This window comes from Methanosarcina sp. DH1 (assembly GCF_020804205.1).
GTDB classification, from domain to species: Archaea; Halobacteriota; Methanosarcinia; order Methanosarcinales; family Methanosarcinaceae; genus Methanosarcina; species Methanosarcina vacuolata.
In genome coordinates this window covers 1-89,496 of the sequence record NZ_WJBJ01000028.1, presented here as the reverse complement: position 1 = coordinate 89,496, position 89,496 = coordinate 1, and the positions used below count along the sequence as shown (strand labels likewise).

Genomic DNA, 89,496 nt, shown 5'->3' with positions numbered 1-89,496 from the left:
AGATTAGCGTTCATGTTCTTTAGAGCTTCAATATGGTCGATGAGTTCTGGAGAGTCACCAGAAAGTCCTTTTGTATGAGTCATGAAAATTGGATAAGTTCCAACCATTGTAATATGTGCCTTATCCATTTTGCATTCATAATGAGGATTATAATCAGCATGTTTGTCGTATCTTGAAGCTTCAAGTGGAGTGGAATCAATTTTTGCTTCCTTTTCCTGAGAAAGTTTGAGAATTTTCTCACCTATAAGCATCATTATCTCATTGACTCCTTTTTCTCCAAGTCTATACTTCACAAAATGATGAAGGGTTCCACCTGAAGGAAGTTTAATCTGGCCATTTTCATCATAAAAAGAAAGCAGGATAGCTTCTTCTTCTGTTAAGGAAGAAATGGTTTTATCATATGAGAGTTGCCTGAAACACTTAACAACAAACAGTTTTATCATAGAAGAAACACTGTACTTAAAGTGCCAACTTTTGTTGGTGTAAAAAGTACGTTCGACGTGCTTTGCAATATCGTCAATGCAAAGAAAGTACAGGAATTGGCAAATTGAAGTACTTTCTCTGCTCAAATAATTATCGAAGGAGTCCTCGAAGAGGACTCCTTTGTATAACATACTGTTTTTTGACATGAGAAAGACATAGAAGGTATTGTTTTAAGTTGCCACTACCAAACAGAGACAAGTGCTATCAGAGTTAGTGGAAAAAAGAATAAGTTTTTAAGTCAAAATTCTAATTTGAGAGCCTCGTATTTTAAGTTTCATTTTGTTAATGTAGAATGATTCTATAAAATGAAACAACTTTGAAGTTGAAGCGAAATGGTGGTCACCCGTATATGACAGATCATTGTAATAACAGAAATTAAAAAAGTGAAATAATTTCTGGATAAAACACTTTACTCTCATAACTTTTGTTCACGGCTTCAAAAATTCTGTCCCGGAGCAAAACTTTATTAGTTACCGGGAAAAATGATTTCCATTAATATTTTGAGTTTTCAATAAAAAATTCATAAAGATCTGTTTAGAGGTATCTAAAAAGAGTTATCAGGGGGAGTATAAAATCATGACCGAAAACAGGACATATATCTATCTGAACCCGAAAGTAGCCCTGATGGGGGCTGGCTGCGTAAAAGAGATCGGCAAGCATGCAAAAGACCTTGGAGCTACAAAAGCCCTTATAGTTTCCGGCAAAAGCAAGCATGGAGAGCAGCTTGCACTGGATATATACAAAATTCTTGAAGATTCAGGTCTGGAAGGCACAATCTTTCCAGGAGCAGACCCAAATCCTACCGATACTTCAGTTAGGGAAGGAGCGGATATTTACAGAAAAGAGGACTGTAACATAATAATTGCTGTCGGAGGAGGAAGCCCTATGGACTGCGCAAAGGCAATTGGAATTGTGGTATATAACGGTGGATTGATCAATGATTATGAAGGCGTAGGAAAAGTTACAAAAGGAACTCCTCCACTTATCACAGTAAATACGACTGCTGGCACTGCGAGTGAGATGACAAGTTTCACAATTATTACGGATACGAAGCGGCATATCAAAATGGCAATCGTCGACCCGCGCATTACTCCTGATATTGCAGTTAACGACCCTGAACTCATGGTAAGCATGCCGCCTGCACTTACGGCTGCAACAGGTATGGATGCTTTAACCCATGCAGTTGAAGCTTATGTTTCTACCATGGCAACGCCTACAACAGATGCAGCTGCTATCAAATCCATAGAACTTATCTCAAAATATTTACGTGAAGCCGTTGCCCACGGAGAAGACGTGGGGATCAGGGATATGATGGCACATGCCGAATACCTCGCAGGTATTGCTTTCAACAACGCAAGCCTTGGTTATGTACATTCCATGGCGCACCAGCTCGGAGGGCTTTATAACTTTCCTCATGGGGTTTGCAACGCGATTCTTCTTCCGTATGTGGAAGCATACAACAAGAAGGTCGTTCCGGAACGTTTTGCCGATATTGCTCGGGCAATGGGAGAAAAAGTGGAGGGATTAAGCCATGAAGAAGCTGCAGATCGAGCTATAGAAGCCATCAGGAAACTTGCATTGGATATAGGAATTCCTTCTGGCTTAAAAGAACTTGGCGCAAAGGAAGAAGATCTCGAACTCCTGGCTGAACATGCAATGCAGGATGTCTGCCGCCTGACAAACCCCAGAGAACTTTCAAAGGAAGATATTATCGAAATTTACAGAAAGGCCATGTGAAAAATGCCTGGAGAAAGTAACTCTGGAGAAAACAATTCTGGAGAGAGCAACTCTGGAGAAAACAATTCTGGAGAGAGCAACTCTGGAGAGAACAATTCTGGAGAAAATAATTCTGGAAAGATCATGCCTGGAAAGAATACCTGAAATTGAAATTTTAAATTGTTAATTATCTTGCCAAAAAACGAACTATTATTATCCTTCTTTGTTTTATTTTTCTTTGTTTTATGATAAGATCAGTAAATTGCGTCTTCAAGAGAAGGTATTGAGATTGAATAAATAAGGAGAATGATTCTTGATGAAACTATTTGGCGGCCATGAAGGCCATGACGAAGAAAAAAAGCACATATACAGAATGCACGAAAAACTTGTTTCCATTGGAGATGATTACTGGATCGAGAATGAAGAAGGAAAACGAGAATTTTATGTTGACGGTAAGGCATTTCGTCTCCGAAACACCCTGATTTTAAAGGATTCACAGGGAAGAGATCTTTACAAAATTCAGGAGAGGTTACTAAAAATAAGGGATACAATGGATATCACGCGAGTGGATGACGGCCTGGCTGCAACAATTAAAAAATCGTTCATTAATATTTTGAGGGACAGCTGGACTGTTGAAATTTCGGATGGGCCGGAAATGAAATTAAAAGGCGATATTCTTGATCATGAGTATCGGATTGATGTTGAAGGAGAGAGAATTGCAGAAATCTCGAAAAAATGGTTCCACATCCGGGATACCTATGGAGTGGAAATCGAACCTGGACAGGACAATGCATTCATTCTGGCGATTACAGCTGCACTCGATCAAATGGCGCATGAGGACTGAGTTCTAGCCTGAAAAGAGCTAGAAGAGATAGCTGTGCTAAGGCGAGTAATATTTGATAGATTTGACAGATGTTACTTATATAGGAGGAAAAAGCAGGGCGCAAATTTCTATGGATGACTGCGAAAGAATATAGGGGGGATGAAAATATAAATTCAAATGATCACTCAGTACCCGCTAAAATTTTACTTTACAGCACCGCTGCCGTTATTTTGACAATAGGGATGAGGGAAATTGCATCAATACTTACAGTAGTCTTTTTCTCTGTGTTTGCTGCACTGATCTTTACTCCACTTGTCCGCTGGCTAAAACAACGAGGGATTCCAGGTACACTGAGTGTTATTCTGGTAATCTTACTATTTACTCTAATTATCCTGGTTCTTGGGGTAATAGTTGTTGAAGCAGCATTGCAGTTTGGAAATCAGATCCCGATTTATCAAGCTCAGTTGACTGAATTGGCGAATAACCTTACAAAATATATTCCTTCATATGAAGAATTTTCCATACAGTCTATTCTCCGTAGTATCGTGTCGATAACAATTTCTCTCATGGCAAATACCGTTAACGGAATTGTGAATGCCGGAGCAACAGTCGGAATTATTATTGTTACAGCAGCATTTCTGCTAATTGATGCCGCCAATACTTCTGAAAAAGTAGACTCGGAAATTGGAAAGCAGTCCGAACTCCGCTTGAGGATAAGTAAATTTAGCAAGAAGCTGGTAAAATTCATTGTCATAAGAGCAGAAATAAACCTTATAACTGGTATTACAATTGCTCTCCTCCTCTTCATCGGAGGCATTGACTATGCTATTCTCTGGGGAGTCCTCATATTTCTATTAAGTTATATTCCCTATATTGGTCTGGTTATTGCTTCTGTTCCTCCAATAATGCTTGCGCTTTTCAAGTATGGACCTCTAGGTGCTCTTGCAGTCATTCTAATTATTGTTGCTGTGGACGCGCTTGCAGAAAATGTTCTTTTCCCATCCCTTATGGGAAGAGGCTTGCAACTATCTCCTGCTTTCCTGTTTCTTGCTCTTCTCTACTGGAATTTCGTGTTTGGACTTGCAGGTGTGCTGCTTTCGATACCACTTACAATAGTTTTGAAGATTATACTTGAAAGCTTTGAGGAAACAAAATGGCTGGCCAGATTGATGGGCCCGATTGAAGAAACTGAAGAAAGTTGAGGAAATGGACTCTTCAAAAGTAAACTTTTGTGGAAATTTCCTTCAAATCAGGATCGATATCGAATCCGAAAATATGAACAAGAAATAAGAAATCGTTGTCGAATCTGAAAATATGAACAAGAAATAAGAGATCACTGTCGAATCTGAAAATATGAACAAGAAATGACGAAAAGAAGAGTAAAAACAAGAAATTAGTGAAAAAATATGAAACTTTTTCTGTGAGGAATAAAATGTAGAGGTAAATCAAAATCCATGTTTGCCACCTTAAACAGGGATTTTCAATACCTTATATAGGGTAATTGATTGATCACCATGCTACCCTGTATCCAAAAACCGTGTCCTGACATCCCTGGCACAGTCCTGAACTCTTGAATTCCTTGACAAACGCTTCGCTTCGGAATTCGTCTTCGTCTACTCTCTCCTCACATAACGGGCATGTACACTTTGCAACTATCTTAATTTCCCGCCTAAATCCTAGTGATTTTAGAAAGCTCTTTTTTTCCATTTCCATATCTATCAACTCTACAATTCCATGATACAATATGCTGTTTCCGAACAACCATCCAAAAAAAGAAGCAAATATAGATGGCTCAATTATTTCAGCTTAAATGACAGATGCTTTTCAGCATATGTATCAACAAACAATTCTGTCTGCAATTTGCAGTAATGTTTTTATTTCTGTTTTGGTATTGCTCGCGAATTTTTATAATATAAAAGTAGTGTAGAATTTTCCTACCGTTTTAACACCTGTTCTAACAGATCTTATTCGCGTATATAATAATCTGCAGAAACCAATATAAGTTTATTGGTTTTTTGGTTCTTATTCATTCCCTATGGATAACACTATTTTCAATTCAATATCCGCTGGATTGATGAGAATAGCTGGATTTATGAGAATATTATGAAGATATCCACAGGACAATAAAGAGCCATTTAAACAGTCCTTTATACACATTAAATTAATTTGCATATTTAAAAATTTGTAAAAAACGATATGCCATGAGCCAACTGTATAACTCCTCTATTTATTACACCTCAGCAGTTTTTCGGTTATTTCTTCTGCTTTTTCAGTTATTTCAGTCCTTCTTTACAATTTTTAAAACATCAACGTTTGAAGTAGTCTGAATCAAAAAGAACTGCTTGCTCACAGACGCGGTTTTCCTTGCTGCAGTTTCCATACAGAGAATGAGAATTTTGATGGCATCCTGAAAAGTGCTCTTCTTCGTCCAATTGTCTTTGAAGCATTTATTGGCTACCTGCTTTGTGAAATCGTTCCCGAGAACTATTAAATTACTTCCCTTTGCGTGTGAGGTTAAGGTTATCTCGGAATCCCTTATCTCGGCAATTGCGTGGTTCCCGGCTGAGGCGTACAGCCTTCTTTTTTTGGTGACCCCGCCTTCAATTGAGGATACTTCTCCTATTAAAATGCCGTCTCTTTCCGAGATCTTGCTTTTGCAGTCCGTAACAGTTATGCCGACCCCGAATTCTCGGGCTTTTTTTGCGAGCTCGTCATCCGTGACTATTGTCCCGTTGTAAAGATCTTTTTCAAGCTTTTCTCTGTTCTGCTTCTCTCCTTCAAATGTTATTTCCCGCAGGTCTCCGGTCATTACTGCACCGTTCTTCCCGATAAAAGCGATAACAAGGGTCATTTTAATCTGCTCCAGAACCTGTATAAAAAATATTCTGCATTTTAAGGGATCTTCTGCCTTATAAGCCATTTGTGTTTTTGATCCACTTCAGCTATTTCTTATCTCACATCTACTGAAATATTCTTCTAGTTGTGTCAAAATAAATGTCTTGCGGGCTTTCTATAGCTTTGACCAGCACATAAAATATGCCTTGTATTATGCTTTGTAGCTTTGTCAGAATATTTGTCAGGATAGTCTGGTGTCGAGTCAATCATTAAGAATTCAATATTTATGAATAATTGCAATTGATTTTATACGACACTTTACTGTTGACTCGGCTAGCAGATCAAATGTGAGAAGGACATTTTCAGAAAAAGCAATAGATAAAAGAAAAAAGGAAAAAGAAGAAAGAAGAAAGAAAGTTTGATTTTGACTCCGGGCTAAGATTTCTTTTTTGATAAACTTTAAATATGAATGTATGTTATATGGATCTAACATATGTTAACTATATCTAACTAAATGTTAGAGATAATTAATTAAATGTTATTAATATCTAATAATATGTTGTAAATAAGGAACAATACCCTGGTAGTGTTAAATAAAATAGACTCCACTAGGCTACGCTTATTGAAATCAAGATTATTCAAAGGGATAACTATGAAAAATATAAAAAAGATATATGTGTACAAGCTTGCTTTAGGAGTTATTATTCTGCTTGCTGGAATAGTATCAGCAACTTGTTATAAACATGAAGCTTCGGCTTCAAGTTTTCTAATCAGTATGGGGCTAATCCTCTTTATTCTTACAGCTTTCAGGTTCTTCAGGCAGGGTGCCCTTCCAGATAGGGATGAAAGGACAAAAAAACTAGCAGCTTATGGGATAACTTATTCCTGGCTTCTGACACTGGTACTCATTTCAGTGTTTTATTTGGCGGACTACTTCAAAATGGTTGAATTTACTGCTGGAAGCGTGCTTGGTATACTTCTTATCTTCATGACCATTTCAGCAAACGTTTTCAGGTGGTATTTCATGCGAAAAGGCGACATTGAGTAAGGCTTTCGGAGGGCAAACCGTGAAAACAAGAATCAAGGAACTCCGAGCCAGGCATGACCTTACTCAGGAAGCCCTTGCAAAAATGGTAGGTGTCAGGAGAGAAACCATTGTTTTTCTTGAGAAAGGAAAATACAACCCCTCACTAAAGCTTGCATATAGGATCTCAAGGTGCCTGGACACCACAATCGACGAGTTGTTTCTTTTTGAAGATTCGGATTTCGAATGAGTCCTAAAAAATACCTTCGTCCTCACAGTATTTTTAGAACTTTTGTATTTTTTCATTAATTGAAGTTTATATTTTCTTTTATTTTTCTATAAATAGGTATACCGTTTTAAAAAAAATCAAGATAAACTTTTAAATAATTTAATATTATAATAAGTTTGCTAAGTTTTGCAGGAGAAAACATGGAAAATATACTTATAGCCTTTCAGAATGTCTGGAAAATTTATCAAATGGGAGAAGTCCAGGTCAATGCCCTCAGAGATGTGAACGTGGAGTTCAAAAAAGGAGAGTTCGTTGCAATAATCGGGCCCTCCGGAAGTGGAAAATCCACAATGATGAACCTTGTTGGCTGCCTGGACACCCCTACAAAAGGTAAGATTTTCCTGAAAGGCCGGAATATAGCTCGCCTTGAAGAATCGGATCTTGCAGCCCTGAGAGGCAGAACAATTGGGTTTGTTTTCCAGCAGTACAACTTGATTCCTGCCATGACAGCTCTTGAAAATGTGCTTTTGCCCCTGGAAATCCAGGAAATTGATGACAGGGTGGCAGAAAAACGAGCAAAGAAAATGCTTGCGCTTTTAGGGCTTTCGGATAAAATTCAACATAAGCCCTCTCAACTTTCAGGTGGCCAGCAACAAAGAGTCTCGATTGCAAGAGCTCTGGCATGTAACCCTGAAATCATTCTTGCAGATGAGCCAACAGGAGCTCTGGACAGTGTTACCGGAAAAGAATTACTGGGAATTTTATACAGGCTCTGGAAAGAAGAAGGCAAAACAATTGTTATGGTTACTCATGACCTGCACCTTGCGAAATATGCAAGCAGGCACATCGAACTGAAGGATGGTAAAATCATCAGAGATGAAATGAATGAAGAAAAAATTGACCCAGAAACTCAACAAAGGATGCTGGAGGCCGAGACCTGAGAGGAAAACTATGGAGCGGTTTTAGAATAGGTCCAACTTATATTCAATCTAAGTGTGTATTACTCAGACTAAACTAAAGGCTAAGACTAAATTATAACTATTAAGACTATTAAAAACATCAGGTTTAGCTATGATTGTTTCAGATTAAATTCAGATCATTTCAGATTATTTGGATTATTTCAGATTATTTGGATTACTTCAGATCATTTGAATTATTTCAGATTATTTGGATTATTTCAGATTATTTGAATTATTTCAGATTATTTGGATTATTTCAGATTATTTGGATTATTTCAGATTATTTGGATTATTTCAGATCATTTTAGATTATTTGAATTATTTCAGTATTCAAATCATACCAAACTCTATTCGGACCATGTGCGCCCGATAAAACCTTTTTGGACATTTTTAGAGTTATGAAAAAAGTAAAAAATGAGGAATTGAGATGGGTTTTAAACTTACAGGTTTTATTTGCTTGCTCTTGCTTTTTTTCTTTTGCGTTCCCCCTGCCCTGGCGGAAGATACTTCAGAAGATGAGAGCACCTCCAATATTAGTTCGGGACTTGATGAAGGCTTAACTCTGGATCTGCTTAACCAGGACCCTGACCCGGTAGAACCCGGAGATGTCCTTGAAATAAGGCTTTCGATTCAGAACACGGGATATGAGGATCTGGAGAACTGTGTTCTGGAAATCAAGCCAGAGTACCCTTTCAAGGCTCTTGCCGGCGAGACGCTTGTAAAGGATATAGGCACTCTGGGAAAACGCTATGCAGATAACCGTCAGAAGGTCGTAAAATTCAAGCTGGGGATTGAAAACAATGTCAATGAAGGCACATATCCGCTAAAAGTATACGTTTATGCAACTAAGGACGACAGCCGGCTTACTCTTACAAAAGATTTTGATATTGAACTTGATAGCGAATCAAACGCTGAAATAGAATATATCAGTGTCGAAAAAATAGTTCCAGGGCAGAAAACCAATCTTGTTTTCGGCATAAAAAATGTGGGAAATTCTCCACTGAAGAATGCGATGTTTTCCTGGGACTGTACTAATGACGTAATCCTGCCTGTCGGTTCAAGCAATGTTAAGCACATTAACTTGATTGACATCGGAGACACTGAAAATGTCAGCTTTCAGGTCCTGACAAATGTCAATACAAAGCCGGGCCTTTATAAGCTGGACATGGTGCTCACCTATGATGATGTCGAAGAACTTCAGACTATCACGGAAGCGGGCACTGTAGAAAACCAGAAGCGAAAAGAGATCACAAGCAAGGCAGGAGTCTATGTAGGAGGCACCACTGATTTCGATATCGCATTTATGGAAAGAAGTCCGACCGGAGCTTATACTTTTACGGTTTCGAACATCGGAAACAACGCGGCAAACTCAGTCAAGATTTCTGTCCCCTCACAGGCAAACTGGACTGTTGCGGGTGGTAGCAGTAACTCAGTAGTTCTTGGGAACCTTCAAAAAGGAGACAATACAATTGCCGATTTCGACCTGAAGCCGGTAGCAATGAATAAAGAACTTCCTATTAAATTTGAAATTAGCTATACCTCAAATGACGGAATAAGGCAGACTGTGGAACGGGAGCTTCCTCTTTATTCTTCGTCTTTTACCCCATCAGCCGAGTCTGATGAATCGGAAGGAGGTAATTCGAGCTCACTGATGTATATCGGATTACTTATACTCGTCTGTGTAGCGGGCGCGGTCATCTACAAAAAACGTCAAAAGCAGATACAAATGAAGAACGCACAGGAAGATGAGCTTAACAAAATAAAGTTCGATGACCCGGACAAGTAAATCAAAAGAACGCGGAAAATGGAGTCTGTGTTCCATGAAACCGGGAAAAATTTTAAAAATTGCCTTTAGTATGGTCAAAGCCAATAAGCTGAGGAGCTGGCTGACTATAATAGGGATAATAATAGGCATTGCCTCGGTAATGGCGATTGTCACTACTGGGGAATATTTTGAGAAAGAGGTAACTGAAACTCTGGAAGGCTTCGGTGGTGATATCATCACAATCGTAGCCTCAACTCCCTTCCAGGTAAACGATGAAGAATCTGTAGTAGTTGACTCGGAAAATACGGAAGGAAGTTCAGAAGTTTCTGAAGATAGCCTGGAGACAACCGTAGAGACCGAAGGGAACGAAGAAAGTGAAGAGGAAACTCAGATCAATACATCTGATACTGTCGATTTTGAACAGGTGACGGAACCTCAACTTACAAATATGGATATACTTGCCCTGCGCCGCATTCCGGCTATCGAATATATCAACGTTAATGTTGAAAAAAACGCAGAAATGAAGATAGGAGCCGAGAGTACTGATGTCTGGGTGACAGGCGTGGACCCAGCTGTCTGGCCTAAAATCTCAAAAAAGGATGTAGAGAAGGGCCGAATGCTGGAAACCGGAGATCGGAACGTTATGGTTCTTTCAAATGAGCTCGCAAAGAAAACTTTCGAGAGGGAAATCAGGATTAACGAGATAGTTCTATTGAATGGCAAATCGTACAGGGTAGTTGGAATTCTGGCAACAGGTAGTGGGATTCTTGGAGGTCTTTCAGGACTTTTCGGGAGTAGCATATATATGCCTTACCAGGATGTATATTCCCTTTCCAGCAATGAAGACCTTTCTGAGACAGAAACGGATGACTACAGCGCAGATGTTTACAGCACAATAGAAGTTAAGCTCATAAAAGATGCAGATTATGATGTAGCCATTAAAGATATCGAGCGCAGCCTAAGGCTCTCGAGAAGAGTTACTGAAGATACCCAGGACTTCTATGTGAATTCTCAAAAAGAAGCAATTGATAGCACAAGAAAGATGATTAACGGTCTTACTGCCTTCCTGGCGTTCATTGCAGGCATTTCTCTCCTTGTAGGTTCTACAGGAATTGCGAATACAATGTTTACGTCTGTCCTTGAGAAAACTAAAGAGATCGGGATAATGAAAGCCATAGGGGCAAAAAACCAGGATATAATGCTGATCTTTCTTTGCAATTCTGCAATGATCAGCCTTGTAGGAGGAATCATAGGTATTCTCCTGGGTACAGTTGCAGTGCAGGCAGTCCTTCTCTTTATCTCTATAAGAATGAATGCTCCCTTCGAATTCGCCCTCAGCTTTAAAGCTACCTTTATTTCGACCTTAGTTTCCATAGTTGTGGGCCTGATTGCAGGTCTCGTGCCTGCAAAGAATGCATCGGAACTGAAACCAGTGGATGCATTGAGATATGAATGAACAGTTTGGAATGAACAGTTTGAAATGAACAGTTTAAAAGAAGAATGTCTTACTGGAGATTATTTCACCTGAAATAATCGTCTTAGAAAGTAACAGAGGAATAGAAAAAGGAATAGAAAAAGGAATAGAAAAAGAGGTGATTACAAGTCAAAAACTATATTTCTTGAATAAATATGAAGAATTATATGAAAAACTATATATATGGCCTAAAATATGAGAAGCAGTGGATATAGGAGATAAAATGGATAGTATTAAACTATTTAAAAAGGTCACTGATAGTATCAGTATAATCTTTCTTTATATACTACTGCTGGCTTTAATTATGGGAATGGTAAAGACCTTGCTGGATATCCGTCTCATTATTTTTGAGTCTCTCGAAAGCGGATTCAGTCATATGGTAACAAGTGTATTGACGGTTTTCATTGTGATTGACCTTTTCAAAGCTTTTGTTGATTACCAGGAAAACGACAGGATCAGACTTACGGATATCACAGATGCCACAATATTTATAGTCCTGCGTGAAATTGCAGTCGGACTCTATTCACAGGAATTCGGATATGAATTTATTTTAAGTCTGGCGGCTTTATTGTTTGTACTCAGTATAATGAGGGTGCTTGCTATCAAATATTCCCCCGCAAAATCCCGGGCTCCTGGAGCTGATACAACTACTGTACAGAGTGAAGGGCAAACTGCAAAACAGAGTGTTAGTGCCATCTTAGATAAATGCAAAGCTGCCTCTGAGAGCAATTAATTTCTTTTTTAAAGCGTTTGTCGTCCGGTGTTATATGATTGATATTGTCATGGTTAAGTATTCATTATGACAAATGCTTGCGTTTTTGTGCAAGGAACGTAAGTTAGCTTCAGTTGCACCGAGGATCGGAACAAAAAAAATTTAGGGCTCTTCATCATTCCCTGTGGATAAGATGATTTTCAATTCGAGACTGCATTGGTTTTTATGAGAATATTATGAGGATATCCACACAAAACAACGAAGAGCTCCTTTTTATGGTTTGTTTTTTGATTAGTAACTTAAAATAACTTTAATCAGGTATAATCCTTACACTAAATTTTAAAAATTTATTTAAAAGATAAATAGATACCATTTTTGTAAAATAACTTTCGTTAGGTATTATTTGGTAAAAATAAGTGATTTAAAGAAAAATGGAAAACCTCAAGTCAGAAAGTAAAACCTCAAGTCAGAAAGTAAAACCTCAAGTCAGAAAGTAAAACCTCAAGTCAGAAAGTAAAACCTCAAGCCAGAAATAGAGTTTCATTCCATCTTTCATCTTTTTATCTAAGGCATTCATATTCTTCAATTAATGATTTTGTGTAGGTATGGCAAGGATCACTGAACACCTGATCAACAGTCCCGGATTCTACTATTTTCCCCATAAACATTACGATGACCCGATCACACATAATCCGGACTACATCCAGGTCATGCGAAATAAATAACATTGCAAAGCCCTGTTCTCTTTGCATCGACCTTAATAGAGTTAAAACTTGAGCTTGAACGGATACATCAAGCATGGATGTAGGTTCATCAGCAACTAACAACTCGGGCTTTAAAGCTAATACCCTGGACAACGCTACTCTCTGTATCTGACCGCCGCTAAGCTCCCATGAGTATCTGTTCAAATGCTCCTGCTGTAGCCCCACCATGCTAATCAATTGGTTAATCAGTGCTTTTTCCTCTTCACTTTTCCTGGATGCTAATTTGTTAATTCGGAGCACTTCGGCGATACAATTGTATATTTTCATGTGGGGATTAATCGACGATTCCGGGTTCTGAAAAATGATTTGAACCTTTCGCCTGTAGTTCTTCAGTTTCTCTCCCCTGATACTTGAAACATCTTCACCATTAAGGTACATACTCCCCGAACTGCTTTTCAACAGTTTGAGAACCATCTTGGCAAGGCTCGTCTTACCACAGCCGCTTTCACCTATTATTCCAACTGTTTCGCCTCTGTCAACAGAAAACGTCACATCGTCAACAGCTTTCAAAGATGCTTTATGTATGATGCCGGAATTGTAAACCTTTGAGAGATTTCGGACTTCAAACATATTTTAGGCACCTCACTCTATGTTCTTCATTTAGAGGAAGAAGGTTGGGATGCTGATCTTGGCAGACACCAGTTGCATATGAACAGCGGTCAAAAAATCTACAATTAGAAGGTAAATCAATTAAACTGCATACTGTGCCATTTAGAACATTGAGTCCTTTACACGGCTGCGACTTTATTAAAGCCATTAAATATGGATGTTTGGGGTCATTAAACAGTGTCTCCGCATCTCCCGTTTCAACAATTTCACCGGCATACATCACAGCGATTGTATCACAAATAGCCGACGCAAATTTCAGATCATGTGTGATGATTAGCACAGCGCTGCCTGTTGTTTCAATGAACTTCCTGATCGTCGCAATAACCTGCCCACGCTTAATAGCATCCAAGCCTTTCGTCGGTTCGTCAGCGATCAATAAAGAGGGATAACCGCTCATCCCCATTGCTGCAAGGACTCGCTGTTTCATACCACCACTCAACTCATTGGGATATTGGTGCATAATGGCCTTGGGTTCTGAAAAACCGAGTACACTGAGTAAGTCTATCGACGTTTCACGACACTCTTTTTTTGATAATGCCTGATTTATTCTAACTGATTCCATGATCTGCGTTCCATTTTTCATCAGGGGATTAAGCGCTTCAGCTGGGTTCTGGCAAATAAATGCGATCTTGTGACCTCTGACAGCTCTCAGTTCCTTAACAGACATTTTAAGGATATTTTTACCTTCGAATAATATCTTACCAGTAATACAGGCGTTCTTCGGGAGAAGTTTCAGGATAGACTGTCCCAGGACCGATTTACCGCAGCCGGTCTCACCGATCAGTCCAATAATTTGCCCGCGATGTATATCCATATTAACGCTACACACAGCATTGACGCAGCCGTTTCTACTGTCAAAATGTGTACATAAATTCTGAATTTCAAGCAGTTTTTCCATACCTAGACTTCCCTAAATGTGGAGATAATCTTTCTTGGGATTCAGCCATTCCTGCAGCTCGTCTCCGAGTACGTTGAAAAGCCATACGTATAAGCAAAGCAGCAATCCTGGGGCCAGGATCATCCAGGGCGCTCTTGTTATATAGGTTAATCCGTCCTTGATCATCAGACCGATTTCCGCAGTCGGCGGCTGTACGCCAAAACCCAAAAAACCAAGTCCTGATATTGCCAGAACAGTATGCCCGATCATAAGAGTAAAAAGAGGAATGAGCGGCCGCACAACATTTGGAAGGATATGCCTGAAGAGCACATAACCACTTGATGCGCCAATAGCTCTTGCACCCTGTATATAATCCAGTTCCTTAAGGCTTACAACCTCGCTGCGGATCAGGCGGGCATATGTCACCCAACCGGTACACGATAACGCGATAATAAGGGTATGTATTCCCGGTCCAAGCATGGCGATCAAGCATAACGACGCAATTAAGCTTGGAAATGACATCACAATATCTTGAATCGTGGTATATACCTTATCGATAACGCCACCGTAATAACCAGAAATTGCACCAAAAACCGCACCCACAAATAAGCAAATGATCTGAATGACGAGCGCTAGCGCCAGAGAAAGCCTCAAACCGATAAACGAACGTCCAAATAAATCGCGGCCAAGATTGTCGCTACCGAACAAATGCGCAGAACTTGGCGCTTGAAGCGCATTTTTTATATCAAGATCATAACTAGCCGAGAACAGATACGGTGAGAGAATGACAAATAGAAGCAAAATAGCGGTTAATACCGTAAGGATAATAATGATATGTTTATTGTTTTTCATTCATTGCCATCCTAACTCTGGGATCGATCAGAGTGTATGTAAGATCCACCAATAGGTTTATTAGCATAATGAAGAGAGCGAATATAAAAACAAACCCCAGTATAACCGGAAAATCCTTCACCATTATTGCCATGACTAGGTAGTTCCCCAAGCCGGGCAGCCCGTATATATTCTCGATAATAACACTTCCGCCCAGCAAGCTCGCCATGTTAGTACCACATAAAGTGATGATCGGAAGTGCGATATTTATCAGAACATGCCTGATCATAATAGAACTCTCGCTTAAGCCTTTTGCTCTTGCAGTAACAACATATGCGCTCGAAAGGTTATCCATTAGGCATGATTTTGTTATTCTGATAATGGTACTCGAATAGCTTAACCCAAGAACCGTTACAGGCAGAATAAGGCTCGAAAATCCATTAAATCCGAATGAGGGCAGCAGATGGAGTCGAATTGAGAAAATCCATAGGAATAAGAGCGCCAGCCAGAAGCTCGGTACGGACGTATTGAACACAGCAAAAAAACGAATGACTTTATCTAGAATTGTATTATGATATCGAGTTGACAGAATGCCTAATGATAATCCTACGACAAGCGCAAGAAGCGTAGAAAGTAACATCAGCGACATGGTACATCCTGCTCTAGTCGTAAATTCATGAAGGACTGGTAATCCGGTTTTAAATGATGTCCCGAAATCGCCTTTCAGAATCCCGGCCAACCAGGCCCCAAACTGTTCAAAAAAATTGCCGTTGGTACCCAGCTTTTCCGCATACATCTCAACTGTTTTCGGGTTCAAGCCTCCTGTTGGGTCTTTATATCGCAATAGTTTCTCTGCAGGGTTACCCGGAGAATAGAACATCACGCTAAAACACAATAAAGCGACAAGCAAAGCTGTGACAAGTGTTCTACAGAGCTTTTTTATAATCACCTGAACTCTCATATCTGATCTACAATTTGAGACTTTAAGCATATTCAGGGCTTAAGCAAACCTTAAGGCCTGAATATGCTTTCTGTTTACTTTTATCTCGTAATCTTCACGCCGGACAAATCAATGACACATTCATTTGGGTTAAAAATAAACCCTGTCACATCCTTCGAGTGGATAAACACCCTGGGTGTTGTATACAACCCGGTTCCCGGATAAAACGCGTACTCTTCTGCCCACACCTTGTCAAAAGTATTCCACAGATCATCTTTTGAGCTCTTCACTAAGACTTCGTTTAAATACGTTGAGAAGTTGCTGCTAACGCCAAAGCCGATTCCAAAATCATCATAGGTGTTGACCGCGCCTCTCCAGGACATGTATGTTTGAGGCGTTGTAAGCCACGGATGTGTGTATGCAATATCAAAATCGCCATCTTTTTCTTTTTCTGCTCTGGCTGAATCATCCAGCGCCTCAAGTTTTGTATCTATGCCAACCTTCTTCAGGCAGTCTTGAACAAATACAGCGGTTGCTCTTGCGGTTTCATCGCTCTCAACCACGAACCGTAAAACAACAGGCTGTCCATCTTTTTCAACAATGCCATCACCGTTTGTATCCACATATCCGCCTGCTGTCAGCGCAGCCTTTGCTGCATCCAAGTCGTAAGTATATTCCTTTTCATTTCTCGGTGAAAAGTTATATTTTCGTCTCATGAAATCGCCGCTTTCAGCTCCCATACCGGACATTACGGTATCGGCAAGAGTCTTGCGGTCAATTGCATATGTAACGGCTTTTCTGAGGTTTATATCCGTCATAGGCCCTTCAGCATAGTTATAAACGTATGTTGCGATCAAGCCGCTATCAGGATTTAAGTCAACAACATAATTATCATCCTTATTCAGCTCTGCAACAGCTGCGTAGGAAAGCGCGCAATAATGCTCAGCGACGCCGATGACATCCACCTGACCGCTTTGAAGCGCCATTATTCGTGCGTTTTCATCAGGAATAACAACCCACTTGACGCCGTCGATCGAAGGTATTTTGTCCTTGTTCCAGTAATCTTTGTTTGTTTTAAGTGTCGCGCTCTGGTCAGTCTGATAATCATCGAGAATGAATGGTCCTGTTCCCACCCAGTTAACAACGTTGCCCTTATCATCAAGGGAACCGGGAAGCGAGACATAAATTCTGGTCATCTCCGTCGGAAAGTTGCCATAGCTCTTGTTAAATTTTACATCCAGGGTAGTGTCATTAACAACGTCCATTGATTCCAGCGAATAAATAAAACTGCCATCGCAATACGGAGCCCAGGCCTGCAGTGAATATTTGACAATATCGGCAGTTAAGGGCGTGCCGTCGGTGAATTTGACATTCTGGCGAATTTTAAGTGTGTATTCTGTCAGATCCGCGTTCGTCGTCCACAACTCAATAATACCAGGTTCGACGCCCATACTCTCCGACCGTTGTGTCATCAAATCAAACACCATTGATTGGCCTTCTTTGCCTGAACATTGCTTAAAGTCGGCAAACGCACCGATAACAAGCGTATTTTTACCCGACGCTACGCCACCGGATGTATTCGTGTTTTCCTGGGTACTTGTCTTGCTGACGCAGCCGGCCATCAGCATGATAGCCATAACTGCCAAGAGGACAAACGCTGCGATTTTCTTAAATCTCATTCTATTTTCCTCTGTTTTATGCTGTATTTTAAATAAAAATTCATCTACACGACTCAGTACCAAAATCTAGTGATGAATGTAAAGTTCAAAATCATTGGACCTTGTAATTAGTCACAATCCTTGTGATACGACTTAAGAATTGAAGTCTTTAGATATCGAATATTGGTTTTGATGATAACTGGATTCTTCTTGCGAATTCAGATTTTCAATCCAAAAATGCAAAAATCACTAGATTTTGGAACAGAATCATCTACACTATTTTTGTATATTGGGTGCGGATAAGCCTTGAATACGTGCCTTCACGTAAAATCATCTCTTCATGCCTGCCGGCTTGCGCAACTGTTCCGTTTTCAAGCACAACTATTTTATCCGCAGCCATAATCGTAGAAAGTCTATGAGCGATAACAAGTGTAATCCTGTTCTTGCTGAGTTCTTGTAAAGCTTCTCTGAGTTCTTCCTCATTTTTTGTGTCCAGGTTCGAAACCGCTTCATCCATCAGCAATATTGGCGCGTTTTTCAGCAAGGCTCTAGCAATTGCGATACGCTGTCTCTGACCTCCGGACAGCTGCACGCCGCGTTCACCAACCTCCGTATCGTAACCGTTCGGAAGGCTTATGATAAAATCATGTATTCTGGCTTTTCTCGCCGCTTCATAGATTTCCGTGTCTGTAGCGTTTTTCTTGCTCAACAGAAGGTTATCCTTGATAGAGCAGTTGAAAAGATAGACGTCCTGCGGCACGATGGATACAATGTCCCTTAAATCCTGCTGCTTTAGATCACGTACATCCTGACCGCCGACACGTACGCAGCCTTCCGTGACATCCCAGAATCGGAGCAGCAGGTTCGCGCAGGTGGACTTTCCAGATCCGGAATGACCGACAAACGCCACGGTCTCTCCGTGACTCACCCGAAAAGAAACATCCTTTAACACGAGCGGTAATTCTTCTTTATATCGAAAACTGACATGGTCGAATTCAATACTGAGTTTATCCTGCAACGGTTTGCTTACTTTTACCATGTCTTTTACTGTTTCCGGCATTTCAAGCACTGTAAAAACACGGTTGGTTGATGACTGCATAATGCCAAAGCTTCTTGCCATCGTACCGATGGCGACGACTGGCGTAAAAACATATATGGATAGAATGATTGATACTGCATACCATTGTCGACCCATCATCCCGTTCTTTATCAGGTATACCGAGATGATTGTGACACTCAGCAATCCGGCGGACATGAAAAAATTAAGAAGTCCTGTTTCAATTCCCTGTCTGCTTCCATATTTACGCTGTACTGCCGACAGACACTTATTCGCGTTTCTGAGTTTTTTCAAATACCACGATTCATACCCGAAGGATAATATTTCCCGAATTCCCTGGATACCGTCAACTACTTCCGAATTGACTTCGGCAAGCCCTTCGCGTATTTTACGTCCATCTATTTCCGCTCGGTTTTGAAACCAGAACGGTACGGTGGCGGTAAGGAAAAGCCACGGAATCAATACAAGCGCAAGATAGGGATGAATTAAGACTGCAATAACGGCAAGAACAATGACCGGAACGATCACGGCAATAAAAGCTGCTCCATATGTATGGGCATAAAACCATTCCAGGGTTTCAACATCAGACATTAGCGTTGATGAAAGGTCGCCTGTCCGTTTATTCATTAAATAACTCGGTGCAATTTTTTCAATAGCCCTGTACAGCTTTACTCGTAAATGAGCCAATATCCCGTAGGCAGCTTTATGGGCATACCACATTTCCGCATAACTCATGACAGCTCGCAGAACAACTAAGGCAATGAGCACCAAAATCCCGATCAAAATTGCATGGGGTGCGGCCCCTAATATCGCCAGGCTGACCAAATAAGCACCGTAAGCCGAACACGCGATTGCAGCGCCTTGATTCATAATTCCGGTGATGATTCCGAGAATTATGGAATTTATGACGGGTTTCAGATGCGGCAGAAGCTTAATAAATATTTTCATCTGATTTTCACCCCATTTTTTCCCCAGCATTTTGAGCCTTCATGAGTTCCATAAAAACTCCATCCCTGGATATCAGCTCTTGCGCTGTCCCGTGTTCGCAAATATGCTCATTCCCCATCACATATATTTCATCAGCATCTATTATTGTTGAAAGCCGGTGGGCAATTACCAAAGTGGTTTTATTTCTCGCAAGCCGATCAAGACTTTCCTGTATTGCACTTTCATTTGAAGCGTCCACATTCGATGTTGCTTCATCAAGCACAAGTATCGGTGCATCCTTGAGCATCGCCCTGGCTATCGAAATTCTTTGCCGTTCGCCTCCCGAAAGCCTGACCCCTCTTTCTCCGACGATCGTTTGATATCCTTGTGGCAGCGCGGATATAAATTCATGGGCGTTTGAATTACGGCAGCAAGCTTCTATCTCCTCAAAGGAAGCCTCCGGTTTTGCGACGCGAATATTATCCTCAACAGTTCCGTAAAATAGATAGGTGTCCTGAAACACGGCCGAGATTTGACGGCGAAGATCCTGTATTGAATATTTACCAATCTCTTTTTTGCTGATTGTGATACTGCCCGTCTGCGGGTCGAAAAACCTGAGCAGCAAATTGACAACAGTAGATTTACCGGCGCCTGACTGACCGACGAGTGCGATTTTCGCTCCCGACGGAATTGACAGGTCGAGATTTCTGAGTGCCGGTCTCTTTCCGTCATTATAGGAAAATGTGACTGAGTTAAAATCAATAGAAGGTCTCTTTTCCTCAGGAAGAACAAGTCTGTCGTTGCCTTTATCCAGAACATTTACTGTTGTGTCAAGAAATTCAAACATTTTCTCAGCAGCCGAAAATCCCAAAAATGATTTGTGCCAATACGCATTTAAATCGTTAATTGGTCTGAAGCATTCGGTTGACAAAAACAGAATAACGGTCAGGCTTGACATCGCAAGCATACCCATGCTTAAGTGGAAAGCGCCGATTCCGACTGATAATGCCGTTCCGATCGCAGTCGCGAAGCCGACAAGTGCGGAGCTGATCAGCGATACATTGAGCTTTTTCATCGTGTGCTTATACAATTCGTTGGCATCTCGTTCGAGTTCGTTGCCTTTTGCATCACTCGCATTGAACGCTTTGAGTGTTGTCATTCCTTGCATCGCGTCCACAAACTGCGAATTGAGGTTCCCATAGGATTCCCAATGGCCGTGGCCGATTTTGTTCATCAGTTTGTCCCAGAACATCGGGCAGAGTACTGATATAAGAATTGATACAAAAACAACCACACCCACCAGTGGATCCAGGCTTGCCATATAAGGAAGAATGCATACAAGACCGACGGCATTGACCAACACCTGAGGGAGATAGTCAACTAGAAACACTTCCAAAGCCTCAATGCCATCAATGAATATCGACTGGAGCTTTCCTGTGCGGCCGTCCTCCATATATGCCGGACCTAATCGAAAGAAATGCTTAAAAAGGTTAATTCTCAAGGCCTCTTTAACTTTCTCAGCCGCATATTTCCCAAATATTTCTCTTATCCATAACAAATGAACTCTCAGCACGACCATAAGTACAATTCCGAGAATTATTGGAATGAAGAGACGCCAATTTAACTCAACAAAAGCATAACTCACGCCTTTCGCCGATAAAAAGGCTTGAACAATATATGTCCCTGTAATTAGTACGCCTATCAGTGCTTTTGCAAGAAGCGAACCTCTCGCACCTTTTGTAACACTCAGTAATCGTATAAGCACTTGAAACTTCCTCCAACGGACTAATTCAGTAGATGATGGCCTGCGGTGAAACTCGCCTAGTATGAAATTTATTTATTTTTGTAACACCCATACCATACAAAAAGTTACTATAAATAGTTATCCATTTGTATTCAGTTAAGATATAACATATAAAGTGTTATTTTCATTGCTTTTTCTGTTAACCTCTAAATGTAAATCAAGATGGATAGGTGATTGCAGTAGTCATTTTAAGGTTAACAGATTCCTTAACCGAACACAAATAAAACACTTTTTCTTTTTTGATTACACATGTAAGGAAAAATTTGAAACAAATTTTGGATATGCAGATTAGGTAAAATTAGTAAGGTTAGTAAAGCTAGAAAATAAGTAAAGCTAGAAACTTAGTAAAGCTAGAAACTTAGTAAAGGCTAGTAAAGTTCGAAAAATGAAAACGCATAAAGGCTAATCCTGAAATAAAAAGTTTTAAACTATTCTTGAGTATGAGATGTTTAAATGAAAGAGAGTGCTCAAAATCTCAGTACCGAAAAAAAAGGGCTGAAGCCTGTTATCAGGAAAATATACGATTGTCTCCTTGGCTCCTATGGCCCTCAGGGCTGGTGGCCTTTAACCGAACTTCGTGAATCAGGTGGGACAAATCCCACAAAAACCGGTTCTATCCAGGGGTATCACCCTGCAGATTACACCTATCCACAAACCAGAAACCAGCAGTTTGAGATTATCTGCGGAGCTCTGCTTACGCAGAACACGAGCTGGATACAGGTTGAAAAGGCTCTTCTGAACCTTAAAGATATCCTTAGCCTTAAGCAGACACACTCCTTTTCTCCAGAAGCAATTCTCTCCCTTGACCCGGAAGCCCTGAAAGAAGCTATCAGGCCAGCGGGTTATTACAACCAGAAAGCAGTGCGCCTGAAAAACCTTGCCTGCTGGTTTTCGGAGCTTGAAGATCGAATTCCTGAACGTAAAGAGCTTCTTTCTTTAAAAGGCGTGGGTCCTGAAACTGCAGATTCGATTCTGCTCTATGCCTTCAAACAGCCTTCTTTTGTTGTTGATGCCTATACAAAAAGAATAGTGACAAACCTGGGCCTTGTTGACGAAAAGGCGGGCTACAATGAAATCAAAACCCTTTTTGAAGAAAATTTGCCTGAAGACCTGGCTGTTTACCAGGAATATCATGCACTTCTTGTGGAGCATGCGAAGAGATATTATCAGAAAAAAAGCATTTGGACTAATGATGAGATACTAAAGTGCATATTGTAATATGCAATATATTTTTAGCGAGACTTCAGAATATAATGCCCATCACTAGTATCGTGAAAACCCAAATGTTGAACATATATTTTAATGACTACCATCAGCTGATATTGTTTTGATCTAAATTGATGATCCATAATTAAGTTTTCATGGTACTAGCTTTTTTAATAATTTGAGTATATCTTAGAGAAATCAGCAAGTAAGTGAGAAGCCATTTATAGTGTCGTGATGCCTTATTTATGGTGCATAGTATTTTGACATTTTTTCGTCAGCAATCTTTCTGTCCTTTTTTAACAAAGTCTCGGAGGTATTGCTCCTAATTATCTTTATCCACAGTATTTCAGAGTTTACAGTACTTGTTTATTTGAGCCATTATATCATTTTTGAAGTTTGGACAAAAATAATATTAAATTGATTAATACCAATACAGATAAGAAATGCGTATAAAGGAAGAAATGTGTATAAGGGGGTTTTAATTCGAATTTGGACAATAAACCTTCAAGAAGTAATCAGCTAGATGAAGGTTCAAACGTGAGACTATCAGGGGATAAAAAACCTGGGAAAGCCCTTCGTCCCGAGCCTTTGCCTCTGGAAGATCTCTACTACATTTATGAAATTGAACGTAGCCATGCCAATAACGTGGCCAGGAACGCCCTTGAACTCTTTGACATTCTTAATTCAATACACAGACTGGACCCCGAAATGAGGAACCTGGTAGAAATCGCTGCTCTTGTTCACGATGCCGGCGTGACAGTAGATCTTGAAAACCATCACAAAGCAGGAAGGAACATTTTACTCCTTCACCCGCCTTTAGAAGTGCCCGAAAGACTCAGGCCTGTTGTTGCCTGGACTGCTTTCCTGCATAAAAAGAGTGTAGGTAAAGAGAAAATTGAGAAACTTAAAGGGAAGGACTTCGGGAAAATGCCTGAGGATCTTCAGAACCTCACCCTTAAAGTAGCTGCCCTTGTCCGGCTTGCCGACGCCCTTGATTATAGCAGGATGGAAAGCAGGCTTGGAAAAGTTACCTTCGGGAAGCAAAGTATCAGATTCGAGATCGAAGGGCAGGGAGCTGTAATTGATGCGGAAAGAATGGCAAAGAAAGGCGATCTATGGCATCTTCTCTACAATACCCGGCTTGAGTTCAGGCCTGTACCGAAGAAGTAATAAACCATAGTGTTTACTGGTTTCTGACTATATTAACTGGCTTCTAGCCCTACTTACTGGCTCCTGGCTATAGAAACTGATTATATGGAGTATCGTTTTAATGGGTCATCTTATACTTGTCAGGCATGGAGAACCTGGCTTAAAGCCCGATGAAAGGCTTGCCGGCTGGGTGGATATTTCTCTCAGCAGGAAAGGGATCGAAGAGGCTCTTCAATGTGCAGCAGAGCTTGAAAAGTTCGAACTGGACCTTGCTTTTGCCTCAAACCTTGTGCGGACGCAGGAAACACTTTTCTTAATATTGTCCGGGCAGAAGAAAGCAGGGGTTGTTGTCCATGAGAGGACAGGAGATAAAGAAAATCCAGGGAAAATGGCCTGGTACTCGTATCCTGAAAAGCTCGGTAAAAACCTTATTCCGATTTATTTCACGTCTGCTTTAAATGAGCGCTACTACGGGAAGCTCCAGGGCAGGAAAAAACAGAAAATGGAAGAAAAATACGGAGCCGAAAAACTTGCTTCCTGGCGGTGGAACTTTCAGCCAGGCCCACCTGAAGGAGAAAGCCTTAAAGTCGTGTACGAACGTGCAGTGCCTTATTTCAAGGAGAAAATACTGCCTGCCGTAAAGGCAGGGAAAAATGTGCTGGTCTGTGCCCATCAGGGCAGTCTGAGAGCTCTGGTAAAATATATCGAAGGGATTTCCGATGAGGGTATCAGGGAAATCAGGTTTTCCACAGGCGAACTTGCGATATATCAGTATTCTGAGGGCAAACTAACACGGGAAAACTCTGAGATGAGCCCTGAAACTAAAAAGAACCTCTAAGTTCTTTCTTAAATTCCTTTTTGAAATTCTTTTTTAGAGTTTTTTAGAGTTTTTTAGATCTTTTTTCTCCTTATTCCTTCCTCCCTTTTCTGGTTTCACAGTTTTACATATTATGGTGATGGAAAGGAGTTTGATCGTAAATGACTCTTCGAATGGTTCTGGCGCCGGAAAAGGTTCACATGTAACCCAGAGGCAGAATATAGAGAGGATCTTCGTTTGCTGGCAGTTTAAGCACTTTTCTTACCTCTTCGTCCTCAAAAGCTCCTACTGTACAGGTTCCTATTCCTAATTCCACTCCCAGGATACATACGTTCTGTGCAGCGTGCCCTGCTTCCATGTGGGCATAACGAAGGCCTCGACTGCCGTATTTGCCTGTTATCCTCGGATAAACCGTGGAGATTACAAATGAAACGGGAGCATTTCTTATCATGGGCTGTAAGAGAGCAGCTTTTGAAAGTTTCTCTCTCATATCACCGTCAATTTCCCGAACAAGAGTATGGCCTTCGGGAATGTACCTGTAGACCCCAGGTTCAAGCTTTCCATCTTCTCCGGTAACTACATGAATTTCAAGAGGATAAAGCGCACCCGCAGAGGGTGCGGTCCTTAAACCATCATTAGAACTTACACCCTGCGCAGCCCAGAGCAAGCGAGAAATAACGGACTCGGAGAGTTCCCTGTCTTTATATCTTCTTACAGACCTTCGTTTTGCAATGAGTTCCTCGATATGGCTTCTATCTGCAGCTTCTGGCTCAGGCAGTTTGACTTTCATTGGCAGGTCTGTAAGACCCTGATTTCCCATACTTATTTCCCCCATACTTTTGGTACAACATTTTTATTCCTTAATTATCCTTTAATTATCCCTTAATTGTCCCTTAATTATCCCTTAATTAATTCTTTTTCGTAATTATTCCAATTATTCCTTAATTATTTTGTAATCCGCTTCATTGCGTCTTCCGAAATCCTTTCAGGAGTCCACGGCGGGTCCCAAACGAGCTCGACCTTTGCTTCTTTTACTCCTTCTATTGCTTCGACCTTTCGCTTTACATTCTCTATAATAAGCTCTCCCATAGGACAGCCAGGCATAGTTAGAGTCATTATTATATGGACCCGATCCCTTTCTACCTCTATCCCATAAACAAGTCCAAGGTCAATAATGTTTATCGGAATTTCGGGGTCGTAGCAGGTCTTTAGAACTTCAATAACTTCTTCTTTTGTAACGATGGTACCATCTCCCCTCAAGTTATGGATCTAAAGCAATTTTATGCATTCCATTTAATAAAAAGGTGAATAGAATTAAATAAATTTCCCAGAACCTCAACAAAGGCTGTCCTCCAGTTTGAAAACCTGTGTCCAGCAGTGAAATTATTCAAAAAGAATTACGCAGTTGAACTGATAAATCAACAGCATCGGACCGTTAACTGTTTAAAATGTGATTTTAATCCACAGCCTTTGACGTAGTTGATTTTGTTTCTCAAGTGCGTAAGTCCTAGAGGATACAAAAAAGCTAATGAATAGATACAAAAAAGCTAACGGATAGTTACTAACCCAGCTAGTTACCAAACCAGCTCTTTTTTCGATATACATGGATGTACAGGACTGTATAGATTATCGAGGAACTTAATTCACTGAAAAAGTCATTTTCAAACGTTAAATTATATATAAAAATCCTCTTAATTACTCTTATTGTGAAATAAACACAATGGGGGAGTGAAGTATAGCCGATAATTCAGATAAAGTTGCTGAAAATATTCCAGGACCTTATTATTGTGACTACAATTGTATAGCCTGTAATCTCTGCGTGGATACTGCGCCTGAAAATTTCAAGATGAATGACGACGAATCCAATGCCTATGTATATAAGCAGCCTGAAGACGACGAAGAAAAAGAACTTTGCGAAGAAGCGTTAGAAGCTTGCCCGGTTAACGCAATAGGAAATGACGGCTGAAATGATCGTCTGAGGTAGCAGATGATGTAACAACTGGTAATTTGTTTGATTTAAGCCAATTATTCTGGCTTTTTTTAGTTTTATTGATTATTGTTGCCTTTTTACATCATTATTGCCTTTTTACATCATTATTGCCTTTTTACATCATTATTGCCTTTTTACATTATTATTGCCTTATTACATCATTATTGCTTTTTTATACCACTATTCTTCATTATTACTTCCTTTTTAAATTATTGCTTTCTTTTACCGTTTTTTATTGCTTTTTCACAGCTTTTGCTTCTTTATTCATTTTCAATTTCAGAATATATTCTGGAAAGCCCCTGCAGGGTGGAGTAACCTTTTCTGGTAATGATATAGTCTCCCCGCTCATTTCGCTGTAAAATCATTCCTGTTTCAAGGAGTTTCTGAAGGTGAAATAGCAGATTCCCGCCGCGAAGGCCTGTAAGTTTGGAAAGTTCGGAAAATGTTTTGCTTTCCCCTGAAAGTGCTTTGAGCATCAGAAGGCGCTGTCGATTTGCTACCGGCTCGCAGACCTCAGTGACCAGCTTTTCGGGCTCGATTTCGCTAATGTCTATTTTTTGATTCTCTTCATCCTTTTCTTCATAGATCTGGAGCGAACGCATAAGTTTGACCTGCTTTTCAAAAAGATCCGTCACTTCCGAAAAACACTTGCTGCAATTTGAGGTTTTAGCTTCCTTTTTTACTTCTTCCAGCTTATCCCGATAAAGCTTTATGGTTTCAGCTTCGATCCGGCCTCTTCCAACAAGCCCTGCGGTTTCATGCAAGAGATCACGAAAAGCCTTTTCACAAAAATCCCGCATCCCACAGTCTGCTGTCATCCGGGTATGCATCCTATCGCTTGCGTCCTCACAGAGATAGTCTACCATGGGCCTCATGAAGCTTTTTCTCATCTCCTCAATCATCCCTTCAATATGCTGCTGGTTTGCCTTCTGCAAAAACCGTGAGAATTCGTTCCGCAGGGATGTTACTTCTTCCTTAATAGAGTGAAGTTCTTCCCGGTAATAAGTCTCGGAATTTTCGTTAGCTATTTCCATTTTTTATTTGCCTCGGAAACTTTTTAAAAACTGAACTATAAAAAATTAAAATTATTTTAGTTAAAGTTTGTTGTAATCAGGACCAACAATTAATGTTACTAAAAATGCTGTTAATTGAAGGCTCCATTGAATGTATTTATTAAAATTGAAATTGAAGGGCTTACTAATAGTGTTTATTAAGACTGATATTTGAAGGAATAAGTGAAGGGGTTATTAAAGTTTTTAATTTAAGGTCATTTTTCTATACAATCGGAAATGTGTATATAATTATGACGCTCAAGTATATAAATATACACAACCTTTCTGATGCTGGTGATAAATCATGGAACTACAGGATATAAACAACTTCGTACAGACCGCAAATGAAGATCAGCTCAAAGCATTTGGTTTTCTGGGGCAATGGATGGCGGAAAACGCCCCTAAGTACTGTAACTGTCCATCAAAGTGTTCTCAAAACTGTGAACTTGCAAAGGCACTCGGCGGAGCGCTTCAGGCGGCAGGACAGAAGCTTCAGGGACAGTAAGCAGGACAAACAGGCAGAAATAGGCAAAGATAGGCAGAAATATACAGAAATAGGCAGAAATAGGCAAAAAGAGGTAGGAATAGGTAGAAATAGGCAAAAATAAGCAGAATCCTAGCCGGATCTGCGCTCCTTTTATATTTTTAATCTTTATATACTTCTTTATACCATTTAGATATTATCCGGCCTGATATCTCAGAACCTCTTCCTGTGGTGGTCGGAAGCTGGCTGAAAACTGCATTGTGATTTTTATATGAGCCAGAAGATATACTTAATTTAGAATCTAATAGGGGGAACTCAAGATGGAACCAACGACACCAGAAAGGGAAAACTTCTGGAACGCAAAAACCTATGCATTCGTCACCGATAATACAAAGCCTGCAATGAAGTGGGCCATATCCGAACTTAAAAACCGAGGCAAAGACGTCTATGTCATTGATCTTTCCGACAAGCCGGAACCCGGCTCTTTAAGAAAAGTCTCTGAACTTCCAGCTGGCCTCAACCGCGCCGTACTGGGCGTCACAATAACTGATCCTGGAAACTTTATCTCTGCCCTGAAGGAGAAAGGCATAACTAAAATCTGGCTCCATTGGAAAACAGAAACCGAAAAAGCTGTTGACACCTGCAAGGCAGAAGGCCTTGAATGCATGACCGAACACTGCCCGATGATGTACCTCGGAAGCGGGTTCAGTATACATGGGATACACAGGACGATTGCGAAGATGACGGGGAAGTATTAAAAAGGCGGACTTTACCCGGAACCTTTATTGTTCACATTTTTAAACCCGCTTCCCATTTTCGTTCACTTAACAGCCGGCTTTTGCAGAAATCAATTCGAAAATCAATATTTGCACACCGGATGATATCAACTTAATCAAAATTTAGCTGGTGGATCTCACTGCAAGCAACGGGATACTCGACTAAAAAAAGAGCACAGGATATCATTAAAGAAATTGTTTTCATTCTCCTACTCCAATTACACTTTTTGATATACCCCGGTAATTGCAGGCATATCACAAATGGTTTCAGGGGTTGCCACTTGTGCCTGGGCGGGTGCTGTGACTGCTGCGCAGGAAACACTTGATAACCTCGTCGACAAGCCGCAAGGCAATAACAACATGATGCAGATCAGCCACTGGTCATTGCTCAGCGAGGTCAGGCCCAGGATTCGTTGCAGGAGACGAAGCTCAGTTTCCCTCTCTGGAAACGTATGTAGTTGAACAGATTTTTGTAGATGTGACGGCCTTATTCCAGTAATCTGACAACGGTAGTAAAGTTGTCGTCGTCAGGATTTTTGTTTCGGCTCGCGGTGGATCGATGACGCCAACCAAGGACAGAGAAGAGTGAGATCCTTCACCAGGTTTGTCCACCTCGGTCTTGTAGGTTAGAAATTGTAGGGAAGGCTCCTTGTTTTGTGATGTACATTGTATCCAATAACCCAAAACAAAGAGCACTTATTTTTATTTAACTTTCAAAGTCAGGTTGGAGAATAAAAAATGAAAAGTTGAAGAATAAAAAATGAGAAATTAAAATATATAAAATACAAAGATCATGTTTTAAAGAGTTATAGTGCTTATGGCACTTCTAAATTGTGAAATAAATGAATATATCTTTGGGATTAACCTGTTTCTCAGGAAGCTTTTTTGACAATCACTTTTTATCGACAAGTTTTGCTTCCAAGATCTTTAAGGAGCCAGTGTCACCCTGCCATTCAATTTCACTTTTTACAATCTCAATCCTCTTTTTAAAAAAGGGGGCATCGAGCACAACAGTCTCATATTCTCCGCCTTCTCCGGCCATGTGAACCATGTACCGCTTGTTCAGCGCTTTGAGATGCTCAATCGAGTTTACATTAATAGGGCGACCAAGCCAGGACTCGTCAAGGCCGTCAGCTGCGACTCTGACGATCCGGATATCGAGCACTTTTGACATCTCATTGAGCAATTCTTCAGGGTCTCTGTGCCAGAGAGGAGTATAGACCTTAAGCCCCAGGGCATCGCAGATCTTCTTCACCCTGCCTGCCTGGTACTGGGACTCAATTGCACCTACGGATACGCCGTCTACATCTACTTTCTTGAGGGCAAGGGTCAGGTCATCCAGTTCAAGTTCCTTTATTCCGCTGGACTCCTGCTGAATCAGGGGGATTTCACAGGCGGCAGAGATTAGTTCTACCATGTGGAGGTTGACGGAATGGTACATATAGGAATCGTCCCTTGCGGGAACAATATTAATCAGGTGGGTGACTTCATGCCCTTCCTGGAGGGCTTTATATATGGCAAAAATCGAGTCCTTGCCACCGGAAATCAGTGCTGCGAGTTTCATCTGCATCCCTTTTTGTTTTAATATCTATTTCGTACGTCGGGGGGTTATAATGCGTGGATCATTATGTAATATTTTATATACTTTTTGACTTTTGATCATGCTTCTTCGGCATTTGCAATTTCAGCACTCTTTCTCAAGCCTTCCAAAATTAACTTCATAACGAGCTTTCATTTCTTCCCAGGTGGGAAGGTCTGTCTGGCAACCTCGTGCTTGCACAGCAAAAGAAGCTACAGTAGACCCAATTTTACCGCAGGTGGTAAGCGGGTATCCTCTTGTGAAGGCAAGAAGGAAACCTGCCCTGTAAGCATCTCCTGCTCCGGTGGGATCTGAAGCCTGGACAGAAATTACAGGAATTAAAAATTCGTCTTTACCTGTGTAGATCCTGCTGCCCTGAGAATCATATGTGACCACAATTATGTTGATCATTGCCTTGAGTTCCGAGAAACTTTTTCCGGTCATCTCTGAAACTCGCTTTATCTCGTGCCGGTTCGCAAAAAGGATGTCAGTATGAGCGAGTATGAGTTCAAGGTTTTCTTTTGAATACGTAACAAGATCCTGGCCAGGGTCAAAGGAGACGAAGCCGGCAATTTGTGCAAGTTTAGCGTTATACACCGAGTCAGCGGTTGCAAGATGAACAAAATCAACAGGTTCGGGTTCAAGTTCTTTGAATTTTGAAGAAGCTCCCCAGTAAAAATAGGTTGTCTGGTTGTCTTCCCTGTCAGTGAAAATAAAGGCTTTAGAAATTTTCCGGTCTTCAATTCTATAAAGGCGGGAAAGGTCAACATTCGCATCTGTAAGGAGTTTTTCATATCCTGAACTTACAAAATCTGTGCCTACAGGGGAAATCAACTGGCTCTTTCCACCCAGCTTTGCAATGGCAACCGCAATATTTGCAGCCCCTCCACCAGGATATTCTTCATAGTCAATGACAGGTGATGACTCGTTTTTTCCTGCGATTCTTTCAACATCTACAATGTAATCAAGGGCAGTATGCCCTACGATGGAAATTATTCTGTCCATGTAGTGTCCTCTTTTTTTCATGGGTTGTGAAAAAACCCGGTTCTTTACGCCGGGTCCAACTTTAAAAACAAAGCCTGAAGGAGAGATAAAACTTGCTTTTTTGCTGGGATTCGATCAGTGATAGATACTCTTTTCTTACAAAAGGCTCTTTTCTTAACGAAATATTCTTTTCAGCCTTATAAAGTCAGTCATGAACAAAACCCATAGACATAACTAACTGCATCATAATGTTTTATTCTTTCCCAAAAGGTTCTGGGAAAAAACTTTTATTTTCCTGTTTTGCTCTTATGCTGCTGTTCGCTCTTCTCAGCTGGCCTTTCGAATTCGGTGACTTCCACAACCGTCAAAGGAATGTCCCGGAGAGATTTTCCGATCACAGATTTTGCGATCCTTTCCGCATGTTCGGCAGACTCAGCATCAAAAACTTTCATCTCAAAAATAAGACCTACAAGAGCGGTGTTTGCCGCTATGAAAACACTGCTAAAGGGCTCACCACATACCGGGCAGGATGTAGTTCCCACGTCAACCTCTACGAAATCCAATTTAGGATTCAGGCGTTTTCCAGCTTCTGAAATCGCGACTCCTATAGCATCATCAGCCGTCTTTACATCTCTAACCAACCAAGCTGCTTCAAGTACCACATGGAAGTTTTTCATTATTGTCCACCATAATTATTCAGTTATGCACGTTTTTTAAGAAGATTTCCCGATAGGGAAAAGTTTTCACAGAATCTAAAGAATAGAATAATGTATATAAAATTGTTTCTGCTTCAAATAAACAGTATCATGTTTGCTTTTATATGGTTTTTCAGTTAAGTTTTTAATTCTTGGTCCCACAACTTTAATCCTTTCAGCTGAGTATCTGTGCTTTCTTCCAGAATCAGGTTCAGGCATTTTTAATTTTCTCTAGTCATTTTCCTCTAGTCATTTTCTTTAGTCATTTTCTCTAGTTATTTTCCTCTAGTCATTTTTCTCTAGTTATTTTCCTCTAGTCATTTTTCTTTTATTCTCATTTCTCATTTATATAGTAAAAAGAGTTTCATCATCAACTGCAAAAACCCCGAGTTTTGCTCCCGCATCGAGCCAGGCGTGACCATAGCTGAAGGAGGCAAGGGCATTTACAGGATCTCTATTTTCCAGAAAATACACCCCATCTTTATAGTAGGCTTCTGCCATTGTATAATAATCCTTTGCAACGGCATACATATGAGACCCCTGGATTGGGGAATATTTGGCTTTCTGGAGGGCTCTTTTTAACATATCCTCATATCTTTTGACTTTTTCATCAAGATCAGCAGGCATTATAATCACCAGTAGGCGCTATAAACAGTATTCTCTTCTTTACTCCACTTCTTTCATAAATCCTGCTGGGCCTCCTGCAAGTTTCACAAGCGCTTCGGCTTCAAGAAAATGCAGTTTTCCAGGAATTACGAGGATGTGGAGAGGTTTTCCAAAATCAAAGTCCTTGAGTTTTTCCGCATAATCTGCTTTTACGACCGGCTTTTCAGAGCCTGCCCTGGCTATTCCTACTGCAATAGCTCCTCGCATAATTCCTTCTCCCCTTTTTTCCTCAACCTCAAGGAGAAACTCAAGGGCAGTATTTACAGTCATATAGCCTTTTTCCTTATCTATATCCAGGAACACCAGGGTATGCAGGCCAAGTTCCAGGTTTTGTTTTATAATATCATAAGGAGTTTCCGAGATTATCCTTGTGCCTCTTCTGCTCTCATAGGGATGAGGAATACTTGCGGATTTCCCGAAGCGGTAGTTCTGCAGTCCTGCAAGACCCGAGACAGCCGAGGCAATTGAAGCCCCATGAACCAGGCGGGTCTCTATCCCCAGTTTTTCAGCTCTCAGGCGTAAGTCTACATGAGTTGTGGAGACCATTGTATCTCCGCCAGTCAGGAAGCAAAGATTGCTGTCCTTTGCTTTGGAGAGCCAGTCAGGGTGCTGCTCCACATCCTCTCTTGAAAGCAAAAAGACTTTTTTTCCGTAGAGTTTCTCCATTTTTTCAAGGTTCGTACCCATGAGAAAAGATGTATAGAACTCCGCGTAAACCATATCAGCTTCCCTGATAGCCTCAAGTCCCTTTAAAGAAATGTCATATTCGTCGAAAAGGCCCAGACCTATAAATGTAAGCATAGCCCGCTTTAAGAGCCCTGCTAGTTTAAAGCTTTTTGTTTGAACATATCCAGGCAATAATTCGTTATTTTCCGAATTTGAGGATATTCTTAACTTATTTATATATGTAAATTAATATTAGAATGGATTTACAACTGTAATTTGATTTACAACTGTAATTTTTAAAGGGGTTTTTATGGCTAAAGTTACGCTTATTCACGCCAGCTGGTGTACTGCCTGTCCGGCAGCTCGAAGATTCTGGAAAGACCTGAAATCCGAGTATGACTTTGAATACGAGGAAATAGATGTGGAAACTCCAGAGGGTCAGGCATTGATAGATAAGTATGGCATAGTTGGAGTACCTACGACCATTATTGATGGAGAGGTAGCTTTTACAGGCCTCCCGAAAAAAGCTGATGCTATATCTCGTATTAGCTGAGTAAATCTCAAAAGGGTATTCTATTGAAACTGTTTTCTGGGTTCAGGAGGTAAGTATGTATGACCTTATAATTATAGGAGGAGGACCTGCAGGGCTCGCAGCCGGTATTTATGCCGTACGCCTCGGACTTAATACTTTGGTTCTTGAAAAAAGTGAAATTAGCGGACAGATTGCGCTTTCAGATCTCGTGGAAAATTATCCTGGCTTTCCAGCTATCTCAGGGCTCGAATTAATGGAAAAATATAAGGCTCATGCTCAGGCTGTCGGGGTAGAAACAAAGATAACTGAAGTCCTCTCCGTTCGCGCTGAAGGAGAAAAGAGAATAATCTCCACTGACAGTGGAGATCTTGAATCAATAGCTGTCATAGTTGCTACAGGTGCAAACCCCAAGCGTCTGAACGTGCCTGGTGAGAAAGAGTTTATCAGTAAAGGGGTTTCTTATTGTGCCATATGTGACGGGCCTTTTTTTAAAAACAAAACTGTTGTGGTGGTCGGGGGCGGCAACTCAGCAGTTACTGATGCTCTTCTTCTTTCAAAAATTGCCAGGAAAGTATATCTTATTCACAGGAGAGACCAGCTGAGAGCTGTTAAAGTCCTTCAGGATAGAGCTTTTGCAACTCCGAATATTGAATTCATTTTTAATGCCCAGATTCTGGAAATCATGGGAGGCAGCGGGGGAGTTCGAAAAGTCGAAAAAATAAACTATAAGGACCTTAAAAGCGGAGAACAGCGCGAACTGGCCACAGACGGTGTTTTTATTTACGTGGGCATTCATCCAAACACTGAAATCATTGACGTGGACAAGGATGATGAGGGCTTTATCAGTACGGATAACTTACTTGAAACCTCAAAGAAAGGAATTTATGCTGTAGGAGACTGTCGTGATACCCCAATCTGGCAACTTGTGGCAGCTGTTAGAGATGGAGCACTGGCAGCTACTGCTGCGAGCGTGTATATAGAGGACTTCAAAAAAGAGACTACATAAAAACTATCTAAATAAGGATATCTGGCTAAAGTTGCTTGAGATTGGTTACCTGAAGAGTCACTCTAATCAAAAGTCACTCTAATCAAAAGTCACTCTAATCAAAAGTCACTCTAATCAAAAGTCACTCTAATCAAGAGTTACTCTAATCAAGAGTTACCCTAATCAAGAGCGATCCTAATCAAGAGCGATCCTAATCAAGAGCGATCCTAATCAAGAGTGATCCTAATCAAGAGTAATCCTAATCAAGAATGATTCTAATCAAGACCTTCAGGCTGAATTTGCCTTAAAGTTTAATTGTTCAAAATTCAAAACTGTTCATAAATTTAAAAGACGGGACAGTAGACCGTTTCTGCCCCTATTTTTCGTTTTCCGTACTTTTGTTTTTAAGGCTTATTCCAGCATATGGTTGATTTTATCGTAGAAATCTATTATCAGCCTTGTTGCCTCATTGTCCATGTTCAACTGGAAAGTCCGGATTTGCTTTCCCAGAGGCTTTTCTATGACGATGCCCGATGCGATCAGGGGTGTAATAACCCTTGATACGCTGGAGTGAGACAGGCCAGTTTCTTCAGCTATCCCCGAAAGGTAGGTTGATTCGTTCTGGTGTTCAATTAGATTCTTGAGTACTGTCATCTGTGCGGTTTTACCAAAAATTTTTTCCATTGGATCCATTTATATCATCTCAGAGGTGGCTGTTCTCTGTAAGTGATTCTTATTTCCAATATTAACTTGCTATTTACGGTTATAAACTTATCTCCTAATTGGTCAAGCCGGCGATTCATAAGAAGTCTTCTGAATATTTGGATAACTCTATACTCTTTAGACTGTATTAACTTTAAAACCATGTTATTTTCAAAAGATTTGAGAAATGTTTAAAAGCTAAGAAAATATATACTGTATGGTGATGGAGGGTGATGAATAATAAAAATCTTGATCATGAGATTTTGAAATTAATCGAAACACAACCTGAAATAAGTGAGAGAGAGATTGCATCCCGTCTTTCAGTTCCAGAAGAACTGATAAAGACCCGAATCGCAAATCTTATAGACACGCGGCAGAAAATACTAATAATGGGGGATGGAAATAGTGCCCTCAGTATTAAGGCAACACTTGAAGCTGAAAATTATAATGTTGTCAAAGTCCCTGGTGGTTTTTCCTCACTTGAAGCCATAAAAGCTGAAAAACCCGACCTTGTCTTGTTGGATACTGGGCTTGCAGACCTTGAAGGTTTCAAAATCTGCAAACAAATTAGAACAAGTTCAAGATACTGGTGGATACCGGTTATGGTACTCAGTGAAAAAGGAGAGGTAAAAAACAGGATTGAAGCTTTTGAATCGGGAGTTGACGACTACGTTACTACGCCTTTTAACCCTGTGGAACTGCGAGTCAGAGTAGGAATGATCTTGAAACGCACGCATTTCTAACTCCAAATCCAGCTTCTAACAGAAAACTCTTTTGTATTAAAACTAGTAGGATATAAAGGCCGCTCTGAAGAGCTTTTCAGAGCATCCCTTTAAAATTTTTAACTTTTTTGTGTGTCAGAAATACTTTTATGTATTATAATTATTTTTAAATAGATTCAGAAAATTTCCTGTTAAATTCCTTATCGAATGTCTTTCTAAAATGTCTCTATCATTATTTTTACGAGCACCCAAAATTACACTAATTAGTTTATAAAGTGTGCCGGGACTCTTGGGATATTTATCGTTATTATTTTTAAATGATGTTTTTAATAAACTTTAAAAAGATTAGGGGGTATTCAGAGCTAAGTTCGGCCCTAATTAAAGCATCTGGTCCTTACATAAGTTTCTCCAGACCAGAGAATTCCTCAATTCCTCAATGTAAAAAGTCAATAATTAGACTTTTGGCAGGCCGTGAGAGGAGGCAATCTCAACTTTTACCAAAATCAAACTTACCGGATTTTTCAGGTTTTATTTTATAGATCAACTTTCCTCATGTCAGGGCAAAAACACTAATTAAATAAAAGAAAGACGGAGGAATTTTGAAGCTATAATAAATATATTTTTATTAATTTTACAAATAATTGAAAAAACATGTATAAAGTTATCGAACTTTATCGAATTCTTGCTCGCTCTGTGAAAACTCTATTTTTAAAATATTAAAGTAAATGAATTTTTCAAAATCCTTAAAAAAGAGCAAAAACATACATTATCATGTATAACTGTAAATCATGTATAACTGTAAATCATGTATAACTGTAAATTTGTCTTTAAAACAGAAATCATGACATGAAACTGTAGATATCTCCTTATTTTTAGTATGGAGCTAAAGTACAAAATTAATTTAACGCTCTGAAGGCATATTATTATTGCTAGAGTAGATGTGATAAAAAGTGGAAAAACATTATTGGAAAAAGGTGTGGTTGAGTGATGACTTTGAACGAGTGGTACAATACAGGTGTTGCACTCCATGAACTTAGACGATTTACAGAAGCTCTGGATGCATACAATAAAGCTCTGGAAATAAGCCCTGACAATGCAAAAATTCTGTTTAGCAAAGGTATGGTTCTGAAAAGCCTTTTCAGATATGATGAAGCTCTTGATGCTCTTAATAAGTCTCTTCAGATCAATCCTACGGATGCGAAGACCTGGTGCTCTAAAGGTGAACTGCTTGTAGGCCTTATGCAGTATAAAGAAGCTATGGATGCATACTACCAGGCTACATATCTCGCTCCTGAAGACCCTGAAGTCTGGTACAGGCGGGGAATGGCTCTGAGGGAAATGAAGGCATACGAAGAAGCTATGGATGATTTTGAGAAGGCGATCTGCCTCTATGAGAAGAATTATAATTTGGGTTCCATGAGCGCAAGTGAGTGGTGCAAGAAGGGTATGGGGCTCTGCAAGATAAAAAGTTATGAAGAAGCCATCAGCGCTTTTAACAGGGCTCTTGAGTTAAACCCTGCGAACGGGAAGGCCCTTTATAATAAGGGTGTAGCTCTCCGCTGGCTTGGAAAACACGATGAAGCAAAACTTTATACCAAAAAAGCCGTGGAGGTTTTTGACAACAAGATAAAGACAAATCCCGATAATGCTCGGTTCTGGTATAATAAGGGAATTGCCCTGAGAGACCTGGAAAAATACGAAGAGGCACTTCAAGCTTTTGAGAGAGCTATCGATATTAATCCAAGTTTTACAAAAGCCTGGATTGGTAAAGGCATCGTATACGACAGGATTAAGAAACACCAGAAGGCGATGGAGGCCTATGAGAAAGCAGTCGATATAAACCCGATGTATTCTGATCTCCTTTGAGTAGCCAGACCTCAGTTTTTTCCATGTAAATCAAAGACCCAGAGCTGGAAGAAGCCGTTAGTCGAAAACTCCTTTCCAGAATTCTCAGGACTGACGGCAAAAAGTTTTCTTTTCTCCAAAAGTTTTCTTTTCTCCTGACATATTTGCACTATGTAGCCTTGTGATTATATAATCATAAATATTTAAATGTTGTTTGCTAAAAAAACATTTTATGCGGAGATATTATTTGTTCAGAACCAATTTTTCATATAATTAATTATAAATAAATTTAATAATTATTATAGTTTGTAAACTAAAGGGAACAGTCAAGTCTACTAGAGTTAGATATATTTTAGGCTCAAAGGCCACTGTAAATATATGTTAACCTTTGTAAACTTGATTTAATCACTTGAAAACACTTGACTTAATCACTTGAAAACACTTGACTTAATCGCTTGGAGACATATCTATATGAAAGATAATTTACTTGAAAAAGGCGCAATTGTTCAGAGAGACCGTGAAACTTACACAATAGCCCCCCACATTCCAGGAGGTGTTGTAGATCCTGCAACTCTCAGGAAGATTGCTGATGCTGCTGAGAAATATGGAGCAGCGGCTCTTAAAATAACTTCTGCCCAGAGAATTGCAATTGTGGGCTTGAAAGAAGAAGATCTTGATAACATATGGGCTGATCTTGGAATCAAACCAGGGGCGGCTGTAGGACTATGTGTAAGAAGTATAAAGATTTGTCCCGGTACAACTTTTTGTAAGCAGGCAAAGCAAGATTCTCTGGGGCTTGGTCTGAAGCTCGATGAGAAATATCACGGAATGTCTATGCCTTCTAAACTAAAGATAGGCGTCTCAGGATGCCCAAACTCCTGCTCTGAATCAGCTATTAAAGACATTGGGGTAATTGGCACTTCCAAAGGATATACCCTGATGGTAGGAGGTGCCGTGGCTGCATCTCCAAGACTTGGTGACGTTGTAGCAAAGGAATTATCTGAAGAAGAAGTCATTGAGGCCATTGATAGGATAATTGATTATTACAAAAATTCAGGTACTAAAAAGAGACTTGGAAAATACATTGACGACGTTGGTCTTGAGAATTTCAAAGCTCAAGTCGGACTATAAGATTCTGGTGCAAAAATTGGCAAAACAGGCTGTCTCAAAACTCAACTTATTCCTACAATTGGGCAATTTATATTGTTGACTTTAAATGTAAGCCGGAAATTATTCTGGAATTAAGGTACACACTTGCTTTAAAATCTAGTTTTTTAACCCATTTGTAGAATCAAATGTTATTTTGAGACAACCTGAAAAATATAATTTTTCATTACAATCCCTTGAATTTGAGCCTTCGATGGCAATTCACTGGCTAGTTTCTTGACGGCTTCAAGAACCTAAATAAGTACAGCCTTCTTGCCCAAGATAATGATGGAGTTAAAGGGCAAAAAAGTAAGGTGAAAGTACTTTCATTTGTCTGTTCATGTTATTCGAAAAATTTCATGTGCGTTTTTAATGTTTTTATCTCAGCTGTTTTTCAGAGTACAGAGCAACTGTTTTTGGGACAACCTGACAAAGTAGTTATTTAATGCTTAACCGATGAAGCGTGGGCTCAACTTTCCAAACTCAATAGATCGAGAAGTGGCCTGCAAACTACAGTTCAAGTATTGAAAATTTCCAGGTAAAGTTAGGATAAAATCAAAAATTCCCAAAACCAAAAGCTATTATATAAATAGCCACAAACCTTAACTGTTGTTTTTACCTAATTTTAGTTTCTTAACAATTATTTTTTTGCTCAGCCAGTAAAGGTGGAACTATGCCTCATATAATGGAATTACTTGGAAAAACAAGAGTCGTCGTAAAAGATGGAAAGGTTATCGAAGTAGGAGAGCCTGAAGTCGAATGGTGCCCCCTCTTTGCCAAAATCCGCGGAATTAAGAAGATCACCCCTGAAGAAGTCAAGAAGAACATGGAATTCAGGATCAATGACTTTGGAATGTTCACCGACAAACGCCTACTGGAACTCGAGGATTTTGTTGGGTTTGGAGCATCGGAAGTTATGATGACAGGCCTGAGTAGGGGTTTACTCGACACAACAGTAACAGCCTGTGAAGGTGCAGGCACTGTAATTTCCAATAACCCTATTCTCGTTCAGGGTATGGGCGGCAGGATGTCCGGTCTGGTCGAAACCGAACCAATCGATGCCATCATAAACGGCATTCAGGAACGTGGCGGAATTGTGCTTGACCCTTCAACTGCAAAAATGGACCCTGTTGCAGGCATTAAAAAGGCAGCAGAACTCGGGTACAAAAAAATTGCAGTAACCGCAGCTTTCGCAGAAACCGCAAAAGAGTTACGGAAACTTGAAGCCGAACTCGGGCTTGATTTGATAGTAATTGGCGTACATGTCACAGGCTTAAACAGGGAAGAAGCTCAGAGCCTGGTGGAAAATTCAGACATTGTGACCAGTTGCGCTTCAAAGCCTATCAGAGACCTCGTAAAGCCTCTTGCTCAGGTGGGAACTGCAGTTCCACTTTTTGCTCTTACCCAGAAAGGAAAGGAACTTGTGATCGAAAGGGCAAAGGATATCAAAAGCCCGGTTCTGATCAATACTATGGCTCTACCTGTGCTTCCTGATCACAAACAGCCAAAAGAACTGAAGTAAAAATGGCTTTATAGAGTCATTATTTTTTCTTTTTTGAAAGGCCAATGTTCTTTTTAAATCCGGCTTTTTAACTTGACGTTGTCAGATTATATAGTTATTTCAATAGCTGTTATCTATTTCACTACGAACGATATATTTGACACACGAGATCTAATGATGACGTTTTACCTTGTAATGTGACATAGTCAAGTTAACTAAGGTTAGAAAAATTAAATTCTTGTTCTGGTTACTGGCAAGTATCAACTTTAGACAGGAAAAATTAACGACAGTGAAAATAGTAAAAATTTCAATAAGACGGAAATAAAAAACAAACACAACAAGGTAAAAATATTTAAAATTAACTATGTTTGAGTGGAAATTTGGGTGGAAATTTGGGTGGAAATAGGCTGCAATATATACAAAAATGAGTTAATGTGACAATGTCACGTTATTTCTCTAACCATAATATATTGTTGAGTTAAATATAAGAGCGGTCTGAGGGGTATTTTTAAACTCCATAAATTTTATATGGATGGACTGCTAAAATTAAATGGTAATGAATGAGACTGATCCCTCGAACTAACTAAATTATCCACGAGTGGAACAAAAAGATTTTATTTAGTTACTTTTATTCTTTAATTGTTCGCGCTTACGCAGGGTATAGAGATAGTACAGAATATTGAGTATAATGATAGTTTGATACTCTTTGTGAAAAGTCTTCATAAGAACTCATTAGAATAAACAGGGGTATTTAATGAGCTCAGTTAAGAAAAATAATTTGATTGTCGGATCTTTTATTCTCCTTGCATTGATGTTATATTTCTTTTCAGGTTTTTTATCTGTAGCAGGAGCTATTATGGGTAATGAACTGATTGCAGAAGACAATGAGAGGAATGAAGTTAATGAAAAAACTGAAGTCGCTCCTGATTCTTATGAGAAATTGGCACAGCGCCCATCTTCTATAGAAGGTCTAATTGATAAGGGAAATGCATTATACTTTACAAAAAAATATTCATTATCTATAAACTGCTATAATGATGCACTTAAGATCGATCCTAATTCCTCATTGGCCTGGTATGGAAAAGGACGTTCTCTGGTCGGACTGGGAAAGAATGATCAGGCAGTTAGCTGTTATGAGATGGCCCTTTCGACTTTTCCGGCCTCTTCCGAAAACTGGTATGATAAGGGTAACAAGCAGCTTGAGCTAGAGAAATATATTGAGGCTATCAACTGCTATGACAAAAGCTTTGCTGCCAATACTTATCTCTCCACAGTGTGGTATCGAAAAGCTCTTGCTTCTGGGCAGCTGGGGCTTAATCAGGAAGCTCTGAACTCTTATGACAAATCTATCGAACTGAATTCCAATTCTTCCAGCTCTATGCAGATGCAGGGAATGGCTTACCTCGGCCTTGAAAAATATCCTGAGGCAATTGAATGCTTTGACAGTGCTCTTAGTATCACTCCTGACAATGCTGAACTCTGGTATCAAAAAGGAGTGGTTCTTGATAAGTCCGGTGATTACAAAACTGCAATAGGCTGTTATGACAAAGCAATTTCTTTTAATCCGGATATGGTAAACGCCTGGAATAACAAAGGTGTTAACCTTGAAAAGATGGGAATTTATGATGAGGCGCTTACTTGCTACGAGTTTGTTCTTCTTTCGGAGCCTGAAAATCTTGATGTTTTACAGAGAAAAGGTGTATGCCTTGAAAGGCTTGGGAGAAATGATGAAGCTCTTCAATGTTATGAAGAGGTTCTGGTCTACAATCCTGGCAATTCCGAGGCCTGGTATAGTAAAGGCTCTCTGCTTAATAAGACCGGCCAGTATGATGCTGCAATAGCATGCTATGATAAGGCACTTAACCCGGACACAGGGATTCAGGTTGAAGAAATCGGAAGTGATTCACTCGAACAGCTAAGCGCTTATGAAGCTGCACTTCCGTCTTATCCCAAAAATCCTGAGTTTAAATCATCTACAGTTAAGATCTGGTACGAGAAAGCCCTATCTTTTGATAAGCTTGAAAAATACGAATCTGCAATTGACTGTTATGATAAGGTTCTTGAAACCGAGTCCGGACATGCTGTTGTCTGGTATATGAAAGGACTGGACCTGGAAAAGCTTGGCAGATATGAAGAGGCAATTGAATGCTATGACCGAGCCCTAAAACTGGGTTCCGGATATGCTAAAGTCTGGTATCAGAAAGGCTTAGACTCTTCAAAAATCAAAGAATACAAAGATGCAGTAGAAAGTTATGATAAAGCTCTCGAGATTGACGAAAACTATACACTTGCCTGGGCTGGTAAGGCTTTTGCCCTGGCGAAACTTGGAGAATACGAAAGCTCTCTTACATGTTACAACAAAGTCCTTGGGGCCATTCCCAGCAGTGCAGTTGCATGGTACAATAAAGGGCTTACTCTTGATGAACTTGGAAAGCATGAAGAAGCTTCAGAATGCTATAACCAGACTCTTCTGATCGATCCCGAATATTCGGCTGCACGCTTCAAGTTGAACAAAAACATGGAACAGGACTCCACAGAAACTCCAGTATTAGAACACTTTAAAAACAATAGTGCAGATTCTAATCCTTCCCAGGTACTTTCTGGAGGTTTCTGGGTTTATCTTCTGAACTATGAATACTCAAGTCCAGAAGACCTTGCCGAACCTTCCGAAGATCTGGACCTGTTTAGCCCCGAGGTCAGTTACGATGCTGCATGGTATGGAAAGGCCTTAATCTACAGTAAACTTGGAATGTACGACGATGCACTTACTTCTTATGATATGGTACTTGCAATTAATCCTGCACGTGCCGAGGCCTGGTATGAAAAAGGCTCGATACTTGATAGGTTAGACAGAAGTGAGGAAGCTCTGGAATGCTACAGAAAAGCCCTGGAACTTGACCCTCAGTCAAGTACAGCCCTGTATGGGATAGCCTCTACTGTAGATGATCTTGGAAAGCTTGAAGAAGCAGTCAGTTACTATGACCAGTTGCTTGCTCTAAACTCCAGCAACTCGGATGCCCTACTTGGAAAAGGTCTTGCCCTCTCGAACCTGAGCAGGTATGACGAGGCAATTTCCTGTTACACCACACTTCTCAAATCTGAGCCTAAAAACCTTGAGGCTCTCAGAAGTCGGGCTCTTGCTCTGTCGAAATCCAATAAACCCAATGAAGCGCTCGCAGATTACGACAGAATAATTAAGCTTCAGCCTGAAAATTTCCAGGCCCTGGCTGAGAAAGCCTCTTTACTTGAGGCACTTGGCAGGTATCAGGAAACTGCTGCATGTTATGATAGAATGCTTGAAATCTCACCTGACAACAGGGAGATAATTTACAAACAGGGAAGAGCTCTGGAGAACAGCGGAGACTTTGAGGGGGCAGTAGGCTGTTACGATAGAATTCTTGCGCTGGACCCGGGAAATCTGAATGCCTGTAATAACAAAGGCTTTGCGCTCTACAAGCTGGAAAAATACCAGCAAGCTATTGACTGTTACAATAAAGCTCTGAAGTACAGTCCAGATAATGTTACAGCCTGGTATTTCCAGGGCTGCACTTATCTCACGTTAAGCAGCAATAAAGCAGCCCTTAATTGTTTCAACAAAACAGTACAGCTTAAACCCGATTGTATCACAGCCTGGTATAACAAAGGATACATTCATAACATGATGGGAGAAACTGAAGAAGCAGTTTCATGTTATGACAATGTACTTGCAATTAACCCGAACTCACCTTCAGCCCTCTACAATAAACGGTTTGCGCTTTATACTCTAAAGAAACTAGATGAGGCTGCTGTATGCAAGTCAAAACTAGATGAAATAGACCCCGGTTTTGCGGAAGCTCTGCAGAAAAGAGGAACTAAGTTCTTCCTTCCTGAATATTATAATAGTGCTCTGAATTACTCCCTGCCTTCAAGATGGTATGGCGGAGAGGAAAACGTCTCAGGTAATGTAAGTACAAACACGACTGTGCCTCCTCAATTAGGAAAGATAACTGAACCCTCTAACAGCCCGGAAAATAATAGCAGCAATAATAATAGCAGCAATAGCAGCAATAATAATAGCAGCAATAGCAGCAATAATAATAGCAGCAATAGCAATAGCAGCAATAATAATAGCAACAATAATAATAGCAGCAATTATAATACGGAGCTTGATGATGAACAGGAAAGTGAAGATCCAGATTACTGGTATGTTCCCGAACCTGATGAGTGAAGAGAAAATAGCAGTGAAGAATGAAGTATTACAGAACCCGGCTAAAATTCGAATTCCGAAAAATTGAAAATCAGAAACCTTTTCCGGTATGCAGCTAAATGCACACCGGCACAATTTGTTATTATTGTTTTTTATGCTACTGCCCTGCTTTATTAACTTTTTTCTGGCTTATTGACTCTGTAACTTTTGTAAATAAAATTTTTTATCCTGAAAGTTTTAAGCTTTATGCTACCCTAACCTAAGTATCCATGACAGACAATTCCAATGAGATCGAGGCAAAGCCTGAGGCTTATGCTCATACCTCGAGAGAAAACAAGCATACACTGGAAGGTTATATCGAAAACTCGGATAACCCCGGTTCCGACCCCTCTTCTTTAAAACTTGAAATTCCATATAATGTAGTCATAGTTCGGTATGGCGAACTTGCTCTTAAAAGTACAGGAGTTCGAAACTGGTATGAAAAGATTCTGATGAAGAATATTGCAGCAATGCTGGATTCTCGAGATATTCCATATTCCCAGATACGTCGGGAATGGGGCCGAATATTTATCGAGACTACGGATTTCCGTGCGGCTGCAGCAGCTGCTGACGTTTTTGGGATTGTCTCTACTTCCCCTGCATTGAAGACTGAACCTACCCTTGAGAGTGCAGCCAGTGTATGTGCTACCCTGGCTAAGGACCTTATTTTAGAAGGCGAATCTTTTGCTGTCAGGGCCAGAAGAAGCGGGAACCATCCTTTTTCTTCAGTGGACATAGGCAGAACCTGCGGAGATGCCGTCTGGAGTGCTCTGGAAAAAAAAGGAAGGCACCCTAGAGTTGACCTGAGTTCTCCTGATAAGGAAGTTTTCGTCGAAATGCGGCAAAATCTCGCTTACGTCTATCTGAAAACATTCAAAGGCGTAGGGGGTCTTCCTCTCGGCACGCAGGGAAGTATGGTCGTTTTAATGTCCGGCGGGCTTGACTCTCCGGTTGCAGCCTGGCTTATGATGAAGCGCGGAGTTACGATTATTCCGGTATACTGCAATACTTCGCCCTATGCCGAGAATGCCGCAAGAGAACGCGCTTTTGAATGTATTCGTCAACTCCAGAAGTGGGCTCCAGGGCATCAGTTTAAGACTTATGAGCTCCCTCACGGCCCCAGTCTTAGGACCTTTATCGACATCTGCAACCGAAAAAATACCTGTATTCTCTGCAAACGCATGATGTACCGAGAAGCCTATGAGGTTATGAAAAAAGAAGGTGCAAGCGGAATTATTACCGGTTCTTCCCTGGGACAGGTAGCTTCCCAGACGGCTGCCAATATGTATGCTGAAATCTATCAGCTTGCTATCCCGATTTATCATCCCTTAATCGCCTTTGATAAAACAGAGATAATAGACATTGCCCGCAAAATCGGAACCTATGATATTTCCAGTCAACCCGCAGGCAGTTGCACTGCTGTGCCTGAACGGCCTGAAATAGGAGCAAACTATGACCTTGTCGTAACTGAAGAACAAAAAATGGATATCGAAACTATGGTTTTCAATGCTATGAAAGCAGCAAAAGTCCTGAAGCTCTGAAAAAAGTGATGATTTTTTTCAATTAATTTTTAACACTTTCAATTAATTTTTAATACTTTCAATTAATTTTCAATAATTTTAATTAATTTTTAATATTTTCAATTAATTTTTTATAACATTAACTTGAGCTCTAAAAGCTCTCTTATTTTTTATTTTTTGACCGGCTTTTCAGAAGAGCGGTCTCTATATTTTTGCATAGGTCTTCTTCTTTGAAAGGTTTCGAAATATATCCTTCGGGGTCTGTTAGCTTTGCTCGTTCGAGGGTCTCAAAATCAGTACAGGCAGTAAGGTAAATTATGGGTATGCCAAAGCGTGATTTAATAATTCGTGCCGCTTCAATTCCATCCATATCTCCTTTTAGCATAATATCCATCAAAACGATATCAACGTTTGTAAGCTCAGCTTCTCTTATTGCTTCTTTCCCTGAACCCACAGCACTCGGAACAGCATACCCTAAATTTTTTAGTCGGTTTTTAATGTTCAGGGCCACAATAGTCTGGTCTTCAACAACCAGAATTTTTGTTTTGTCCATTTTTGTCATCCGTCTTTTGTATGTTTAGAATTGTGTTTCTATTTTTTGTTCATTTACTATTTTTTAACATTTCTAAAATCGCGCTTCTCTATAACTACATGTTCAAACTCACAAACCTATAGAACTGCACCCGATTATCTCGATTTTCCCCTTTAACGAAATAACTGCAGCCTATAAGCTAGATAAGTTGCAGAGTAATAAAACTCCCAATCTTCTTATTCTCAGGTTTACGTATGACCACCAAAAATTATACATTTATTATAAACTCTTTTTTTATTAATGTTGCTGTTGCCCGCAAGCCTTTCAAAAACTGCTTGAGCGCGAGCCTTTACAAAAAAGCTTAAGCAAAAACTCCAGCAACAATATGTTCGGCGCGATCAACTGGAGTAGCGGTTGTGTCACACCCATTTTCAAAAAAAGCTTGACTGCAAACCTTTTGTAAAACCATGTGATCGAAAACGAGACAGCGTTTGAATTTGAAGAACTTATCCTCTAACCCTAGCGTGATCACACTTTTTTTAAAAAAGCTTGCCCGAAACCCTTTAAAAAAAAAGCTTGAGCGAAAACCCCAAGAAACGTTTGAGTTTGATAACCTTATCCCCAAACCCTATCGGCGTGATAAACCGGCGCAACGGTTTGTGATAAACCGGCGCAACGGTTGCGGGTCAACGGTTGCAGGTCAACGGTTTTGGAGGTTTGCCCGAGAGTGTCTGCCCTCGAGCAATATTCAGCATGAAAATACTGCCATCCACAAGCACTTTCATTGTTTGTGCATGTTATTCAAAGAATATCATTTTCGTTTAGTAAGGTTTTAGTAAGGTACTACATGGTTTTTACAGGATTTTGAAAAGTTTATACATTTACATGATTTTTAGTGTTTTATCCATTACATGTTTTTGGAGATTTGCTCGAGAGCATCTACCCTCGAGCGATATTTGATAGATATTGAAAACCGGATTGTGTTTTTAAAATTTTATTTTTAAGGCTGCCAATTTTCATTCTTCGTTAATTGCACTGACGTACCTGGGAAACAGGAGCATGTAATTTTCCTGATAAGATTTCCCATCTTCATTAATATCAAGAGTCCATATTATCTCAGGTGTTCTTGCTATTGATTTTTGTTGAATCGTCTAATACCTCCGAACTCAATTTCATTTTAGAATTTGCTCGTTTTCAATTTTGGTGCACGTCTCCAGGGAATGTTCATTCCCGAGACGAACACCAGCTTATTGCATGTCTGTTTGCACATAGAGGATTGAATTTTCCCACCTCTAACTAAACTCGAAAACTAAGTAAGGATATGGATTTGGGTAATGGATCTTAGCTTCAGAGATAATGTAAATATAAAAATAGAAATAATAGAAATATTACATTCATTTTACAGTTTGTGGATAAGGATCTCAAACTCAAATGGTCATAATTTTCGGTCAAGCCTTTTATGAAAAGAATTGTGATCACGCCGACCACGTTGTTGTTGCTGGAGTTTTCGGTCAAGCCTTTTTGAAAAGGGTTTTTGGTCAAGCTTTTTTTGAAAAGGGTTTTCGGTCAAGCCTTTTTTGAAAAGGGTTGCGGGCAAGACATTTTAGAAAAGGGTTGCGGGCAAGACATTTGTTGAAATGGCTTGAAACTTCTCATTTCTGGTCAAAAATTCTTTTTTTACGGTCTTTTGTTAAAGCTGCCTTCTTTTTCTCTACCCGCTCAAGAAGAGCTTTGCCAAGGTTCGAATACTCTTTTTTCACAGTTTTTTCTTTTTTCACGGTTTTTTGGGTGAAAATAGCCTCTTCTTCTTTTTTTTCAAAGAGGCCTGAAAATTGATCAAAAAGCAGAATTGAAGTTTCAAGTAGTTTCTTCTGTCCTGAAAGGTTGCCAGGAGAGAGTTCACCTGCGCGTGTAAGAAGCCCTGAAAACTGTTTAAAGATCTCAAGCAGTTCCTGGCTTTCAGCCTGCTCCCTGACCTCATCTGTCATTTTTGAGAAGTATCGTTCACTTTCAGATTTTGCTATACCGGGCCGGTCGCTGAAAAGGATGAATAAAAGCGCTTGATAAAAGGGATAATAGAATTCTGGAATATGAAAGCCAACAGAGGCTTCGGATGCTTCCTTAAAGTAATTGACGGCTTCTTTTAGCCCATAAATATAAGTAGCTTCATTTTCTGCCCTTAGCGCCCTCCAGAGAGAAGCTCTTCCAAGCGAGCGGAAAGCATACCTTCGGACATAAACGTAAGGATTGTCAGTAAGCGCCTGCAGGTCTCTCCATGCCTCGGTTTTATCAGGCATGTAGAAAAAAGCAGGTCCAAGAGTCTGTGTTGCCGCTCTTTGTACAAAACTGTCGCTGTGGTCGGAAAAACTTAACAGGTCTTTCCAGGCTTTTTCCTTATCTGGCACCTCTACATAGCCTGAAGATAGGGCAAGAACCGCTCCTTTCCGGACTTCGCGGTCTTCAGATGATGCAAGTCTTACAAGCTCGTCCCAGGCTGCCTGCTTATCTTCACAATAGGCAAAAGCGGTAGCAAGAAGTTCTGCAGCTCTCCTCCGGAGCCGGATATCCTGGCTTTCAGCAAGCTTTACAAGGTCAAAAAAAACTGTGGACTTTTCCTCAACCGCTGGAAATACCTCTGAAAGCAGGTCTGCAGCATCCCTTCTGGTGTCTGTCTCCTCTTCCCCGGTCAGTTTAAGCAGTCCGTTCCAGATATCCTGTGTTTTGCCGGTTCGGGAGTAGGCTGCAAGCAGGGATTCTATTGCGCCTCTTCGCATCTGAGGGTCCGGATCCGAAGCCAGTTTAATAAGCTTATTTACAGCTTCTTCTTTATCTGAAAGACCAGAGACTGACCCGGTAAATAAATCCGTCATATCTTTTCTTTGTACGTATGCCCTGTTTTCGGCTTCAAGCCCAGAATTATCAGACACTGGTTTTTTAAAAAGGTTAGATACTGGTTTTCTGTCTTCTGTTTTTTCAACCTGAAGACCACCAGTTTTTTCATATTCTCCAGTTTTTTCTTTTTCCCCTGATTTCTCCCCTGATTTCTGTTTTTCTCTAAATTCACCTTCCTTTTCGGGTTTGCGATCTTCCTCTGATTCATACTCCTCCCAGAGTTTATCCAGCTCTCCGGAGTTATTTTTCCAGGTTTTATCCTGCTCATCATAGTTGCGTTTTCTTATCTTTTCCCACTCCACTTCACTTACCTCAGGTATACTGCATAACTCCGGATAAGCAGAAGCAAGCGTATCCACAACCTTTCGGAGCACAGGGCTATCCTTCATTTCAGCCAGGCGTACAAGCTCGGAATATGCCTCTCTTTTGCAGGAAATGTGTGGAAAAGCCTTCGTGAGAATATTAACCACTGTACTCTGCATGCCTTCTTCTTCATTACCTGAGAGTTCAATGAGCTCCTTCCATAGTGAGTCTTTATTATCCATACCTGAAAATAAGGATACAAGCGCATCAGCGGCCATGTTCCTGATATAATGATCTCTGGCTTTCGCCAGGTTCAGGAAATCAGTCCAGACCTTTTTCTTGTCCGGCATCTCAGGGAAAATAAAAACCAGGGCATCGATAGCCTGCTTTCGAATATACTCATTCTCGTCTTCTATAAGCCTGAGGATGTCACACCATGTTGTTTTCTTATCCGGAATATGAGAAAAAACCGAGGGTAGAGCCAGAAGGGCTTCTTTCTGGACTTCAGGGTTTCCTGATACTGCAAGTTCCATCAGAGTCTCAAGAGTTTCATCCTTCATCTCATCTGGCATCTGTGTGTAAATAACTCCAAGAGTCCGGGTAGCCTGCTCCCTTATTTTTTCATCCGCAGATTCGCTAGCCAGTTCAAGTACTTCGTCCCAGGCTTCTTCTTTTTCTTCGTCTGTCAGTTCCGGAAAAACAAGGCTCAAAATCAAAGTCGATTTCTCATGCACATAAGAATATTCTGAGGTTCCCATTTCAAGCAGATCTTTCCAGACCTGCACTTTATCAGGAATTTCCTTTATTAAATATTGAAGTGAGCTAACAATTTCCCTATTTACATCTTCCATGCTTGATCTGGAGTTTATCAGCCCGGCAAGATCTTTCCATGCTCTGTTTTTGTCCGGCATAAGGGAAAAAACACTGATCAGAGCACTGGCTGCAGCGACCATTACGGATTCTGCCGGATAAGCTGTCAAATTCACAAACTTGTCCCATACAAGCTTCCTATCCGGAACATTAGGAAAAACCGCAACAAGTGACTTGACGGCTTCTTCCCTGACTGCGTCATCGTCGTCAGAACAAAGCCTTAACAGATCTTCAAAAGCCTGTCTTCTGTCAGGCAAAGCCTCAAAAAAAGTTCCCAGCTGCTTTGCAGCCTTTATCCTCTCATCCGAAAACTGATTGAAAACTTTATTATGTATCTCTGGCTGCTCACTCAAGAATTCCCACCAACTTTGCTATAATACCGTCCTATCTAAATATCCTTTATTTACTATCTCAATCTGGCAGGTTTCCTCATATAAGTATTGATTCTGGATTTTAGCTGGAAGTAAAAATTATTAGTGTCGAACCGGAAATTACTGCCGTCTTTCAGAAATTAATTGCAACCATTATTAAAAACCATTACTGGATAAACTAACCGGACATATGGACAAAATATCCTTTATTAGTAGAAGGCAAAAGGTGAGGATACAGTTTTCGTGGCTCTTCGTCGAATGCTATATCCGTATAAGTGCCTGGAATGCGTGTAGAGACACCCTGATCCTCATACTCAGGAAAAGTGAAACATGCAATTTCCTCCCTGTTGTTTTCTGGAGGAGATTTAAATGCACATATGATTATACATTGTTTTTCTTCAAGTGTAAGGTAAACAATTAATAGCGGGATGAACCTTCGCTTACACTTTCTAACCTTTCAAAAAGCTTAAATACCTCTGGGTATCAGATAGGTTCTCAATCAAAGATATATTGCATTATATTATTGTTTATTTATGCCATTACAAATTAATTCTTTTAGTCCAAAATTGTTTAACTATGGACCTGTATCACGCTGAATTATAATGTACTTATATAATTGTGAATTATAGTATCCGATAGGATATAAAAATAGAAGGCTGAAATAATGCGGCAACAGGACGTAATAATTAAACAGTTGGCACAAAAAATAGTAGATTTTATCGAACCTGTTATTCCTTATCTGGTTGTTGGGTCTAAAAAAGCGGCTGAAGAAGCCTGCAAAAAAGTGGGGTCTGGAGTTTGGGAGACTAAAAGAAAGCTCTGGGAAAAACTGTGTTCAACAGAATGCACTGAATTAAAAGAAGCCGCCGCAGATATGATTGTTGCTCCCTCGGATATGGATGTAAGGCAAGTTTTTATTCAGGAGATATTAAAATTGCTTGAAAAAAACCCTGATTTAGTTAAAGAAGTTTCGTCTTTTATGGATTATAAAACAGTACAGAAGTTAATGACCGAAGATAATTCGTCCAGGATTCTAAAACAAACCTCGGAACAAGGTTCAAAACAAACTTTGATTGATAGAATCCAGGTGTTTGACGAATTTAACAGGCTGCTTGAGGTCTTCGTAACAAGAAAAGGTGTTTCTCAGGGTATGGAGCGAGAAGGAATGCCAGATACCGAAAAACCTGTTACTGGTCTGGGAGTTACAGGCGAAAAGAGTCCCAGCGACTTACGAATTGAGCAAATTGCAGAGATTAAACATATCACAAAAACAGATTCTGCAAGAGCCAACGTTGAAAAAACAGATAATGAGATTCAAGATAAGGTTCAAACGGCAAAGGCTCTTTTAATGACAATCTCAAGTCTGGAAAATCCGGAAAAAAGAGGGATTATGGAAGAGGCCCTTGATTTTGCCTCCCGGATACAGTATGGAGATTTAAGGTCACAGGCCCTCTCCCTGTCTGTCCTGTACCTGGACGAGCCAAAAAAAGCCGAATCTATTGAGAAAGCCCTTGAATCTACCTCCCATATTCAGGATGAGAACGAAAGAGCCCTTGTCCTTTCCTCACTTCTCCCTCACCTGAGAGGACCAGGCAAAGAAGAGCTTATTGAAAATATCTTTTGCTTCTCACACCATCTCCAGTATGGAGACACGAAATTCCAGATACTTTCCTCACTTGTACCGCATCTTTACGGGTTAAAAAATGAAGCTATTATTGAAAGAGCCCTTGAACTCATAGAGGTAATTTTCTCTGACTATCAAAAGGTACAGGCTCTCTCATCTCTTATTCCATATCTAAATGAGCAGAAAAAAGAAGAGGTGCTGGAACAAGCCCTTCAATTAGCTTTCGGCCTTAAAGATAAGGACATGAGGCCCGAAGCTCTCTCGTATGTTCTCCCACACCTGGACGAACCCAGAAAAGAAGAGATTATTAAAAAAGCCCTTAATATGGCGTCCGGAATAAAATCCGAGTCCCAAAAAACTGAGGCTCTATCCTCACTTGCTCCATATATTGACGAGCTAGAAAAAGAATAAGTTATGGCTATGTAAAACGTTTATATATCAGCTGCAAGAGGCTGAAATAATTATAAACATTCAGCCTACTCAGCTCAATTAATCTACTTAGTTATATTGCATAATTTTTATAAAAGTTGTTTCTATTCTGCGACGAAGAGTCATAATAAATTACTCTTCGTATGCAGGAAGAGTGATAACACCTATCTCCGGAAGTGGATAGCCAACAGCAAAATGGTAGAGGTCCTGGAACTCAAGCCCTTTGAGCCCTATAGCCTCATGCAAAGGGTCATCAAAGAAACACCCGATTCCACAACCCCTTAGGCCATATGCTTCGGCTTCAAGGTAAAGAAGCTGCCCCAGAACTCCGCACTCCCAGAAAAGGTATGGATATATCCAGGCCCCGAACCTGTTCAGAGGCTCTTCGAAATTTGAGAGCATGCAGGCAGTAAAACAGGCATCGGCAGCTTTTCTCTGTGTACAGGAAAGCTGGGCTGCAAAATAATCCAGAGTTTCTTCCATCAACAGGTAAAATTCAAGGTCTGACGGACAATTTTTCGGTTTCTCCCATAAAAAGTCCGACCTGATCGCAGCTTTAAACCTCTCTTTTTCTTCGGGTTTGCGAAGGAAAATATAAAGTCCCGGAAGTATGTCCTTTACGCGGTTTACGAAAATAAGCAGGTGAGTAAAGGAACCAAAAGCAAGAGAATTGAAAATCGGGTTGTTTTGCGGAAGGGTTCTTTGCAGCATCGCATAGAAAGTTTCTTTTTCCAGGTATGCGCTGTTATTCATCTCAATAGCACTTCTCCTTCCCCGGATAACTCCGCGCAGAGGAACTTTATCAAGCTTGGACAGGTTCACGAAGCTGCTGGTTTGTAGTGATGAAGCAGTCTGTATATAGGATTTTGATTCTTCATTTGATTCTTCATTTGATTCTTCATTTGATTCTTCATTTGATTCTTCATTTGATTCTTCATTTGATTCTTCATTTGATTTTTCATTTGATTCTTCATTTGATTTTTCATTTGATTCTTCTTTTTTCTCAAAATAATCGGTTCCCTTCTTTTGAGCTGACGAGGCCGCTTTTTCGATACCTACCCATTCAACATGCCCCGGGCTTAAACTGTTAGGAACACCTTCCCAGGAAAGATTTTTAAAAGCAGGAACCGCCCCGGAAGAAATTCTGCCTTTTGTACAGGTCTTTCCTGCCGGATAGACAGCAAGCAGACAGGCAGGTTCCTGTTTTTCAGGACCTTTCTCTCCGGAAATTCCAAGAAGCACTGCAATCTCTTCCGAGCCCATGTCTGCAAGAAGGCTGGTTTTCCAGCCGAGTCCGGCAGCAGCAAAGGTCAGGGCAGCGATTGCATGCCCAATATCATGCTGTGCATATCGAAAGGCTCTGAGCCCGTATTTCCAGGAAACCCGCCAGAAAATTGAACTCAGCCCCACAAAAAAAGTGCCTTCAGGAAAGCCCGAACTTAATAGCTCCCAGGTCTCTGGCGAAAATTCCGCTCTGAGTTCAAGGGCATGAGGCAAAGGAGCATAATGGCAGACAGACGGGTTTTTCAGAAGCCCCTTCACAGGGCCGGAAAGAAGGTACACCTCGGTAGGATGGAGGTTTCCACTTGAAGGATTAACGCGAAGAGGCCATTTTGTACCTTCTGCTCTCTTCCAAGCAGAAATAGCAAAACTGTCAAAAAAAAGCCTGGAAATCGATTTCGCACTCAGCTCATACGGCTTGAGTTTTTCCGGTGAGAAAGCCTGTTCATAGGCAGGAAAAGTCTCAGTTTTTATACGCTCATCGTTCCAGATCTCCAGATTAAAAAGTCGAGTTCCATGATAGTTAAGGAAGGGATCGGGCTTGAGAGGCAGGTCCAGGTGGTAAGGACCCGGAGCATAAGCTTTGAAGTTGTGTTTACTTGCCTGGTGATAAGCCAATATGGCTTCAAGTTCCGCTGTCATAATAAGCACATCCGGTAACCGGAGAAATCTAATTCTCAAACAATTTTTTCGGTAAGGAGATCTGCATTTCAGAATCCTTGATAAAAATTAAGCTTTTTTAAGGGCTTCAAGTACGGCTTTTCCAAATGCATCAGCACTTGCAGGATCTCGCCCTGTGACCACACGGCCCGAAACCACTACTTCCCTGTCCAGATAGATAGCCCCGTATTCCTTAAGTTCACGTACAGTATCAGGACTTTTGAAGACTGTGCTCTCTTTGTCCTTCAAGATACCTGTTCTTGCCAGTACTACAGGGGAAATACAGATCGCGGAGATCACCTTTTTCAGGTCATCAGCTCCTTTTACGAGCGCCTGCAGAGCTTTGTTATCCCACAGATATTTTCTAGAGCCTGAGCCCCCTGAGATTACTATTGCATCATAGTCGTCAATTCTGGCGTCTGAGATCGCGATATCAGGCTTGATTGTTCCTCCGAGCGTCCCTTTAGCCGTTTTCTTAGATTCGGCTGCAACAGTAACTTTTAGTCCTGCAGCCTCAAAAAGCTGTTTCGGAACAAAACATTCCTCGTCCCTGAATTGCTCCTGGGCGATTACAAGCAGGATTTTCTTATCTTTATACTCGGTTTCTGTCATCTGGTTACCTTCTGTAAACTTGAAAATCAAGAGTCGAAGAAATGAAAAATGAATGGTTCAGTACCCCTGTTTCCTTAAGGATATGTTATAAACATATAAATGGATACTTCTTTTCGGTAGTGAACAACCTGAGAAAATCTGTGAAGATTCTGGAAAAATGTAGAAAGATTATGAGAAAAAGTAGAAAGATCATAAGAAAAGTAGAAAGGTTATGTGAAAAGTAAAAAATTTATGGTAAAAGTAGAGAGACACTTGGATAGGTGTAAGAATCTGGGGAAAATATGCAAAAATACTGAAATAATTTTAAAATGTTGAGCAATTTTTGAAGCTTGGGGAAAGTTGTGAAAAAATGAAAAAAAATGAAATACCATTGTAAAGGCTCTGAGAGTCTCAGAAAGAGTCTGAGGAAATAGAAATCAATGAGACTGTTCCGTGCCCGGTTCAAGTTATAAGGAAATACAGAACAGCGGAGATCCCTGCTCCTGCAAAGGTTGCCACTAAATTGACTCCGCTGTTTGAGAGCACTCCCCTTTTCTGAAGCGTAGCCCCAAGGAAACTGTCCACATTTGTCCCGACAAACCCTCCTGCGGTTGTAATAAGGACTGTTAATATAAAATTGTCCGAGATCCCAAGTAAGTATGCAAGGACTCCTATCACTGCAGAACCGAAGATTGCAGCAAGTTCACCAAGTAACGATACGGCCCCGTCTACTCCGGGTTCCGAGAGTTTGAGGGTTGTTATCATTCTTGGCCTTCCTTTTGCTGTTGTCCCTATTTCACTTGCCAGGGTATCTCCGGTAGCTGTTGCAACCGTACCCATATAGGCATAGATGATCGGAAGACTGTGCTCCGGGAAAACCCCGTATGCTACTGCAAGGGCAAGGGCTGCTGTACTATTCGAAAATACGTTTTCGTAACTCCGGATGCCGTCTTTAGCCTGTGCAATTCCTATGGATTCTTTGTATGCATATTTATACTTTGTAAACCCGCCTCCGAGAATAAAAAACGTGAGCAGGAGCAGGTACCAGGAAAGCCCACTGAAGACAATTATCAGTACTCCCAGAAGGGCAGCACTCAGAAGGGCAGAAACATCTGCAATCTTCGCCCTGTAAGCCAGCACGCCCAGGATAAACGAGAATATAAGTGCTATTACCATTTTTTCAGGAGACACCCAGTACCTGAAATCTTCAAAAATCCACATTGTCATGCCTGCACCCAGCGGCACAGAAATATTCTTGTCTATTTTGGAGGGGATTGACTCGAAAAGAGAACCGGTAACCGCCCCGATAACAGCTATGAAGAAAATCAGGTTATATGAAACCGGCAGTTTCTGCCAGTAGACAACCCAGCTTGCGGCAAAGAATGCAGCACTAATCCGAAGTGCCAGGAAAGCCGAGCTCCAGAGTATTGAAAAACTCCTCTTTTTGATTGTTTTCCGCCTTAAATTAGAATCAGGTACAGAATCTGTTTCAGAAAAAGAGGTTTTATGGTTTCCGACTGCCGCAATCGCAAATGCGGCGAGCACTATGTAGAAAGGATAGGTATAAGAAAAGTCCCCAGAAATCACGGAAACAAAGAGCATGAGAGCCAGAGAAAAAACAAGGCTGATAACATCTCTGTCACCCAAAATAGGGTTTCCAGAAAACCTTAATCCCAGGAAAAGAATGACAGAGATTAGAAAAAGAAGATTAATCCCTGCAAAAGGAGCTATAAGAATGAGCAGGAGATACAGGATATGCATTACAGGAATTCCCTGGCAGAAATCCCCGTTTTTAGTGAATCTGGCAGCTCTGTTCATTATAAGACATCTTTTGTTTTTATTCATTATGGAAAGTTACATACAATAGGCTTATCTTTATAAATAAGTAGTTGTTTTTCTTTCAAAGATTGTCTAAAAATATGTATCAAAATTTAAAACGATCGGTTTTAGCAGTTGTAATCAAGGGAAATTTACGCAAATACTTCAAGTCCTATAGAGATTATTCGATGAATAAAATAACTTTTGCCTCACATTTTATTATTCAAGGTTTCTCTTCTTCGCAGTATCTCAAATTTGATGCAAATTTGAAGTCCAGTTTTTGTATACTATAGAAAAAACTGATTTCAGATATGGAATTTTCTACCCGATGACTTATTGAAATTTGAGAGTTTACAATAAAAATTGACACACTGCCTTTATGTTTCTTTCTATAAATTATTTAAAATTCTAATCCATAAATATAACCAGAATAAATTGTATATTATTTATAGCCAGCAAAGCTGGATGCTACATATTATGCGGTGAGGGATAAGTATGGAAGAAAACTACGACCTTATTATAATAGGTACGGGTTCTGCAATGAACTACATAAATCCTATTTTTGATTCAAAACCGAAAATGAGAGTTGCCGTTATCGACAAAGATGAACCAGGCGGGATCTGTCTTACCAGAGGGTGTATTCCTTCAAAAATCCTGCTTTATCCTGCCGAACTAATCCGGGAAATTGAAACTGCATCTATTTTTGGAATTAAGCTTGAACTAAAAGACATCGATTTCCTTGCCATTATGGAAAGGATGCGCAGGAGAATTGGAGAAGACATAGAGGCAATAAGGAATAGTTTGGCCGACGACCCGTATCTTGATTACTATCACGAAAGTGCGGAGTTTATCTCACCTTATACCCTGAAAGTAGGTGAAAAAACACTCCACTCCGACATGATCTTTCTCTGTACCGGCTCAAAACCTTCAATTCCTCCCATTAAAGGCCTCGAAGAAGCAGGATACCTTACAAGTGATACTATGCTTAAGCTCACGGAATGCCCAAAAAAGCTCGCCATCTTAGGAGGGAGTTTCATTGCAGCCGAATACGGGCATTTTTTTTCAGCTATGGGGGCCAGTGTCACAGTGATAGGACGAAATTTCCAGTTTCTTCCACAGGAGGAACCCGAGATCTCCAGGCTTGCCAGTATGAAGATGTCGGAGTACATGCAGATCATTACAAACCACGAAGCTATAGAGGTTAGAAAAGAAGACAACGGGCAGAAAACGGTTGTTGCAAGGGATAGAAATTCTGGAAAGGAAGTAAAAGTCACTGTAGACGAGATCCTTGTGGCAACAGGAAGAGCTCCGAATACCGATATTCTCCACCCCGAAAGAGCCGGGATCAAAACCGATACCCAGGGCTGGATTCTGGTGAACGAGTTTCTTGAGACCTCACAACCGAATATCTGGGCATTTGGGGACGCAAATGGAAAATACCTGCTAAAGCACGTAGCAAACTATGAGTCCGGAATAGTTTACCTTAATGCGGTCCTGAAAGAAAAAGTAAAGGCAGACTATCATGCCGTACCGCACGCAGTATTTTCCTGCCCTGAAATTGCTGGAGTAGGCATGAAAGAGCAGGAAGCCGTAGAAAAGTATGGAGAGAAAAGAATCCTCATAGGCCTCAAGTTTTTTGAAGATACTGCAAAAGGATCCGCTATGGAAATCAGGGATTATTTCGTAAAAGTGATTCTGGATTCGGAGGAAGAAAAAATCCTGGGAGCCCACATAATAGGCCCTCATGCTTCAGTCCTGATCCATCAGATAATTCCTCTCATGTATACGGAGTCAAGAAGTCCTGAACCAATAATGCAGGGTATGGATATTCACCCTTCCCTGAACGAAGTTGTAACCAGGGCCTTTTATTCGCGGCTGCCGCCTGAACATTATCATCACTTTCTTAAACATATCGGGCTTGAGGACTGAAAATGTCTACCCAATGAGACTGAAAAGATCTGCCCAATGAGACTGAAAAGACCTACCCAATGAGGACTGAAAATATCTACTCAATGAGACTGAAAATCTATAATTGTTTAATAACTCAAGTCTCTACACTTTCTTTCTTCACACTATTTTTTTAAGGTCAAAAACCCACCTGCTGATGCCTGGAGCAACGTTTCCAGCCCGCCTGTACAGTTCTACTTCAAGCCCAATTTTTTTGTATTCGTCGATCAGCCCAGGAATCTGAGATTCGGCTTTGAAAGTGTAGAAGTGAATATGCCCTTCCTTCCTGACAAGTTTTGAGATCTCAACAAGAAAATGGTCCATTCCATATGGTGTAGGCACTATGGCTCTATCAAACCCGATGCCTGGAACTTGAAGCTCTTTATTTTTTCCCTTGCCGGGAACTGGGCAGGCGGACAGGCCAGAAAAAGCCTTATTTCCTACTTTATCGCTGTTTTCTATTTTTTTACTATCTCTGACTTTTTCGCAATTCCCACTACGTTCGCCATATTGAGATTCTTTATGGGTTTTTGAATCAAGTATCTGGAAAATCTCCCCAGTCCGAAAAAGATTCTCAAAATCATCCTGGATTACGGTTACTTGCCCTTCAAGCCTGTTAATCCGGATATTTTCTCGCAGGCAGGTACAGGCATCGGGATTTATTTCGATAGCATAAACCCTTGCTCCTTTTCCTGCAGCAGGAAGCACAAAAGGGCCCACTCCGGCAAAAGGAATTATGATATTTTCTCCCGACTTGACTTTTGAAGCTACCCGCCTTCTCTCAGAGTACAGACGGGGATTAAAAAAGACTTTTTTGACGTCCAGCTTATAGGCATAGCCGTTTTCCCTGTGAATAGTCTCAGTCGTTTCCCCAAGAAGAAGCTCAAAGTCCGCAACTCTGTGCTCTCCTTCGAGTTTGCTCACCGTATTAAGCACGGCCCGCGTATTACCTCGCATGGAAAATAGCTTTGAGGCAATAGCTTCTTTATAAGCCCCAAGTTCCGGAGGAATCGAGATTACGGCCACGTTCCCGATATAATCAAAACGTTTTGGAACCATAGGAAGCAGGGGTTCTTCAACTATTCCTCTCATTGCATCCTGCAAGCTCACCTTTTTTCGGAAACTCATTCATATGCCTCTACTTATCAGATTGCAAACTTTCACTTTAGATTTTAGTTTCAGATCTTAGTTTCAGATTGTAGTTCTGCTTTTAGGAAGCATTTTTAATATATGCTTTTTGGGAAAAGGCTGAGATAGTATGGAAAAAGATAAAGCCCAGAAGAAAGCTTAAACGGCTATTCCTTAATAATGCAGGCAGGACTATTTCCCATGAAAATTGTTATAGAGACTCCGAAATACAGTTTCTGGAAATATAACAAAACCGAAAATGGCTATGAAAGGGTTTTCTTTTCCCCTCTGCCCACAATTTTCAATTACGGTTTTGTAGAAGGAACGGAAAGTGCAGATGGCATGGAAGAAGATGTGGTAGTTTTAGGGCCCCGCCTGTCAAAAGGAAGTACACTTAAAAGGGATGCTTTTGACGGAATGGTAAAGTTCCTGGACGATTCGGTCAGGGACGATAAGAAAATCGTATATATCAGCGGGTTTCGCTCTTCTGTTCTGATTGCTTATTACTTCAGGCTTTATGCTCTTTTTAAAGTTTTCTTGTATGCTTTTCGCGAGGGAAGAATTGCAACTTGCAGGTTTGAAGGAATCGAATTCCGAAAATTGCGCTGAGACTTTTAGACCTTTGCCTTTATTTTTAAATTCATGCACTTATATTTTAATTGCACTTTCAGTCCATTTCAGGTTCATCTTCAAGTATAACGATATGTACACCTGCGGCACTTAATTTTACTGACTTGATGCCTTTCAGGCAGCCTTCTTTTCGTTTGTAACTGGCTTAAAGCTATGATCTGCCCGATTCTTGCCCTCAACCTGAAGCGATATCTGCCGACTTCGTCTGTAATAAAACAAGTTAGAATTTGTAGTAAAATAGTGGGCCAACTGGGGCCAACTGTATACTATATATATTTGAAATAAAAAAATTAAAAAAGCGAAATAATTTTGGGATAAAACATTGTGGAATTTGGGTGAACTTAATATAAACTCCTGATTGACAAAAAAGTAAAGAGAAATTTCGAAGAGGTTGAGTCGAAGAAGTTATAGAAACTGAGTATATAAAATATTAAAGAGTATCTCAGCCTTATTTTTCTCACTAGAACTTAGAAAAGTACTAATAATTTAAAGAAGCTTAAAAAAAAGGTGCTTTAAATATGCCTTTTCATGTGATGCTTATCCCGACCCTTGGTTGCCCTGCTAACTGCAGCTACTGCTGGAGTTCCGAAGAAAAGTCCCCGATAATGAGCATTGAAACAATAAAAGAAGTGGTTGAGTGGCTTAAAACTTTTAGGGGAGATGCCGTAACTTTTACTTTCCACGGTGGAGAACCACTTCTGGCAGGGGCAAAATTTTATCGGGAAGCATTGCCTCTTCTGGTTGAGGGTTTGAGTCCCAGGAAAATCGCGTTTGCGATACAGACAAACCTCTGGAAAATGACCCCTGAAATAGCTGAAATTTTTGCGGAGTATGGAGTTCCGATAGGCTCCAGCCTGGACGGCCCAAAGGAACTTAATGACCTGCAGAGAGGAAAAGGGTACTACGACAGAACCATGAAAGGTTATGAAATTGCCAGGGAGCATGGGCTTAATGTGAGGTTCATTACCACTTTCACTTCGCATTCTGTAAAACAAAAGGAAGACATTTTCAATTTTTATCTTGAGAAAGGATTGACGCTCAAGCTGCACCCTTGCCTTCCTTCTTTAAAAGGTGATAATCCTGATAAATGGACTCTTGCTCCTGAGGAATACGGAGAATTGTTAATCTATCTTCTGGACAGATACCTGGAAAACCTGGGTCGGATTGACGTTATGAACATTGATCAGCTGTGCAAATGTGTATTCACAGGCAGGGGGACGGTCTGTACTTATGTTGATTGCATGGGAGATACCTTTGCAGTTGGCCCTGAAGGAAACATATATCCCTGCTATCGCTTTGTTGGGATGCCTGAATATGTTATGGGCAATGTTTATGACCGCCCGACAATGGCAGACCTTGCTAAATCCGAAGCCTGGAAGCAGATGCACCAGTATAAAGAATATGTGGATACTGCATGCAGCAAATGCGCCCATATCAAATATTGCAGAGGCGGATGCCCGTACAATGCAATAGTGCCCACCGATGGCGAGATAAAGGGTGTAGACCCGCACTGCACCGCCTACAAGATGATTTTTGATGAAATAAACAAACGTGTCAATGATGAAATGTTTGGTGGTTCAGGTATGGATAATATGTTTATGCCCCAGACAATGAAGCCTTCAAAACCAGGAATAATGTCCCTCATGCTTAAGAAACTCTGAAACAAGCTCAAAATGTATGGAATTATGAACTTGTATGAAATCTATGAAGTAGCCACATTTTTGAAATAAAAAGGGATTTTAGAGGTATTATTAATGAAAGAAAGTTTGAAAATTGTAGCAATGCTCCTTGTTGTTGCTACTGTTGTCTTTGCAGCCGGATGTTCCGAAAAGACAACAAATCAAGGAAACGAAACTTCCGAAAATTCAGTTTCAGAAGATGAAGTTTCAGGTAATGAAACTCCAGGTATCTCAAACCAGACCGCTCCAGCAGTAGCAGAAACACCCTCACCTGTTGAAGCATCAAACGTAACCGAAAAAACCAATGAAACTGTTGCGGAAGACAATAACACTGAAAAAACTGAAAATATAACAAAACCTGTAATCAGGAAATCAACTTACGTAGCACCGCATCAACCCAGTTCGGAAGCAAACCAGATAACCTATACTACATACAATAACAGCAAAAGTAATACATCAACTGTTTCAAATCAGGGTACTCTAAAGATTATATCAAATGGAACAAACACAACTCAGGGAAACACAACTCAGGGAAACACGACTACGACCAGTGATCCCCTGCGAAAACAAAAAATAGCTCAGAATCACACATCCACTAATGGAACTATAAGTGTCTGAACTACAAGCAACATACTATAAAGCATCCGCAAATGGCAACGAAAACAGAATTTGACCTTGTGATTTGACCTTGTGATTTGACCTGTGATTTGACCTGTGATTTGACCTGTGATTTGACCTCGTTTTCTTTTTATTTTTCTATTTTTGTTAGTTGAGAGAGTCGTGAAAGTCAAGAACTGTTAAATTTATATTAATAAGTTATATATTTTATTTCTTTTTCTGTCATCAAGGCTCTTCGCTATTTCGAATGGGTAACTTACATCTAGCTCCTGAATGTTGAAGTATCATATATAAGACATGAAAAAAAATTGTTGTTGAAAAATCACATTCAAGCTTGATGTTTTCATATTTTATCTGAATACTTTTTAGTAAGCAATTATTTTCAACCCACGCAAAACAGCGGAGAGCCAATAACTTTAAATAAATAATATCCCTATTAAGCTATGAATAAAAAAACAAATGATTCATTGAGATTAATAAATTAGCTCTTGAATGGATAAGTTAGAAGATTACGGAGTCAGCAAAATCTGAGAGAGCTATTTTCAGAGGAAAGCTATGAGATCTTTTACAGATGAAGAAAGAGAGATTATAAGAAGGAAAATTATAGACCGGGGCAAAGATTGCTTTGCAAGATACGGGATCAAAAAAACAAGCATTGAAGATCTTACTAAAGACCTGGGAATTGCAAAGAGTTCTTTTTATTCATTTTTCAGTAGTAAAGAGGATCTCTTTCTACAGATATTTAAAGAAGAGCGAGAAGCTTTAAAGGACAACTTACTCGAAAATTCATTCCTGAAATACAGGACAGAACCTGATAAAGCTGTAAGAGCTTACCTCCATTACTTGCTGAATATAGTGAATAACCACCCAGTCTGGAAAAAAGTTTTCATAGAAAAAGAGTACGTTGAGCTGACAATCTTCCTGTCTTCGGAAGAAAAAATTAGAAATATTCATAAAGAAAACGTGGCAATGATTCTGCCTTTTTTTGAAGAGTGGGCAGATGCTGGTCTCCTTATAGACAAAGATGCCAGGATTCTTGCCGAAACCACATTCGCGGTTTTTTCCCTCACACGTTTCAGGAACGAAATTGGGGATGAAGATTTTCCGAAGATTATGGATTTTTTTATTGATCTCCTGACAGAAAATATTGTAAAAAAAGACGAGTAGAGTTAATAAAAGGGATGTGTAGGGCTAATAAAAGAGATGTGTAGAGCTAATAAAAGGGATGTGTAGAGTAATAAAAGAGATGTCTAGCGCTAATAAAGAGATATGTAGAGCTAACAAAAGAGATGTGTAGAGCTAATAAAAGGGATGAAGAGAATCCCCTTAAGAGAAAGCAGGCTTTTTGAAAAAAACCTGATCATTATCAATAATGTGTATAAGGTGTTTGAATGAAACACATTTTATCTGTTTGTCCAGAGTGCAAAAAAGTTATTGATTCCATTATGTTTGAAGAAAACGGCAAGATAATGTTGAAAAAAACTTGCCCCGAACATGGAACATTTATGGACATTTACTGGTCGGACAGCAAACTATACGACAGGTTCAGACGCTATTCTTATGTAGGCAATGGAGTTTCCAGTGAGTCGACTCTTACTTCTAATGGCTGTCCCTGGGACTGCGGAATTTGCTCCAAACATAAAACCGGGACTTTGCTTGCAAACATCGATGTTACCAATCGTTGTAATCTTAGTTGTCCGGTGTGCTTTGCTAATGCCAAAGCAAGTGGCTTTATATACGAGCCAGATTTTGAACAGATAAGAGAAATGCTGCTGACTCTCCGGAATCAAAAACCTGTTCCCTGTTATGCCGTCCAATTTGCTGGAGGAGAGCCTACAGTCCGGGAAGACCTTCCGAAAATTATCGAAACGGCTCAAGAGCTTGGGTTTACACAGATCCAGATTGCAACTAATGGTGTCAGGCTCGCAAAAAGCCAGGAATACTGTGAAGCTTTAAAGAACGCAGGGCTCCATACTGTATACCTATCCTTTGACGGAGTCTCAGAAGAACCATACATAAAAAATCGAGGATTTAATGCCCTTCCTGTAAAACAAAAAGCTATTGAAAATTGCAGGCAGACCGGCCTGAGTAGTGTTGTGCTCGTGCCCACCCTGATAAAAGGCGTTAATGACCACCAGGTTGGAGATATTGTCCGCTTTGCGGCTAGAAATGAGGACGTAGTGAGAGGTGTAAACTTCCAGCCGGTAGCATTCGCAGGCCGCATTGATCAGGCCATGCGAAAAGAACAGAGAATAACAATTCCCGATCTAGTATCACTCCTGGAAGAACAAACCGAAGGAGAAATTCCCAGCTCAGCCTGGTATCCTGCATCTGCCGCAGTCCCCATCATCCGATTCGTGAGTGCGGTGCGAAAGGTCCCGCTTCCCGAGTTCACAGTGCATCCTCTCTGTGGAGCTGCCACTTATGTCTTTGAGAGAGAGGGAAGACTAATTCCTATAAACGAGTTCGTAGACGTGGATGGGTTACTTGAGTTCCTTGAAAGTATTACTCCAGAATTTAAGGGACAAGGTTCTAACGTAACGAAACTTGCAAAAGTTCTCCGCAATGTACCGCGCTACATTGATGAAGCCAGGAGTCCAAAAGATCTTAAGATAGTCCCCCTCATAAATAATTTTCTTAAAAACGGTACAAGAGAGCATGCTGCTCAATTTCACAGAAAATCACTTTTCCTTGGAGCTATGCACTTTCAGGACCTCTACAACCTGGATCTGGAAAGGGTTGAAAACTGCGGAATCCACTATGCTACTCCTGATGGCAAAGTGATTCCCTTCTGCACTTATAACAATTTTCATAGAGAAGGAGTGGAGGCAAAGTATTCAAAACAATATAGGAAAAACATGGAGTTTGATAAGAAAACCCTGGATGTTCTGGAAAGAGAAACACCTTGATTTCTCCTACAAAGGAAAGAATGAAAATTTTCTAAAAGGTAAAAATATAATTCGGTGGTGTAATACAAAATATTTATATTAGATAAAAAATTAACTGAATGAAATTTTTATATCGAATAAATTGGTTCAATAGAGCCAATAACTTTAACTGGACAAATACATTAATTGTGAAAACTATTCAGAAGAGTAACCATACAAAATGTAAATCTGAATTCAAATCTGATCTTTCTGAGGAAGAAGTTAGATATGAAAACTAGACCTCGGAAATTCAAAAAATATTCATTGACCGAAAAATAAAAGTTTAAAATTATAACGGTTAAAAAGAACTTTCAGGACTCTATTTAAGTAATCAGTAGAAACCCTCAGAGCCTTTGGCACATGCATGAAACATGAGAAACTTTATACTGGTGTTAGAGATTTTCATGGAAAATAATGTGGCATTATACTGTGATGCCTTTCGGTTCATGCCACAGCATTTGCAAGAAAGAAGATTTTTACTGGTTAAGCATTATATATTAATTTTAAAATGTACAGGTGAGCTGGTGAGCCTTAATATAAACAGATATAAATGTGGATACTGTGGTGCCTGTGTGGGAGTCTGCCCTAAAGGAGCACTCGAACTTGTAGAGACCTGGGTCGAAGTAGACGAAAGTACGTGCATTACGTGCGGGATATGCGATCGAATCTGCCCTGTCGGAGCAATTGAGGTAATGAAATGAAGGACAGTTATGATGTTTTAGTTATAGGAGCAGGGCCTGCAGGTTCCATTGCCGCCAGAACTGCAGCCGAAAAAGGGCTGGATGTACTTTTAATCGAAAAACGCCAGGAGATAGGTGACCCTGTACGCTGTGCCGAAGGCGTGAGCAAAGTATATCTCAAAAAACACGTGGAAATTGACAATAGATGGATTTGTGCTGACCTTAATGCCTCCCATATTTACGCGCCGGATGGTACAAAGATAGAGATGGCAGAAGAAATCGCTGGTGGGGAAGTAGGCTACGTCCTTGAGAGAAAAGTGTTTGACCGGGCACTTGCAGAACAGGCCGCCGAAGCCGGGGCGGAAGTGAGGGTAAAAACCAGAGCAACCGGACTTATCATTGAAGACGATTTTGTCAAAGGAGCCAGGCTCATGCATCTTGGAAAAGAATACGATGTACGGGCCAAGATAGTAATAGGTGCTGACGGGGTAGAATCAAAGGTAGGCAGATGGGCAGGCATTGATACCTCTTTAAAGCCGATAGATATAGAAACATGTGCCCAGTACCTGATAGCTGGATTGAACATAGACCAGCACCACTGCGAATTTTACATAGGTAATGAAATTGCACCGGGCGGCTATATATGGGTCTTTCCCAAAGGCGGTGGAAAAGCCAATGTAGGGATCGGGATTCTCGGGAGCAAGACTGGAAAATTCAAACCAAGACCTGTAGACTATCTTAACAAATTTCTGGAAACGAAATTTCCCGATGCCAGGATAGTCGAGATGGTTTTCGGAGGAGTTCCGGTTTCTGGGAGCATTGAGAAAACTTCCACTAACGGACTTATGCTGATCGGAGACGCTGCCCGCCAATCCGACCCTATCACAGGCGGTGGAATTCTTAACGCAATGGATGCCGGAAAGATGGCAGGAGAAGCTGCATATACAGCTATATCCGCAGGAGATGTCTCCTTCGAAAAACTCGAAGAAGTTTATGAGAAACCATGGAGAGCAACCCTGGGTCACGAAATAGACATGAGCCTCATCGTAAAGAATTGCTTTATCAATCTAAGCGACGAGGACCTGAATTCGCTTGCTTATTCCCTGAAAAATGTAAAATTCGAGAGAATGAGCCTTCTTGACCTGTTACAGGCCCTCTTTAAAGCCAATAAAAAACTTCTCTGGGACCTTCGAGTACTTTTCAAAGACGCCGCAAAAGAAGTGGTAAAGAATAAGATGAACGCAGACTAAATGCAATATAGAGTAAGATGTAACGCCTGGAAGCCCAGGCACTTTCTTCCATTTATTAGACTTCTTTTTTAGGAACACCGAAGCAGAATCCCCGCATTTTCAGACGTGGGATAAATGCTCAATCTGTCTCAGCATCACGTTTTTAGCTCTGGTGAGACATTTGTTTATAATCCCAGAGAAATTTGAGTAAATTAGCTCTCCTGAGAGCTTTGAAAATATAACCTTTTTCCAGGGATTACTCCGCTTGAGCGAACGAAGTGAGCGAAACGGCCCCGTCCTCCCGAGACGGGACTCGGGTGACGGAACTCAGGTGACGGGACTCGGGCGATTACTTGCTCCAGAACTCAGGCGTAAAAAGTAGAATTACAGTATAGACTTCAAGCCTACCAATCCACATATTTGCAATAAGGACCAGTTTACCCAGAGGTGGAATAGGAGCAAAACTGCCCATTGGACCTACGACATTCAGACCCGGCCCTATATTACCAAGCGTAGCTATGGATGCAGTAAATGAAGTTATAATATCCATGCCCAGGACCGAGAGGATCAGGGTGCTTAAGAGAAAGACAAGCAGATATATGACAACAAATGAAACAATCGAATTGACAATCTCATCGGGCACATTTTTATTGTTAAATTTAACGGCTTTTATGGCTCTAGGATGAATGGCCTTGAACAACTCCGCTCGACTGTGCCTGAGGAGAATAAGGACACGCACAACCTTCATGCCTCCACCTGTAGAACCGGCGCAGCCTCCAATAAACATCACCACTATAAGTACCATTTTGGCAGAATCGGACCAGAGATTAAAATCTGTTGTCGCAAATCCTGTACTTGTCATGATCGAAACTATCTGAAAAATGGCAAATCTGAATGAGTTAAAAAATCCTGTGCCCATATCCCGCCAGAGCAGAATAGCAAGAATCGCGGTTGCTGAAAGGACCAGGACTGTATAGAAACGGAATTCATCGTCTTTAAAAAGAAACTTTTTGTCTATGTAAATTGCCCGATAGTGAAGCGCAAAGTTTGCACCAGCAATGAACATGAAAAAGGTTATTATGAACTCAATAAGGGGGCTGTTAAAAGCTTCAACGCTTAGAGCGTAATTGGAAAACCCTCCACATGCCATTGTAGTAAAAGTATGATTAACAGAATCATAAAGGGAGACTCCCGCAAGCAGGAGGACAATAACCTGAAGAAGGGAAATTGCAAAGTAGACTACCCAGAGAATTCTTGCAGTTTCCTTTACCCTTGGCTTTAGCTTATCCTCAGTAGGCCCAGGCGCTTCGGCCCGAAAAAGCTGGCGGCCTGCAACTCCGAGTTTGGGGAGGATAGCGATGAAAAGCACAATAATACCCATGCCACCAAGCCACTGGATCATTCCTCTCCAGAAAAGGATGCCTTTTGGATGGTTTTCTATGTCAGTAAGAATTGTTGAACCTGTAGTGGTAAATCCGGACATGGATTCAAAGATTGCGTTTAAGGGAGAAATCCCATCCAGCATGAAAGGAATTGCACCGAAAACAGCGGCTGCAAGCCAGCTCAGGGCAACGATTGCAAAACCCTCTTTGCGCATCCATTCTTCTTCAGTCTTATAGGTGAGCAGGAGAAAACCTGTAAGGGTAGTTATTAGAATCGAGACCAGGAAAGGAGTTAAGCTCTCTCCGTAATAATATGCAACTCCGAGAGGGACTACCATGATCAGTCCCAGGAGCCGGAGCACACCACCAAGTGCATATAAGACAACTCTAAAATTCATGTGGTCCCTCGATTTTAAAAACTGATATACTGTTTTGAATTTTTTATATATATTATTTACTTAAAAAATTTTTCCACTGCCGAAACCGCGGAAGAAAGCGCAAAAACTATTACCCTATCTCCTTCTCGAATTATGGAATCTCCTCTAGGTATGATAATGTCATCATTATGAACAATAGTGGTAACGATTGCATCTTTAGGGAACTTGACCTTGTTGAGGGACTTTCCTATAATTTTCGAATACTTTGAAGTCGTGTACTCTATGATTTCCGCCTTTTCGCCTTCCAGCATGGTAAGCTTTTCGATACCTTTTCCCATTGTAAGCTTAAGCACTTCATTTACGGTTGCTTCCCTGGGGCTGACTGCCATATCAATCCCAATCATTTCAAAAAGAGGCACATAGTCAGGGCGGTCAGCTCTTGCGATCACTTTCTTTGCCCCCATTTGCTTTGCCAGAAGCGAGCACAGAAGATTTTTTTCGTCATTGTCCGTAACTGCAAGCACGACATCCATGTCTTCGATATTCTCTTCCCTCAGAAGGTTGACGTCAGTGCCATCCCCATTTAAAATAAGGGCGTTTTCCAGCATCTCTGCCACTTCTATGCAGCGGTTCTTCCTGTACTCGATAATCTTGAGGTCGGCGTTCTCATCTTTGTCTATCAATTTGGCAAGATAAAAACCCACAATACCGCAGCCTATCAGGAGAATTCTATTTCTGTGAGGCTCCACGTTTCCGAAGACACGGCCAAGTTCTTCCAGAGCTCTGGGCTTGCCTACAACTACCATGTGGTCGTTTGCCTTAATTAGATCATTTCCATGAGGAATAATTATTTCATGCTCTCGAAAAATCGCACTGACAATGCAGCAATCATCAAGCATGAGGTCCTGAATCTGCTTTCCTATAAGTTTGCCTTCATGCCGGATGGCAAATTCCATCATCTGAACTTTTCCTCCGGCAAAGACCTCTGTATCTATAGCTGACGGGCTCGAAAGGACCTCGGCAACCTCCGAGGCGAGCGCAAGTTCAGGACAGATCATTGTATCGACTCCAACCTGAGACCTTGAAGTTACAGGCACATCGATATAATCAGGGTTGCTAACCCTTGCAATTGTCTTTGTTTCTTTCCATCCTGGATGAGACCTTATGATGAGTTTTGCAGTCATACAGGCAACAATATTGACTTCATCAACGCCTGTGACAGCAACCAGAATATCCGCATCGTGAATAATATTGGCGAGAATATCAGCGTTTGCACCATTTCCCTCCAGAACCTGTACATCGAGTTCATCGGCCCTTCGTGCGACATCCTCATCTTTTTCGACAACAATTACATCGTGTGTGGCGGAAAGAAATTTTGCAATATGATATCCAACCTCGCCTGCCCCTATCACTATTGCTTTCATAAGGTTCCCTCGAAAAAAAAAGCTTGATTCAAAATAAATTAACCTGCTTACTTAAGTATTCTTTGGAAAAGGGAACTTAAAAGGGCATATTATAAGGAATACTCTTTATGTAGAGGAATAGCTTAAGGTTCAGAGCGTTTAAGATATCTATTTTTATAGGACGAAGCGTAAAACCCCTGAGTCTTTACAAGTGGTCCTACAATTACCCTCAGTAATAAAAGAATTCCTTCTTTTTTGAATTAAAGGTCTTATTTGCTTTTTTTAGCACTTTTTTATTACCAGTAATAATTGTCAAACAGCCTGTTTAGCTGAGTGGTAGTTCACTTTACGATGACAACACCCTTCATGGAAGGCTCAATAGAGCAGTAGTAATTATAAGTCCCCGTTTTCGTGAATGTATGATCGTAAGAATCCTGACTTGTTATGTTACCGGATGAGAAATCAGTTCCCACGACCGTGTAATTAGTTGAGTCAAGATTTGTCCATCTTACAGTATCACCGGAAGATATTGTGATTGAATCTGGATAAAATTGAGAATTCTCAATTTTAACGTAATATGTCTCGCCTTTACTCGTACATCCGATTACCAGAAATATGCTAAATAAAACCATCAAAAGAATAAGCCCAGATCTCATTCTTTTCCCCCATCAAGATGGAATTAGTTCCAATCGAAAAATTTTTAAAATTATTTTCATCCCTCAATTTGAGGGTAAATAGTTTTCAATCCCCTAAACAATAATATTATCATTAATATTTAAAAGGGATATTTAATTGTATGTGAAAAACTTAAATTTTTTGAATCAATTCTATTGTAACAAATGTCTGAATATACCTTAAAAGAGTTTCTCTGCTTTTCGACCCCATATATTCATAAAAAGTTCACTTCTTTATAATTCAATCGGTGATTATATAATTTTTTGAATAATATCCCAAAAGCAGTAGCAAGTAAAGCATCATGGTTTTGTGAAACATTTTTAAAAATTTGGATACACTGAATAAGTCCAAATACTAGGACTCAGATTGTGAGTTGAATAATCTTGTGTGAATTTGAGGTCTTTATAATTGTTAGTAACGACTAAAAAATAGGTAATAGGCGTGAGTTTTTGAAAAACGTGGGCAGAAGAACCTCTCTACATTTTTGGAAAATAATGAAAATGTACTCGTTTTTTGGGAAATGATCAATTACTCACGAACATAACCAAGAATAAAACGAAGGCTAATAAGAATGCAAGATAACGGAACACCGAATAAGAAATTAAAGTCATTAAAAACTTTAATTATTGGAGAGCCACGTAACCCTTTTGATACTGATATTTTCCATAAAGTTTCTTTAATAGCGCTCTTCGCATGGGTCGGTCTTGGATCTGATGCAATGTCTTCTGCATCATATGGTCCAGAAGAAGCATACCTGGCATTGGGAGATCATATTTACCTTGCCATATTTGTAGCACTGAGTATTATACTAACTATTTTTGTAATAAGTACTAGCTATTCACAGATAATTGAATTATTCCCTACTGGTGGTGGGGGATATCTGGTTGCCAGCAAATTGCTATCCCCGTCTCTTGGAATGCTTTCTGGCTGTGCACTCCTTATAGATTATGTCCTTACGATTGCTATTTCGATAGCAAGTGGTGTAGATGCCATGTTAAGTTTTCTACCATCAGGCTGGCATGTATTCAAATTAGGATTTGCTCTTTTTGTAATTATGACAATTATATTATTGAATTTAAGAGGGATTAAAGAATCAATTATATTTTTAATACCTATATTCGCATTATTCGTAATTGCTCATGTCATCCTAATAATATATGCTCTCTATTTCCATGCAGCAAATATGCCGACGGTGGCGAGTAATACTGTAACTGATGTCCATAATATAGCATCCGGTGCAGGGCTCTCAGCGTTGATTTTTATTATCCTACATTCGTATAGCATGGGTGCAGGAACATATACAGGAATTGAAGCCGTAAGTAATGCAGTTCCGGTAATGAGAGAACCTAGAGTGCACACTGCTAAGAGAACTATGCATCTAATGGCGATTTCGCTGGCATTTATGGCAGCAGGATTAATGCTTACTTACATATTTTACCATGTTTCTCCAGAATCTGGAAAAACTCTGAATGCTATTCTTTTTGAGAATATTACCAGACCGTGGGGAACTTTAGGTCACTACTTTGTAATAGCGACTCTTGTATCTGAAGCAGGACTTTTGTTTGTAGCCGCACAAACTGGATTTATAGACGGTCCACGAGTACTGGCAAACATGGCACTGGATAGATGGGTTCCTACCAGGTTCGCAACGCTGAGTGATAGACTTGTAACACAAAACGGAATCTTAATAATGGGCATCTCAGCATTAACTATGGTCTTTCTGACCCAGGGATCGGTCGAACGCCTGGTAGTCCTTTATAGCATAGCAGTTTTCATAACATTTATTCTGTCTCAGGCAGGTATGGTTCGTCATTGGTGGCAAGTTAAAACGAAGGTGAAAGACTGGAAAAAGAGATTCGTTATCAATGGTACCGGGCTGCTTATGACAATTTTGATATTGATGTCAGTAATAGCCGTTAAGTTTGGCGAAGGCGGATGGGTAACACTGCTTATAATAGGCGCCTTTGCTGGAGTTGTTATTCTCATAAGACGCCATTACGACAATACCTCAGAGCTGATTAAAGAACTGAATGCAAAGACCATCAATTCTCCTGAAGATATGAATCTGATTAAGAATGATATGCCTGATAAGACTAACATGCAAGATAAGACCGCAGTGCTTCTTGTGAACGGTTTTAATGGTTTGGGGATGCAGGCACTATCCACTATATTCAAATTATTTGGTGGAATGTACAAGAATTTTGTATTTGTACAAATTGGTGTAATCGATGCTGGTGTGTTCAAAGGAGCAGAAGAAATTAAAGAACTCCAGACCGAAGTATGTAAAGACGTAGATAAGTACGTAAAATTAATTTCATCACACGGTTACTATGCCGAAGGTTTTACTGCAGTAGGCACTGACGTTGTTGAAGAGATTACAAAACTGGCACCGGAGATATTAAAGAAGTTCCCTAATGCCGTATTCTTTGGTGGACAGATAGTCTTCCCGAATGATTCGATACTCACAAGGTGGCTACACAACTATACTGTCTTCGCATCACAGAGAAAATTGTATGCAGATGGCATTCCTTTCGTAGTTTTGCCAATAAAGGTATAAAATGGCTGCAAAGACTAAAATCTTTTAAGACTAAAATCTCTTAGCTTTGTACTCATTTCCTGAGCCTTTGCCAATTTCTTAATTAATGCTTTAATCTTAGATTAAAAGCATTAAATTCCTTTTTTTAAGAAAAAATTACTGTTAATTACTCAGATATTCAACCTTCTAACTTGCCTTTCAAAGATGTGTGATTTTACGATATCTAGAGACTTTGTTTGTGTACGCCTAATAAAAGGAGAGACCTTACGATAACGATTTTGTTAGGATGGCAGGTATTTCTTTAACAAAATTTTTGAAAGATTTTCGTACCTGTAGCTTTATTTTTTGTTGTATCCTGAAATGATTTCGCAGACTCACACCATTTGGAAGTCTAATTCATAATACAATCGCAGGAGACGCAAAAAGTTAAATGTTGAATAAATTCCAATTTCATTTTGGTATCGTGGAATGATTGCGTAAAATGAAACAAATTCAAAGTTTAAGTAAAATAATGTGCCATCTGTATGCGATATACAACTGTAATAAAAGATATTTAAAAAGCGAAATAATTTTGGGATAAAACACGAATAAAAACGAAATCAATAGATTTTTTAAAGTGAATTTAGTAGTTAGGATCAACAATTCATGCAAAAAGAAGAAGTCGCTTGATGCTGATTTTAAGGAAAATTTGTGGCAAAAAACGCATTTATTTGAAAGGAAAGTTTAAAGAAAAATGGTAAAATCTCAACTCTTTTTAAACTCTATTGAACTGGTTGTTTGAGATCTTTGTGAACTTTTATCGATCTAAATTGGTCTTATAAAGTTTTATTACAAGTTAAATTCAGAATTCAAGCTCAAGCCCTACAGGACAGTGGTCCGACCCCATTATTTCACTGTAAATCGAGGAGGATTTTACGTTTTCTCGTAGATTTTCGCTTATGAAAAAATAGTCCAGGCGCCACCCTACATTTCTTTTACGTGCGCCTGTTCTCATTGACCACCAGGAATAATTTCCACCTTCGCGATTAAACATTCGAAAGGTGTCAAGATAGCCAGCAGCAAGGAATTTATCCATCCATGCCCGCTCTTCAGGACGAAAACCGGATATCATTTCATTTTGCCTGGGACGGGCAAGATCGAGCTCTTTGTGAGCGGTATTTACATCCCCGCAAATGACAAGTCTTTTGCCTTCAGTTTTGAGGGCATTTGCGTAATCTAAAAAAGCTTCGTAAAAATTCATTTTATATTCCAGGCGTTCCAGAGAGGCTTTGCCATTGGGAAAATAGATATTCATTAAGGTAAAGTCCTCAAAATCAGCCCGCAGAAAGCGGCCTTCTCTATCGAATTTTTCGATTCCCATGCCAGTTTCGAGCTTCAGGGGCTTTTTCCTGGAGAAGAGCCCAACCCCACTGTAGCCGTTCTGTTCTGCTGAGACAAAATAATTATGGTAGCCTGGAATGTTCTTTGCTTCTCTCGGGAGTTTCTCAGGAGAAACTTTAGTTTCCTGAATGCAGACAATATCAAATTTCTGTTCCAGCAAAAGCTCAAGAAAACCTTTTTTCATTGCAGCCCGAAGGCCGTTTACATTCCAGGAAATGAGATTATATTGACCAGACATTTTTTATCCCTAGCGATTTTTTGGAATTTTACATTACAATAAAGGACCCGAAGAAACAGAAGTTAAGCCGTTAAACTGAATTAAGTAAACAAAAGTAAACTGAGAATAATTCAAAGTTTTAGTAAATAAATGCTCCCTATTCTATACAAAAAACCTGCTTTGAGGATCTCAAATCAGCTTTTAGAATCTCCAATCTGATACCCACTTTTTGCAACCTGTTTTTTGTAGCCGTTTTTTCAGTTTATAATTGAGTCGATATAATTGAGTTGATCCCAAAACTCCCAATTGTTTATAATCTCATTTTTAAGTTTCCTTTCCTCTTTCGGAGTAATTATACGTTGAGTAATTATATATTAAAGAAAATAAAAGTACAATTGCTAATTTCCTGTAATTTGCTTCACACGCCATTGTCCGACTGACTTAAGGCTAAACTTGAATATATGGGGGAAATTTCATAAGATAAACCGGTTGGGGAGCCGTGATGTTATGGATCTTGATGAAAAGATAGACATGATAGGGCGTTTATATCTTGGGCTTGAACAAATAGAAGACTGTGAGGAATTCTCATCTTTGATTCCCGAGGTTAGAACAAATTTTGTTTATGCCTCAAAAGAATCAGCCACTCCTGAAGATGTTCTTGCAGTCGATGGGAGGATTTCGGTAGTTGATGGGTTTCCGAAAGCTATAGGAAGAATAAAATTCGGGGCTTCTGGCTATATGGCTCATCTTCTGCTAGAAATCCGGAAAAAAGATTCTGAGATCAGGTCTATTATAGATTTTGCGAATAACCCGAAGATTGCCGAGTTTTTGAAAGATTACTGTAAAGAAAAGAAATGGAATTTTTCAGTTGTAGACAGGCGCTTTGAACCTGATAATATGAAGGATACAGAAGGGGAGGCCATCTCATGGCTGGTCGAAGAGGCTATTCGGGCTGCAGGGGGAAAAATACCCAGGATCTTTTACGAGACAGGTGCAGTTGGAAAAGAGCCGGTGAGTATTCTTCTAGGAAAAGACCCGCTAGAGGTTGCAGAACAGATCTGCGAGCTTGCCAGAAACTACCATGAATCAGGGCAAAGAACGAGATTAAAAGAAAAGGCCATTGGGTGAAAAACAGAAAATGGTACCGAAAGTGGGGAGGAGCGGGGAAAGGGTCATAGAAGCCCTCTCCTCCCATGGAGTAATGAAGAAAACCAGTTTTTCGGCTCTTCAATATTAACCGGCATCAGGAGGTTGGGATTGCCGAGTTCGAAATCCATTTTGAGATGCGCGGTTTGTTCGCATTTACACAATATTAAATAGTATTTTTGAATATTTAAAATTATGTGCTGTGTTAGTATACCTCATGATAGCACGCCACAATTAATTTAATATTTTGAAAAACCATCGTTTTTCTAGAGAGTGTATAGTTGCCAGCTATAAGAGTCCTCATAAGTACGATTAAAGAAGCGGTCTTAAAATTGAAAACAAAAGTATGAGCACAAAATGAAAAAAAGAAGGATATAAATCAAATCTCTCGTGTGAAAAGCAGAAGAAAGAGATAAGTATTGGCTCTTTTCAAATAGGCTTAAACATCTCCCGAGTTTCCAAGCTCAAGCGTCCTTCCTGCTCCGTCAACGATTGTCTTTTTTCCGTCCACATCGATGAACCTTACTGAGACATTTCCATCCTTGTCGTATTTTGTCCAGACCGTGGTATTCTTATCTTCGGACCACATGTACTCGAAGCTGGAAGTATTTCCTTTAGTACCGGTTTCTACACAAGCTCTACAGAGAGTTTTGTTTTCAAATCTTTCGGTTCCGGTAATTGTCAAATTCAGGATTTTTCCGGTAGCCGGATCTTTGACCTGAAGCTGAGAACCTACAGGGCACGAGCTGCCATTACCTGACTCAGGAAAACTGACATTTATTTCAGTCTCATTATTTGAAACCGATAATTTTGTTCCCTCTTTAAAGATACAGCCAAAGCTGAGAAATGCTGCAAGAATGAGCAGGATAACTAAAACTCGTTTTTTTGACAAAATCTACCACCTTAATTCGTGAATTTCAATTAAAATATTCAGAGCTTTTCACTCCATTAAATGCCTTTCATTTAAATTTTAGACTATACTTTAGAATACATTGAACAAATATAGGACTTACGCACTTGAGGAAAAAAATCAATTACGACAAAGACTGTGGATTGAAGTAACGTCTTAGACAGTTTACGGTCTGATGCTGTTGATTTTACGGTCTAATGTTGTTGATTTTACGGTTTAATGCTGTTGATTCTTCAGTTCAACTGCATAAGTCTCAAAATATTATCCACTGTAAAATAAAATCTCGGATTCAAATTTCAAGATATATATTTAGAATACATTGAATAAATCTGGTTAACAGTCATTTTTATACAGAGTTCTTGGTTCCTGCGCATGATAACATATCCTGTATCAAGCGTTCTAGTTGATATTGCAGTTCAAGATAACACTCATTTTTTAATTAAGAATAAAAAGTAATATATTTTAAAATAAGAATATATATCTTTTAAAGCAAGAATGGAAGATATGCCTTTATTGTATCATAAAAGGGAGTGGATAGAACGGACGGAAGTCATTTCAAAAGAATTCTGATTGCAACCGATGGCTCGGAAAATGCAGAAAGAGCGGCTTCTTATGGAATTAATCTCGCAAAAACAGCAGGTTCTGAAGTGGACGTTCTTTGTGTAATTTCGACTCAGCATGCAGTAACTACACGGACGGTCAAGGGCTGGAGCGAAGGACTGGAAGAATATCTTACGGATAAGGGGAGAGCTGCAATTAACTATGTCGAAAAACTGGGAAAAGAAGCCGGGCTTGAAGTTAAGCCCGCGTTCCTGAAAGGCATTCCTGCTGATAAGATCCTTGAATATGCTCAGGAAAACAATATTGACCTAATAATAATGGGCACACAGGGTCTGACAGGCATCAAAAAATTCCTGATTGGTAGTGTTGCAGAAAAGGTTGTAAGGCATTCAAGAATTCCAGTGATGGTTATTCGGTAAATGCAGGCCTTATGGGCCTGCTAATTCTTATTTACGATGTCGGAAATTTTTTCTTAGATTTATTCTTAGATTTGCTTTAGGGCTATTTGTTTTAGGGCTTGTTCGTAGATTTATTCTTAGATTTGCTTTAGAGCTATTTGCTTTAGGGCTTGTTCGTAGATTTATTCTTAGGTTACAGCCTCAATCTTCAAAGATTCCTGCGCCTTTAAACACATCTTTTGCTTCTTCAAGGCTCAAGTCTTCAGGGGGCACGATAATATCGGATTTCAGAAGCTCTTCCGCTTCAATCGGCTCCCCTTTTTCCTTTATTTTGGAGATCAATCTGGCAAGTTCGCTTCGGAACTCTTCGACTTTTCCTTCCTCAACAAGAACCACAATCCGGTTATCAATCTGGTTCAGTTCGTCACAGAGAGCTTCAGGTGCCCTGTACTGGCCTTCACCCATAATCCTGATTATCAACTTCAGACCTCCTTTCGTTCTTCCGTGCTTTCTTCTCCGGATTTTGCTTTTTCAGGCCCTTTTCCGGACTCGGCCTTAAGTCTGGCAAGTTCGGATTCTACATTACTCTGGGCACTGATTTTTGCAAGTTCCCTATCAATTTCGTCCCTGCCGCCTGTAAGATCTTCGAGTGTGCCAGCTTCCATAAGCTCGTCAATTGCCTCAGCCCGCGCTTTCATTTCTTCGGTTTTATTTTCGGCCCTTTCGAGCGCAAGACCCACATCTGCCATTTCTTCGCTTATGCCGGTAACAGATTCGTTTACTTTCACCTGGGCCTCAGCAGCTGAGTACTGGGCTTTAATCGACTCTTTTCGGGTCCTGAAAATTTCCACTTTCGTTGAAAGGCGCTTTTCCGAGGCTATTAATTTTTCCTGCTGCTTTTCAAGATCTGCAATTTCCCTGTCGATTCCTTCGATCTGTTGCGCAAGGGCTGCTTTTCTCTCTAGGGCCAGCCTTGCAAGATCCTCCCTACTAGCAGCAACTGCATCTCTTGCCTGCCCTTCAAGCTTGTCTATATTTTGAACCAGTTTTGCACGCTGGAGTTCAAGGCGCTTTTTTGAACTTGTAACTTCCGCAACTCCTCTTTTCACGTTCTGAAGCAGTTCAAGTTGCCTCTCATAGGAATAGTCCAGTGTTTCCCTGGGGTCTTCCATCTTGTTAAGCACTGTATTCATCTTCGATTTAAATACTGTTTCCATCCTTTTGAATAATCCCATGTACTTTCCCCTTTGCTTTTTTTAAAGATCTCAAGTCGAATAGATTTGCAGTTTCCGTGCTTTCGTTATTATTTCTGACAAATTTTTTCCGACACCTAATCCGGTATTTCTGTTATTTTTGTATATTTGTTTTTTATCTATTTTTCGTTGGAGTAATATAATTAGCTTACCTATATTCCTATCTGTGAACTACCACTCAGCTAACTGAGTAGCTTCTTGAAAAAAAGGCTTTTAAACCTCCAAAATCAAAAACTGAATACATTCAGAGCATATAACATAAAATAAAGTCTTGGAAAGTTATGGAAATGCAAAAGCCGAGAGGAAGCTGAACAATATCTTAAAAATGGTATTCTTGGGCAATTCATGGCAGATTAGAAGCAATAATTGAGGTTGCTAATACCGTTAAAAGTCATTGGGATGAAATCCTAAACTATTTTGATTCCAGGGTCACTAACGGAGTTGTGGAATGTATTAACAGTATTGTACAGTTAATAAAAGAAATGCGAGAGGGTATCGTTACCAATCAAGTCTCCACTATTTCTATCTTCTTTCTTTAGGTGCACATATTTTAATTCATTTCTGTTTTAAATATATCATTGAAAAGTTCTAATTTAAACTATATATTGTTACCAAAACAAATTGAAGTATTAATTTTTAAGATATTATTACAGAATAATGTTAATACTTAAATAGTAAATCGCCATTATAATTCCTACTAAAAAAGTTCATTTTCCTTCTGAAACTTCAAAAAGTATTGATATTTTGCAAAGAAGGAATATGTTAAGTTATAAATAAAAACGCTATGGGCAACACTCTACAAATATAATACTCTTCGGAAAAGGAGTACAGAAAAGCTGTAGATGTCGCCAGGGAATAAGGAGACTAAACAAAAATAAAGGGGAAATAAAATGGAAACTGAAAAGAAAGCTGGATACATTACCGAACTTCCTATCGAAATTCAAAGAATGTTTAAAAATCTGGATTTTCCTATAGAAAAGAAAGGGATTATTGAACAAGCAAGAAAAAGTAAAGCAATTCCGGATATACTGCGGGAACTTGGCATGCTTCCTGACAAAAAGTACAATAGTGCTGAAGATATTGCAGAGGAACTTCATAAAACTTACATGGGGGTCCCAGTCTAAAAAAGTAAGTAATTTTCTCATTTGTTTTAATATTCTGCCGCATTTGCGGCAGATTTATTTTCAATGATCTTATTCCTGATTTTATAAAGTGCTCTATAATTAAATTTTCCCGATATTTTTATACTCTCTTTACATAATGTCCTTAAGGGCTTCAGAAGCTGTATAAACGCTTCCAACTCCAAAAATGTACTGCGTTATTCTTATTGCCTGCATTACTTCTTCTTTTGTCGCCCCTTCCTGCATGGCCTGAACTGCAAGGAATTTTACTCCGTTTACCGCACCATTAGCTGCATCCAGGGACATTGCAAGCAGCAATTTGTACTTGAGAGGTATTCCGTCCTCCACGAAAGCAAGTTCGCGTGTATTTTCAAGCAGGGCAAATAATTGAGGGTCCTGGTCCACAATAACCTGTAATGGATTTTCTGTCAATGTATCATCTCCGTTTCTCTTGAGAAAATCTTGATTTTATTGCCTATTCCATTTATTAGATCCGCTTTTTAATTATTATACCCATCCATTAATTTAAAGTCCTTCCTTCGAACTTTTGACGATAAAAAAGATGTTTTTCGGGTATAATGATCCTGCAGCACTTTATTGAATCTGAAAGAGTTGTCAAATTTCTTTTGAAAATATATCTGAAAACTTCCCTCCACGCCCGCATGCTCACGAAGGGAGCAGATATCGGGCGGTCGCTTGAAAAAAAGAAGAAAAGTAAAATCGGCAGCTATCATAAAAAGAGTCTTATTATCTAGAAACAAGAACTGGTAAAAAAATAGACCAATTTATCGAAGGAGAAGGTGATGTTTGATTTTTATTTTATATTGATTTAGATAAAAGCTCCGTATTTTCACTTATTTCCAAGTAAAAATGTTCTTAAAATTGAGCTAAAATAGCTAAAATCTAGAGGTTTTACCCAAAGCCTCTGCATAAACGATAAAACAAACTTTATGGAACTTAGGCACATTGACCTAAAAAATAGTGGAGGGAGGGGTTTTAACCCTCAATTTTGCCTTCGCATGTGGGTTTACGTCAAAACATACCTGCTCTACTAATTACTACATAGGAGGAGGAACTGTCCTCCACACCGAAGGCTCCTCCTAATAAAGTAATTATTGCCTTTATTTTATCATTCATTCCTAATCCTCTAAACAATTTAAGAATCAATGTCGTAATTGATGCTATAGAGAAAGTATATGTGACCTCCACTCATTGAGATATATAACTAGATTGAAAAGCAGACCTGCCAATCTTCTACTGTTTCCAATTAAACTCACTATGAAATTTAATTTCCAGTTGATTGTTTTAGTACTATTTTAATTTTGTTTTATCCATTTGTTTAAGGTCCATTAAGAACATAGATATGTATTATAAACTGTCTCTAAAACAGAGAAGATACGTAGGTTTTATAACAAAACATATGAATAAATTCTGCAGGATCGGCCATATCTGACACTATGAAGAGTAATTTTTGGTATTGTTTAGTTGTAAAAACTGATCTTCGGAATGGCTTCAGAGTTTAATGAAAATTTATCCCAACATCGTAGACTACACAGAATCCATCTAAAAACTCCCCTCCACGCCCGCATGCTCACGAAGTGAGCAGATATCGGGTGGTCGCTGGCAAAAGATAAAATATGAACATTTTGGAAAAATTAGTAACCTAATTTTAGTTCAGAAATCATTTTTTCGGCATCAAATTCATCTAATTCAAAAGGGTCTCTACCAAGATACTTACAGTATTCTTCTATTTCTTTCTCTCTATTGCAATATGATTTTAGTATAACAGTGCGTTGATGAATATTCATTCCACATGCTTGTTTAATTTCACACTTTGTTGATTTAATCCTATTATAAAAATCGATATATTTCTGTTCTTTTCCTGTCTCACCTGCATTCAACCATATTACGAACTCATTAAACGGAACACCGATAATTCCACATGCAGTAGGATATGTATGTCCTAATTTAATACATTTGCATAGTTTTGTTATCAACTTGTCGGTAAATTCAAAAGTATTCTCCATTATAGCCCTCGCAACTGCTTTTATTTATACACACATAATAAACTTAGATAAATACTCTCATAAACATTCTTAAATTAAATATTATTGGTTTTTAGCCGCAAATAATAGTATGAAAACAAAAACAAAATATGTTTATTTAAAACGGTAAACTCGATTTAATAGTAAAAAACTACAAAATTATTTTAAATTTAACCAAAATTTTGATACACCTTTGGTGAAATCATAATTTGGGGATGAGAACAATTCCATCCTCATATTTATGAAACAACGCGAATAATTTTGACAATAAAAAAGAAAAATTTAGGCATAGGGGTCCCTTAACGCTTTATTAACCCCAAAAGTCCTGCGTTCCTCGAGAGTCTTCCTATTCCTGTCGATCTTCTCCTTTGCAAGCTTCATGACGAGCCCAAGACCTGGCTTGATCTCTTCGATGGGCTTTGTCTCGAACAATCCCTCAGCGACTGCTTTAGACCAGATCTCGTTCCCTACCTTTGTGCGGATGAAGACCGTAGACCAGCCATCCGGGCTTCCAACCGAGCCAGTAGATATGTCAGCGAGATTAGATACATAATCGAGGCAGACATGGCAGCCTGGCTGCTCGTACTTATGCGTCTCCTTGAGAGGCACGGTAGCGACATTTCCGCGCTCGGTGTGGACAAAGAACTTTCCCTTCCCAAACTCCATCTTCTTCACGGAACTGAGGCTCTGGTTTGCGTGGTCTTCGACAAGGGCCTGTATGGAATCATATGGGAAGTTCACCATGCAGAAGAGCCCTACTGTGAAAGCGATCTTTCCTGGGACATCCCTCATGTTGATGGGATAGAGCTGAGCCTTCCTGACCGCCTGCATCTGGCAGCAGACGCCGGTGATCCCAACCTTATCGAGGCCGAAGGACCGGGGCGCCTCCTTGAGCCAGGAAATCTGGGGGCTGATGTTGTACTTCGCCCCCTGTGCCTTGAGGATGTCCTCACGGTTCATCGCAACAAACGGCCTGGGTTTCCAGGGCAGGTCTCCCTTGCCTGCCACAATAGCCCCGTCGATGATCCCCTGCTCAAGTGCATAAACCATGAGGGTGGTGGCGATTCCACCGTCCTGTGCTTTCCTGAGGATCTCCTTGTCCGTGCTCCGTGCCGAGACGCATGTCACGTATTTGCCGAGATACGGATCTTCAATCATCCTTCTCACCTTCATTAAGCGCTCCAGCAATTATCTCGCTGATTGCTTCGAATTCAGAAATCACATCGGAGTTAAAGAACGACCTCGGGCAGGCGCCATAGCAGGAGCCGCACTTGATGCAGAGGTTAAGGTCACCCTGCGGCTTCCCGAACTCGTGCGTGATCACCCTCACCGGGCAGGATGCAGCGCAAATGCCACAGCCTATGCAGAGTCCCTGGTTAATCACGTCGTTCATCAGGTCACAGAAGCATCCGGTCGTGCCGCGTTTCGCAAGGTCCATTAGAGGCTTTAAGTACCTGCCTGCAAGGGCCTTCTGATCCTCATTTCCTTCAAGGAGCAGGTACGCCATGATAACGACATTCCTTATAAGCTCAGGGCTTGGAGGGCATCCTGGAATGTAAACATCCACGTCAATGAGATCTCCGATAGGGAGGTAAGACTCGTGCTGAGGCTGATTATGCTGCCCGCCACGGCTGAAACGGGTGATGTTACCATAGCTTGCGCAGGAGCCGAGGGCCACAACAATCCTGGACTTATTCCGTGTCTCCTTTATATCCTCCACCGATTCACGGTCCTGGATGCAGACCGATCCCTCGACGAGTGCCAAGTCCATCTCCGGGATATGCCGAACGTCGGTAAGCGTGAGGCCGTAAACGAGGTCGGCATAGTCGTCCAGGATTTTAAGAAACCCCTGATAGTTATCGGCCACGGACACGAGGCAGCCGGTACAGCCGCTCAAGTGTACATGTCCGAGCTTGATCTTATTTGCCACTGGTTTCGCCTCCTTTGTACCTTCCACCTTTTTAAGCAGTTCCATAATTCATCCGATTCTCTTCAGTATCTCGGATTTCAGTATCTCGGATTTCAGCATCTCGGATTTCAATATCCCGGATTTCAGTATCCCGGATTTCAGTATCCCGGATTTCAGTATCCCGGATTTCAGTATCCCGGATACAGCGTCTGAAATGCTCTCTGTACTTCGTCTGTAATCCGTATGACCATCTCGGGAGCAGAAATGTACTTCTTCTGGCATGCAAGGATCCGGATCGGATACCATCCTAATATACTGGATCGGCTCGGCCAGACCCAGGAGTGGACATTCCTGTAACTCCCTACGAAGAGCTCGTTAACGGTGAGCCACCTGAGCTTGCGGGTCCCCCCAAAAATCCGCAAGTTTCCATTTCCTTCACCACTGCATAAGCTTCTGGGCGACTACTCTATTCTCCTCGTTCACCACTATCATATGGGTTGCACACGAGACGCACGGGTCATAGGCGCGGATAACCATCTCGGCGATCTGCCAGGGTGCTCCAGTCAGAGCGCGGCTGCAGGTAGGGAAGTTCCAGGTGGTGGGTACAAGCATCTCGTACCGCAGCACCCTTTCCTCCTTCACCCTTGCAATATGAACATCGGTCCCGCGTGGAGCTTCGTTCGCTGCCCAGCCCATAGATCCGTTTCCCAGAGGGATGTTTTCAGCAAGGACCTTGCCCGAAGTATCCAGGTTGTCAAGGCAGTTGAGGATGGTGTAGCAGCAGTCGGTGTACTCCATCTGCCTGGCGATGTGCTGGGCGAAGGTGCCTTTCTCGGTAAAGTGCTTGAAGGTAGCAAGCCTTGCCCTCGGGCCGACCTCAACAGGCTGGCCGTTGTAGGTCGGAACAGTATTGCAGGCCTCCATCCGAGGATTGACTCTGGTGCCAACCTTCGTGGTGCCGCCAATAGGATAGCTCGGGTCCTCAAGATCGACGGTTTCCTCACCCATGTACCAGTCTCGTGGTCGAGTCTCCTTCCATCGGGTGAAATCCCACATGGGCTTCTCGTCCAGACTGGATGAGCCGTACATTGGAGCTGTGGCCATGACCCCCTGGTTGTGGTATCCAAGCGTCCTGGGAAGCGGGATCTGCTTGCCTGCAACCTCGACAAACTCCCGGTCCTGCATGTTTCTGATTACATCAAGCATGAACTCCATCTGCTCGTGGGCAAGGACAAGACCTTCTTTCGCCAGGTCGGCCATCTTCTGCTTTGCCCGAGTACTCACGTTGCGGTACATCCCGCCAACCCTCGGGTTTGAAGGGTGGATAGCCTCTCCGCCTGCGACGGCTCCAATGGTCTGTGCAATCTCGCGGATGCGGAAGATCCTCGTTGCAATGCTCCTTAAAGGCTGCTCCTTAGAAAACGGGTTGATCTTCGTTTCCGTACCCGGGATGTAAAAGTCCGGGAGGATCAGGATATTGTGCAGGGCATGGCTGTGGAAGCGGTTTGCTGCATGAAGAATGAACCGCAGGAGCTTTGCGTCCGTGGGGACCTCGCAGCCAATCGAAGCCTCCATAGCCTCAATACCCGCCAGGGTGTGGGCAATGGGACAGATACCACAGACCCGGGAGGCAATCTTTGGGACCTGATCCATTGTTTTACCTATGGCGAGCTTTTCAATACCCCTGACCGGGGTAATGGAGAGCCAGTCTCCTCGCTCGACAATACCCTCATTATTCACTTTCAGGGTGAGCTTGGAGTGGCCTTCGTGTCTCGTGGTTGGAGAGATCTCTACGACTTTTGTCAATGGTATGCCTCGTTTTCTATTCGGTGTTCTTCAGGCTGTACCGCAGTTGAGGCACTTTCTGTGAGATTATTCTAAAATAGTTTCCTATACACCCTGGACATAAAGTACGTTAACCCCCCTTATTTTCTCCATTGCACAGCTATCGTTTTCGATTCGAATACAAAAAATTTTGATCGATTTAAAATTCACAAAGCCCGGTATTCCTAAAACAATATTTAGATCAGTCCTGAACTCCTGACTCATCGTAACTCCTGACTCATCGTAACTCCTGACTCATCGTAACTCCTGACTCATCGTAACTCCTGACTCATCGAACTTTCTACGTGAGAAAGTTGAGGTTAAAGGAGTGATATATCTGGTATGTTGAGGAATGAATCTGAGATCTTCAGGAAATGAGCAAGGCTCAGAACATCGATGAACTATACCCCCCGCGTCTAAATTTAGACATGAACCGCAGATTTACCTTAAGGATTTCTTAGTGCTGTGCCTACAAGTATTTCGTTTCCAATTTAAATTCATGAAATATTATATTGACTTCTATATAATAACGTTGTGTCTCGCATAAGTAGCCTGCCAGACAGCTCTATTTTTCTGTCTATACAACCATAAGCTGATTTCTAGCTTAAGCTACCAAATTGTCTGTTTTCGCCATTTGGCGTATATTTCAAAGCATCCAAACTTGAATCGTCATTATACCATAAAAATCAAACTAGTTTCTGTAATTGATAAAGACTAGTTATTTATAAACGGCCAATTGTTATTTTCTTATTAATCTATAATTATTTATATTCAAAGAAAGCAATTTTATTCACCAGATTCAAATGATCTAATTTGTTTGGGGGTAAAGGATGAAAGTGATATTGAGAATTCCTCTGCTGATCCTATGCTTAGCTCTTTCTCTGGGATTAACGCAAGCGCAAACTGGTATGACTGGATGTATGACCGGAAATATTACTGAGAATATAATGATCAATGATATGGGTAACGTAACCGGAAGTATAACTGGAACCATGATCTGCAACATGACTGGAATGACTGGAATGCAAAATATGACCGGAAATATGAGAAATATGCCAATGATTGGAATCATAACCGGAAACATAACCGGGGATCATATAACCACAATGCAGAATATGACCGGAAATATGGAGAATATGCCAATGACTGGAAACATAACCGGAAACATAACAGTGTATATGAAGAATATGACAGAAATGCAGAAAATGAAAAATGCAGAAAATGACAAAAATGCAGAATGTGCCCGGAACAGAGAAAACTCATAACTAATCTGTTGCTCGTGGACTCAGTTTCATAATTTAGTGATTTCTCATTTTTTCCGTCCTTAAAACTTCACTTTTCTCTGCTAACTGCTCAAACAAACTGTAATAATCCTTGAGAAACGATTTCTTTGGCAAGAATGCCAAAGAATTATTTTACTC

The 89,496-nt window shown here is 40.4% G+C and carries 77 protein-coding genes and 2 pseudogenes; 40 read left to right on the top strand and 39 right to left on the bottom strand.

The features are described from left to right. Window positions 1–629, bottom strand: a pseudogene (locus FXW07_RS16135) (ISNCY family transposase); the annotation flags it as partial. A gap of 430 nt (window positions 630–1,059) precedes the next feature. On the opposite strand from FXW07_RS16135, the gene FXW07_RS16130 reads away from it, so the two are divergent. The 4 genes from FXW07_RS16130 to FXW07_RS16115 all read left to right on the top strand — a co-directional run bounded on the left by FXW07_RS16130 (window position 1,060) and on the right by FXW07_RS16115 (window position 4,224). Then, entirely contained in the window at window positions 1,060–2,220 is a 1,161-nt protein-coding gene (locus tag FXW07_RS16130) for an iron-containing alcohol dehydrogenase (RefSeq protein ID WP_229396349.1), read from the top strand. A gap of 3 nt (window positions 2,221–2,223) precedes the next feature. Continuing rightward, window positions 2,224–2,364 (top strand): hypothetical protein, encoded by a 141-nt coding sequence (locus tag FXW07_RS16125; protein ID WP_229396347.1) that lies wholly within the window; start codon window positions 2,224–2,226, stop codon window positions 2,362–2,364. Window positions 2,365–2,515: 151 nt separating this feature from the next. Then, window positions 2,516–3,043, top strand: a complete 528-nt coding sequence (locus FXW07_RS16120) for an LURP-one-related family protein (protein WP_048120448.1) — start codon at window positions 2,516–2,518, stop codon at window positions 3,041–3,043. A gap of 113 nt (window positions 3,044–3,156) precedes the next feature. Further along, window positions 3,157–4,224: an AI-2E family transporter gene (locus FXW07_RS16115; RefSeq protein ID WP_229396345.1), complete on the top strand. Its 1,068-nt coding sequence runs from the start codon at window positions 3,157–3,159 to the stop codon at window positions 4,222–4,224. A gap of 307 nt (window positions 4,225–4,531) precedes the next feature. On the opposite strand, the gene FXW07_RS16110 is transcribed toward FXW07_RS16115, so the two are convergent. Both FXW07_RS16110 and FXW07_RS16105 read right to left on the bottom strand, forming a co-directional pair. Continuing rightward, window positions 4,532–4,783 (bottom strand): hypothetical protein, encoded by a 252-nt coding sequence (locus tag FXW07_RS16110; protein ID WP_229396343.1) that lies wholly within the window; start codon window positions 4,781–4,783, stop codon window positions 4,532–4,534. Between the two features lie 517 nt (window positions 4,784–5,300). Further along, window positions 5,301–5,873 (bottom strand): DUF2121 domain-containing protein, encoded by a 573-nt coding sequence (locus tag FXW07_RS16105; protein WP_229396341.1) that lies wholly within the window; start codon window positions 5,871–5,873, stop codon window positions 5,301–5,303. A gap of 636 nt (window positions 5,874–6,509) precedes the next feature. On the opposite strand from FXW07_RS16105, the gene FXW07_RS16100 reads away from it, so the two are divergent. The 6 genes from FXW07_RS16100 to FXW07_RS16075 all read left to right on the top strand — a co-directional run bounded on the left by FXW07_RS16100 (window position 6,510) and on the right by FXW07_RS16075 (window position 12,041). Further along, window positions 6,510–6,905 carry a hypothetical protein gene (locus FXW07_RS16100; RefSeq protein WP_229396339.1) on the top strand — a complete coding sequence of 132 codons (396 nt, stop codon included), beginning with the start codon at window positions 6,510–6,512 and terminating at the stop codon, window positions 6,903–6,905. A 19-nt stretch (window positions 6,906–6,924) separates the two neighbouring features. Continuing rightward, entirely contained in the window at window positions 6,925–7,131 is a 207-nt protein-coding gene (locus tag FXW07_RS16095; RefSeq protein ID WP_229396337.1) for a helix-turn-helix transcriptional regulator, read from the top strand. A 179-nt stretch (window positions 7,132–7,310) separates the two neighbouring features. After that, window positions 7,311–8,051, top strand: a complete 741-nt coding sequence (locus FXW07_RS16090) for an ABC transporter ATP-binding protein (protein WP_229396335.1) — start codon at window positions 7,311–7,313, stop codon at window positions 8,049–8,051. Between the two features lie 445 nt (window positions 8,052–8,496). Further along, entirely contained in the window at window positions 8,497–9,855 is a 1,359-nt protein-coding gene (locus FXW07_RS16085) for a COG1361 S-layer family protein (protein WP_229396333.1), read from the top strand. A 34-nt stretch (window positions 9,856–9,889) separates the two neighbouring features. Next, window positions 9,890–11,290, top strand: coding sequence for an ABC transporter permease (locus FXW07_RS16080; protein ID WP_229396331.1), 1,401 nt, complete (start codon window positions 9,890–9,892; stop codon window positions 11,288–11,290). Between the two features lie 241 nt (window positions 11,291–11,531). Beyond that, a complete protein-coding gene (locus FXW07_RS16075) occupies window positions 11,532–12,041 on the top strand; it encodes a phosphate-starvation-inducible PsiE family protein (protein WP_048155549.1) in 510 nt (169 codons plus the stop codon). Window positions 12,042–12,580: 539 nt separating this feature from the next. Here FXW07_RS16075 and FXW07_RS16070 read toward each other — a convergent pair. The 7 genes from FXW07_RS16070 to FXW07_RS16040 form a co-directional block, all read right to left on the bottom strand. Next, window positions 12,581–13,354 (bottom strand): ATP-binding cassette domain-containing protein, encoded by a 774-nt coding sequence (locus FXW07_RS16070; protein WP_229396328.1) that lies wholly within the window; start codon window positions 13,352–13,354, stop codon window positions 12,581–12,583. Continuing rightward, complete coding sequence (locus FXW07_RS16065) at window positions 13,347–14,291, bottom strand: ABC transporter ATP-binding protein (protein ID WP_229396326.1); 945 nt, start codon at window positions 14,289–14,291, stop codon at window positions 13,347–13,349. Before FXW07_RS16065 ends, FXW07_RS16070 begins: the two co-directional genes overlap by 8 nt. Window positions 14,292–14,303: 12 nt before the next feature. Next, window positions 14,304–14,873 (bottom strand): ABC transporter permease, encoded by a 570-nt coding sequence (locus FXW07_RS16060; RefSeq protein WP_229396324.1) that lies wholly within the window; start codon window positions 14,871–14,873, stop codon window positions 14,304–14,306. Window positions 14,874–15,108: 235 nt separating this feature from the next. Next, a complete protein-coding gene (locus FXW07_RS16055) occupies window positions 15,109–16,062 on the bottom strand; it encodes an ABC transporter permease (RefSeq protein WP_229396322.1) in 954 nt (317 codons plus the stop codon). Between the two features lie 80 nt (window positions 16,063–16,142). Next, on the bottom strand, window positions 16,143–17,720 hold the full coding sequence (locus FXW07_RS16050) for an ABC transporter substrate-binding protein (protein WP_229396320.1): 1,578 nt from the start codon (window positions 17,718–17,720) through the stop codon (window positions 16,143–16,145). Between the two features lie 250 nt (window positions 17,721–17,970). Further along, complete coding sequence (cydC, locus tag FXW07_RS16045; protein WP_229396355.1) at window positions 17,971–19,626, bottom strand: thiol reductant ABC exporter subunit CydC; 1,656 nt, start codon at window positions 19,624–19,626, stop codon at window positions 17,971–17,973. 85 nt (window positions 19,627–19,711) lie between these two features. Continuing rightward, the gene (locus tag FXW07_RS16040) at window positions 19,712–21,448 is read right to left on the bottom strand and encodes an ABC transporter ATP-binding protein (protein ID WP_229396318.1); all 1,737 of its coding nucleotides are present in this window, start codon (window positions 21,446–21,448) and stop codon (window positions 19,712–19,714) included. Between the two features lie 492 nt (window positions 21,449–21,940). Here FXW07_RS16040 and FXW07_RS16035 point away from each other — a divergent pair, with 492 nt between their 5' ends. The 3 genes from FXW07_RS16035 to FXW07_RS16025 all read left to right on the top strand — a co-directional run bounded on the left by FXW07_RS16035 (window position 21,941) and on the right by FXW07_RS16025 (window position 24,680). Further along, window positions 21,941–22,705, top strand: coding sequence for an endonuclease III domain-containing protein (locus FXW07_RS16035; RefSeq protein WP_229396316.1), 765 nt, complete (start codon window positions 21,941–21,943; stop codon window positions 22,703–22,705). A 525-nt stretch (window positions 22,706–23,230) separates the two neighbouring features. After that, complete coding sequence (locus FXW07_RS16030; protein ID WP_229396314.1) at window positions 23,231–23,863, top strand: HD domain-containing protein; 633 nt, start codon at window positions 23,231–23,233, stop codon at window positions 23,861–23,863. A 100-nt stretch (window positions 23,864–23,963) separates the two neighbouring features. Further along, the gene (locus FXW07_RS16025; protein WP_229396312.1) at window positions 23,964–24,680 is read left to right on the top strand and encodes a histidine phosphatase family protein; all 717 of its coding nucleotides are present in this window, start codon (window positions 23,964–23,966) and stop codon (window positions 24,678–24,680) included. A 175-nt stretch (window positions 24,681–24,855) separates the two neighbouring features. Here the strand turns inward: FXW07_RS16025 and FXW07_RS16020 are convergent, their stop codons facing one another. Then, a complete protein-coding gene (locus tag FXW07_RS16020) occupies window positions 24,856–25,479 on the bottom strand; it encodes a SagB/ThcOx family dehydrogenase (RefSeq protein WP_229396310.1) in 624 nt (207 codons plus the stop codon). A gap of 125 nt (window positions 25,480–25,604) precedes the next feature. Further along, window positions 25,605–25,919, bottom strand: coding sequence for an iron-sulfur cluster assembly protein (locus FXW07_RS16015; RefSeq protein WP_229396308.1), 315 nt, complete (start codon window positions 25,917–25,919; stop codon window positions 25,605–25,607). A 475-nt stretch (window positions 25,920–26,394) separates the two neighbouring features. Between FXW07_RS16015 and FXW07_RS16010 the strand changes: the two genes are divergently transcribed. Next, on the top strand, window positions 26,395–26,625 hold the full coding sequence (locus FXW07_RS16010) for a ferredoxin (RefSeq protein ID WP_048120468.1): 231 nt from the start codon (window positions 26,395–26,397) through the stop codon (window positions 26,623–26,625). Between the two features lie 284 nt (window positions 26,626–26,909). Here the strand turns inward: FXW07_RS16010 and FXW07_RS16005 are convergent, their stop codons facing one another. Beyond that, the gene (locus FXW07_RS16005) at window positions 26,910–27,683 is read right to left on the bottom strand and encodes an ArsR family transcriptional regulator (RefSeq protein WP_229396306.1); all 774 of its coding nucleotides are present in this window, start codon (window positions 27,681–27,683) and stop codon (window positions 26,910–26,912) included. A 322-nt stretch (window positions 27,684–28,005) separates the two neighbouring features. Between FXW07_RS16005 and FXW07_RS16000 the strand changes: the two genes are divergently transcribed. From FXW07_RS16000 to FXW07_RS15990, 3 genes are all read left to right on the top strand, one after another. After that, window positions 28,006–28,206: a hypothetical protein gene (locus tag FXW07_RS16000; RefSeq protein ID WP_011307901.1), complete on the top strand. Its 201-nt coding sequence runs from the start codon at window positions 28,006–28,008 to the stop codon at window positions 28,204–28,206. A gap of 299 nt (window positions 28,207–28,505) precedes the next feature. Continuing rightward, a complete protein-coding gene (locus FXW07_RS15995) occupies window positions 28,506–28,943 on the top strand; it encodes a hypothetical protein (protein WP_229396304.1) in 438 nt (145 codons plus the stop codon). Between the two features lie 318 nt (window positions 28,944–29,261). Then, on the top strand, window positions 29,262–29,423 hold the full coding sequence (locus FXW07_RS15990; RefSeq protein WP_229396302.1) for a hypothetical protein: 162 nt from the start codon (window positions 29,262–29,264) through the stop codon (window positions 29,421–29,423). Between the two features lie 430 nt (window positions 29,424–29,853). Here the strand turns inward: FXW07_RS15990 and FXW07_RS15985 are convergent, their stop codons facing one another. From FXW07_RS15985 to dph5, 6 genes are all read right to left on the bottom strand, one after another. Next, complete coding sequence (locus FXW07_RS15985) at window positions 29,854–30,525, bottom strand: diphthine--ammonia ligase (RefSeq protein ID WP_048120476.1); 672 nt, start codon at window positions 30,523–30,525, stop codon at window positions 29,854–29,856. Window positions 30,526–30,645: 120 nt separating this feature from the next. After that, complete coding sequence (locus tag FXW07_RS15980; RefSeq protein ID WP_229396300.1) at window positions 30,646–31,545, bottom strand: carbohydrate kinase family protein; 900 nt, start codon at window positions 31,543–31,545, stop codon at window positions 30,646–30,648. A gap of 266 nt (window positions 31,546–31,811) precedes the next feature. Continuing rightward, the gene (locus FXW07_RS15975; RefSeq protein ID WP_048120478.1) at window positions 31,812–32,201 is read right to left on the bottom strand and encodes a DUF555 domain-containing protein; all 390 of its coding nucleotides are present in this window, start codon (window positions 32,199–32,201) and stop codon (window positions 31,812–31,814) included. Window positions 32,202–32,276: 75 nt separating this feature from the next. Continuing rightward, window positions 32,277–32,438: a hypothetical protein gene (locus tag FXW07_RS15970; RefSeq protein ID WP_229396298.1), complete on the bottom strand. Its 162-nt coding sequence runs from the start codon at window positions 32,436–32,438 to the stop codon at window positions 32,277–32,279. 126 nt (window positions 32,439–32,564) lie between these two features. After that, entirely contained in the window at window positions 32,565–32,846 is a 282-nt protein-coding gene (locus FXW07_RS15965; protein WP_048120480.1) for a DUF357 domain-containing protein, read from the bottom strand. 39 nt (window positions 32,847–32,885) lie between these two features. Beyond that, the gene (gene dph5, locus FXW07_RS15960) at window positions 32,886–33,686 is read right to left on the bottom strand and encodes a diphthine synthase (RefSeq protein WP_229396296.1); all 801 of its coding nucleotides are present in this window, start codon (window positions 33,684–33,686) and stop codon (window positions 32,886–32,888) included. A 175-nt stretch (window positions 33,687–33,861) separates the two neighbouring features. Between dph5 and FXW07_RS15955 the strand changes: the two genes are divergently transcribed. Then, window positions 33,862–34,104, top strand: a complete 243-nt coding sequence (locus FXW07_RS15955) for a thioredoxin family protein (RefSeq protein WP_048120482.1) — start codon at window positions 33,862–33,864, stop codon at window positions 34,102–34,104. Between the two features lie 55 nt (window positions 34,105–34,159). Beyond that, the gene (locus tag FXW07_RS15950) at window positions 34,160–35,089 is read left to right on the top strand and encodes an FAD-dependent oxidoreductase (protein ID WP_229396294.1); all 930 of its coding nucleotides are present in this window, start codon (window positions 34,160–34,162) and stop codon (window positions 35,087–35,089) included. Between the two features lie 390 nt (window positions 35,090–35,479). Here the strand turns inward: FXW07_RS15950 and FXW07_RS15945 are convergent, their stop codons facing one another. Next, window positions 35,480–35,761 carry a helix-turn-helix domain-containing protein gene (locus FXW07_RS15945; RefSeq protein WP_048120486.1) on the bottom strand — a complete coding sequence of 94 codons (282 nt, stop codon included), beginning with the start codon at window positions 35,759–35,761 and terminating at the stop codon, window positions 35,480–35,482. Between the two features lie 242 nt (window positions 35,762–36,003). Here FXW07_RS15945 and FXW07_RS15940 point away from each other — a divergent pair, with 242 nt between their 5' ends. From FXW07_RS15940 to thiI, 6 genes are all read left to right on the top strand, one after another. Further along, the gene (locus tag FXW07_RS15940) at window positions 36,004–36,513 is read left to right on the top strand and encodes a response regulator transcription factor (RefSeq protein ID WP_048120488.1); all 510 of its coding nucleotides are present in this window, start codon (window positions 36,004–36,006) and stop codon (window positions 36,511–36,513) included. Window positions 36,514–37,479: 966 nt separating this feature from the next. Next, on the top strand, window positions 37,480–38,358 hold the full coding sequence (locus tag FXW07_RS15935) for a tetratricopeptide repeat protein (protein ID WP_229396292.1): 879 nt from the start codon (window positions 37,480–37,482) through the stop codon (window positions 38,356–38,358). Window positions 38,359–38,808: 450 nt separating this feature from the next. After that, complete coding sequence (locus tag FXW07_RS15930) at window positions 38,809–39,468, top strand: NAD(P)/FAD-dependent oxidoreductase (protein WP_229396290.1); 660 nt, start codon at window positions 38,809–38,811, stop codon at window positions 39,466–39,468. A 688-nt stretch (window positions 39,469–40,156) separates the two neighbouring features. Continuing rightward, entirely contained in the window at window positions 40,157–41,005 is an 849-nt protein-coding gene (locus FXW07_RS15925) for a methanogenesis marker 8 protein (protein WP_229396288.1), read from the top strand. Window positions 41,006–41,738: 733 nt separating this feature from the next. Continuing rightward, window positions 41,739–45,191 (top strand): tetratricopeptide repeat protein, encoded by a 3,453-nt coding sequence (locus FXW07_RS15920; protein WP_229396286.1) that lies wholly within the window; start codon window positions 41,739–41,741, stop codon window positions 45,189–45,191. A gap of 323 nt (window positions 45,192–45,514) precedes the next feature. Then, entirely contained in the window at window positions 45,515–46,750 is a 1,236-nt protein-coding gene (gene thiI, locus FXW07_RS15915; protein WP_229396353.1) for a tRNA uracil 4-sulfurtransferase ThiI, read from the top strand. A gap of 142 nt (window positions 46,751–46,892) precedes the next feature. Here thiI and FXW07_RS15910 read toward each other — a convergent pair whose 3' ends face one another. After that, window positions 46,893–47,282 (bottom strand): response regulator, encoded by a 390-nt coding sequence (locus FXW07_RS15910; RefSeq protein ID WP_229396351.1) that lies wholly within the window; start codon window positions 47,280–47,282, stop codon window positions 46,893–46,895. 1,631 nt (window positions 47,283–48,913) lie between these two features. Then, entirely contained in the window at window positions 48,914–51,679 is a 2,766-nt protein-coding gene (locus FXW07_RS15905) for a HEAT repeat domain-containing protein (RefSeq protein ID WP_229396284.1), read from the bottom strand. Between the two features lie 682 nt (window positions 51,680–52,361). Here FXW07_RS15905 and FXW07_RS15900 point away from each other — a divergent pair. Beyond that, a complete protein-coding gene (locus FXW07_RS15900) occupies window positions 52,362–53,732 on the top strand; it encodes a hypothetical protein (RefSeq protein ID WP_229396282.1) in 1,371 nt (456 codons plus the stop codon). Window positions 53,733–53,882: 150 nt separating this feature from the next. Here FXW07_RS15900 and FXW07_RS15895 read toward each other — a convergent pair whose 3' ends face one another. From FXW07_RS15895 to FXW07_RS15885, 3 genes are all read right to left on the bottom strand, one after another. Next, window positions 53,883–55,673, bottom strand: a complete 1,791-nt coding sequence (locus FXW07_RS15895; RefSeq protein WP_229396280.1) for a nitroreductase family protein — start codon at window positions 55,671–55,673, stop codon at window positions 53,883–53,885. An 87-nt stretch (window positions 55,674–55,760) separates the two neighbouring features. Further along, window positions 55,761–56,303, bottom strand: a complete 543-nt coding sequence (locus tag FXW07_RS15890; protein WP_229396278.1) for a DJ-1/PfpI family protein — start codon at window positions 56,301–56,303, stop codon at window positions 55,761–55,763. Window positions 56,304–56,744: 441 nt separating this feature from the next. After that, the gene (locus FXW07_RS15885; protein WP_229396276.1) at window positions 56,745–58,100 is read right to left on the bottom strand and encodes a TIGR00297 family protein; all 1,356 of its coding nucleotides are present in this window, start codon (window positions 58,098–58,100) and stop codon (window positions 56,745–56,747) included. Between the two features lie 495 nt (window positions 58,101–58,595). Here FXW07_RS15885 and FXW07_RS15880 point away from each other — a divergent pair, with 495 nt between their 5' ends. Further along, window positions 58,596–60,029 (top strand): dihydrolipoyl dehydrogenase, encoded by a 1,434-nt coding sequence (locus FXW07_RS15880; protein ID WP_229396274.1) that lies wholly within the window; start codon window positions 58,596–58,598, stop codon window positions 60,027–60,029. Window positions 60,030–60,167: 138 nt separating this feature from the next. Here the strand turns inward: FXW07_RS15880 and FXW07_RS15875 are convergent, their stop codons facing one another. After that, entirely contained in the window at window positions 60,168–61,175 is a 1,008-nt protein-coding gene (locus tag FXW07_RS15875; protein WP_229396272.1) for a class I SAM-dependent methyltransferase family protein, read from the bottom strand. 201 nt (window positions 61,176–61,376) lie between these two features. Here FXW07_RS15875 and FXW07_RS15870 point away from each other — a divergent pair, with 201 nt between their 5' ends. From FXW07_RS15870 to FXW07_RS15840, 7 genes are all read left to right on the top strand, one after another. After that, window positions 61,377–61,784, top strand: a complete 408-nt coding sequence (locus FXW07_RS15870) for an inorganic diphosphatase (protein WP_048155634.1) — start codon at window positions 61,377–61,379, stop codon at window positions 61,782–61,784. A gap of 539 nt (window positions 61,785–62,323) precedes the next feature. After that, a complete protein-coding gene (locus FXW07_RS15865; RefSeq protein ID WP_229396270.1) occupies window positions 62,324–63,466 on the top strand; it encodes a TIGR04083 family peptide-modifying radical SAM enzyme in 1,143 nt (380 codons plus the stop codon). Window positions 63,467–63,559: 93 nt separating this feature from the next. Continuing rightward, a complete protein-coding gene (locus tag FXW07_RS15860; protein ID WP_229396268.1) occupies window positions 63,560–64,102 on the top strand; it encodes a hypothetical protein in 543 nt (180 codons plus the stop codon). Window positions 64,103–64,657: 555 nt separating this feature from the next. Beyond that, window positions 64,658–65,269 carry a TetR/AcrR family transcriptional regulator gene (locus FXW07_RS15855; protein WP_229396266.1) on the top strand — a complete coding sequence of 204 codons (612 nt, stop codon included), beginning with the start codon at window positions 64,658–64,660 and terminating at the stop codon, window positions 65,267–65,269. Between the two features lie 224 nt (window positions 65,270–65,493). Continuing rightward, window positions 65,494–67,011: a tetraether lipid synthase Tes gene (gene tes, locus FXW07_RS15850; RefSeq protein WP_346655670.1), complete on the top strand. Its 1,518-nt coding sequence runs from the start codon at window positions 65,494–65,496 to the stop codon at window positions 67,009–67,011. 542 nt (window positions 67,012–67,553) lie between these two features. Then, complete coding sequence (locus tag FXW07_RS15845) at window positions 67,554–67,730, top strand: 4Fe-4S binding protein (protein WP_048123860.1); 177 nt, start codon at window positions 67,554–67,556, stop codon at window positions 67,728–67,730. Beyond that, a complete protein-coding gene (locus tag FXW07_RS15840) occupies window positions 67,727–68,959 on the top strand; it encodes a digeranylgeranylglycerophospholipid reductase (RefSeq protein ID WP_229396262.1) in 1,233 nt (410 codons plus the stop codon). The genes FXW07_RS15845 and FXW07_RS15840 overlap by 4 nt, the downstream gene beginning before the upstream one ends. 328 nt (window positions 68,960–69,287) lie before the next feature. On the opposite strand, the gene FXW07_RS15835 is transcribed toward FXW07_RS15840, so the two are convergent. The 3 genes from FXW07_RS15835 to FXW07_RS15825 form a co-directional block, all read right to left on the bottom strand. After that, window positions 69,288–70,718, bottom strand: a complete 1,431-nt coding sequence (locus tag FXW07_RS15835) for a TrkH family potassium uptake protein (protein WP_229396261.1) — start codon at window positions 70,716–70,718, stop codon at window positions 69,288–69,290. Between the two features lie 56 nt (window positions 70,719–70,774). Continuing rightward, window positions 70,775–72,121, bottom strand: coding sequence for a Trk system potassium transporter TrkA (gene trkA, locus FXW07_RS15830; protein ID WP_229396259.1), 1,347 nt, complete (start codon window positions 72,119–72,121; stop codon window positions 70,775–70,777). A gap of 320 nt (window positions 72,122–72,441) precedes the next feature. Continuing rightward, window positions 72,442–72,756 carry a cupredoxin domain-containing protein gene (locus tag FXW07_RS15825; RefSeq protein WP_229396257.1) on the bottom strand — a complete coding sequence of 105 codons (315 nt, stop codon included), beginning with the start codon at window positions 72,754–72,756 and terminating at the stop codon, window positions 72,442–72,444. A gap of 590 nt (window positions 72,757–73,346) precedes the next feature. Between FXW07_RS15825 and FXW07_RS15820 the strand changes: the two genes are divergently transcribed. Continuing rightward, window positions 73,347–75,332: an APC family permease gene (locus FXW07_RS15820; protein ID WP_229396256.1), complete on the top strand. Its 1,986-nt coding sequence runs from the start codon at window positions 73,347–73,349 to the stop codon at window positions 75,330–75,332. A gap of 820 nt (window positions 75,333–76,152) precedes the next feature. Here FXW07_RS15820 and FXW07_RS15815 read toward each other — a convergent pair. Further along, entirely contained in the window at window positions 76,153–76,929 is a 777-nt protein-coding gene (locus FXW07_RS15815) for an exodeoxyribonuclease III (RefSeq protein WP_229396254.1), read from the bottom strand. A 486-nt stretch (window positions 76,930–77,415) separates the two neighbouring features. Here FXW07_RS15815 and FXW07_RS15810 point away from each other — a divergent pair, with 486 nt between their 5' ends. Beyond that, complete coding sequence (locus FXW07_RS15810; protein WP_229396252.1) at window positions 77,416–78,036, top strand: thiamine-phosphate synthase family protein; 621 nt, start codon at window positions 77,416–77,418, stop codon at window positions 78,034–78,036. Between the two features lie 457 nt (window positions 78,037–78,493). Here FXW07_RS15810 and FXW07_RS15805 read toward each other — a convergent pair whose 3' ends face one another. Beyond that, a complete protein-coding gene (locus tag FXW07_RS15805) occupies window positions 78,494–78,946 on the bottom strand; it encodes a hypothetical protein (protein WP_229396250.1) in 453 nt (150 codons plus the stop codon). Between the two features lie 548 nt (window positions 78,947–79,494). Between FXW07_RS15805 and FXW07_RS15800 the strand changes: the two genes are divergently transcribed. Next, window positions 79,495–79,944, top strand: a complete 450-nt coding sequence (locus FXW07_RS15800; RefSeq protein ID WP_229396248.1) for a universal stress protein — start codon at window positions 79,495–79,497, stop codon at window positions 79,942–79,944. A 180-nt stretch (window positions 79,945–80,124) separates the two neighbouring features. Here FXW07_RS15800 and FXW07_RS15795 read toward each other — a convergent pair whose 3' ends face one another. Both FXW07_RS15795 and FXW07_RS15790 read right to left on the bottom strand, forming a co-directional pair. Further along, entirely contained in the window at window positions 80,125–80,403 is a 279-nt protein-coding gene (locus FXW07_RS15795) for a hypothetical protein (protein WP_048117508.1), read from the bottom strand. A 2-nt stretch (window positions 80,404–80,405) separates the two neighbouring features. Continuing rightward, on the bottom strand, window positions 80,406–81,158 hold the full coding sequence (locus FXW07_RS15790) for a PspA/IM30 family protein (RefSeq protein ID WP_229396246.1): 753 nt from the start codon (window positions 81,156–81,158) through the stop codon (window positions 80,406–80,408). Between the two features lie 219 nt (window positions 81,159–81,377). Here FXW07_RS15790 and FXW07_RS15785 point away from each other — a divergent pair. Both FXW07_RS15785 and FXW07_RS15780 read left to right on the top strand, forming a co-directional pair. Then, window positions 81,378–81,675: pseudogene (locus tag FXW07_RS15785) on the top strand (transposase); the annotation flags it as partial. Between the two features lie 391 nt (window positions 81,676–82,066). Further along, window positions 82,067–82,300 carry a DUF2795 domain-containing protein gene (locus tag FXW07_RS15780; protein ID WP_229396245.1) on the top strand — a complete coding sequence of 78 codons (234 nt, stop codon included), beginning with the start codon at window positions 82,067–82,069 and terminating at the stop codon, window positions 82,298–82,300. A 129-nt stretch (window positions 82,301–82,429) separates the two neighbouring features. Here the strand turns inward: FXW07_RS15780 and FXW07_RS15775 are convergent, their stop codons facing one another. The 6 genes from FXW07_RS15775 to frhA all read right to left on the bottom strand — a co-directional run bounded on the left by FXW07_RS15775 (window position 82,430) and on the right by frhA (window position 88,057). Beyond that, window positions 82,430–82,729 (bottom strand): carboxymuconolactone decarboxylase family protein, encoded by a 300-nt coding sequence (locus FXW07_RS15775; RefSeq protein ID WP_048120545.1) that lies wholly within the window; start codon window positions 82,727–82,729, stop codon window positions 82,430–82,432. 1,223 nt (window positions 82,730–83,952) lie between these two features. Continuing rightward, a complete protein-coding gene (locus FXW07_RS15770; protein WP_229396243.1) occupies window positions 83,953–84,324 on the bottom strand; it encodes a hypothetical protein in 372 nt (123 codons plus the stop codon). 300 nt (window positions 84,325–84,624) lie between these two features. Beyond that, on the bottom strand, window positions 84,625–85,500 hold the full coding sequence (gene frhB / locus FXW07_RS15765) for a coenzyme F420 hydrogenase subunit beta (RefSeq protein WP_229396241.1): 876 nt from the start codon (window positions 85,498–85,500) through the stop codon (window positions 84,625–84,627). Next, window positions 85,493–86,317, bottom strand: coding sequence for a coenzyme F420 hydrogenase subunit gamma (gene frhG, locus FXW07_RS15760; protein ID WP_229396239.1), 825 nt, complete (start codon window positions 86,315–86,317; stop codon window positions 85,493–85,495). The genes frhB and frhG overlap by 8 nt, the downstream gene beginning before the upstream one ends. Further along, window positions 86,304–86,537, bottom strand: a complete 234-nt coding sequence (locus FXW07_RS15755) for a hypothetical protein (protein WP_229396237.1) — start codon at window positions 86,535–86,537, stop codon at window positions 86,304–86,306. Before FXW07_RS15755 ends, frhG begins: the two co-directional genes overlap by 14 nt. A 149-nt stretch (window positions 86,538–86,686) precedes the next feature. Next, window positions 86,687–88,057: a coenzyme F420 hydrogenase subunit alpha gene (frhA, locus tag FXW07_RS15750; RefSeq protein WP_229396235.1), complete on the bottom strand. Its 1,371-nt coding sequence runs from the start codon at window positions 88,055–88,057 to the stop codon at window positions 86,687–86,689. Window positions 88,058–88,905: 848 nt separating this feature from the next. Here frhA and FXW07_RS15745 point away from each other — a divergent pair. Next, on the top strand, window positions 88,906–89,340 hold the full coding sequence (locus tag FXW07_RS15745) for a hypothetical protein (protein WP_229396233.1): 435 nt from the start codon (window positions 88,906–88,908) through the stop codon (window positions 89,338–89,340). Window positions 89,341–89,496 lie beyond the last annotated feature (156 nt).

Excerpts from the sequence above, each read along its gene's own strand:
- FXW07_RS16130 (WP_229396349.1), top strand. The coding sequence starts at position 1,060 with ATGACCGAAAACAGGACATATATCTATCTGAACCCGAAAGTAGCCCTG.
- FXW07_RS16125 (WP_229396347.1), top strand. The coding sequence starts at position 2,224 with ATGCCTGGAGAAAGTAACTCTGGAGAAAACAATTCTGGAGAGAGCAAC.
- FXW07_RS16120 (WP_048120448.1), top strand. The coding sequence starts at position 2,516 with ATGAAACTATTTGGCGGCCATGAAGGCCATGACGAAGAAAAAAAGCAC.
- FXW07_RS16115 (WP_229396345.1), top strand. The coding sequence starts at position 3,157 with ATGACTGCGAAAGAATATAGGGGGGATGAAAATATAAATTCAAATGAT.
- FXW07_RS16105 (WP_229396341.1), bottom strand. The coding sequence starts at position 5,873 with ATGACCCTTGTTATCGCTTTTATCGGGAAGAACGGTGCAGTAATGACC.
- FXW07_RS16100 (WP_229396339.1), top strand. The coding sequence starts at position 6,510 with ATGAAAAATATAAAAAAGATATATGTGTACAAGCTTGCTTTAGGAGTT.
- FXW07_RS16090 (WP_229396335.1), top strand. The coding sequence starts at position 7,311 with ATGGAAAATATACTTATAGCCTTTCAGAATGTCTGGAAAATTTATCAA.
- FXW07_RS16085 (WP_229396333.1), top strand. The coding sequence starts at position 8,497 with ATGGGTTTTAAACTTACAGGTTTTATTTGCTTGCTCTTGCTTTTTTTC.
- FXW07_RS16080 (WP_229396331.1), top strand. The coding sequence starts at position 9,890 with ATGAAACCGGGAAAAATTTTAAAAATTGCCTTTAGTATGGTCAAAGCC.
- FXW07_RS16075 (WP_048155549.1), top strand. The coding sequence starts at position 11,532 with ATGGATAGTATTAAACTATTTAAAAAGGTCACTGATAGTATCAGTATA.
- FXW07_RS16070 (WP_229396328.1), bottom strand. The coding sequence starts at position 13,354 with ATGTTTGAAGTCCGAAATCTCTCAAAGGTTTACAATTCCGGCATCATA.
- FXW07_RS16065 (WP_229396326.1), bottom strand. The coding sequence starts at position 14,291 with ATGGAAAAACTGCTTGAAATTCAGAATTTATGTACACATTTTGACAGT.
- FXW07_RS16055 (WP_229396322.1), bottom strand. The coding sequence starts at position 16,062 with ATGAGAGTTCAGGTGATTATAAAAAAGCTCTGTAGAACACTTGTCACA.
- FXW07_RS16050 (WP_229396320.1), bottom strand. The coding sequence starts at position 17,720 with ATGAGATTTAAGAAAATCGCAGCGTTTGTCCTCTTGGCAGTTATGGCT.
- cydC (WP_229396355.1), bottom strand. The coding sequence starts at position 19,626 with ATGAATCAAGGCGCTGCAATCGCGTGTTCGGCTTACGGTGCTTATTTG.
- FXW07_RS16035 (WP_229396316.1), top strand. The coding sequence starts at position 21,941 with ATGAAAGAGAGTGCTCAAAATCTCAGTACCGAAAAAAAAGGGCTGAAG.
- FXW07_RS16025 (WP_229396312.1), top strand. The coding sequence starts at position 23,964 with ATGGGTCATCTTATACTTGTCAGGCATGGAGAACCTGGCTTAAAGCCC.
- FXW07_RS16020 (WP_229396310.1), bottom strand. The coding sequence starts at position 25,479 with ATGGGAAATCAGGGTCTTACAGACCTGCCAATGAAAGTCAAACTGCCT.
- FXW07_RS16005 (WP_229396306.1), bottom strand. The coding sequence starts at position 27,683 with ATGGAAATAGCTAACGAAAATTCCGAGACTTATTACCGGGAAGAACTT.
- FXW07_RS16000 (WP_011307901.1), top strand. The coding sequence starts at position 28,006 with ATGGAACTACAGGATATAAACAACTTCGTACAGACCGCAAATGAAGAT.
- FXW07_RS15995 (WP_229396304.1), top strand. The coding sequence starts at position 28,506 with ATGGAACCAACGACACCAGAAAGGGAAAACTTCTGGAACGCAAAAACC.
- FXW07_RS15985 (WP_048120476.1), bottom strand. The coding sequence starts at position 30,525 with ATGAAACTCGCAGCACTGATTTCCGGTGGCAAGGACTCGATTTTTGCC.
- FXW07_RS15980 (WP_229396300.1), bottom strand. The coding sequence starts at position 31,545 with ATGGACAGAATAATTTCCATCGTAGGGCATACTGCCCTTGATTACATT.
- FXW07_RS15975 (WP_048120478.1), bottom strand. The coding sequence starts at position 32,201 with ATGAAAAACTTCCATGTGGTACTTGAAGCAGCTTGGTTGGTTAGAGAT.
- FXW07_RS15970 (WP_229396298.1), bottom strand. The coding sequence starts at position 32,438 with ATGCCTGAACCTGATTCTGGAAGAAAGCACAGATACTCAGCTGAAAGG.
- FXW07_RS15965 (WP_048120480.1), bottom strand. The coding sequence starts at position 32,846 with ATGCCTGCTGATCTTGATGAAAAAGTCAAAAGATATGAGGATATGTTA.
- dph5 (WP_229396296.1), bottom strand. The coding sequence starts at position 33,686 with ATGCTTACATTTATAGGTCTGGGCCTTTTCGACGAATATGACATTTCT.
- FXW07_RS15955 (WP_048120482.1), top strand. The coding sequence starts at position 33,862 with ATGGCTAAAGTTACGCTTATTCACGCCAGCTGGTGTACTGCCTGTCCG.
- FXW07_RS15950 (WP_229396294.1), top strand. The coding sequence starts at position 34,160 with ATGTATGACCTTATAATTATAGGAGGAGGACCTGCAGGGCTCGCAGCC.
- FXW07_RS15945 (WP_048120486.1), bottom strand. The coding sequence starts at position 35,761 with ATGGATCCAATGGAAAAAATTTTTGGTAAAACCGCACAGATGACAGTA.
- FXW07_RS15940 (WP_048120488.1), top strand. The coding sequence starts at position 36,004 with ATGAATAATAAAAATCTTGATCATGAGATTTTGAAATTAATCGAAACA.
- FXW07_RS15935 (WP_229396292.1), top strand. The coding sequence starts at position 37,480 with ATGACTTTGAACGAGTGGTACAATACAGGTGTTGCACTCCATGAACTT.
- FXW07_RS15930 (WP_229396290.1), top strand. The coding sequence starts at position 38,809 with ATGAAAGATAATTTACTTGAAAAAGGCGCAATTGTTCAGAGAGACCGT.
- FXW07_RS15925 (WP_229396288.1), top strand. The coding sequence starts at position 40,157 with ATGCCTCATATAATGGAATTACTTGGAAAAACAAGAGTCGTCGTAAAA.
- FXW07_RS15920 (WP_229396286.1), top strand. The coding sequence starts at position 41,739 with ATGAGCTCAGTTAAGAAAAATAATTTGATTGTCGGATCTTTTATTCTC.
- FXW07_RS15910 (WP_229396351.1), bottom strand. The coding sequence starts at position 47,282 with ATGGACAAAACAAAAATTCTGGTTGTTGAAGACCAGACTATTGTGGCC.
- FXW07_RS15900 (WP_229396282.1), top strand. The coding sequence starts at position 52,362 with ATGCGGCAACAGGACGTAATAATTAAACAGTTGGCACAAAAAATAGTA.
- FXW07_RS15895 (WP_229396280.1), bottom strand. The coding sequence starts at position 55,673 with ATGACAGCGGAACTTGAAGCCATATTGGCTTATCACCAGGCAAGTAAA.
- FXW07_RS15890 (WP_229396278.1), bottom strand. The coding sequence starts at position 56,303 with ATGACAGAAACCGAGTATAAAGATAAGAAAATCCTGCTTGTAATCGCC.
- FXW07_RS15885 (WP_229396276.1), bottom strand. The coding sequence starts at position 58,100 with ATGAACAGAGCTGCCAGATTCACTAAAAACGGGGATTTCTGCCAGGGA.
- FXW07_RS15880 (WP_229396274.1), top strand. The coding sequence starts at position 58,596 with ATGGAAGAAAACTACGACCTTATTATAATAGGTACGGGTTCTGCAATG.
- FXW07_RS15875 (WP_229396272.1), bottom strand. The coding sequence starts at position 61,175 with ATGAGTTTCCGAAAAAAGGTGAGCTTGCAGGATGCAATGAGAGGAATA.
- FXW07_RS15870 (WP_048155634.1), top strand. The coding sequence starts at position 61,377 with ATGAAAATTGTTATAGAGACTCCGAAATACAGTTTCTGGAAATATAAC.
- FXW07_RS15865 (WP_229396270.1), top strand. The coding sequence starts at position 62,324 with ATGCCTTTTCATGTGATGCTTATCCCGACCCTTGGTTGCCCTGCTAAC.
- FXW07_RS15860 (WP_229396268.1), top strand. The coding sequence starts at position 63,560 with ATGAAAGAAAGTTTGAAAATTGTAGCAATGCTCCTTGTTGTTGCTACT.
- FXW07_RS15855 (WP_229396266.1), top strand. The coding sequence starts at position 64,658 with ATGAGATCTTTTACAGATGAAGAAAGAGAGATTATAAGAAGGAAAATT.
- tes (WP_346655670.1), top strand. The coding sequence starts at position 65,494 with ATGAAACACATTTTATCTGTTTGTCCAGAGTGCAAAAAAGTTATTGAT.
- FXW07_RS15840 (WP_229396262.1), top strand. The coding sequence starts at position 67,727 with ATGAAGGACAGTTATGATGTTTTAGTTATAGGAGCAGGGCCTGCAGGT.
- FXW07_RS15835 (WP_229396261.1), bottom strand. The coding sequence starts at position 70,718 with ATGAATTTTAGAGTTGTCTTATATGCACTTGGTGGTGTGCTCCGGCTC.
- trkA (WP_229396259.1), bottom strand. The coding sequence starts at position 72,121 with ATGAAAGCAATAGTGATAGGGGCAGGCGAGGTTGGATATCATATTGCA.
- FXW07_RS15825 (WP_229396257.1), bottom strand. The coding sequence starts at position 72,756 with ATGAGATCTGGGCTTATTCTTTTGATGGTTTTATTTAGCATATTTCTG.
- FXW07_RS15820 (WP_229396256.1), top strand. The coding sequence starts at position 73,347 with ATGCAAGATAACGGAACACCGAATAAGAAATTAAAGTCATTAAAAACT.
- FXW07_RS15815 (WP_229396254.1), bottom strand. The coding sequence starts at position 76,929 with ATGTCTGGTCAATATAATCTCATTTCCTGGAATGTAAACGGCCTTCGG.
- FXW07_RS15810 (WP_229396252.1), top strand. The coding sequence starts at position 77,416 with ATGGATCTTGATGAAAAGATAGACATGATAGGGCGTTTATATCTTGGG.
- FXW07_RS15790 (WP_229396246.1), bottom strand. The coding sequence starts at position 81,158 with ATGGGATTATTCAAAAGGATGGAAACAGTATTTAAATCGAAGATGAAT.
- FXW07_RS15780 (WP_229396245.1), top strand. The coding sequence starts at position 82,067 with ATGGAAACTGAAAAGAAAGCTGGATACATTACCGAACTTCCTATCGAA.
- FXW07_RS15770 (WP_229396243.1), bottom strand. The coding sequence starts at position 84,324 with ATGGAGAATACTTTTGAATTTACCGACAAGTTGATAACAAAACTATGC.
- frhB (WP_229396241.1), bottom strand. The coding sequence starts at position 85,500 with ATGATTGAAGATCCGTATCTCGGCAAATACGTGACATGCGTCTCGGCA.
- frhG (WP_229396239.1), bottom strand. The coding sequence starts at position 86,317 with ATGGAACTGCTTAAAAAGGTGGAAGGTACAAAGGAGGCGAAACCAGTG.
- FXW07_RS15745 (WP_229396233.1), top strand. The coding sequence starts at position 88,906 with ATGAAAGTGATATTGAGAATTCCTCTGCTGATCCTATGCTTAGCTCTT.